General features: G+C 71.7%; 102 protein-coding genes, 1 tRNA gene, 1 pseudogene and 1 riboswitch (1 of these 105 only partly in view). Of the genes and pseudogenes, 46 read left to right on the top strand and 58 right to left on the bottom strand.

The genetic code is table 11. The features are described from left to right. Positions 1-578, top strand: the 3' portion of a protein-coding gene (locus ACF07B_RS32930; protein ID WP_392181650.1) for a hypothetical protein. The gene continues 10 nt to the left of window position 1, outside the view; 578 of the gene's 588 nt are visible here — the last part of the coding sequence; its start codon lies beyond the left edge, outside the window; its stop codon occupies positions 576-578. 63 nt (positions 579-641) lie between these two features. On the opposite strand, the gene ACF07B_RS32925 is transcribed toward ACF07B_RS32930, so the two are convergent. After that, positions 642-854 (bottom strand): hypothetical protein, encoded by a 213-nt coding sequence (locus tag ACF07B_RS32925; protein ID WP_362393046.1) that lies wholly within the window; start codon positions 852-854, stop codon positions 642-644. 115 nt (positions 855-969) lie between these two features. On the opposite strand from ACF07B_RS32925, the gene ACF07B_RS32920 reads away from it, so the two are divergent. Together ACF07B_RS32920 and ACF07B_RS32915 are read left to right on the top strand one after the other, a co-directional pair. Continuing rightward, the gene (locus ACF07B_RS32920) at positions 970-1,809 is read left to right on the top strand and encodes a Scr1 family TA system antitoxin-like transcriptional regulator (protein WP_369485384.1); all 840 of its coding nucleotides are present in this window, start codon (positions 970-972) and stop codon (positions 1,807-1,809) included. Next, positions 1,793-2,005 (top strand): DUF397 domain-containing protein, encoded by a 213-nt coding sequence (locus ACF07B_RS32915; protein ID WP_392181649.1) that lies wholly within the window; start codon positions 1,793-1,795, stop codon positions 2,003-2,005. The genes ACF07B_RS32920 and ACF07B_RS32915 overlap by 17 nt, the downstream gene beginning before the upstream one ends. An 88-nt stretch (positions 2,006-2,093) precedes the next feature. Here ACF07B_RS32915 and ACF07B_RS32910 read toward each other — a convergent pair whose 3' ends face one another. The 5 genes from ACF07B_RS32910 to thrC form a co-directional block, all read right to left on the bottom strand. Beyond that, positions 2,094-3,215, bottom strand: a complete 1,122-nt coding sequence (locus ACF07B_RS32910) for an NADH:flavin oxidoreductase (RefSeq protein WP_392181648.1) — start codon at positions 3,213-3,215, stop codon at positions 2,094-2,096. 287 nt (positions 3,216-3,502) lie between these two features. Beyond that, positions 3,503-5,128 (bottom strand): chaperonin GroEL, encoded by a 1,626-nt coding sequence (groL, locus tag ACF07B_RS32905; RefSeq protein ID WP_326787049.1) that lies wholly within the window; start codon positions 5,126-5,128, stop codon positions 3,503-3,505. Positions 5,129-5,510: 382 nt separating this feature from the next. Continuing rightward, a complete protein-coding gene (locus tag ACF07B_RS32900) occupies positions 5,511-5,714 on the bottom strand; it encodes a cold-shock protein (RefSeq protein ID WP_005315736.1) in 204 nt (67 codons plus the stop codon). Between the two features lie 441 nt (positions 5,715-6,155). Further along, positions 6,156-6,431, bottom strand: a complete 276-nt coding sequence (locus ACF07B_RS32895) for a MoaD/ThiS family protein (protein WP_355766811.1) — start codon at positions 6,429-6,431, stop codon at positions 6,156-6,158. Beyond that, complete coding sequence (gene thrC / locus ACF07B_RS32890; RefSeq protein WP_362393061.1) at positions 6,428-7,726, bottom strand: threonine synthase; 1,299 nt, start codon at positions 7,724-7,726, stop codon at positions 6,428-6,430. Before thrC ends, ACF07B_RS32895 begins: the two co-directional genes overlap by 4 nt. A 15-nt stretch (positions 7,727-7,741) precedes the next feature. Then, positions 7,742-7,898: riboswitch (SAM riboswitch) on the bottom strand. A gap of 205 nt (positions 7,899-8,103) precedes the next feature. Between thrC and ACF07B_RS32885 the strand changes: the two genes are divergently transcribed. Next, the gene (locus ACF07B_RS32885; protein WP_362393064.1) at positions 8,104-9,048 is read left to right on the top strand and encodes a glucosyl-3-phosphoglycerate synthase; all 945 of its coding nucleotides are present in this window, start codon (positions 8,104-8,106) and stop codon (positions 9,046-9,048) included. Between the two features lie 78 nt (positions 9,049-9,126). Further along, entirely contained in the window at positions 9,127-10,575 is a 1,449-nt protein-coding gene (locus ACF07B_RS32880) for a trehalose-6-phosphate synthase (RefSeq protein WP_392181647.1), read from the top strand. Positions 10,576-10,763: 188 nt separating this feature from the next. Here ACF07B_RS32880 and otsB read toward each other — a convergent pair whose 3' ends face one another. Beyond that, positions 10,764-11,618: a trehalose-phosphatase gene (gene otsB / locus ACF07B_RS32875; protein ID WP_369485094.1), complete on the bottom strand. Its 855-nt coding sequence runs from the start codon at positions 11,616-11,618 to the stop codon at positions 10,764-10,766. A gap of 120 nt (positions 11,619-11,738) precedes the next feature. Continuing rightward, complete coding sequence (locus ACF07B_RS32870) at positions 11,739-11,966, bottom strand: DUF3263 domain-containing protein (protein WP_326787043.1); 228 nt, start codon at positions 11,964-11,966, stop codon at positions 11,739-11,741. A gap of 162 nt (positions 11,967-12,128) precedes the next feature. On the opposite strand from ACF07B_RS32870, the gene ACF07B_RS32865 reads away from it, so the two are divergent. From ACF07B_RS32865 to ACF07B_RS32855, 3 genes are all read left to right on the top strand, one after another. Then, positions 12,129-13,121 (top strand): ROK family protein, encoded by a 993-nt coding sequence (locus tag ACF07B_RS32865; protein WP_392181646.1) that lies wholly within the window; start codon positions 12,129-12,131, stop codon positions 13,119-13,121. A 7-nt stretch (positions 13,122-13,128) separates the two neighbouring features. After that, positions 13,129-14,313, top strand: a complete 1,185-nt coding sequence (gene nagA / locus ACF07B_RS32860; RefSeq protein WP_392181645.1) for an N-acetylglucosamine-6-phosphate deacetylase — start codon at positions 13,129-13,131, stop codon at positions 14,311-14,313. A 144-nt stretch (positions 14,314-14,457) separates the two neighbouring features. Continuing rightward, positions 14,458-15,387: a 1-phosphofructokinase family hexose kinase gene (locus ACF07B_RS32855; RefSeq protein ID WP_392181644.1), complete on the top strand. Its 930-nt coding sequence runs from the start codon at positions 14,458-14,460 to the stop codon at positions 15,385-15,387. 27 nt (positions 15,388-15,414) lie between these two features. On the opposite strand, the gene ACF07B_RS32850 is transcribed toward ACF07B_RS32855, so the two are convergent. Continuing rightward, positions 15,415-16,386, bottom strand: a complete 972-nt coding sequence (locus tag ACF07B_RS32850; RefSeq protein WP_392181643.1) for a carbohydrate-binding protein — start codon at positions 16,384-16,386, stop codon at positions 15,415-15,417. 117 nt (positions 16,387-16,503) lie between these two features. After that, positions 16,504-18,234 (bottom strand): diguanylate cyclase CdgB, encoded by a 1,731-nt coding sequence (gene cdgB / locus ACF07B_RS32845; protein ID WP_392181642.1) that lies wholly within the window; start codon positions 18,232-18,234, stop codon positions 16,504-16,506. Positions 18,235-18,804: 570 nt separating this feature from the next. On the opposite strand from cdgB, the gene ACF07B_RS32840 reads away from it, so the two are divergent. Continuing rightward, positions 18,805-19,287: a flavin reductase family protein gene (locus ACF07B_RS32840; protein ID WP_392181705.1), complete on the top strand. Its 483-nt coding sequence runs from the start codon at positions 18,805-18,807 to the stop codon at positions 19,285-19,287. Positions 19,288-19,351: 64 nt separating this feature from the next. Here the strand turns inward: ACF07B_RS32840 and arfB are convergent, their stop codons facing one another. Then, positions 19,352-19,780: an alternative ribosome rescue aminoacyl-tRNA hydrolase ArfB gene (gene arfB / locus ACF07B_RS32835; RefSeq protein ID WP_362393087.1), complete on the bottom strand. Its 429-nt coding sequence runs from the start codon at positions 19,778-19,780 to the stop codon at positions 19,352-19,354. 212 nt (positions 19,781-19,992) lie between these two features. Between arfB and ACF07B_RS32830 the strand changes: the two genes are divergently transcribed. After that, complete coding sequence (locus ACF07B_RS32830) at positions 19,993-20,568, top strand: TerD family protein (protein ID WP_328451147.1); 576 nt, start codon at positions 19,993-19,995, stop codon at positions 20,566-20,568. Between the two features lie 98 nt (positions 20,569-20,666). Here the strand turns inward: ACF07B_RS32830 and ACF07B_RS32825 are convergent, their stop codons facing one another. After that, the gene (locus ACF07B_RS32825; protein ID WP_369485084.1) at positions 20,667-22,076 is read right to left on the bottom strand and encodes a M1 family metallopeptidase; all 1,410 of its coding nucleotides are present in this window, start codon (positions 22,074-22,076) and stop codon (positions 20,667-20,669) included. 505 nt (positions 22,077-22,581) lie between these two features. Between ACF07B_RS32825 and ACF07B_RS32820 the strand changes: the two genes are divergently transcribed. Next, positions 22,582-23,082, top strand: a complete 501-nt coding sequence (locus ACF07B_RS32820) for a hypothetical protein (protein ID WP_326787033.1) — start codon at positions 22,582-22,584, stop codon at positions 23,080-23,082. A 28-nt stretch (positions 23,083-23,110) separates the two neighbouring features. On the opposite strand, the gene ACF07B_RS32815 is transcribed toward ACF07B_RS32820, so the two are convergent. Continuing rightward, complete coding sequence (locus tag ACF07B_RS32815) at positions 23,111-23,833, bottom strand: pentapeptide repeat-containing protein (protein ID WP_392181641.1); 723 nt, start codon at positions 23,831-23,833, stop codon at positions 23,111-23,113. A 214-nt stretch (positions 23,834-24,047) separates the two neighbouring features. On the opposite strand from ACF07B_RS32815, the gene ACF07B_RS32810 reads away from it, so the two are divergent. The 3 genes from ACF07B_RS32810 to ACF07B_RS32800 all read left to right on the top strand — a co-directional run bounded on the left by ACF07B_RS32810 (position 24,048) and on the right by ACF07B_RS32800 (position 27,832). After that, on the top strand, positions 24,048-25,214 hold the full coding sequence (locus ACF07B_RS32810; protein ID WP_392181640.1) for an NAD(P)-binding protein: 1,167 nt from the start codon (positions 24,048-24,050) through the stop codon (positions 25,212-25,214). A 57-nt stretch (positions 25,215-25,271) separates the two neighbouring features. Next, positions 25,272-26,252, top strand: coding sequence for a zinc-binding dehydrogenase (locus tag ACF07B_RS32805; RefSeq protein WP_369485080.1), 981 nt, complete (start codon positions 25,272-25,274; stop codon positions 26,250-26,252). A gap of 80 nt (positions 26,253-26,332) precedes the next feature. Beyond that, on the top strand, positions 26,333-27,832 hold the full coding sequence (locus tag ACF07B_RS32800; protein ID WP_369485079.1) for an MFS transporter: 1,500 nt from the start codon (positions 26,333-26,335) through the stop codon (positions 27,830-27,832). 74 nt (positions 27,833-27,906) lie between these two features. On the opposite strand, the gene ACF07B_RS32795 is transcribed toward ACF07B_RS32800, so the two are convergent. Both ACF07B_RS32795 and ACF07B_RS32790 read right to left on the bottom strand, forming a co-directional pair. Beyond that, positions 27,907-29,313, bottom strand: a complete 1,407-nt coding sequence (locus ACF07B_RS32795; RefSeq protein ID WP_392181639.1) for an NAD(P)/FAD-dependent oxidoreductase — start codon at positions 29,311-29,313, stop codon at positions 27,907-27,909. A 9-nt stretch (positions 29,314-29,322) separates the two neighbouring features. Continuing rightward, positions 29,323-29,976: a rhomboid-like protein gene (locus ACF07B_RS32790; protein WP_392181704.1), complete on the bottom strand. Its 654-nt coding sequence runs from the start codon at positions 29,974-29,976 to the stop codon at positions 29,323-29,325. Positions 29,977-30,187: 211 nt separating this feature from the next. Here ACF07B_RS32790 and ACF07B_RS32785 point away from each other — a divergent pair, with 211 nt between their 5' ends. After that, positions 30,188-33,163: a BTAD domain-containing putative transcriptional regulator gene (locus ACF07B_RS32785; RefSeq protein ID WP_392181638.1), complete on the top strand. Its 2,976-nt coding sequence runs from the start codon at positions 30,188-30,190 to the stop codon at positions 33,161-33,163. A 21-nt stretch (positions 33,164-33,184) separates the two neighbouring features. On the opposite strand, the gene ACF07B_RS32780 is transcribed toward ACF07B_RS32785, so the two are convergent. The 3 genes from ACF07B_RS32780 to ACF07B_RS32770 form a co-directional block, all read right to left on the bottom strand. Further along, complete coding sequence (locus ACF07B_RS32780; RefSeq protein WP_369485064.1) at positions 33,185-33,841, bottom strand: sigma-70 family RNA polymerase sigma factor; 657 nt, start codon at positions 33,839-33,841, stop codon at positions 33,185-33,187. A 185-nt stretch (positions 33,842-34,026) separates the two neighbouring features. After that, the gene (locus tag ACF07B_RS32775; protein ID WP_392181637.1) at positions 34,027-34,986 is read right to left on the bottom strand and encodes a hypothetical protein; all 960 of its coding nucleotides are present in this window, start codon (positions 34,984-34,986) and stop codon (positions 34,027-34,029) included. 11 nt (positions 34,987-34,997) lie between these two features. Then, on the bottom strand, positions 34,998-35,825 hold the full coding sequence (locus tag ACF07B_RS32770; RefSeq protein WP_392181636.1) for a lytic transglycosylase domain-containing protein: 828 nt from the start codon (positions 35,823-35,825) through the stop codon (positions 34,998-35,000). Positions 35,826-35,996: 171 nt separating this feature from the next. Here ACF07B_RS32770 and ACF07B_RS32765 point away from each other — a divergent pair, with 171 nt between their 5' ends. The 8 genes from ACF07B_RS32765 (at position 35,997) to ACF07B_RS32730 (ending at position 44,636) form a co-directional block, all read left to right on the top strand. After that, complete coding sequence (locus ACF07B_RS32765) at positions 35,997-36,695, top strand: hypothetical protein (RefSeq protein ID WP_392181635.1); 699 nt, start codon at positions 35,997-35,999, stop codon at positions 36,693-36,695. Beyond that, positions 36,692-36,973, top strand: a complete 282-nt coding sequence (locus ACF07B_RS32760; RefSeq protein ID WP_369486747.1) for a hypothetical protein — start codon at positions 36,692-36,694, stop codon at positions 36,971-36,973. The genes ACF07B_RS32765 and ACF07B_RS32760 overlap by 4 nt, the downstream gene beginning before the upstream one ends. Positions 36,974-37,052: 79 nt before the next feature. Beyond that, a complete protein-coding gene (locus ACF07B_RS32755; protein WP_369486748.1) occupies positions 37,053-37,340 on the top strand; it encodes a hypothetical protein in 288 nt (95 codons plus the stop codon). Between the two features lie 18 nt (positions 37,341-37,358). Beyond that, the gene (locus ACF07B_RS32750) at positions 37,359-38,108 is read left to right on the top strand and encodes a hypothetical protein (RefSeq protein ID WP_392181634.1); all 750 of its coding nucleotides are present in this window, start codon (positions 37,359-37,361) and stop codon (positions 38,106-38,108) included. A gap of 1 nt (position 38,109) precedes the next feature. Then, positions 38,110-39,336 (top strand): hypothetical protein, encoded by a 1,227-nt coding sequence (locus tag ACF07B_RS32745; RefSeq protein ID WP_392181633.1) that lies wholly within the window; start codon positions 38,110-38,112, stop codon positions 39,334-39,336. A 136-nt stretch (positions 39,337-39,472) separates the two neighbouring features. After that, entirely contained in the window at positions 39,473-40,966 is a 1,494-nt protein-coding gene (locus ACF07B_RS32740) for an SCO6880 family protein (RefSeq protein ID WP_369485829.1), read from the top strand. A 368-nt stretch (positions 40,967-41,334) separates the two neighbouring features. Further along, complete coding sequence (locus ACF07B_RS32735; RefSeq protein WP_384241183.1) at positions 41,335-42,843, top strand: ATP/GTP-binding protein; 1,509 nt, start codon at positions 41,335-41,337, stop codon at positions 42,841-42,843. Further along, positions 42,840-44,636 carry a type IV secretory system conjugative DNA transfer family protein gene (locus ACF07B_RS32730; RefSeq protein ID WP_392181632.1) on the top strand — a complete coding sequence of 599 codons (1,797 nt, stop codon included), beginning with the start codon at positions 42,840-42,842 and terminating at the stop codon, positions 44,634-44,636. The genes ACF07B_RS32735 and ACF07B_RS32730 overlap by 4 nt, the downstream gene beginning before the upstream one ends. Here ACF07B_RS32730 and ACF07B_RS32725 read toward each other — a convergent pair. After that, complete coding sequence (locus tag ACF07B_RS32725) at positions 44,554-45,777, bottom strand: DUF418 domain-containing protein (RefSeq protein WP_392181631.1); 1,224 nt, start codon at positions 45,775-45,777, stop codon at positions 44,554-44,556. The genes ACF07B_RS32730 and ACF07B_RS32725 overlap by 83 nt on opposite strands. Positions 45,778-45,938: 161 nt before the next feature. After that, complete coding sequence (locus ACF07B_RS32720) at positions 45,939-46,331, bottom strand: hypothetical protein (protein WP_392181630.1); 393 nt, start codon at positions 46,329-46,331, stop codon at positions 45,939-45,941. A 162-nt stretch (positions 46,332-46,493) separates the two neighbouring features. On the opposite strand from ACF07B_RS32720, the gene ACF07B_RS32715 reads away from it, so the two are divergent. Next, positions 46,494-47,528 (top strand): NlpC/P60 family protein, encoded by a 1,035-nt coding sequence (locus ACF07B_RS32715; RefSeq protein ID WP_392181629.1) that lies wholly within the window; start codon positions 46,494-46,496, stop codon positions 47,526-47,528. A gap of 198 nt (positions 47,529-47,726) precedes the next feature. Here ACF07B_RS32715 and ACF07B_RS32710 read toward each other — a convergent pair whose 3' ends face one another. Both ACF07B_RS32710 and ACF07B_RS32705 read right to left on the bottom strand, forming a co-directional pair. After that, on the bottom strand, positions 47,727-48,158 hold the full coding sequence (locus ACF07B_RS32710; protein ID WP_362393150.1) for a DUF4913 domain-containing protein: 432 nt from the start codon (positions 48,156-48,158) through the stop codon (positions 47,727-47,729). A gap of 154 nt (positions 48,159-48,312) precedes the next feature. After that, positions 48,313-49,368 (bottom strand): hypothetical protein, encoded by a 1,056-nt coding sequence (locus ACF07B_RS32705; protein WP_392181628.1) that lies wholly within the window; start codon positions 49,366-49,368, stop codon positions 48,313-48,315. A gap of 261 nt (positions 49,369-49,629) precedes the next feature. Between ACF07B_RS32705 and ACF07B_RS32700 the strand changes: the two genes are divergently transcribed. Continuing rightward, positions 49,630-49,824, top strand: a complete 195-nt coding sequence (locus ACF07B_RS32700) for a hypothetical protein (protein WP_392181627.1) — start codon at positions 49,630-49,632, stop codon at positions 49,822-49,824. A 94-nt stretch (positions 49,825-49,918) separates the two neighbouring features. On the opposite strand, the gene ACF07B_RS32695 is transcribed toward ACF07B_RS32700, so the two are convergent. Next, on the bottom strand, positions 49,919-52,966 hold the full coding sequence (locus ACF07B_RS32695) for a BTAD domain-containing putative transcriptional regulator (protein ID WP_392181626.1): 3,048 nt from the start codon (positions 52,964-52,966) through the stop codon (positions 49,919-49,921). Positions 52,967-53,160: 194 nt separating this feature from the next. Here ACF07B_RS32695 and ACF07B_RS32690 point away from each other — a divergent pair, with 194 nt between their 5' ends. After that, positions 53,161-54,696, top strand: a complete 1,536-nt coding sequence (locus ACF07B_RS32690) for a hypothetical protein (RefSeq protein WP_392181625.1) — start codon at positions 53,161-53,163, stop codon at positions 54,694-54,696. Between the two features lie 213 nt (positions 54,697-54,909). Here the strand turns inward: ACF07B_RS32690 and ACF07B_RS32685 are convergent, their stop codons facing one another. Together ACF07B_RS32685 and ACF07B_RS32680 are read right to left on the bottom strand one after the other, a co-directional pair. Continuing rightward, complete coding sequence (locus tag ACF07B_RS32685; protein ID WP_392181624.1) at positions 54,910-55,479, bottom strand: RDD family protein; 570 nt, start codon at positions 55,477-55,479, stop codon at positions 54,910-54,912. Between the two features lie 998 nt (positions 55,480-56,477). Further along, positions 56,478-56,551: transfer RNA gene (locus tag ACF07B_RS32680), tRNA-Thr, on the bottom strand. A 240-nt stretch (positions 56,552-56,791) separates the two neighbouring features. On the opposite strand from ACF07B_RS32680, the gene ACF07B_RS32675 reads away from it, so the two are divergent. The 3 genes from ACF07B_RS32675 (at position 56,792) to ACF07B_RS32665 (ending at position 59,546) form a co-directional block, all read left to right on the top strand. Beyond that, positions 56,792-57,928 (top strand): ABC transporter ATP-binding protein, encoded by a 1,137-nt coding sequence (locus ACF07B_RS32675; RefSeq protein WP_369485840.1) that lies wholly within the window; start codon positions 56,792-56,794, stop codon positions 57,926-57,928. Positions 57,929-58,173: 245 nt separating this feature from the next. Beyond that, positions 58,174-58,623 carry a hypothetical protein gene (locus ACF07B_RS32670; RefSeq protein ID WP_384243526.1) on the top strand — a complete coding sequence of 150 codons (450 nt, stop codon included), beginning with the start codon at positions 58,174-58,176 and terminating at the stop codon, positions 58,621-58,623. A gap of 191 nt (positions 58,624-58,814) precedes the next feature. Then, positions 58,815-59,546, top strand: coding sequence for a nucleotidyltransferase family protein (locus ACF07B_RS32665; RefSeq protein ID WP_362408718.1), 732 nt, complete (start codon positions 58,815-58,817; stop codon positions 59,544-59,546). Positions 59,547-59,793: 247 nt separating this feature from the next. Here the strand turns inward: ACF07B_RS32665 and ACF07B_RS32660 are convergent, their stop codons facing one another. The 6 genes from ACF07B_RS32660 to ACF07B_RS32635 all read right to left on the bottom strand — a co-directional run bounded on the left by ACF07B_RS32660 (position 59,794) and on the right by ACF07B_RS32635 (position 66,610). Then, positions 59,794-61,503, bottom strand: coding sequence for a DoxX family protein (locus ACF07B_RS32660; protein WP_392181623.1), 1,710 nt, complete (start codon positions 61,501-61,503; stop codon positions 59,794-59,796). 117 nt (positions 61,504-61,620) lie between these two features. Beyond that, positions 61,621-62,565, bottom strand: coding sequence for a 23S rRNA (guanosine(2251)-2'-O)-methyltransferase RlmB (rlmB, locus tag ACF07B_RS32655; protein ID WP_369484907.1), 945 nt, complete (start codon positions 62,563-62,565; stop codon positions 61,621-61,623). Positions 62,566-62,683: 118 nt separating this feature from the next. Further along, complete coding sequence (cysS, locus tag ACF07B_RS32650; RefSeq protein ID WP_369484906.1) at positions 62,684-64,084, bottom strand: cysteine--tRNA ligase; 1,401 nt, start codon at positions 64,082-64,084, stop codon at positions 62,684-62,686. Positions 64,085-64,487: 403 nt separating this feature from the next. Beyond that, positions 64,488-65,030 carry a 2-C-methyl-D-erythritol 2,4-cyclodiphosphate synthase gene (gene ispF / locus ACF07B_RS32645; RefSeq protein ID WP_392181622.1) on the bottom strand — a complete coding sequence of 181 codons (543 nt, stop codon included), beginning with the start codon at positions 65,028-65,030 and terminating at the stop codon, positions 64,488-64,490. Then, positions 65,020-65,772 carry a 2-C-methyl-D-erythritol 4-phosphate cytidylyltransferase gene (gene ispD, locus ACF07B_RS32640; protein ID WP_392181621.1) on the bottom strand — a complete coding sequence of 251 codons (753 nt, stop codon included), beginning with the start codon at positions 65,770-65,772 and terminating at the stop codon, positions 65,020-65,022. Before ispD ends, ispF begins: the two co-directional genes overlap by 11 nt. A gap of 355 nt (positions 65,773-66,127) precedes the next feature. Continuing rightward, the gene (locus ACF07B_RS32635; protein WP_003953493.1) at positions 66,128-66,610 is read right to left on the bottom strand and encodes a CarD family transcriptional regulator; all 483 of its coding nucleotides are present in this window, start codon (positions 66,608-66,610) and stop codon (positions 66,128-66,130) included. A 725-nt stretch (positions 66,611-67,335) separates the two neighbouring features. On the opposite strand from ACF07B_RS32635, the gene ACF07B_RS32630 reads away from it, so the two are divergent. Then, positions 67,336-68,001 carry a DUF461 domain-containing protein gene (locus ACF07B_RS32630; protein WP_369484903.1) on the top strand — a complete coding sequence of 222 codons (666 nt, stop codon included), beginning with the start codon at positions 67,336-67,338 and terminating at the stop codon, positions 67,999-68,001. Positions 68,002-68,180: 179 nt separating this feature from the next. Here ACF07B_RS32630 and ACF07B_RS32625 read toward each other — a convergent pair whose 3' ends face one another. Together ACF07B_RS32625 and ACF07B_RS32620 are read right to left on the bottom strand one after the other, a co-directional pair. After that, a complete protein-coding gene (locus ACF07B_RS32625; protein WP_037622332.1) occupies positions 68,181-68,861 on the bottom strand; it encodes a response regulator transcription factor in 681 nt (226 codons plus the stop codon). Continuing rightward, a complete protein-coding gene (locus ACF07B_RS32620) occupies positions 68,858-70,135 on the bottom strand; it encodes a sensor histidine kinase (protein WP_392181620.1) in 1,278 nt (425 codons plus the stop codon). Before ACF07B_RS32620 ends, ACF07B_RS32625 begins: the two co-directional genes overlap by 4 nt. Positions 70,136-70,389: 254 nt before the next feature. Here ACF07B_RS32620 and phoU point away from each other — a divergent pair, with 254 nt between their 5' ends. From phoU to ACF07B_RS32590, 6 genes are all read left to right on the top strand, one after another. After that, positions 70,390-71,079: a phosphate signaling complex protein PhoU gene (phoU, locus tag ACF07B_RS32615; RefSeq protein WP_362408732.1), complete on the top strand. Its 690-nt coding sequence runs from the start codon at positions 70,390-70,392 to the stop codon at positions 71,077-71,079. A gap of 152 nt (positions 71,080-71,231) precedes the next feature. Further along, complete coding sequence (locus ACF07B_RS32610) at positions 71,232-71,384, top strand: hypothetical protein (RefSeq protein ID WP_328451008.1); 153 nt, start codon at positions 71,232-71,234, stop codon at positions 71,382-71,384. Between the two features lie 346 nt (positions 71,385-71,730). Then, positions 71,731-75,495, top strand: coding sequence for an AAA family ATPase (locus ACF07B_RS32605; protein WP_392181619.1), 3,765 nt, complete (start codon positions 71,731-71,733; stop codon positions 75,493-75,495). 189 nt (positions 75,496-75,684) lie between these two features. Continuing rightward, positions 75,685-76,197: an HAD domain-containing protein gene (locus ACF07B_RS32600; RefSeq protein WP_392181618.1), complete on the top strand. Its 513-nt coding sequence runs from the start codon at positions 75,685-75,687 to the stop codon at positions 76,195-76,197. A 945-nt stretch (positions 76,198-77,142) separates the two neighbouring features. After that, a complete protein-coding gene (locus ACF07B_RS32595) occupies positions 77,143-77,532 on the top strand; it encodes a hypothetical protein (RefSeq protein WP_392181617.1) in 390 nt (129 codons plus the stop codon). A 336-nt stretch (positions 77,533-77,868) separates the two neighbouring features. Beyond that, positions 77,869-78,222, top strand: coding sequence for a hypothetical protein (locus ACF07B_RS32590; RefSeq protein WP_392181703.1), 354 nt, complete (start codon positions 77,869-77,871; stop codon positions 78,220-78,222). 148 nt (positions 78,223-78,370) lie between these two features. Here the strand turns inward: ACF07B_RS32590 and ACF07B_RS32585 are convergent, their stop codons facing one another. Next, positions 78,371-78,610: a hypothetical protein gene (locus ACF07B_RS32585; RefSeq protein ID WP_392181616.1), complete on the bottom strand. Its 240-nt coding sequence runs from the start codon at positions 78,608-78,610 to the stop codon at positions 78,371-78,373. A gap of 121 nt (positions 78,611-78,731) precedes the next feature. Next, on the bottom strand, positions 78,732-79,025 hold the full coding sequence (locus ACF07B_RS32580; protein ID WP_392181615.1) for a hypothetical protein: 294 nt from the start codon (positions 79,023-79,025) through the stop codon (positions 78,732-78,734). Positions 79,026-79,522: 497 nt separating this feature from the next. Between ACF07B_RS32580 and ACF07B_RS32575 the strand changes: the two are divergent. Continuing rightward, positions 79,523-79,789 (top strand): annotated as a pseudogene (locus ACF07B_RS32575) (tyrosine-type recombinase/integrase); the annotation flags it as partial. A 711-nt stretch (positions 79,790-80,500) separates the two neighbouring features. Here the strand turns inward: ACF07B_RS32575 and ACF07B_RS32570 are convergent. Then, positions 80,501-81,262, bottom strand: a complete 762-nt coding sequence (locus ACF07B_RS32570; RefSeq protein WP_362401276.1) for a phosphoglyceromutase — start codon at positions 81,260-81,262, stop codon at positions 80,501-80,503. A 195-nt stretch (positions 81,263-81,457) separates the two neighbouring features. On the opposite strand from ACF07B_RS32570, the gene ACF07B_RS32565 reads away from it, so the two are divergent. Beyond that, positions 81,458-82,783: an MDR family MFS transporter gene (locus ACF07B_RS32565; RefSeq protein ID WP_392181614.1), complete on the top strand. Its 1,326-nt coding sequence runs from the start codon at positions 81,458-81,460 to the stop codon at positions 82,781-82,783. 192 nt (positions 82,784-82,975) lie between these two features. Here ACF07B_RS32565 and ACF07B_RS32560 read toward each other — a convergent pair whose 3' ends face one another. Beyond that, positions 82,976-83,512: a DUF2000 family protein gene (locus ACF07B_RS32560; RefSeq protein WP_392181613.1), complete on the bottom strand. Its 537-nt coding sequence runs from the start codon at positions 83,510-83,512 to the stop codon at positions 82,976-82,978. Here ACF07B_RS32560 and ACF07B_RS32555 point away from each other — a divergent pair. Then, the gene (locus ACF07B_RS32555; protein ID WP_392181702.1) at positions 83,511-84,350 is read left to right on the top strand and encodes an AraC family transcriptional regulator; all 840 of its coding nucleotides are present in this window, start codon (positions 83,511-83,513) and stop codon (positions 84,348-84,350) included. The genes ACF07B_RS32560 and ACF07B_RS32555 overlap by 2 nt on opposite strands. Before the next feature lie 47 nt (positions 84,351-84,397). Here ACF07B_RS32555 and ACF07B_RS32550 read toward each other — a convergent pair whose 3' ends face one another. The 3 genes from ACF07B_RS32550 to mshA form a co-directional block, all read right to left on the bottom strand. Beyond that, positions 84,398-86,146, bottom strand: coding sequence for a glycosyl hydrolase family 28-related protein (locus ACF07B_RS32550; protein WP_392181612.1), 1,749 nt, complete (start codon positions 86,144-86,146; stop codon positions 84,398-84,400). 165 nt (positions 86,147-86,311) lie between these two features. Continuing rightward, entirely contained in the window at positions 86,312-86,803 is a 492-nt protein-coding gene (locus ACF07B_RS32545; RefSeq protein ID WP_362401264.1) for a YbjN domain-containing protein, read from the bottom strand. Between the two features lie 203 nt (positions 86,804-87,006). Next, positions 87,007-88,344 (bottom strand): D-inositol-3-phosphate glycosyltransferase, encoded by a 1,338-nt coding sequence (gene mshA, locus ACF07B_RS32540; protein ID WP_384233644.1) that lies wholly within the window; start codon positions 88,342-88,344, stop codon positions 87,007-87,009. 322 nt (positions 88,345-88,666) lie between these two features. On the opposite strand from mshA, the gene ACF07B_RS32535 reads away from it, so the two are divergent. The 3 genes from ACF07B_RS32535 to ACF07B_RS32525 all read left to right on the top strand — a co-directional run bounded on the left by ACF07B_RS32535 (position 88,667) and on the right by ACF07B_RS32525 (position 92,484). Continuing rightward, positions 88,667-89,452, top strand: a complete 786-nt coding sequence (locus tag ACF07B_RS32535; RefSeq protein WP_392181611.1) for a class I SAM-dependent methyltransferase — start codon at positions 88,667-88,669, stop codon at positions 89,450-89,452. Positions 89,453-89,737: 285 nt separating this feature from the next. Beyond that, positions 89,738-90,841, top strand: coding sequence for an NlpC/P60 family protein (locus ACF07B_RS32530; RefSeq protein WP_369484890.1), 1,104 nt, complete (start codon positions 89,738-89,740; stop codon positions 90,839-90,841). A 314-nt stretch (positions 90,842-91,155) separates the two neighbouring features. Then, the gene (locus tag ACF07B_RS32525; protein WP_392181610.1) at positions 91,156-92,484 is read left to right on the top strand and encodes a PP2C family protein-serine/threonine phosphatase; all 1,329 of its coding nucleotides are present in this window, start codon (positions 91,156-91,158) and stop codon (positions 92,482-92,484) included. A 56-nt stretch (positions 92,485-92,540) separates the two neighbouring features. Here the strand turns inward: ACF07B_RS32525 and ACF07B_RS32520 are convergent, their stop codons facing one another. The 3 genes from ACF07B_RS32520 to ACF07B_RS32510 all read right to left on the bottom strand — a co-directional run bounded on the left by ACF07B_RS32520 (position 92,541) and on the right by ACF07B_RS32510 (position 94,168). Continuing rightward, positions 92,541-92,879: a DUF2516 family protein gene (locus ACF07B_RS32520; protein ID WP_326786999.1), complete on the bottom strand. Its 339-nt coding sequence runs from the start codon at positions 92,877-92,879 to the stop codon at positions 92,541-92,543. 115 nt (positions 92,880-92,994) lie between these two features. After that, complete coding sequence (locus tag ACF07B_RS32515) at positions 92,995-93,582, bottom strand: hypothetical protein (protein ID WP_392181609.1); 588 nt, start codon at positions 93,580-93,582, stop codon at positions 92,995-92,997. A 55-nt stretch (positions 93,583-93,637) separates the two neighbouring features. Next, positions 93,638-94,168 (bottom strand): helix-turn-helix domain-containing protein, encoded by a 531-nt coding sequence (locus ACF07B_RS32510; protein WP_369484887.1) that lies wholly within the window; start codon positions 94,166-94,168, stop codon positions 93,638-93,640. A gap of 201 nt (positions 94,169-94,369) precedes the next feature. Here ACF07B_RS32510 and ACF07B_RS32505 point away from each other — a divergent pair, with 201 nt between their 5' ends. After that, positions 94,370-95,656 carry a hypothetical protein gene (locus tag ACF07B_RS32505; protein WP_392181608.1) on the top strand — a complete coding sequence of 429 codons (1,287 nt, stop codon included), beginning with the start codon at positions 94,370-94,372 and terminating at the stop codon, positions 95,654-95,656. A gap of 99 nt (positions 95,657-95,755) precedes the next feature. On the opposite strand, the gene ACF07B_RS32500 is transcribed toward ACF07B_RS32505, so the two are convergent. From ACF07B_RS32500 to ACF07B_RS32480, 5 genes are all read right to left on the bottom strand, one after another. Further along, positions 95,756-97,915 (bottom strand): HelD family protein, encoded by a 2,160-nt coding sequence (locus ACF07B_RS32500; RefSeq protein ID WP_392181607.1) that lies wholly within the window; start codon positions 97,913-97,915, stop codon positions 95,756-95,758. Positions 97,916-98,107: 192 nt separating this feature from the next. Then, positions 98,108-98,737, bottom strand: coding sequence for a TetR/AcrR family transcriptional regulator (locus ACF07B_RS32495; RefSeq protein WP_392181606.1), 630 nt, complete (start codon positions 98,735-98,737; stop codon positions 98,108-98,110). A 10-nt stretch (positions 98,738-98,747) separates the two neighbouring features. Beyond that, positions 98,748-99,815, bottom strand: coding sequence for a phosphotransferase (locus ACF07B_RS32490; protein ID WP_392181605.1), 1,068 nt, complete (start codon positions 99,813-99,815; stop codon positions 98,748-98,750). Between the two features lie 296 nt (positions 99,816-100,111). Beyond that, positions 100,112-100,849, bottom strand: coding sequence for an HAD family hydrolase (locus tag ACF07B_RS32485; RefSeq protein ID WP_369482894.1), 738 nt, complete (start codon positions 100,847-100,849; stop codon positions 100,112-100,114). Beyond that, positions 100,849-101,733 carry a GntR family transcriptional regulator gene (locus tag ACF07B_RS32480; RefSeq protein ID WP_369482895.1) on the bottom strand — a complete coding sequence of 295 codons (885 nt, stop codon included), beginning with the start codon at positions 101,731-101,733 and terminating at the stop codon, positions 100,849-100,851. Before ACF07B_RS32480 ends, ACF07B_RS32485 begins: the two co-directional genes overlap by 1 nt. 183 nt (positions 101,734-101,916) lie before the next feature. Between ACF07B_RS32480 and ACF07B_RS32475 the strand changes: the two genes are divergently transcribed. Further along, complete coding sequence (locus ACF07B_RS32475) at positions 101,917-102,111, top strand: hypothetical protein (protein WP_369482896.1); 195 nt, start codon at positions 101,917-101,919, stop codon at positions 102,109-102,111. Here the strand turns inward: ACF07B_RS32475 and ACF07B_RS32470 are convergent. Beyond that, a complete protein-coding gene (locus ACF07B_RS32470) occupies positions 102,101-103,030 on the bottom strand; it encodes a winged helix-turn-helix domain-containing protein (RefSeq protein WP_392181604.1) in 930 nt (309 codons plus the stop codon). The genes ACF07B_RS32475 and ACF07B_RS32470 overlap by 11 nt on opposite strands. Before the next feature lie 195 nt (positions 103,031-103,225). On the opposite strand from ACF07B_RS32470, the gene ACF07B_RS32465 reads away from it, so the two are divergent. Next, positions 103,226-103,411: a hypothetical protein gene (locus ACF07B_RS32465; protein ID WP_369482898.1), complete on the top strand. Its 186-nt coding sequence runs from the start codon at positions 103,226-103,228 to the stop codon at positions 103,409-103,411. Positions 103,412-103,590: 179 nt separating this feature from the next. Here ACF07B_RS32465 and ACF07B_RS32460 read toward each other — a convergent pair whose 3' ends face one another. The 3 genes from ACF07B_RS32460 to ACF07B_RS32450 form a co-directional block, all read right to left on the bottom strand. Further along, positions 103,591-104,868: a GNAT family N-acetyltransferase gene (locus ACF07B_RS32460; protein WP_392181603.1), complete on the bottom strand. Its 1,278-nt coding sequence runs from the start codon at positions 104,866-104,868 to the stop codon at positions 103,591-103,593. 83 nt (positions 104,869-104,951) lie between these two features. Continuing rightward, positions 104,952-105,926 (bottom strand): asparaginase, encoded by a 975-nt coding sequence (locus ACF07B_RS32455; RefSeq protein ID WP_384233631.1) that lies wholly within the window; start codon positions 105,924-105,926, stop codon positions 104,952-104,954. 313 nt (positions 105,927-106,239) lie between these two features. Next, positions 106,240-106,896 (bottom strand): AmfC protein, encoded by a 657-nt coding sequence (locus tag ACF07B_RS32450; protein ID WP_369482901.1) that lies wholly within the window; start codon positions 106,894-106,896, stop codon positions 106,240-106,242. Between the two features lie 194 nt (positions 106,897-107,090). Here ACF07B_RS32450 and dtd point away from each other — a divergent pair, with 194 nt between their 5' ends. Then, the gene (gene dtd / locus ACF07B_RS32445) at positions 107,091-107,516 is read left to right on the top strand and encodes a D-aminoacyl-tRNA deacylase (RefSeq protein WP_362401212.1); all 426 of its coding nucleotides are present in this window, start codon (positions 107,091-107,093) and stop codon (positions 107,514-107,516) included. Between the two features lie 3 nt (positions 107,517-107,519). Here the strand turns inward: dtd and ACF07B_RS32440 are convergent, their stop codons facing one another. From ACF07B_RS32440 to ACF07B_RS32415, 6 genes are all read right to left on the bottom strand, one after another. Then, positions 107,520-108,485, bottom strand: coding sequence for a folate-binding protein YgfZ (locus tag ACF07B_RS32440; protein WP_369482902.1), 966 nt, complete (start codon positions 108,483-108,485; stop codon positions 107,520-107,522). 43 nt (positions 108,486-108,528) lie between these two features. Beyond that, positions 108,529-108,954: a Fur family transcriptional regulator gene (locus tag ACF07B_RS32435; RefSeq protein WP_392181602.1), complete on the bottom strand. Its 426-nt coding sequence runs from the start codon at positions 108,952-108,954 to the stop codon at positions 108,529-108,531. 76 nt (positions 108,955-109,030) lie between these two features. Then, the gene (locus ACF07B_RS32430; protein WP_369482903.1) at positions 109,031-109,606 is read right to left on the bottom strand and encodes an FABP family protein; all 576 of its coding nucleotides are present in this window, start codon (positions 109,604-109,606) and stop codon (positions 109,031-109,033) included. Positions 109,607-109,868: 262 nt separating this feature from the next. Then, on the bottom strand, positions 109,869-110,639 hold the full coding sequence (locus ACF07B_RS32425; RefSeq protein ID WP_369482904.1) for a hypothetical protein: 771 nt from the start codon (positions 110,637-110,639) through the stop codon (positions 109,869-109,871). Between the two features lie 242 nt (positions 110,640-110,881). Further along, positions 110,882-111,862, bottom strand: a complete 981-nt coding sequence (locus tag ACF07B_RS32420) for a hypothetical protein (protein ID WP_392181601.1) — start codon at positions 111,860-111,862, stop codon at positions 110,882-110,884. After that, entirely contained in the window at positions 111,859-112,638 is a 780-nt protein-coding gene (locus ACF07B_RS32415) for a hypothetical protein (RefSeq protein ID WP_392181600.1), read from the bottom strand. Before ACF07B_RS32415 ends, ACF07B_RS32420 begins: the two co-directional genes overlap by 4 nt. Positions 112,639-112,744: the final 106 nt, after the last annotated feature.

Raw genomic sequence — 112,744 nt, 5'->3', positions numbered from 1 at the left:
CACAGCTGACCGCCCTCGGCCGCGCTCTGCGGCTGCTCGGGGAACACGGCGACGCACTGAACGCCGACACCCCCGACGCCAAGCTGCACGAGGTCAAGGCGGACCTGAAGCGGGCCCTGGACCTGCTCGACGAGACGGTGTCGACGGCCAAGCCGACCACCCGCTGCCCCGAGCACCCGAACGGCCCGGTGGACGAGAGCGCCCCGGACCGCTGTCTGCTCTGCGAGACCCGCCGCCGCACCGCCCGCCGCACCGAGGTCAACGACGCGTACACGCACGGCCGGCCAGCCGCCCCGGACGAGCTGCCCGACCGCACGATGTCCCGCTACGGAGTGCGCGGTGACCGCCCCCAGCCCCAGCAGCGCTGGCTCCCGGAGGTGTGGAACGGCCAGACGTGGCTCCTGTGCGGCACTCCCCGCCGCGACCGCCAGGAGGCCGAGCGTTACCTCGCCGCCGAGCGCCGGGCCCCCCGCCCCGGCATGGCCTACCGCCTCGTCCACGAGTTCACGGACTACGAGGTGCTCCGCATCTGGGGCACCCCGGTCAAGGTCGACATCGAGCCGATGGGGAACCTCTAGGCAGGCCGGGAAACCTTCAGGAAGGCCGGGGGCCCGAAGGCGGGCCCCCTCCCCGGCCCCGGGTCAGGGCAGCCGCCCCTCCGCGTTGAGCCGCCGCACCCGGGCCCGCAGCACCTCACCCGGCGGCGCCTCCCCGAGTGCCTCGGGCGGACAGTCCCACTCGATTCCCCCGCCGGGCGGCCGCAGTTGTACGAGGCCGCCCTCGCGCCCCATCACCTGCCCGAGCCGCCCGTCCCGTACGTCGATCGCGTACTCCTCGCCCGACGTCGTCTCCATCGCACCGCACCTTCCACGCTGAGTGTTCGCTTTCACCACCCAGCGTGGCCATCACCCCCCTAGCCTGGGAAGGGACGCCGGTCCAACAACCCCACCTGTGTGACAGGGAGTCGCCATGCCCGGCCCCAAGGACCTCGACCCGGCCGCCTCCCCCCGCGCGATGATCGGCGCCGAGCTGCGGCACGCCCGCGAGAACGCCGGTCTCAGCCAGGCCGACCTGGGCGAACCCCTCTTCGTCAGCGGTTCGTTCATCGGCCAACTGGAGTCGGGCACACGCCGCTTGCAGCTCGAATACGCCGTCCAGATAGACGAGATCCTCGGGACCAAGGGCTTCTTCGAACGCAACTGCCGGGCCCTGGCCAGGTCGAAGTACCCGGACCACTTCGTGGAGGCGGCAGAGGCGGAGGCGGTTGCCACGGGGATCAGGGAGTATGCGCCGGCACTCGTCCCGGGCCTGCTGCAGACACGGGGGTATGCCCAGGCCATGTTCCGCCGGGGACGCCCGACGGCAACAGCGCAGGTCATCGACGAGTTGGTCGCGGCCCGACTGGAACGTGGGCGCCTGCTCGACGATCCAACAACGCCGCTGTTGTGGGCGATCCTTGACGAGGCTGTCCTACGCCGAAGGGTCGGCGATTGGCCGGTCATGGCCGAGGCCCTACGCCACATTGCCACCCTGGTGGAAGGGCACCGGGTCATCGTGCAAGTGCTGGCCTTCGCAGCGGGAGCCCACATGGCCATGGAGGGCTCCCTCAAGCTGATGACCTTCAACGACGCCGCACCTCTCGCTTACCTGCAAGGCCTGGGGACAGGCCGGCTGGAGGACGACCCGGCCACCGTCGCCCACCATGACCTGACCTTCCACCTCCTCGCGGCCAGCGCACTCTCACCGCACGAATCACTGGCCCTGATCCGCTCGGTGGCCGAGGATTACGCGCATGAGCGACAGCCCTGAGTACGCCCTGCGCAAGGCCACTTGGCGCAAGTCCAGCTACAGCGGAGCAAGCGGCGGCGACTGCCTGGAAGTTGCCCTGGCTGCGGGCCACCCCCCTCACATCCCCGTCCGGGACTCCAAGAAGCCCGGTTCCGTGATCGCCTTCGGGGCCGCCGCGTGGGGCGCCTTCGTGGGCCACCTCGGCGCCACCGGCTGACCGGGGCGGAGCGCGGAAAAAAGGGACGGCGCCCGCGTCGCGGCGGGCGCCGTCCCTCCCCCGTTCCCCCTGTTTCCAGGAAGCTGTGTCAGCTGAGCGTGCGCAGCGCCGCCGCGTCGTACGGAGCCAGGTCCTCGAAGCGTCCGGCCAGGACCTTCGCCGCCCACTCGGGGTCCTGGAGCAGCGCGCGGCCGATGGCGACGAGGTCGAACTCGTCGCGCTCCATGCGGTCGAGGAGGTCGTCGATGCCCTTGACCGGGGAGCCCTCGCCCACGAAGGCCTTGATGAAGTCGCCGTCCAGGCCGACCGAGCCGACGGTGATGGTGGGCTTGCCCGTCAGCTTCTTCGTCCAGCCCGCGAGGTTGAGGTCGGAACCGTCGAACTCGGGCACCCAGTAGCGGCGCGTGGAGGCGTGGAAGGAGTCGACACCGGCCGCGGCGAGCGGGGCGAGGATCGCCTCCAGCTCCTCCGGGGTCTCGGCGAGCCGGGCCTCGTAGGCCTGCTGCTTCCACTGCGAGTAGCGGAAGATGACGGGGAACTCGGGCGAGACCGCGGCACGCACCGCGGCGACGATCTCCGCCGAGAACTTCGTACGGGCCACCGGGTCACCGCCGTACGCGTCCTCGCGCCGGTTGGTGCCGGCCCAGTGGAACTGGTCGAGCAGGTAGCCGTGGGCGCCGTGCAGTTCGACACCGTCGAAGCCGATGCGCTCGGCGTCCGCGGCGGCCTTGGCGAAGGCCTCGACGACGTCGTCGAGGTCCTGCTGGGTCATGCTCTTGCCGGTGACCTCGGCGCCCTCCTTGTAGAGGCCGGAGGGGCCGACGGGCGGGGCGTCCGTGAAGGGCGGCTCGCCCGCCTTGCGGACCATGCCGATGTGCCAGAGCTGCGGGACGATCGCACCGCCCGCCGCGTGCACGGCGTCGGCGACCTTCGCCCATCCCGCGAGCTGCTCCTCGCCGTGGAAGCGCGGCACCGCGTCGCTCTGTCCGGCCGAGTCGTGGCCGACGTAGGTGCCCTCGGTGACGATCAGGCCGACGCCCGCGGCGGCGCGGCGGGAGTAGTAGCCGACCACGTCCTCCCCCGGTACACCACCCGGCGAGAACATCCGGGTCATCGGGGCCATGGCGATCCGGTTCGGGACGGTCAGGCCGTTGATCGAGACGGGACGGGACAGGATCTCGGCTGCGCGGGTCGCGGCGTCAGCGGTCACGTGGGGGCTCCTCGAAGAGGTGGTCGGTATGACGTCGAGCGGTCTGCGAAGCAGGAGATTCCGTGCGGTATGTGCACATGCATCAACTGCTCTTCAGCGTCAACCTCCGCACCGGGCGGAGCATTCCGCCGTACCCGGGCCCGCTTCTGTGATCCGGGCCACGTCGCGGGTCGGGCCGCGGCCCCGGGAGCCGTCCGGGGCGGGCCGGGAAACGCCCGAGGGCGGCACCCCCCTTGCGGGAAGGTGCCGCCCTCGGTACGTCAGGACGGTTGATCGACCGGGGTCGATCAGAAGTCCATGTCACCGCCCGGCATGCCGCCCGGAGCGCCGCCGGCAGCGGCCTTCTCCGGCTTGTCGGCGATGACGGCCTCGGTGGTCAGGAACAGCGCGGCGATGGAGGCGGCGTTCTGCAGGGCAGAGCGCGTGACCTTCGCCGGGTCGATGATGCCTTCGGCGATCATGTCGACGTACTCACCGGTCGCGGCGTTCAGGCCGTGGCCGACGGGAAGGTTGCGCACCTTCTCGACGATGACGCCACCCTCGAGACCACCGTTGACGGCGATCTGCTTGAGCGGGGCCTCCAGGGCGAGACGCACGGCGTTGGCGCCGGTCGCCTCGTCGCCCGTGAGCTCGAGCTTCTCGAAGACCGAGGAGGCCTGGAGCAGGGCCACGCCACCACCGGCGACGATGCCCTCCTCGACGGCCGCCTTCGCGTTGCGAACGGCGTCCTCGATGCGGTGCTTGCGCTCCTTGAGCTCGACCTCGGTGGCGGCACCGGCCTTGATGACGGCCACGCCGCCGGCCAGCTTCGCCAGACGCTCCTGGAGCTTCTCGCGGTCGTAGTCCGAGTCCGAGTTCTCGATCTCGGCACGGATCTGGTTCACACGGCCGGCGACCTGGTCGGCAGAGCCGGAGCCGTCGACGATCGTGGTCTCGTCCTTGGTGATGACGACCTTGCGGGCGCGGCCCAGCAGGTCCAGACCCGCGTTCTCCAGCTTGAGGCCGACCTCCTCGGAGATGACCTCGCCGCCCGTGAGGATGGCGATGTCGCCGAGCATGGCCTTGCGGCGGTCACCGAAGCCCGGAGCCTTGACGGCGACGGACTTGAAGGTGCCACGGATCTTGTTGACGACCAGGGTCGACAGGGCCTCGCCCTCGACGTCCTCGGCGATGATCAGCAGGGGCTTGCCGCCCTGCATGACCTTCTCCAGGAGCGGGAGCAGGTCCTTCACGTTCGCGATCTTGGAGTTCGCGATCAGGATGTACGGGTCGTCGAGGACGGCCTCCATACGCTCCATGTCGGTGGCGAAGTACGCCGAGATGTAGCCCTTGTCGAAGCGCATACCCTCGGTGAGCTCCAGCTCCAGACCGAAGGTCTGGGACTCCTCGACGGTGATGACGCCTTCCTTGCCGACCTTGTCCATCGCCTCGGCGATGAGCTCGCCGATCTGGGTGTCGGCGGCGGAGATGGAGGCCGTGGAGGCGATCTGCTCCTTGGTCTCGACATCCTTCGCCTGCTCAAGCAGGGCACCGGAGACGGCCTCGACGGCCTTCTCGATACCGCGCTTGAGGGCCATCGGGTTGGCGCCGGCGGCGACGTTGCGCAGACCCTCGCGCACGAGCGCCTGGGCCAGCACGGTCGCCGTGGTCGTACCGTCGCCGGCGACGTCGTCCGTCTTCTTGGCGACTTCCTTGACCAGCTCGGCGCCGATCTTCTCGTACGGGTCCTCGAGCTCGATCTCCTTGGCGATGGAAACACCATCGTTGGTGATCGTGGGGGCGCCCCACTTCTTCTCGAGGACGACGTTACGGCCCTTGGGGCCGAGGGTGACCTTGACGGCGTCAGCGAGCTGGTTCATCCCGCGCTCGAGACCGCGCCGTGCCTCCTCGTTGAACGCGATGATCTTGGCCATGTGAAGTGGTCCTCCCGGACGGGGTGGATTGCTCCGGATCGTGCCCGCGCCCGCGACGGACGGCCTGCAAGCCTTGTGGTTCCTTGCCCCACAGGCCCGCGGGCCTCGCTGACCCGATCCAAGTTCTGTCACTCTCACTGGGAGAGTGCTAACGCCAATGATTAGCACTCGACCCCTGCGAGTGCAAGCGCCTCTCGCGAAAACAGCCCCTGCGCGGGCCCTTGCGCGAAGGTCCGCACAGGTACCGCGCGGGGGGCGTGCGCAGGCGCGGGACGCGCGCCGGGCAGCGCCCGCGACGGGCCGGCACGCACGAGGGGCCCGCATCCCCGGTGGGATGCGGGCCCCTCGTGCGTGAGTTGCGTCGGTGGTCGTTCGCGCCCGATCAGACGGCGAGTTTGACCATGTCCGCCTGCGGACCCTTCTGGCCCTGCGAGATTTCGAACTCCACTCGCTGACCCTCTTCAAGGGTGCGGTAGCCGTCCATCTGAATCGCGCTGTAGTGCACGAAGACGTCCGCACCACCGTCGACCGCGATGAAGCCGTACCCCTTCTCCGCGTTGAACCACTTGACGGTGCCCTGAGCCATGCCTAACTCCCCTATTACTGGCCCTTGCACAGATCCACACTTCGCGGATCCGGGTCAGACCTCACCCCCCAACGGTTGGGGGTGTGCGCCGGAACGCGTCGACCGCGGCTGAATGTATCTGTCCAACTGCCCTCTGCAACAGGTCAATCGGACGAGAATTCTGGGCATGGCCGATCAATGATATGCGGAGAATGCGCAAGGATTCGGGGCAAGTCGGGCCCCGTAAATGCCATAAAATGCCCAAAAAGGCGAGGCAGTTTGGCTACTTCTTGTCGGCCCGCGAACGGTCACTCATATGCGTCCGGCATGAAACCAACATCCAAAAACAAGCGGCTTCCCCGACTCTAGCGCGTTCAACCCTACAGAATTGCCCCCTCCGTTTCTCTCACGGAGGGGGCAATTCGATGAACTCAGCGTGTTCGGCATTACCGAGGGTAACGATCAGCCTCCGGCGACGGCCGGAATGATCGAGACACCCACACCGTCCGGGGTCGCCGTCTCCAGGCCCTGCTCGAAGCGGACGTCGTCGTCGTTGACGTACACGTTCACGAAGCGGCGCAGCTTGCCCTGGTCGTCCAGGACGCGCGCGGCGATGCCCGTGTGGTTCTTCTCCAGGTCGCTGATGACCTCGGCGAGGGTCGCGCCCTCGGCCGTCACCTCGGCGGCGCCACCGGTGTAGGTGCGCAGGATGGTGGGGATGCGGACGTTGACGCTCATGATGCGAGGCCAGCCTCTCGGAAGGAGTCGAGGTTCGGGCGGATGGTCGCGGTCAGCCCGGTGTCCGAGGCCACCGCGTCCAGGGTCTTGAGGCCGTCGCCGGTGTTCAGCACGACCGTGGTGAGGGCCGGGTCGAGGAGACCGTTCTCGATCAGCTTGCGGGTGACGCCGACGGTCACGCCACCGGCCGTCTCCGCGAAGATGCCCTCGGTGCGCGCGAGCAGCTTGATCGCGTCGACGATCTGCTCGTCGTTCACGTCCTCCACCGCGCCGCCGGTGCGCCGCGCGATGTCGAGCACGTACGGCCCGTCCGCGGGGTTGCCGATGGCGAGCGACTTGGCGATGGTGTCCGGCTTCTGCGGCCGTACGACGTCGTGGCCGGCCTTGTAGGCGACGGAGACCGGGGAGCAGCCCTCGGCCTGGGCGCCGAAGATCTTGTAGGGCCTGTCCTCGACCAGTCCGAGCTTGATCAGTTCCTGGAGTCCCTTGTCGATCTTCGTGAGCTGGGAGCCGGAGGCGATCGGCACGACGAGCTGGTCGGGGAGCCTCCAGCCGAGCTGCTCGCAGATCTCGTACGCCAGCGTCTTGGAGCCCTCGGCGTAGTAGGGCCGCAGGTTGACGTTGACGAAGCCCCAGCCCTCGCCGGCCGGGTCGCCGATCAGCTCGGAGCAGAAGCGGTTCACGTCGTCGTAGTTGCCCTGGATGCCGACGAGCTCTCCGCCGTAGACCGCGGCCATGACGACCTTGCCCTGCTCCAGGTCGTGCGGGATGAACACGCAGGAGCGGAAGCCGGCGCGGGCCGCCGCGGCGCCGACGGCGCCGGCGAGGTTGCCGGTGGAGGAGCAGGAGAGAGTCGTGAAGCCGAAGACACGGGCCGCTTCGATGGCCTGGGCGACGACGCGGTCCTTGAAGGAGTGCGTCGGGTTGCCGGAGTCGTCCTTGACGAAGAGCTTTCCGGCGTCGACACCGAGCTCACGGGCCAGGTTGTCGGCCTGGACGAGCTTGGTCCAGCCCGGGTTGATGTTCGGCTTATCCGCCACGTCCGCGGGGACGGGCAGCAGCGGCGCGTAGCGCCAGATGTTCGCGGGTCCCGCTTCGATGCGCTTGCGGAGTTCTTCGGTCTCGTAGGCCGAGAAGTCGTAGGCGATCTCCAGCGGGCCGAAACACTCCTCACAGGCGAAGACCGGGCCGAGCGGGACGCGGTGTCCGCACTCGCGGCAGGAAAGCGCCGTGGCCGGGCCGAGGTCGACCGCTTCGGCGGAGTTCGTGGTACTTGCAACTGTCTGCGCAGCCATGGAGGCGAGGCCCTTTCCTCATCTTCCTCACGGCGCACTTCGCCGCGAGACGGATTTGGCACCTTCCCGAGCCGGGAGCCTCGCGACGCGATCGACATCGATCGGTACGAGACCGGCTGGAGGGTTGCCGGGGCTTCATCGGGCCGTATCCCTCTGCCCCTCTGGATGAGCGGTATTTGATTGTTGAACTGTTGAACGCGATACGTACCGACGATCCAGGACATGCGATGGTCATCCGCGTTGTTCAAGACTGTAACCGAAGGCCAGGACAGTTGAGATAGTCGTCCGAACCGCGAGACGACGGCAATCGATCTGCCGCTGGCCGCAGCGGGCACGCCGATGAGAGCGTGTGATCAGACAGTGAGGAGCCGCAGACCGTGCTGAAAGACGTCGAAAGCTGGCTGAGCACACGCTCCTGGTCCGTGACCGACCGCCCGCTCCACAAGATCATGGCCGCGAAACGCATCACGGGATCGACGGTCAGTGTGGTGCTGCCCGCGCTCAACGAGGAGGAGACCGTCGGCGAGATCGTGGCGATCATCCGCCACGACCTGATGCAGCAGGTGCCGCTCGTCGACGAGATCGTCGTCGTCGACTCCGGCTCGACCGACCGCACCGCCGCGGTCGCCGCCGCGGCGGGCGCGAGGGTCGTGCACCGCGACGACATCCTCCCGCGGATCCCGGCCGTGCCGGGCAAGGGCGAGGTGCTGTGGCGGTCTCTGCTCGTGACGAGCGGGGACATCGTCTGTTTCATCGACGCGGACCTCAAGGAGTTCTCGTCCGACTTCGTCACCGGGATCGTGGGCCCGCTGCTCACCGACCCCGGCGTAGATCTGGTCAAGGCCATGTACGACCGCCCGCTGGGCGGCGCCTCGGGACAGGGCGGCCGGGTCACCGAGCTGATGGCCCGCCCCCTGCTGAACATGCACTGGCCGCAGCTCGCGGGCTTCGTCCAGCCGCTCGGCGGCGAGTACGCCGCCCGCCGCTCGCTGCTCGAACAGCTCCCCTTCCCCGTCGGCTACGGCGTCGAACTGGGCATGCTGGTCGACGCCCTGCACCTGGTGGGCCTGGACGCCCTCGCCCAGGTCGACGTCGGGGTGCGCAAGCACCGCCACCAGGACGGCCAGGCCCTGGGCCGCATGGCCGCAGCGATCTACCGCACCGCACAGCTCCGGCTCGCGCGCGGCCATCTGATCCGCCCCGCCCTCACCCAGTTCGAGCGCGGCCGGGACGGTTTCCAGCCGCGCACGTACTCGGTGGACACGGAGGAAAGGCCGCCGATGAGCGAAATCTCCGAGTACCAGCGGCGCAGGGCCGCCTAGACCGGCCCCGACGGCCGCGATCACATACGGCCGAAGGGGCGCGTTTGAGCGTTTCGACACGGGGCTAGGTTTCGAGGCATGGCTTCAACGCACGGTGCTCACCACATCCTGGTCGCCTCCAACCGCGGCCCGGTCACCTACGAGGTACGGGAGGACGACTCGCTGCACGCCCGGCGCGGCGGCGGCGGGCTCGTCTCCGGACTCTCGGCGATCGGGCCGGACGCGGGCGCCCTGTGGGTGTGCTCGGCGCTCGGCGACGGCGACCGCGAGGCGGTCCGGCGCGGGGTCGGCGAGGACGGCGTGCGCATGCTGGCCGTCGACGCCGAGGTGCACGCCGACGCGTACAACGGCATCGCCAACTCCGTGCTGTGGTTCGTCCACCACATGCTCTACCAGACCCCGCTGGAGCCGGTCTTCGACGCGGAGTTCCGGCGCCAGTGGGAGTCGTACCGGACCTACAACCGTGCCTTCGCCGAGGCACTGGCCGAGGAGGCGGCCGAGGGCGCGGCCGTGCTCGTCCAGGACTACCACCTGTGCCTGGTCCCCGGGATGCTCCGCGAACTGCGCCCCGACCTGCGCATCGGCCACTTCTCCCACACCCCGTGGGCACCCGAGGACTACTTCCGGATGCTCCCCGACGACATCCGCGCGGAACTGCTGGACGGCATGCTCGGCGCGGACCGCGTGGCGTTCCTGACCCTGCGGTGGGCGACCGCCTTCACGCGGTGCGTGGAGACGGCCGCCCCGGAGCGGTACCGGGTCTCCTCCCCGGAGGGCCGGCCGGAGATCGAGCACCTCGACGGCTCCCCGCCCCGCCGGACCCTCGTCGGGGTGCACGGCCTCGGCGCGGACGCCGAGTTCCTGCGCGAGCGCTCGCACCGCGCGGACGTCGGGGAACGGATGGCCGCGCTGCGCGAGGAGATCGGCGCGGGCCGCAAAACGATCGTGCGCGTCGACCGGACCGAGCTGTCCAAGAACATCGTGCGGGGGCTGCTGGCGTACCGGCAGCTCCTAGACGACCACCCCGAGTGGCGCGAGCGGGTCGTCCACGTGGCGTTCGCCTACCCCTCGCGGCAGGACCTCGCGGTCTACCGGGACTACACGGCCGAGGTGCAGCGCGTCGCCGACGAGATCAACTCCGGGTACGGAACGCCTGGCTGGACTCCGGTGGTGCTGCATGTGAAGGACGACTTCGCGCGCTCGCTCGCCGCCTACCGGCTGGGCGACGTCGCCCTCGTCAACCCCATCAGGGACGGCATGAACCTCGTCGCCAAGGAGATCCCGGTGGTCTCCGACGAGGGCTGCGCGCTGGTCCTGTCGCGGGAGGCCGGGGCGTACGAGGAACTGGGCGAGGACGCGATCTCCGTGAACCCGTACGACGTGACCGGTACGGCGCGGGCGCTGCACGAGGCGCTCGGCATGCAGCCGGGCGAACGAGCCGAACGCACCAAGCGCCTCACCGCAGCGGCCACCGCCCTCCCCCCGGCCCAGTGGTTCCTGGACCAACTGCGCGAGCTGGAGGCCTGAGCAGAAAATTCAGCCCTCTGGCCGGATCCCGGCTGCGGCTGCAATTTTCAGCCCCGGCCGGGGAAATCTCAGCCCCTCCGGCGTTTGAGGAGCGGGGGTCCGGGGGCGGAGCCCCCGGGTACGGGACGGGCAGGGGCGGAGGGGGCGAAAAGCCTGCCCCCCGGCCCGCGCGGAAGACGAGCGGCCGGTCAGGCGAGTTCGGCCGCGAGGGCCGCGAGGAGGCGGACGACTCCGGCGGGCCCGTCGACCACCAGGTCGGCACGGTCGGCGAGTTCGGCGACCTCGGAGCTGCCGCTGCACACCAGAAGGCCGGGGATCCCGTCGGAGCGGAGCTTGTCGACGGCGGCGAAGGCGGGCAGGTCACCCAGGTCGTCACCCGCGTACAGAACGGCCTCCGCACCGATCTCCCGCACGTACTCCATGAGGGCGACGCCCTTGTCCATCCCGGGCGGGCGCAGCTCCAGGACCATGCGCCCCGGCTCGACGATCAGCCCGTGCCGGGCGGCCAGTTCACCCAGCGGCCCCCGGAGCGCCTCGAACGCGGCCTGAGGATCGGCGGCACGCCGCGTGTGCACCGCGACCGCACGGCCCTTCTCCTCGATCCAGGTGCCCTGCCAGGCGCCGATGCCGTCGAGGAACCCCGGCAGTTCGGCGCGGACGGCGGCCACGCCGGGATGCGGGGCGGGGGCGGTGACCGTGCCGCTCACCGCGTCCCAGCGCTCGGCGCCGTAGTGGCCGAGGACGACCAGGTGCTCCAGCCCGGCCACGCCCGCGAAGCCGCCGTGGCGCACGGCCACACCGGCGGGGCGGCCGGTGACCACGGCGACGGAGGCGACCTTGGGGGCGAGTGCGGCGAGGGCGGGGACCGCGTCGGGGTGCGCGCGGGCCCGGTCGGGGTCGGGGACGATGGGTGCGAGGGTTCCGTCGAAGTCGAGTGCGACGACCGTCCGGGCGGGGCGCGTGAGGATCGCTTCCAGAGCGTCGCGTCCGGCGGGGGTCACCGGGGCCGGCAAGGAGTCCTTGGATTCGGGGTGGCTGCCCATGGGGCGACCCTATCCGGGCGGAGGCGGGCGCACCGTTCCTATGGACCGACCGGAACGGACTCCTGTCGCGAGAACTCCTGATCGGTCAGGAGTCCTGGGGCCGGTCCGGACGCCCCGCCCTCAGCGCTCGTCCCGGCGGGCCTCCCGGACCCGGCGCAGTCTGTTCACCGTGACGGGGTCGTGCGCGAGGGCGCGCGGGTCGTTCAGCAGCGCGTTCAGGAGCTGGTAGTAGCGGACCGGGGCCAGGCCCAGTCGCTCGCGTATGGCGCGCTCCTTGGCGCCGGGGCCGGGGAAGCCGCGGCGCTCCAGGGCGAGAATGCTCCGTTCGCGCGCGGGCAGCTCTTCCATGGACAGCACGGTAGTCCCCGCCACCGACAGGCGCCCGGGCCGGGCCGTCGTGCCGCCGCGCCTGGGGTACCGGTCCCGGAACGCGGAATACGCGGAATACAACGCCTCCTATCCCGTGAGTGGACTAGACCTTTCAAGGGGTAAAGGGCGACACTGTCCCCCGTGAGACACGTCATCGCCCTCGATGTGGGCGGCACCGGGATGAAGGCCGCCCTCGTCGGGGTGGACACCGAGCCCTCCCCGGCCCGCCCCGACGCGCGGCCGGGGGCCCCCGGGCACCCCGCGCTGCTGCACCAGGCCCGCCGGGCGACCGGCCGCGAACGCGGGCCCGACGCCGTCGTCGAGAACATCCTCGACTTCGCCGCCGAACTGCGCGCCCACGGCGAGGAGCACTTCGGCGAGAGCGCCCTGGCCGCGGGCGTCGCCGTCCCCGGCATCGTCGACGCCGCCGAGGGCATCGCGGTCTACGCCGCCAACCTCGGCTGGCGCGACGTCCCGCTGCGCCGGCTGCTCGGCGAGCGGCTCGGCGGCCTGCCCGTCGCGCTCGGGCACGACGTGCGCACCGGCGGGCTCGCGGAGGGCCGGATCGGCGCCGGACAGGGCGCCGACCGCTTCCTGTTCGTCCCCCTGGGCACCGGCATAGCGGGCGCCATCGGCATCAACGGCCGCGTCGAGGAGGGCGCGCACGGCTTCGCGGGCGAGATCGGCCACATCGTCGTACGGCCCGGCGGCGCCCCGTGTCCGTGCGGGCAGCGCGGCTGTCTGGAACGGTTCGCCTCCGCGGCGGCCGTCAGCCAAGCCTGGGCCGAGGCGTCCGGCGACCCCGAGGCGGACGCGGCGGACTGCGCCAAGGCCGTCGAGTCGGGCGACCCGAGGGCGCTGGCCGTCTGGCAGGAGGCCGTCGACGCGCTCGCCGACGGCCTGGTCACCGCGCTCACCCTCCTGGACCCGCGCACGCTGATCATCGGTGGCGGCCTCGCCGAGGCGGGGGAAACCTTGTTCACACCCCTGCGGGCCGCGGTCGAGCGACGTGTCACCTTCCAGAAGCTGCCGTCCATCGTCCCCGCCGCTCTCGGGGACACCGCCGGATGCCTCGGTGCCGGGCTCCTCGCCCGGGACCTCCTGAACACCACTTCTACGACTCCCCGGAGGTAACCACCCGATGGCCCCTAGCAAGGTTCTCGCCGGCGCCCGGGTGGTACTGCCCACCGGGATCGCGCACGACGGCCGCGTGATCATCGACGGTCCGCGGATCGCCGGCGCGGGTGCCGCCGAGACGCACTCCGCCGGAGTTCCCGGGGGAGCCCCCGCGGACACTCCCGTGACCGACCTGTCCGGCCACTGGGTGGTGCCCGGCTTCGTCGACATCCACAACCACGGCGGTGGTGGCGCGTCCTTCACCTCGGGAACCGTCGAGGACGTCCTCCGTGGCATCCACACCCACCGGCTGCACGGCACCACGACCGTCGTCGCCTCAACCGTCACCGGTGACATGCACGGCCTCGCCGAACGCGCCGGGACGCTCTCCGAACTGGCCGAGCAGGGCGACCTCGCGGGCATCCACTTCGAGGGCCCGTTCATCTCGCCGTGCCGCAAGGGCGCGCACTCCGAGGAACTGCTGCGCGACCCGGACCCGGCCGATGTCCGCAAGCTCCTCGACGCGGCGCGCGGCAGGGCCAGCATGGTCACGCTCGCCCCCGAACTGCCGGGCGGACTCGACTCCGTACGGCTGCTCGCCGAACACGGGGTGATCGCGGCGATCGGGCACACCGACGCGACGTACGAGCAGACGAAGGCGGCCATCGACGCGGGCGCGACCGTGGCGACCCACCTGTTCAACGCGATGCCGGCGCTCGGGCACCGCGCGCCGGGCCCGATCGCCGCCCTGCTGGAGGACGAGCGGATCACCGTCGAGCTGATCAACGACGGCACGCATCTGCACCCCGCCTCGCTGGAGCTGGCGTTCCATCACGCGGGTTCCGGCCGGGTCGCGTTCATCACCGACGCGATGGACGCGGCGGGCTTCGGCGACGGCCGCTACATGCTCGGCCCGCTGGAGGTCGAGGTCGCGGACGGTGTCGCCCGCCTGGTGGAGGGCGGTTCGATCGCGGGCTCCACACTCACCCTCGACCGCGCCTTCCAGCGCGCCGTCACGGTCGACAGACTGCCGGTCCAGGACGTCGTGGCGGCCATCTCGGCCAACCCCGCCCGCCTGCTCGGCGTGTACGACCGGGTGGGCTCCCTGGAGCCGGGCAAGCACGCGGACCTCGTGGTTCTCGACGCCGACTTCGCCCTCAAGGGCGTGATGCGCGGCGGAGAATGGGTGGTCGATCCCCAACTGGGGTGATTCACACCTTTGTTACTTGCGGCGGTTGGCCCGGGGGGACTGGGCCGACCGCCGTTGCGTTTGGCATGATCGAGCCTCCGGAACCACCGGCGGGCGTCCGAGAGGCGCCCACGTCACAGAACTCTTCGGGGGAGGTCGGCCCAGGTGATCCTCACGGTCACACTGAACACCGCTCTCGACATCACCTATCGCGTGCGCGCGCTGCGCCCGCACAGCTCGCACCGGGTGAGCGAGGTGACCGAACGCCCGGGCGGCAAGGGCCTGAACGTGGGGCGGGTGCTCGCCGCGCTCGGACACGAGGTGACGGTCACCGGTTTCACGGGCGGCGGGACCGGCCGCACCGTGCGGGACCAACTGGCCGGGACGGCCGGGGTGGTGGACGCGCTCGTCCCGGTGCGGGGCTCGACACGCCGCACGATAGCCGTGGTCGACACGACGACCGGTGACACGACCCAGCTCAACGAACCGGGGCCGGCGATAACTCCCGCCGAGTGGTCGGCCTTCCAGGAGACGTACGAGCATCTGCTGCGCTCCGCCTCCGCGGTGGCCCTGTGCGGCAGCCTGCCCCCGGGCGTCCCGGTCGGCGCCTACGCCCAGCTCGTGCGCACCGCACGCGCCGCGGCCGTCCCGGTGCTCCTGGACACCAGCGGCGAGCCGCTGCGCCGGGGAGTCGCCGCCCGCCCCGACATCGTCAAGCCGAACGCCGAGGAACTGGCCGAACTCACCGGCTCCCACGAGCCGCTGCAAGCCACCCGCAACGCCAGGCGACGCGGCGCGCACGCGGTGGTCGCCTCCCTCGGCACGGACGGGCTCCTCGCCCACACCCCCGAGGGCCACTGGCGGGCCGTCCCGCCCGTGCGGGCGCACGGCAATCCGACCGGCGCGGGCGACTCGGCGGTCGCGGGCCTGCTGTCGGGCCTGGTGGAGGGCCTGCCATGGCCGGATCGCCTCGCCCGGGCCGTCGCCCTGTCGGCGGCGACGGTGGCGGCACCCGTGGCGGGCGAGTTCGACCGGGCCCTGTACGAGAGCCTGCTGGGCCGGGTGACCGTGACCGCGGAGTCCGCCGCGGCCTAGTCCCCCTGGCCCCCTCAGCCCCGGGGGCTAACGCTTGACCTGCCCCTTCTTCACCGAGAACTGGTCGAGCAGCACGTTGCAGCTGTCGCCGTCCCCGCAGGAGAGGGTGATCGTGTTGGTGCCCTTGTTGAGGGTCGGCCACGCGTAGGTCGTCGTCCAGCCCTTGGCGAAGTCGCCCTCGGCGGCGTGCGCGTAGTTCTCCATGCTCAGCTTGGAGCCGAAGGGCTTGCCGTTGACGGTGAGCGTCATCGACGCGTCCTGGCCGGGCACGCTGTAGCGCGCGAACACGGTGTAGGCGCCGTCCTCGGGGATGCCGTTGAACGTCCAGGTCACCGAGGCGCCCGGATTGTTCAGCCCGGCCACGTAGACCCCGCCGTCGGACTGGGCACCCTGGACGTCGGAGGCCGTCGTCACGCCGTTGCCCAGCTTCAGCGCCTTCGCGTCGACCTTGGGGAGCTCCGCGGGCTCGTCGGCGCCCTTCGACTCCTCCTGGGTCGGTGCGGCGCTCTGGGAGGCCGTCGGGGTCGTGCCCGCCTGGTCGCCGTTCTTGTCGTCGTCACCGCCGCCCGTCATGGCGATGGCGATGCCGATCACCACGGCGGCCACCACGGCGACCGCTCCGATGAGGAGGCCCTTGGTGTTCGGGCCACGGCCGCGTCCACCGCCGTCACCGTGACCGGGCATCGGCGTCCGCGCCGTCTGCGCGCCGCCGGGAACGGTCTCGGGGGCTCCGTAGTGGGCGTTCGGCTGGCCGTGGCCGCCCTGCTGCGGCACCTGGCCGTAGGGGGCGGTGGGGGCCTGCTGGCCGTAGGTGCCCTGAGCGGTCTGCTGGCCGTACTTGCGCTCGCCGACCGCCCGCACCCGGTTGACCGAGCCCGGGTAGCCGTAGCCACCGCCTCCAGAGGGCGGCGTGGCTCCGTTGGCCTGACCGTCGGCGTACAGATAGCCGAACGGGTCGTCCTCCTCGGGCGTGCTCGCGCCGTTGTTGCCGGGCGTCATCCCTTGGTCTCCTCAGCGGGTGCGGTTCTGATGCGGTACACGAATGAATGGCGAGCCTACCCGGTTTCGCTGGGCCGAACGGGGGGCCTTCACCGCATCGATGCACTGACCTGCGTCTTACCCCGCCCGCCTGTGCTGTTTGGGACGAGAACGTTTCTCGACGTACATCCGCTCGTCAGCCGATTTCAACACCTCGTCCGCCGTCATTCCGCAGTGGGCCCACCCGATGCCGAAACTGGCGCCCACGCGGACGGCCCGTCCATCGACCCTGATGGGAGGAATGATCGCGTTCCTGAGGCGTACGGCGAGGTCCTGGGCGTCCGCGCGTCCGAGGCCGTCGGCGAGCACCACGAACTCGTCGCCGCCGAGCCGGGCCACCGTGTCGCCGTCCCGGACCCCGTGGGTGAGACGGCGGGCGACCTCGATGAGAACCTCGTCACCCGCGTTGTGCCCGAACCGGTCGTTGATCGACTTGAAACCGTCGAGGTCGCAGAAGAGCACCGCGAGCCCCTTGGTGCCGTCGTCCGTCTCGCCCTCGGGCGCGACGGTGTGCACATGGTGGTCGAAGGCCTCGAACGCCTCGGCGCCGGCCCGGAAGTCGAAGCCGTGCCCGTTCCCGTCGTAGGCGGGGTGGCCGTTGTCGTCGTAGTCGCCGGACAGCGGGTCCGCGAAATCCCCGTGGCCGTACGCCGCGTCCAGCGAGGCGACCACGCCGGGCGGCAGGGACGCCGGGCGCCGGCAGAGGCGGGCGCCGAGCCGGGAGCGCAGCTCGGCGGAGTTGGGCAGGCCGGTGAGGGCGTCGTGCGAGGCGCGGTGCGCGAGCTGGAGCTCACGGCGCTTGCGGTCCTCTATGTCCTCGACGTGGGTGAGCAGGAAGCGGGGGCCGTCGGCGGCGTCCGCGACGACGGAGTTGCGCAGGTGGACCCAGACGTAGGTGCCGTCGCGGCGCCCGAGCCGCAGCTCGGCCCGGCCGCCCTCGGCGGAGGTCCGCAGCAGGGTGCCGATGTCCTCGGGGTGCACGAGGTCGGAGAAGGAGTAGCGGCGCATCGCGGAGGCGGGCCGGCCGAGCAGCCGGCACAGGGCGTCGTTGGTGCGCAGGATGCGGCCGTGCTGATCGCCGCCCATCTCGGCGATCGCCATGCCGGAGGGGGCGTACTCGAACGCCTGCCGGAAGGACTCCTCGCTGGCGCGCAGAGCCTGCTGCTCACGTTCCAGCCGGACCAGGGCGCGCTGCATATTCGCGCGTAGACGTGCGTTGCTGATGGCGATGGCGGCCTGGAAAGCGTACATCTGGAGGGCCTCACGGCCCCAGGCGCCCGGCTTGCGGCCGTTGCGCGGCCGGTCCACCGACAGCACGCCGATCAGCTCGCCGTGGCCGGTGCCGCCATTGCCGCTGCTGCCGCCACTGTTCACGTTCGGGGTGTACAGCGGGGCGAAGAGACGGTCGGAGGGGTGCCACTCGTCCTCGAAGCGGGGCGCGGGACCGTCGGTGTACCACTGCGGCACGTCGTCCTCGTCCAGGACCCAGCCCTCGGTGTGCGGTATGAACCGCAGGTCGCCCCAGGCCTCGCCCATGGTGAGCCGGCGCTCCCAGGACGTGCGGGAGCCGACGCGGCCGGTGATGAGGGCTTCGGCGGCGGAGTTGCCGGCGAGAGCGGCGACGACGAGATCGCCGTCGGGGCGTACGAGATTGACACACGCCAGCTCGTAGCCGAGCCCGGTGACCACACCGTCGGCGACGGTCTGCAGCGTGTCCGCCAGGCTGCGGGCGGTGTTCATGTCCGCCATCACCTGGTGCAGCTGCCGCAGGGTCGCAAGACGGACGTAGGGCTCCGACTCGGTCTCCATTCGCCCTCCCCTCGAGACCTCGCAGCAACTCCAGGGTTCACTCGGCGTACTGGGTGCTCTTTCGGTTCCGTGCTGACTGCCCGGCGCTTCCCCGCGAACCCCTTCACGCCGTACTGCTTGGTAGCTTCCCCGCGTAACGCCTCAGCCACTGAATCACAGCGCGCTCCCCACTCGGTACACAGGGTCAACAAAATATGGCTCCTGTGACTCAAGTCACAGCGGAACCTGAGCAATTGAGTGGAGTTTCTGCATTTCCGTGTGCGTCTGACACATGCATTATTGGCCGACTGTGCGAATCCTGTGCACGCCCGGCCCCGTGGAACGAGTACGGACGAGAGTACGGCCGTCACCGCCTCCGCGCTCGCCCGCCCCGCCTTCGCGCCGGCGCCGGGCCCCCGCCGCGCCGTCCGCTCTCGGTCCCCGGACCTAGGTCCCGCATGGGACCGAGGTCCGATGCGCTGTCCCCGGCGCGGAGACTAGCGTTTCGGCGTGCTCACGACTCCCCCCGCTCTCGCCGCCACCCCGTCCGTGCATGCTGAGGGGGTGAGCAACGACGAGTTCCGTGCCGCCATGACCCGGCTCGCCACGGGTGTGGTCCTGGTGACCGCGCACGAAGCCGCACTGGCCGCGGACGGACCGCGCGGCGAGGACGTCGGCATGACCGCGACCGCGTTCATGTCCGTGTCCCTGGACCCGCCGCTCGTCCTGGTCAGCCTGCGCGAGGGGTCCCGGATGGACGACCTGCTCGACGAACAGCCGCTGTGGGGCGTCTCCGTGCTCGCGGAGAGCCAGGCCCACATCGCCGGCCGCTTCTCCATGAAGGGCCGCATCAGCGACCGGCTCCTCTTCGAGGACATCCCGTACGTCCGCGGGGAGGCGTCCGGGGCGCTCCTGGTGAGCGGCGCCCTGGCCACCCTGGAGTGCAGCACCGAGCAGCGGATCCCCGCGGGCGACCACACCCTCGTCATCGGCCGCGTCCTGACGGCCCGGGTGCCGAGCGCCGACGGCGGGCCCCTGACGTACTTCAAGGGCCGCTACCGGCAGCTCGGCTGAAGCAGCCCCGGCGGCTTTCCCACGGGACCCCGGTAGGGCGGCCTCGGATCGGAACGGCCGGAGGCTAGCCCCAGTCGCGGCCGGTGCGACCGCGCTTGGTCTCGGAGCGGGCCTTCTTCTCGCGCAGCCGGCGTTCGTTGATGCCCCGGGGGATACGGGTGGCGCGGCGCGGTCTGGGCGGCGGAGCGGTGGCCTCGGCGAGAAGGGCTGCCAGGCGCACGGCCGCCGTCTCACGGTTGCGCCACTGGGAGCGGTGCTCGGAGGACCGGACGCTGACGACCCCGTCGACGAGCCGTCCCGCGAGCTTCTCGAGGGCGCGGTCCTTCCACACGGGCGGCAGCGCCTCGGTGCCGGCGAGGTCGAAGCGGAGCTCGACCTGCGAGTCGCTGGTGTTCACGTGCTGCCCGCCCGGCCCGCCGGAGCGCGAGAAACGCCACATGAGCTCGGCCTCGGGCAGGGAGACGGAGCCGCGGATGACATAAGGACCGGACATGTGTTCATGGTCGCCCGGACGGCCGGTCCGCGTCACGCGATTTTCGGCGTCTCTCGGGGTGAACATGCGTCTGTCGGGGTGAAGAGGGGGGTCTGGGTAAAAAAGGTAAAGACAGGCGGAACCTCGGGTACCCCCCTTGGCGTTCATAGGGGTGACGGTAGCTTCGTCCTCAGTACGAAGCCCGTACGTAACGAGGGAAGGGACTCCCAACAATGGCTGTAAGCCTGTCCAAGGGTGGCAACGTCTCGCTCACCAAGGAGGCTCCGGGCCTGACCGCCGTCACCGTGGGCCTCGGCTGGGATGTCCGCACCACCACGGGCACCGAGTTCGACCTCGACGCCTCGGCCATCGCGGTCAACCCCCAGGGCAAGGTCTACTCGGACGCCCACTTCGTCTTCTTCAACAACAAGCAGACCCCGGACCAGACCATCGTCCACACCGGTGACAACCGGACGGGTGAGGGCGCGGGCGACGACGAGGCGATCAACGTCAACCTGGCGGGCCTCCCCGCCGACGTCGAGAAGATCGTCTTCCCGGTCTCCATCTACGACGCGGAGACCCGCACGCAGAACTTCGGCCAGGTCCGCAACGCCTACATCCGCATCGTGAACCAGGCCGGCGGCGCCGAGATCGCCCGCTACGACCTCTCCGAGGACGCCGCCACCGAGACCGCCATGGTCTTCGGCGAGCTCTACCGCAACGGCGCGGAGTGGAAGTTCCGCGCGGTCGGCCAGGGCTACGCCTCGGGCCTGGCGGGTATCGCGCAGGACTTCGGCGTCAGCGTCTGAGTCCAGCCACGCGCGCACGCGCACGATGAGCGAAGCCCCCGGACCGCGGTTCGCCCGGGGGCTCCTCTCATGGGCACGGACCGGCCCGGACCGGCGGCTCACGGGTGGGCCGGTTTGCCCTTTCCGTACAGCCAGTTCTTCCAGATCCCGCTGAAGTCCTTGTCCGGCGCCGCCTTCTCGACGTACGCGGTGAAGTCGGCCGTGTCCGCGTTCGCGTGACGGCGGGTGGCGGCCCAGCCCTGGACGATGTCGTAGAAGGTGTCGTCGCCCACCAGTTGGCGGATCTTGTGCAGGACCATCGCGCCGCGGTAGTAGACGGGCGGGTCGGAGATCTGCGCGGCACCGGGCGGATCGGCGGGCGGGAAGGCCCAGATCTCGCTGCTGTCGACCGGTTCGTAGTAGTCGCCCTTGTAGAGGGCCTTGAAGATCTCCTCGGCCGAGTCGCCGCCGTGGTCCTCCTGCCACAGCCACTCCGCGTAGGTGGCGAAACCCTCGTTGAGCCACATGTCCCGCCAGGACTTCGGGGTGACCGAGTCGCCGAACCACTGGTGGGCCAGTTCGTGGACCAGGGTCCCGGTGTCGGGCGCGCCCGGGAAGACGGGGCGGGTCTGGGTCTCCAGGGCGTAGCCGGCGTCGTCGGAGCGGTCCACGATCGCCCCGGTGGAGGAGAAGGGGTACGGACCGAAGTTGTACTCCTCCCAGTCCATGATCTCGGGGATCTCCCCCAGCACCTTCTCGCTCGCCTGTTTCTGGGTCGGGTCCACCGCCGTGTAGACCGGCAGTCCGTTCTTCGCCGTCGAGCGGGTGATGTCGTAGTTGCCGATCGCGAGCGTCGCCACGTAGCTCGCCATCGGTTCCGCGGTGTGCCAGGCGTAGGTCGTCCGGCCGTCCTTGGTCGACTCGCTCGTCAACTCGCCGTTGGAGACGGCCTGGAGGCCCTTCGGGACGGTGATCCTGACGTCGTACGACGCCTTGTCGGAAGGGTGGTGGTCGCCGGGGAACCAGGCCATCGACCCCGTGGGCTCCCCGAGGGCGAGGGCGCCGTCGGCCGTGCGCAGCCAGCCCTCCTTGGAGGAGTCGGCGTCGGTGATCGTCCGGGGGACCCCGGAGTAGCGGACCGTCGTGCTGAACGTCTCCCCCTTGTCGAGGTCGTCACGCGGACGCACGGTCAGCTCCTGGCCCGCCCGGCTCCAGCGGGCGTCGCGGCCCTCGACGGTGACGTCGGAGACGTCCAGCCCCAGCAGGTCGAGGCGGAAGGCGCTGAGGTCCTTCAGGGCCCGCGCGGTGATCTCGGCGGTTCCCGTCAGCCGTTTGTGCCGGGGGTCGTAGGACAGGGTGAGTCCGTAGTGCGTGACGTCGTACCCGCCGTTGCCCATCTTCGGGAAGTACGGGTCGCCGACGCCGGCCGCGCCGGGTTTCCCGTGCACGCCGTCCCCGCCGCAGGCGGTGAGCCCGGCGACGAGCGCGAGAGCCAGGGCAAAGGGGACGGTGACGGAGGATCGGGGCACATCCGCGATCCTAGGCGGCCGCTCCGCCACCTGCGGGGCGGCCGACGCCTCCCCGCGGTCCGACGCCCCCGTTCCGTCCGGAAACCACCACCCCGGCACCCCCACTCCGGCTGAAAACCACAGCCCCAGCCCCTCAACCCGGCAGAAACCGCGACGCCCGGCACCCCGGTCCCGGGCGGAAAGCGCGACTCCCGACGCCCCGGGTCCACCAGAAACCGCGCTCCCACCACCCCGGGCCCGGGCGGAAACCGCGACTCCCGGCGCCCCCGGCCGACCAGAGACCGCGCTCCCCGCGACCCCAGCCGGGGCCGAAACCACAGCCCCCAGCACCGCCCGGCCCTGCCGGAAACCGCGACACCCGGCGCCCCCCGGCCGACCGGAGACCGCGCTCCCGGTACCCCGGCCGGGGGCGGAAACCGTGGCCCCGTCACCCCCGGCCCGGGCGGAGGCCGGGGCTCGCGCCCGGCCGGGAAGCGGACGTCCTCCGGCGTGACACCATCTCCTCGTGCTCGACATCGGCTACGCCCTCTCCAACCGCTTCCCCGACCCTCCGCAGACCGACTACCGCCGCGCGGACGTCCACGCGCTGCGGCACGACCTGTTCTGCGGGGACGTGTACCTCGCCGACACCAAGACGGACCGGGAGGTGTCCACGGGCTGGGGCTGGGTGCCGGTGCTGGACTTCGCGTGGGCGCTGTGCGACATCGTGGAGCAGCTCGACCGGGACCCGCTCGGCAGCCGCGCCTCCCGCCCCCAGCAGGCGGAACTGGACTTCACCGAGTCGACCGACCGCATGCTCTTCGAGCGCCGCTTCGGCTGGGTGGACATCGAGGCCGACTGGATGCCGGGCGACGAGGAGCCGCTGACCTTCTCGCACACCGAGTTCCGCCGCGAGGCCCGTGACTTCCTGCACGACCTGCTCGCGGACCTCACCGACCTGCACGAGGACCTCGCCGAGAACCCGGCGATCTGGACGCTCCAGGCCCGCTTCCCCCGCGTCTCCTAGCCTGCGGCCCGGACGGCCCCCGTAGGTCTCAGACCTCTTCCGCGCCGCCGTCCACCCGGACCCCCAGGGCGGCCGCCAGCACCGGTGCCAGGTCCAGGAGCTGGTGGGTACTGATCATCGCGCCCGCGAGCCGGTCCACGCCCCGCGCGATGTCCAGCTCCGCCGCCGCGCGCAGGTCCACGTCCACGAGGGTGGCCGCGGTGAGGTCCGCACCCTTCAGGACGCAGTCCACGAACTCCACCCGCTCCAGGCGCGCGCCCCCGAAGTCCGGCTCGACCAGGACACAGCCCTCGAAGACGACGTCCTTGAGCCGCGCCTTGCGCAGATTCAGATAGTCGATCTTCCCGCCGCGCACGAGCACCCGCTCCAGGACGGAGCCGTGCAACTGCGCCCCGCCGAGACGGGCGTCGATCAGCTCGACATCGCGCAGCGTCGACTCGGCGAGATCGGTCCCCACGCCCCGGATGCCCGTGAGGACCGAGTCCAGCACGCGCGCGTGGTGCAGCCGCGTCTCGTCCAGCGCGCAGCCCGTCAGCGCGCAGTCCATGAAGCGGGCTCCCCCGCCGTCCTGCCCGGCGAAGTCCGCGTCACGGAACTCCAGCCCGTCATAGTCGCCGTCCGGCTCCAGTTCCCCGCCGTCGTACGGCTCCAGCGCGGGCAGCCGCAGCTCCGGCCGCCGTGCCGCCCTCAGGCCGGTTCCCGGTGCCTTCGCACCCGTCCCGCCGCGTCCGCCCGCAACTCTCCTCACCATGCCCCCCATCCTGCCCGCCGCCACTGACAACGGGCGCCGGCCGGCGAGAACGCCCCGCTGTCGCACCACGCCGGCCTGCGGAAACGCCCCCCATGTCACATCGCAGGCCCGCGTCACGTCGTATCCACGGAAAGCCTTGCCGTCAGAGCACCCGGAAGCGCGAGCGCAGGTCGGCCGACACCGAGCAGACACCGAGCAGAGGAGACCTCCAGCCATGTACCGCATCACCGTCATCGGCGGCGGCTTCGCCGGACTCACCGCCGCCGTCACCGCCGCCGAGGCGGGCGCCGAGGTCACCGTGTACGAAGCCCACCACACCCTCGGCGGGCGGGCCCGGACCGCCGAGGGGCCGTACCGGACGAACGAGGGACCGCACGCCCTCTACAGCGCGGGCCCGCACTGGACCTGGCTGGCCCAGCGGGACCTGATCGGAGCGCTCGCCCCGATCCCGCCCCTGGAGGCCGCCCGGCTGCGCCTGCGGCACCGGGGCGTGCTGCGCCGCACCCCGCCGTTCGCGATGCTGAAGCTGCTGCGGCGCTCCTGCCAGCGGGCTCCGTCGGACGTCGACTTCATGACCTGGGCGAGGGGGCAGGCGGGAGAGGAGGGCGCGCGGGCCGCGGCCCACTATTCGGCGGTCGCCCTCTTCCACCACGATCCCGGTTCGCTGTCGGCGGCCTTCGTGCAGGAGCGGCTGCGCCGGGCCATGAAGGTGCCGACGGAGGTGCACTGCCCCCGCGGCGGCTGGGCCAACGTCATCGACCGGATGGCGGGGCGGGCGTGGAACCTCGGCGTGCGGATGGAGACGCTGGCCCGGGTGGACGCCGTCCCCGAGGGCCGGGGTCCGGTCATCGTCGCCACCTCGCTGGACTCGGCCCGCCGTCTGCTCAAGGACGACTCGCTGACCTGGCCGAGCGGCCGTACGGCCCTGGTCGACCTGGCGCTGCGGAGCCGTCGCGGGGACGCGTTCGCCGTCTCCGACCTGGACGCGCCTGGCTGGATGGAGCGCTTCACCGCCCGGGACCGCACCCTCGCGCCGGCCGGCGAGCAGCTCCTCCAGGGGCAGTTCCCGATCGCCCCGGGGGAGTCCGGGGCGCACGGCGCCGCCCGCGCCGAGGAGCTGCTCGACCTCGCCTTCGAGGGCTGGCGCGAGCGGGTCACCTGGCGGCGTACGAGCGTCGCGAACGGCCGTACGGGCGCGGTCGACCTGCCCGGCACGAGCTGGCGGGACCGTCCGCGCATCGACCGGGGCGACGGCGTCTACCTCGTGGGCGACCAGGTCGCGGCTCCCGGGGTGCTCTCGGAGGTGTCCTTCAACAGCGCGATGGAGGCCGTCTCGCTGGCCCTGGGCATCCGGGAGCGCCTTGACCTCAAGCGAGCTTGAGGTTGAACAGTGGTCAGGGCCTGTCCGGTCGATCACGCCGATTCCGAGGAGCCCCCGATGTACGCGATCCGACTGCACGCCTTCGGTCCCGCGGAGAACCTCGTCCACGAGCGGACGGATGACCCCGAGCCGGGTCCCGGCCAGGTCCGGATCGCCGTGGCCGCCGCGGGTGTCCACCTCCTGGACACCGCCCTGCGCGCGGGCATGCGGGGCGGCCCCGCCCCCGAGCCCGTGCTGCCGACCGTTCCCGGCCGTGAGGTCGCGGGAACCGTCGAGTCCCTCGGTGAGGGCGTCGCCGGGCTCTGGCTCGGCCGGCGCGTCGTCGCCCACCTCGGTTTCGCCCCCGGCGGCTACGCCGAGCTGGCGGTCACGGAGGTCGAGCGCCTCCACGACATTCCCGGGAATCTCGACTTCGCGCAGGCCGTCGCCATGATCGGGACGGGCCGTACGGCCATGGGGATCGCGCAGTTCGCCGAGTTCGGCCCCTCCTCCGTGGTCGTCGTGCCCGCGGCGGCGGGCGGTGTCGGCACGCTCCTCGTGCAGTACGCGCACCACGCGGGCGCGACCGTGGTGGGCCTCGCGGGCGGCCCCGAGAAGGTGGCGCTGGCCCGCGCGAACGGCGCCGATCCGGCCGTGGACTACACCGACCCCGGCTGGCCGGGGAAGGTCCGCGCGCACCTCGGCGGCCGGGCGGCGACCGTCGTGCTCGACGGCGTCGGCGGTGACGTGGCCCGGGACGCCGTCGCGCTGCTCGGCCCCGGCGGCCGGCACCTCGTCTTCGGCTGGTCCGGCGCGGGCCTGCGCGGCGGCTCCCCGTACCTCGTGGAAGGGGTCTCCGAGCAGGTGCTCGGCCCCGTGATGATGCGCAGGGCGGGCGGACCCGACCCCGTGCGGACCCTGGAGCTGCGGGCCCTGGCCGAGGCCGCGGCCGGCCGCCTGGTCCCGGCCGTGACCCGTTTCCCCCTCGCCGAGGCGGCCTCGGCGCACCGAGCCCTGGAGAACAGGGCGACGACCGGAAAGGTGGTGCTGGAACCATGACCACGAGCCGTGGGAACGCACCTCGTCAAGCCGAGTCACCCGAAGATGCGACTCCTTCCGTTCCATGGTCTTCTGGGCGAATGAGTGTCACCCGGACAGGTGAACCGGAAGCGCCCGTGGGTCCCGACCCGCATCGCTGGTGGGCGCTGGTGATCATCGCGCTCGCCCAGCTCATGGTCGTGCTGGACGCGACGATCGTGAACATCGCGCTTCCGTCCGCGCAGCACGATCTCGGCATATCCGACGGCGACCGGCAGTGGGTCATCACGGCCTACACGCTGGCCTTCGGCGGGCTGCTGCTGCTCGGCGGCCGTGTCGCCGACCTCGTCGGACGCAAACGCACCTTCGTCATCGGGCTGATCGGCTTCGCGGTGGCGTCGGGCATCGGCGGCGCGGCGACCACGTCGGGCATGCTGTTCGGCGCCCGCGCCCTCCAGGGCGCCTTCGCCGCCCTGCTCGCGCCCTCGGCGCTGTCCCTGCTGACCACGACCTTCACCGACCCGAAGGAACGCGGAAAGGCCTTCGGTGTCTACGGGGCGCTGGCGGGTTCCGGTGCGGCGATCGGGTTCATCCTGGGCGGCCTGCTGACGGAGTACCTGAACTGGCGCTGGTGCCTGTACGTCAACATCCCCATCGCGGTCATCGCGGTCTTCGGCGCGTTCGGACTGCTGAACGACCGGCCCGGCCACAAGAACGTCCGGCTGGACGTGCCCGGCGCGGTGCTGGGCTGCGGCGGACTGGTGGCCATCGTGTACGGGGTCAGCGAGGCGGAGTCGCACGGCTGGTCGTCCCCGCTGGTGCTGGGTCTGATCGGGGGCGGGATCGCGCTGCTGGTCGCGTTCGTGTGGTGGCAGAACAGGGCGCCGAGCCCGCTCCTGCCGCTGCACATCGTCAAGGACCGCAACCGTGCCGGCTGCTTCCTGACGATGGGGCTCGCCGTCATCGGCATGTTCGGCGTGTTCCTGTTCATGACCTACTACCTCCAGGTCGTCCTCGGCTACTCGCCGGTGAAGACCGGGCTGGCGTTCCTGCCGCTGACCGTCGCGATCATCATCGGTTCGACGCAGATCTCGGCGCGGCTGCTGCCCCATGTGGCGCCGCGCGTGCTGATGGTCCCGGGCATGATCCTCGCGGCCGGCGGCATGCTGTTCTTCACCCAGCTCACCGTCGACTCCGCGTACGCCACCGAGCTGCTGCCGGGGCTGCTCCTGCTGGGTCTGGGCATGGGCCTGACCTTCATGCCGGTCTTCGCCACCGCGACCGCCGGGGTCGCCCCGCAGGACGCGGGCGTGACCTCGGCGACGGTCAACACCTCGCAGCAGGTGGGCGGTTCGATCGGCACGGCGCTGCTGAACACCATCGCCACCACCGCGAGCACGGCCTACATCGCCGCCCATCTCCGCGATCCCTCGCAGAGGGAGCTGATCACCCGGGAGGGCGTCGTCCACGGCTACACCGTGGCCATCTGGTGGGCCGTCGGCATCATGCTGCTGGCCGGCCTGGTCGCGGGGCTCATGGTCACGGCCAAGGCCCCCAAGCACGCGCCGTCGGACGCGGCGGTCGCGGAATCGGTGGGCTGACCGGGCTGACCCGGAATCGGTGGGCTGACCCCGGAGCGCGGGGAGCCGGCGGCCGGCGGTCCCCCGGCAGCGGGTCAGTGGCGCCCCGCCACCCGGTCCGCGATCCGGGCCAGCCGGGACGACTCCGGGCTGTGGGTGGCCCCTTCGCGGCGGTCGGCCGTGCGGTAGGTCGCGTACATGCCGTGGACGCCGATCCAGCGGAAGGGCTCCGGTTCCCACTTGCGGACCTTGTGGCCGACCCAGGGCAGGTCGGTCAGCTCGGTCGCGCCCGCCTGGCCGGAGTCCTGCCGCACGAGGTCGCGCAGGGTGCGGGCGGCGAGGTTGGCGGTGGCGACGCCGGAGCCGACATAGCCGCCGGCCCAGCCGAGGCCCGTCGAGCGGTCCAGGGTGACCGTGGCGCACCAGTCGCGCGGGACTCCCAGGACGCCCGACCAGGCGTGGGAGACCTGGACGCCGGTCAGCGACGGGAAGAGGCGGACGAGGATCTCGTACAGGGCGTCGACGGTGGACGGCTGGGTGCGGCCGTCGTTGTCGGTGCGCGAGCCGAAGCGGTACGGGACGCCGCGGCCGCCGAGCGCGATCCGGCCGTCGGCGGTGCGCTGGGCGTACATGTACGCGTGCGCCATGTCGCCGAGCGTCTCGCGGCCCTCCCAGCCGATCTCCGCCCACTGTTCGGCGGTCAGCGGCTCCGTCGCGATCATCGAGGAGTTCATCGGCAGCCAGGTCCGCTTCTGGCCCTTGAGGTTCGCGGTGAAGCCCTCGGTGCAGCGCAGGATGTAGGGGGCGCGGACGGTGCCGTACGGGGTCACCGCGTGCTGCGGGCGGATCTCGGTCACCGGCGTCTGCTCGTGGAGGGTGACGCCGAGCGCCTCGACGGCGGCGGCGAGGCCCTTGACCAGCTTCACGGGGTGCAGCCGGGCCCCGTGCGGGGTCCAGGCCGAGCCGACCGCGTCCGCGACCCGGATCCGCCCGGCGGTCTCCTTCGCGCCGTACAGCTCGCGGTCCTTCTCGCCGAACGACAGCTCGTGCGCGTGGAAGGCCTTGAGCCGCGCGAGCTGGGCGGGCGTGTAGGCCACTTCCAGGACACCGCCCTGGTGGATGTCGGCCTCGATGCCTTCCCCGGCGGCCACCCGGACGACCTCGTCCACGGTGCCGTTCATGGCCCGCTGGAGCCGTACGGCCGCCTCCTGGCCGTGCAGCTTCGCGTACCGGTCGCGGCCCGCGATGCCGTTGTAGAGCCAGCCGCCGTTGCGCCCCGAGGCGCCGTAGCCGCAGAACTTCTGCTCCAGGACGGTGACGCGCAGGAAGGGGGCCGCCTTCTTCAGGTAGTACGCGGTCCACAGTCCCGTGTATCCGCCGCCGACCACGACGACGTCGGCGGTCGCGTCGCCGGGCAGCGGCTCCCGGGGTGCGGGCAGGCCGTCGTCCGCGTACCAGAAGGAGATGCCACCGTTCACGACCCTGTTCGCCGAGCTGCTCATGGCGGGACGTTAACTCCGGCGGATGTCGGCTGTCTCCTTCGGATTCCGTGCTTTTCCGCGCCCTCTGGTCAACGGATAACAGGCGAGTCCGATGAGAACGGAGGTGAAATGCCCGAGATCGGTGAAGGTGCGCTCGATCATGAAGGGAATCCCGTACGCCGCCAGGACGGCCACCAGATACGCGTACCGCCAGGGTGCGGCGATCCGGTAGGTGAGCACGCCGACCACCCCCGCCAGCGCGTAGCTCACCCCGACATCGAGGGTGTCGACCGCGGACTGCGGTGCCACGCCGTGTTTGATCGCCCAGAGCAGCGCACCCTCGCTGACCAGCGTCGACAGGACGTGCGCGGCCGCGTTGACCGCCAGCCAGCGGGCGGTTCCCAGCCATCGTTCGGCGGGCGCCTGGAAGACGGTGTAGAGAACGGCGTACGGAATCCAGTGCCCGCCGTCGATCCACATCGCGCTCGCGAACAGCACCCGCACCGGATTGTTCGACAGCTCGTGGATGTTCGTCGAGCGCTGCCGCAGGAAGTCCTCTTCGAAATCCGGGGACATGTGGTGCAGGGCCACGGTGGTGACGAAGAGAACCGTCAGCCAGATGTACGTGCCCGGCGCACCGCGCACGTACATCCACACCCTGTGGAAGAACCGTTCACCCCGCATGACCTGATTCACCCATGCCCGCAGTGTCCCTGATGTGATCGACATTCCGGACGAGCCTCCCGGAAACCGGGCTGAGACCCACGGATCCCCGGGTCCGGCGGCGGCGGCCGGGCCCGTCGGCCCACTCCGATGTGTCGCGCACACGACACGAACCTGTGAAATGGCCGAATCGACCGAGTGTTCGTAGCGGCCCTGGCTACTCTCTGGTGCCGTGGACGTCACTCATGGTGCGGGAGCTCTCCGTTTCTCCTTGCTCGGCCCGTTGCGCGCCTGGCGGGGCGAGACGGAACTGGCTCTCGGCTCCCCGCAGCAACGGGCCGTGCTCGCGGTGCTGCTCCTGCGCCGCGGGCGCGCGGTCGGCGTCGGCGAGCTCGTCGACGGCATCTGGGGACAACTCCCGCCGGCCGGCGCCGTCCCCGTGCTGCGCACTTATGTGTCACGGCTGCGCAAGCTGCTGGAGTCCGGACGGACCCCGGGCGCCCCGCCCCGCCTCGTGGTCTCCATCGGGGACGGATACGCGCTGGTCACCGAGGAGATCACCAGCGATCTCGGCGACTTCGAGGACAACCTGGCGCGGGCCGAACGCCGCCGCGCCCGGGGCGACAGCCGCGGGGCCGCCCGGCTGCTGGACACCACGCTCACCGCCTGGCACGGCACCCCACTGGCGGGCGTTCCCGGGCCGTTCGCGCAGGCCGAGCGGACCCGCCTGGCCGAACGGCGGCTGGCCGCACTGGAGTACCGGCTCCGCGTGGAGCTCGAACTCGGACGCCACGAAGCGGTGCTGCCCGAACTCGTGGCACTGCGCGCCGCGCAGCCGCTGCGCGAGGCCGTGTGCGAACTGCTGCTGGTGGCCCTGTACCGCTGCGGCCGGCAGGCCGAGGCCCTGGAGGTCTACGCGAGCACCCGCCGCACGCTCGTGGACGAACTCGGCATCGAACCCGGCCCGTCCCTGCGGGCCGCGCACGCACGGCTGCTGGCCGGGGACCTGGACCTGTCGCCGCCGCCGGTACCGGTACCGGCCGCGGACCCCGTCCCCGCGGACCCCGCGGACGGCGCGGACACCGAGCCCGCGGACGAGCCCGGCCGGGACGATCCGCCCCGGGCCGCGGGTGACGTACACCCGTCCCAACTCCCCGCCGACCTGCCGCTGTTCACCGGACGTGACACCGAACTCGGCAAGGTGGACGCGCTGTTGCCCGCCGACGGGCATCCGGACACGGCCGTCATCGGCCTCGTCAACGGGATGGCCGGGGCGGGCAAGACCACCCTGGCCGTGCACTGGGCGCACCGGGTCGCCCACCGCTTCCCCGACGGCAGCCTCTATGTGAACCTGCGCGGATACGACCAGGGCGGCTCCGTCATGGACCCCTCCGAGGCGCTGGAGACCTTCCTCGTCGCCCTCGGCGTGGCCCCGCAGGCCGTCCCCGAGGGCCTCGACGCGCAGGCCGCCCTCTACCGCAGCGTCCTCGCCCGCCGGCGCGTCCTGATCGTGCTGGACAACGCCCGCGACAGCGGCCAGGTACGACCGCTGCTGCCCGGCACACCGGGCTGTCTCGTCATCGTCACCAGCCGCAGCCGGCTGACCGGACTGGTCGCCGGTCACGGCGCCCACCCCCTCACCCTGGGCCCGCTGACCACCGACGAGGCCCGCGCCATGCTCACCCGGCGCATCGGCACCGCGCGCGTGGACGCCGAACCGGAGGCCGCCGAGGCCATCGTCGGGCTGTGCGCCCGGCTGCCGCTGGCCCTCGCCATCGTGGCGGCACGCGCCGCCCACCACCCCGGCTTCCGGCTCGCGGACATCGCGGGGGAACTGCGCGAGACCCACGGAAGCCTGGACGCGTTCACCGGCGGCGACGCCCACACGGACGCGCGCGCCGTCTTCTCGTGGTCGTACCACGCGCTGCCGTCCGCCGCGGCGGAACTGTTCCGCCGGCTGTCCCTGCACCCGGGACCCGACATCAGCACGGCCTCGGCCGCCGCCCTGGCCGCGGCGCCCGCGCGCCCGGTGCGCGCGCTGCTGACCGAGCTCACCGGGGCCAGCCTGCTCGGTGAACACGCCCCGGGCCGCTACGCCTTCCACGACCTGCTGCGCGCCTACGCCCGCGAACTGGCCGACACCGAGGACACCGAGGAGCGGCGCGGCGCCGCGCTGCGCCGCATGCACGACCACTATCTGCACACCACCCACCACGCCTCCGCGATCATCAGCCCGCGCCGCGAGACCCTCCCGCTGCCACCGAGCACAACGGACGGCGGCGCGCCCCGGTTCACCGGACGCAAGCAGGCCATGCAGTGGCTGCGCACGGAACGGCACGTCCTGCGGGCGGTCGTCGAGCACGCCGCCGCCCACGGCTACGAGGACCACGCGTGGCGCACCGCCGTCGGACTGGACCTGTACTTCGACCGGCTCGGCTTCTGGCACGACCTGATGGAGATCAACAGCGCCGCGCTGCGGGCCGCCCGGGCCATCGGCGACCGGACCGGCGAGGCGCACGCCCTGCGCGGCCTGGGCTTCTTCCACACCCGCTTCGCGCACTCCGCCGAGGCACGACGGGACCTCGGCCGCGCGCTGGAGCTGTTCCGGGCCGAGGGCGACGGGCCCGGCGAGGCCCGCACCCGGCGCTGTCTCGCCTACCAGGCCAACGGGGAGGGCCGGTTCACCGTCTCGCTGGACCACTACACGCACGCCCGCGAGCTGTACCGGGCCGAGGGCAACGTCACCAACGAGGCCATCGTCCTGAACGAGGTCGGCTGGACGTACATCCTGCTCGGGCAGCACGACAGGGCGATGGAGCACTGCGAGAAGGCCGTCGCGCTGCACCAGGAGACCGGCGACCCGATCGGCGAGGCCGCGGCACAGGACAGCGTCGGCTACGCCCTCCACCACCTCGGCCAGTACGGCGACGCCGTCGAGCGCTTCGAGCGGGCGCTGGCGCTGTACCGGGAGGTCGGCGACCACTATCTGGAGGCGGACACCCAGCGGCACATCGCCGAATCCAGGCTCGCCGCCGGTGACCGGGACGCGGCGATCCGCGCCTTCCGGGCGGCGCTCGCCCTCCTGGAGGAGAACTCCCACCCGGAGGCCGCGGACCTGCGCGAGACCCTGCGCGACCTGGACGCCCCCGAGTCCGGAGGGAGCGGCCCGGCACGAACGGACGACGCGACCGGACCGGGCCGGACGTGACCGGGCGCGGTCGGGAGGCGATCAGGCGGCGGTCCGGGCCGGCTCCTGTTCCGGTTCGTGCGCCCGTTCCTGCTCCGGTTCCTGCTCCGCCACCGGGTCCGGCCGTCGCGGAGGGCCGGACCCGTCCCCGTCCGCCACGGCGGCGTGCTCGCGCAGCGCCAGCCGTAAGCAGCGCAGCGCGTAGTACACCCGGGACTTGACCGTGCCCTGCGGGATGCCCAGGACCTCCGCCGCCTCCTGTGTGGTGCGGTCCTCCAGGAACGTCGCCCGGATCACGTCGCGGTGGGCCGGAGTGAGCGCCCGCAGGGCCTCCTGCACCACGATGGACGACAGCATCCGCTCGATGTCGTCCACCTCGGCGCCCAGTTCGCCCAGCCAGGTGGCACCGCCTATCTCCAGCGGCCGCGCCCTCCGCGTCCGGTGCGCGTCGATGACGAGGTTGCGGGCGACCCGGAACATCCAGGGCCGCACGGCCATCCCCTCGTCGTCGACCAGGTTCCGCTTGTTCCAGCAGCGCAGCAGCGTCTCCTGGATGACGTCCTCGGTACGGTGCGTGTCCCCGCCCAGCAGGCGCAGCACGTACGTGTAGAGCGCCGGGCCGTGTTCCAGGTAGAGGTGGCGCAGCGCCCGCTCCTCGGAAGAGACCGAACTCGCCGATCCGATGACGGTGACGTTCATGGAGTGCTCCTGTTCCTTGGGACGACCGGACCCGGCCGGGGCGACCGGTACCGGGTCCTCCGGGGGAACGGAGTGTTCCGAGGGGCGTTCCACGTTCGTTTGACGTCGGGTGTACGAGGCGATGGACGCGCTGGTCGGGGCCGATGTGGCCACGGGGGCCGTGGGGTCGCGGGCGGCGACCGGGCTCAGACGTACGGCTCCAGGGCGTCGACCTGTCTGCGGACCTGTCCGACGAGTGCCGCGCTGCCGGGGGGCAGCAGACCGTGCCGGTCCAACATGGCCCACATGTGCAGGAGTTCACGCCCGTGGGCGACGACGGCCCGGTCGTCGTCGAGCTGCTGCCAGGCCGCCGCCGCCCGCGCCACCTCCGCGGGTGCCCGGCCGTCCCTGGCCCCGCAGCGGATCCGCGCCACGGCCAGCGCCAGCACGATGGCCTCCCGGTGATCGCCTCGCAGGTACGCGAGGTACGCCTCGACGGCCCGTGCCTCCACGGCGTACGGGTCCTCGGCGCCCATCGAGCCCGTCAGGCTCTCGCGCAGCGCGGTCGCGCCGGCGAACGCCTCGTCGAGCCGTCCGGCGGCGGCCAACGCGTTGACGCGGCCGATCCGTTCGGTGAGGTCGGCGGGGAGAGAGGCGGTGGCGGGGGCCCCGGCCGCCTCCGGCACCTCGGCGCGGGCGGCGGCCGTGGCACGGGCCCGCGCCACCGCGGTGGCGACGGCGGAGGCGGTGGCCGCGGCGGGGGCCGGAACGACGACGGCGGGAGCCCCCACGGTGGCGGCGGGAGCGACTTCCGGACTCGGAACCGGGTCCGGGCCGGCGCCGGTTGCGGCGACCGGGGCGGCGGCCGAAGGAGCCACGGGGTCGGGCTCGGCGGCCGAGGAAGCCACGGGGCCGGGCTCCGCTGCCGGCTCCTCGTCCGGTTCCAGGACGCGGCTCGACCCGTCCGCGAGCACCTCCAGCAGGAACCGGGCGGCGCCGGGGCCGTCGTACACCGTCGCCACGACGGCACCGGCACGCTCCTCCGCGTGCCCCTGGAGGCGGTCGAGGACGGCCTCGTGCACGGACTGGCCGGGCTCGGGGACCAGGGTGTGTCCGTCGATCTCGGCGAGCCCTTCGCCGGAGATGTACACATCGAAGCGGGCCATGGCTGTCCTCCTCAGGTGGTGGTCGGCGCGGGGCCGGTCGTGGTCGCGTCCGGGTCGGGCGTGACACCCGGAGTGGCGCCCGAGGGAGGGGCGCCGATGCCCTGGTACTTCGCGAACTGGGCGCGGACGGCGAGGACATAGCCCTGGGCCTCGTTCGTCCGCGGCACCCCCCGGGCCGCGCGCACGGCGTCCATCCCGACGTCGTAGCCGGCCAGCGCGAGGTCCAGGACGGTGTTGGTGGTCCCGTTCCCGTCGCTCTGGTCCACCTCGCCGGCGTCGATCATCTGCTGCCCCTGCCTGGCCAGTTCGCACAGGTAGCGGCCCTGCGCCATGATCGAGTCCTTCGCGTCCAGGGCGGAGGTCTTGCCGTTGTCGTCGTCGTCCTCGCCGTACTGCTTGAAGATCTCGGGCGGCAGCTGCGAGAGGCCCTGCTCGCCGTTCGGGCCGACCAGGGCGCTGTTGAAGCCGGACTCCTTCTCGATCTGGGAGGCGATGACGATCGGGCCGATCGCGCCGCACAGTTCACCGGCCTTCTGAATGGGGTCCACCAGGTCGGCGGGGACGGTGGAGGTGTCCAACCGGCCCTTGCCGTCGCCCTGGAAGATGCCGAGCGACTGGTCCGCGTCGGCCTGGCTCGGGGGATCGCCCCCGCCGCCGTGGAACAGCAGGTACAGCGCGATGAGCGGGGCCAGCAGAACGCCGAACCCGCCCATGATCACCACGACGACCAGTGTTCCGGCCAGGGCGAGCGGTGACAGCAGGCAGCCGCAGCCGGTGCCCGCGATGATCCCGTTGCGCACGGCGGTCGACGAACCGCCTTCCCCGCTCTCTTCACTCATGAGCGCCCGCCTTCTTCCCCTCGCCTTGAACCGCCGTGGCCACACGGCCCGTTGTGCTGTCCGACGGGCTCGACAGACCGAAACGGGCCCCGGCGCAAATAAGTTCAAACCAGTGGAAACCAGATGAGCCAGAGCAGCCGATCAACGAGCGAAGAGGGGGGCGGGGCACACATGGGCACTCCTTCGGCGATGCCGTCGGGCCCGGGGTCATGGGTACGGGGGCCGAAGAACCCGGAGCGGACGCCACCGGATGCGCGACCCGCTCCCGGCACCGGCGCCGCCGGCCGGCCGGCGGCGCCCGAGGCCCCGTCCGCCCCGGTCACGGCGGCCGCCCCGACGCCGCGGCCCGCCCCCGTGCGGCGCGCCGCGCAGGCTCCCGCCCCGGAGCCGGCCTGGGGCCGCCCGAAGCGGCCCGGCGCGGCGCGCGGCACGTCACGCGACGAGGTCGGATGGGTCAAGGCGCACGGCGGCTCGGGCGCGACCTCCCTCGTCGAGGTGTTCGGCGGAGTGGAGGTGGGGGCCCGCTGGCCCGACCCCGCCCGCGGCGAGCCGCGCCGGGTCGTCCTGGTCGGCCGGACCAGCGCGCGCGGACTGCGGTCCGTCTCCCAGGCGCTCGGCGCGCTCAACGACGGCCACGCCCCCCAGGGGCTCGAACTGCTGGGAGTGGTCCTCGTCGCCGACGCCCCCGGACGGCTGCCGCTCGGTCTGCTGCGCCGCGTGCGCGTGCTCCGCTCCGTCGCCCGGGTGCACCGCGTGCCGTGGATACCGGCATGGCGTACGGGCGGCCGTCCGAAGTCCGTGCCCGGACGACTCGCCAGGCTCGCCGAGCTGGTGGGCGCCGAGCACCGCGGCGAGGGGGCCGCGTCGTGACCCAGCCCCTTCTCGGCGCCCGGTTCCTGGCCGCCTACACCCCGCCCGTGGAAGCCGACACGATCCTCGGTCTGCTCGCCTGGTGCGCCTCGGCCTGCGGTGTCGGCGGACTCATCATCGTCGGCATCCAGATGGCGCTCCAGCTGCGCCGCGGCGACCCCGGCGAGGGCGGCGAGCACTTCCGCGGCGTCTTCTTCATCACCCTCAGCTGCCTGGTCGCCACGTCCGCCGGTCCGCTCGTCGCGGCCCTCGGCAGCCTCCAGCTCCTCGGTCCCTGACCCCGACGCGCCTTCGCGTAAAGCCAGTCACCCTCCCGCCCACCGCTCGTGCCGGGCGCCGAACCCTTCGGAGATCCTCATGTCCTCTCTGCTGTACGAAGCCTCCACCATCATCGCCGCCGGCGTCCCGCAGCCCGCGGCCAACGCCCCCGGAGAACTCACCTCCAAGGTCAACACGGTCCTCGGCATAGCCGCCTGGGCCGGCACCGCCGCCGGTGTCGCCGGAGTGCTGATCACCGGCGCGATGATGGCGATGTCCGTCAAGCGGGGCGAGAGCTCGGAGCACATGAGCCGGCTCGGCATGGTGCTCGGCGGCTGTGTCCTCGTGGCCACCGCGGGCCCGCTCGTCAGCTTCGTCTTCGCTTAGGCCCGGCGGACGGTCGTGATGTTCAAGCGCAGGGAGCGCCGGCCCGAGGAGTCCGGGCCCTACTACAAGCAGCGTGGCTGGCAGCTGTCGGCGGGATTCCTGGCCGTCGTGGTCGTGGTGGGCGGGGTCGTCACCGTGCTGTCCGGCCCGGACACGACCACGGCCCACGCGAACGCCGCGGCCTCCGCGGGCCCGCTGGCCGGACCGTCCGCGAAGGACGGCCGGCCCCGGGGCTGCCGTACCGACGACAGCGCGGGCACGGCACTGCCCGAGAAGCCGCCGGGGGACGTCGGCTGGCGCACGCTCGGTGTCGCGCGGGTGCCCGTCTCCGTCTCCGCGGGTCCGACCCGGATCCAGGGGCCCTTGTGGTGGTGCTACGCGCACACGCCCACCGGGGCCGCGCTGGCCGCCCACGTCATCCCCTCGCAGATGAGCGGCTCGGACTGGCGCACCGTCACCGAGCAGCAGGTCGTCCCCGGCCGGGGCCGCGACATGTTCGCGTTCCAGCGCGGCACCGTCCAGAGCACCGACAGCCGGACCAGCGGCACGGCCGTCGCGTCGTACGCGGGCTTCTCGGTGAGCTCGTACACCGACAGGACGGCGACGGTCAGGCTGCTCCTCAAGAGCGCCCAGGGATACGCGGCGACCGAGATCTCCCTGCGCTGGAGCGGCGGCGACTGGAAGGTCCAGCCCGACGACAACGGCTCGCTGCACTCGCCGGTGTCGGCCGTCCAGAGCACCAACGGCTTCGTCCTGTGGGGGGTTTGACGTGAACTGCACGTCCGGGAACCCGGTCATCGACCTGGTGAAGGGGTTCTTCAGCTTTCTCGGCGATCCCATCGGAACCATCGTCGACCTGATCGCGAAGACCATCCTCGCGGGCGCGGTCGCGGTGTTCGCGGCGCTGACCACCAATGTCCCGACGCTGGAGCAGACCCAGACGTCGAAGGACATCAGCAGCGACACGCAGTGGATCGTCGTCTACCTCGCCGTCGGCTCGCTGCTCTTCGCCGCCTGCCGCATGGCCATCGAGCGCAAGGGCGACGCGGGCCGTACGGCGCTGAAGGGCATCATGCGGGTGGTCCTCGTCTCGGGTGCCGCGACCACCGTGGTCGTGGCCGCCGCGGCGGTCGGGGACAGCTACTCCAACTACCTGTTCAACAGCGCCGTACGCGATTCGCTGAACAACGTCGGAGCCTGCTCGGACGGCAGCGGGATCCAGTCCTTCCTGCTGCTGGTCCTCGCGTTCCTGCTGCTGATCGCGGGGATCGTCCACACGGTCCTGATGTACATCCGGCTCGGCGTGATGATGCTGCTGCTGGGCACCCTCCCGCTGGCCGCCGCCGCCTCGATGACCGACTGGGGCTCCGGCTGGTGGCGCAAGCACATCGGCTGGATGATCGCCTGGCTGCTCTACAAACCCGCCGTCGCCCTCGTGCTCAACGCCGGCATGGCGATGATCAACTCGGGCAGGAACAGCGGAACCGGTGACGTCGCCACCATCAACACCCGCATCGCCGGTATCGGCGTCATGCTGCTGTCCGCCATCGCCCTGCCCGCGCTGCTGAAACTCATCGTGCCGGCGACCGCCGCCCTGGGCACCGGCAACCCGATGTCCTCCGTCGGCCAGGCGGGCTCCAGCCTGGCCAGCGGCGCCGTCCAGCTCGGCGGCAGCCGCGGCGCCTCCGGCGGCGGCGGGCAGATGGGGCCGAGCGGGGCGACCGGCTCGGGCGGCTCGGGCGGCTCGTCCGGTGCGGGCGGCTCGTCCGGAGGGGGCGGAGAGGCGGGCGCGGCCGGACCGGGCGGCGCGAACGGCGCGGCCGCGGCGGGCCGGGCCGGTGCCTCGGGCGCCTCCGCGGCGGGCGGCGGCGCGGCCGCGGCCGCCGGACCGGCGGGTGTCGCCGTCCTCGCGGCGGTGGCCGCGGCCCAGGTCGCCGGTGCCACGGTGACCGGCGCCGTAGACGGCGCCGACGGCGAACTGGGACACAACAAGTGATCACCGGGAGACGGCTCCCGCCGTCTCCCGCTCCACCCGAGAACGGCCGCCGGGTTCCCGCTCCCCCCTGGGAACCCGGCGGTCTCCCCGTCGCCGTGCCCTCCCCACATCACTTCACGAAGGGAAACCCGGACTCATGTCCACGGAAGCCGTCATCCACCCGACCTACGGAAACTGGCGCAGGCCACGACGGCCGGGGCTCGGACCGCTCGGACTCGTCGGCACCTTCGGGGTCTTCGGCGGGCTCGTCGTCACCCTGCTCGCGTCGCTGATCTCGCTGTACGCGGCGCTGGTCGTGTTCGTCCCGGTCGTCGTGTTCCTCGTGCCGCTCGCCATCCGCACCCAGGACGGGCGCAACGTCTACCAGCTGATCACCCTGCGCGTCGGATGGTGGCGGCGGAAGGCGAAGGGCGCGCACCTGTACGTCTCCGGCCCGCTGTCCGCCCGCCCCGGCGGCCGGTTCCGCCCGCCGGGCCTGCTCAACAAGGTCACCGCGACCGAGGGCCGGGACGCCTACGAGCGCCCCTTCGGCGTGCTGCACCACCCGGTCCGCAACCTGTACACGATCGTCCTCGGCTGCGACCCCGACGGCGGCTCGCTCATCGACCCGGACCAGGTCGACGTATGGGTCGCGCTGTGGGGTGAGTGGCTGGCCAGGCTGGCCCACGAACCCGGCCTGCGCGGCGCCACGGTGATCGTGGAGACCGCCCCCGACCCGGGCACCCGGCTCGCCCACGAGGTACTGCCGCGCATCCACCCCGACGCTCCGCCGGCCGCCCGCGCGGTCATGGAGGAGGTCGTGGAGCGCTACCCGAGCGCGTCGTCCGAGATGCACACCTACGTCACGCTGACCTACGGCGTCCCGCCGGGCCAGCGGCGCAAGAAGGACGACGTGATCGCCGATCTCGCCATCCGCATCCCGGGCCTGCTCAGCGGACTCGTCGCGGCCGGCGGCGGTGCCGCCTACCCGCTGTCGGCCGAGCGGATCGCCGAGGTCGTCCGGGTCGCCTACGACCCCGCCGTCGCCGCCGACGTCCTCACCGCCCGTGCCCAGCAGGGCGGAACGGGCCTGGAATGGGACGACGCCGGCCCCGCCGCCGCCGTCGAGACCGTGAACAGCTACCAGCACGACTCCGGCGTCTCCCGGACCTGGCTGCTGACCCTCGCACCGCGCGGCACGATCCGCTCCTCGGTGCTCCGCGGCATGCTGGAGGCGGCCCCCGGCACCCGCCGCAAGCGGGTCGCCCTGGTCTACCGGCCCATCGACCCGGCCACGTCGGCCCGCATCGTCGAGGCCGACCGGCGCAGCGCCCAGTTCATGGCCTCGTCCGGCAAGGGCATGGTGCAGGCCCGCGCGGCCTCCGAGGTGCGGGCGGCGGAGCAGACCGCCGCCGAGGAGGCCTCGGGCGCCGGGCTCGTGGAGTTCTCGCTGATGCTGACGGTCACCGTCGACAGCATGGAGGAACTGGCGGACGCGAGCGTCACCGTCCGCAACCTGACCGCCGCGTCCCGGGTGCTGATGCGGCCCGCGGACCGGATGCAGGCGGCGGCGTTCACCTGCACCCTGCCCGCCGGGATCCTTCCCTGGGAGCAGACCCTCGTCCCGCACGAACTCCAGGAGGCGCTGTGAGCCGGCGCGAGCAGAAGCGGGCCGAACGCGCCGACCGTCTGGCCGAGGAGCGCCAGGCGCTCACGGCCGTGGACGGGGGCCGCTCCGGACGAAGGGAACGCCGGACGGAGAAGGCCACGGGAAAGACCGCGGGGACGACCGCGGGGACGACCGCGGGGAACGCCGCCGGAAAGTCCGCGGGGCACGCTGCCGGGAAAGCCGCGGGGCACGCCGCCGGGAAGGGCGCGGGGCACGCTGCGGGGAAGACCCCGGGGCACGCTGCCGGGAAGGCCGCGCAGGCGGCTCCGGAGAAATCCCCGGCCAAGCCCAAGGAACTGTTCGTGCCGCATCGCGGCTGGTACGGCGTGGGCGGCGGACGCGTCGGCTACATGGACCCGCCCACCATGTGGCGGGCCACTACCGTGCAGGCGTGCGGCATGTGGCCCTTCGCCGCCGGCTCCGGGTCTCCCATGACCGGGGTCCCGCTCGGACAGCACCTGTTCACCGGTGCCACCGTCTGCGGCGACCCGCTGAACTGGTTCACCCGGGCCCGTTACATCTCCAACCCCTCCCTGTTCATGCTCGGCATGCCGGGCCTCGGCAAGTCCACCCTGGTCAACCGCATGCTGATCGGGCTCGCCGCGACCGGGGTCGTCCCGCTCGTCCTCGGCGACCTCAAACCGGACTACGCCGACACCGTCCGCGCGCTCGGCGGCCAGGTGATCTCCATCGGCCGCGGCCGGGGCGGCATCAACGTCCTCGACCCCGGCGCCATGGGCGAGGCCGCCGCGAAGATCGGCGGCGAGGCCGGCGAGGTCCTGAAGGCCGAGGCGCACGGACGCGTGCTGAACATGGTCGCCGCCCTCATCACGATCGTCCGCGGGCGGCCCATGGACGACCACGAACAGTCCGTGCTCTCCGCCGTCCTGCACCACCTGCGCGAACGGACCACCGAGGGAAGGGCGTTGCTGCTGCCCGACGTGCTGCGGGTGCTGACCGAGGGCCCGCCCCGGGTGCGCGCCGTCACGCTCGACCGGGGTGACGACGCCCGCTACCGGGACGCCGTCGACCCGCTGCACCGCTCGCTGCTCGGCATTCTCGACGGCCCCCTCGGCGACACCTTCGCCTCCGAGACGTCCACCCGGATCGATCCCGACGCGCCCGCCGTGTGCATCGACATCTCCGGCATCGGCGAGGCGGACACCCAGCTGACGGCCGCGGCGATGCTCGCGGCCTGGTCGGACGGGCTAGGCACGGTCGCCGCCTCGCACGCCCTCGCGGACGCCGGACTCGCGCCCCGGCGCTGGTTCTTCACCGTCCTCGACGAACTCTGGCGGCCCCTGCGCGCCGCCTCCGGCATCGTCGACCGCATCGACGCGCTGACCCGGCTGAACCGCTCGCTCGGCCTCGGCGACGCGAAGATCACCCACACGCTCAAGGACGCCGAGGCCCTCGGCACCGACGCCGACCGCGCCAAGGCCCGCGGCTTCGTCGAGCGGGCAGGGATGGTGGTGTGCGCCGGGCTGCCGAAGACGGAGATGGAGGACCTGGGCAAGGTGGTCGGCCTGTCGCGGCGCGAGATCGACCTCGTGTCGTCCTGGTCCTCGCCACCGGGCTGGGGCGTCAACGGCGACAACGAGGAACCGCCGGGCCGTGGCCGCTTCCTCATCAAGGTCGGCGGCCGGCCCGGCATCCCCATCAAGGTCGCCATCACCGACGCGGAGCGCCGGCTGCACAACACCAACACCCGCTGGACGCCGAACGAGGACGCCGTCGAGAAGGCCGCCGCCCACGCCGCGGCGCAGGTGGCACGGGCCGCGCGGGAGGGTGTCCACGGGTTCCCCGGCGCCGCCGGCACCCCCGGTGGCGGCCCGGCGGCCGGGCGGTGGACCGCGTGAGCGCTCCCCGTGGCGGAAGCGACCCGCACGACCTGCTGCCGTGGGCCGTCGCCGCCGTCGCCGGCACCGGTCTGCTGATGTTCACCGTCGCCTGGTCCGGTGGCACCCTCGGGGCCGGACTCTCCGGCAACGGCTGGGCCGCCCCGCCGTACGCCCTGTCCACCGTCACCCGTCTGATCTCCGACGGACCGGCCCCGCTGTGGCCGACCGCTCCCGCCGCCGCCGTCTACGGGGGCATGACCGGCCTGCTCGCCCTGGTGACGCTGCCCGTCGCCCTCCTCGTACGCCTCCTCACGGACCGTTCGGCCCGCCCCAAGGGCCTGGCCGGACGGCGGGAGCTGGCCGCGATGTGCCCCAAGGGCATCGAGGCCCGCGCCCGCGACCTGCGCCCCGGCCTCAAGGGCCGCGACCGGGTGCACCCGGACGAGACCGGGAACCTCCTCGGCGACCTGGAGCCCAAGGGCCCCGAGCTGCGCAGCAGTTACGAGGACGTGGAACTCGACCTCATGGCGCCCCGCGCCGGCAAGTCGACCGGGATCGCCGTCCCCCGGGTGCTGCGCGCCCAGGGTGCCGTCCTGCTCACGTCCAACAAGGCCGACGTGTACGCCGTCACCCGCGCCGAACGCGCGAAGGCGGGCACGGTCTGGACGTTCGACCCGCAGGGCATCGCCCACACCCCGCGCGCGATGTGGTGGAACATCCTCGGCGAGTGCCACACCATCGAGGGCGCCCGCCGGATGGCCGGCCACTTCGTCGCGTCCGTCAACGACGACACCGCGAAGAAGGACTTCTGGATCTCGGCCGCCCAGAACACGCTCACCGCGCTCTTCCTCGCCGCCGCCCGCGCCGGGACCCCGCTGAGCGAACTCCTCGCCTGGCTCGCCGACCCCGCCGACCGCACCCCGGTCGACCTGCTCCGCGAGGTCGGGCTCGTCGCGATGGCCGAGCAGTTGCAGGGCACGGTCCGGGGCGCGGTCGAGACGCGCGACGGCATCTACGAGACCGCCCGGCAGACCGTCTCCTGTCTCCTCGACCCCGAGATCCTCGCCTGGGTCACCCCCGACCCCGTCCTGCCCGAGTTCCGCCCCGACCGGCACGTCCTCGGCCACGACACGCTCTACCTCCTGTCCAAGGACGGCGGCGGTTCGGCGGCCGGCGTCATCGCGGGACTCGCGGACGCGACGATGCGGGCCGGTGTCGTGGCGGCCGAGCGCATGGGCGGCCGCCTCGACCCGCCGCTGACCGCGGTGCTCGACGAGGCGGCCAACGTCTGCCGCATCTCCGATCTCCCCGACCTGTACTCGCACTTCGGGTCCCGCGGCATCAACGTCGTCACCCTGCTGCAGAGTTACCGCCAGGGAGCCCGGGTGTGGGGCGAGGTCGGCATGGACGCGCTGTGGAGCGCGGCGACCGTCAAACTCCTCGGCGCGGGCCTGGACGACGCCGACTTCGTCCAGAAGATCTCCACCCTGGTCGGCCAGCACGACGTACGCACCCCGAGCGTCTCCCGCAGCAAGGACGGCACCTCACGCTCGTACTCCTACCGCCAGGAAGCCGTCCTGCCGCCCGACCGGATCCGCGCCCTGCCGAAGGGAACCGCGCTGCTCCTCGCGACCGGGGTGAGGCCCGCCCTGATCCGGCTGCGCCCCTGGTACAAGGAGCCCGGAGCCGGCGCCATCTCGGCGGCGGCGAAGGCGGAGACCGCGGCGATCACGGAACGGGCAGCGGGCCGTTCGCTGCCGGGCGTGACCCTGGGCAAGCCGGCGCCCGGCCGGGACGCCGCGCCAGCGTGACCGTACGCAGCGCCAGTTCGACGGGCCCGTAGCGGACCCGGCTCATCAGCGCCGCGCCGACGGCCAGTTGGAGGCCGTACAGGAGCAGGCAGCCCGCGAGGACGACGGCCGTGCCCACGCGGTCGTAGAGCCCGAACCCGTACCCGGTGAACACACAGGCCAGGACGAGCGACTGGGTGAGGTAGTGACTGAGCGCCATGCGCCCGGAGGCGGCGAGCACGCCCGCCGCCGCGGGCACCGCGTCGGCCAGCAGGAGTACTCCGCACGCGTACGACACCGTGAGGGCCGGCGCGGTCAGCAGCGACACCGCGTGCCCGACCAGGAACCACCGGCTGTCCAGGGGCCCGTTCGCACAGCAGGCGGTGACGACACCGCCTGCCAGGCCGACCGGCAGCCACCGCGCGACGGTCCGCCGCAGCCATCGCCGGTCCCGCCCGCGCCGCTCCACCAGCCCGGCCCCGGCCGCCGCGAGTCCCGCCAGGAACGCGGCCAGCATGTCCGGGGCGTACATCAGGTTCGCGCCGAGCGCGGCGGGCAGCTCGCGCAGATGCGCCCCGATCACCGACAGGGGGCCGCCGCGGTAGGCGGCCACGGTGTCCGCGACCCGGGGCGCGTACCCGGCCGGAGTGAGCGGTTCGGTGAGGGCGACGGTCAGCAGACCGCAGCCGAGCAGCACGACGGCCAGGCCCGCCACCAGAGCGACCGCCAGGCGCACGGCCGCCCGGGGGGTGAGGTCGCGCAGGCCGTACAGGACCAGCGCCAGAACGGCGTACGTCATGAGGATGTCGCCGGGGTGGAGCAGCACGGCGTGCGCGAGACCGAGGCCGAACAGTCCCGCCGTACGCCGCAGATGCAGCGCGGGGAACACGGCGCCCGTCCGCCGGGCGGCACGCCGGTGGAGGACGAAGCTGTAGCCGAACAGGAAGGAGAAGAGCTGGTAGACGGTGGTGGTCGCGGTCACCGCCCACGCGGCGGCCCGGTCCGCGGCCGAGGCGTCGGGGCCGCCGCCGAACGCCGTGTAAGGACCCGCCATCAGCTGGGCGTTGACGAGCAGGATGCCCAGCAGCGCGAAGCCGCGCAGGACGTCGATCCCGTCGACCCGCCCGAGGCGGCCGAAAGCGCTCCCCCGGGTCCCCCGCACCGCGGCCCGTCCCTGTCCGCGCCCCCAACCCCGGAAGTGAGCCTGCCCCTGGGCCCGTCCCGGGGCCTGATCCTCGGCCTGCCCCTGGGCCTGTCCCTGGGCCTGTCCCCGCGGGTGGGCCCGTCCCCGCCTCCGCCCGTGGGCAGGGTGCCCGTCCCGGCTCACGACGAGACCACGACGCCGGTGCCGAACGCCAGGGTCGAGGACAGGAACCATCCGAACGACGGCGCCAGCAGGTACCGCAGCGTCCACAGGCGGGCCGTGGCCGGCCGGTTCCGCGCGTAGACCACGGGCACACTGCCGCCGACCGGCGGCAGCCCGCACAGCGGCCCCCGCCACCCCGGGTCGAGGACCAGCCCCTGCCCCAGATGGTCGGAGAACACCACGAGCCCGCCCCGTCGCCGGTCCGAGGCGGTGCGGGGCGTCACCCGGCCCATGACCCGCAGTCCGCGCACCCACAGCCGTACGGCACCCAGCGCCGACCGTGTCGCCAGCGTCAGAAAGCCGAGGCCGAGCCCCGTGCACAGCGCCAGCAGCGCCAACTCCGCGCCCATACCGATCCCTTCGTCCGCGAACCGCACCCAGGACGCACAACGGGGCGGGCGCCCCACCGGTTCATACCCACGGTTTGAACCACCGGACGCCACCGCCCCGTTGTGGGGACGACCCCGCCCCGCACGGCTCATGGGACGCCCATGGAAGGAGCTTCGGCACAGATGAGACGGACTCTGCGCGCACAGGGCCACCGGACGGCGGTGACCGTCACCCTGGCCCTCGCCCTGACGGCGACGGCCCCGCAGCCGGCCCGGGCCGAGCCCGGCACCCTCACCGAGGTACGCGCCGAGCTCAAGCGCCTGTACCACGACGCGGAGGTCGCCACGAGCAGGTACGACGCCGCCGACGAGAAGGTGACCGGACAGGAGAAGCGCGTCCACGCGCTCCGGTCCCGGATCGAGGCGGCCGAGACGAGACTGGGCCGCCTCACCTCGCTGGCGGGAGCGGCGGCCCGCGCCCAGTACCGAGGGGACAGTCTGCCCGCCGAGATGCAGTTCGCCCTCTCCGACAACCCCGAACGCGCCCTGGACAACGCCTCCTTGGCCCGGCGGGCGCAGCAGGCGACCCAGGGGGTGCTGACCGCGCTGACCGCCACCCGCGAGGACCTGGAGACCCGCACCGACGAGGCCGACGACGTCCTGGAGAGCCTGCGGAGAAACCGCCGTGCCAAAGACACCGAGCGCCGGGCGGTCGAGAAGCACATCGCCGCCGCGAAGAGGCTGGAGTCGCGGCTGGAGAAGAAGGAGATCGAGCGGCTCGCCGCGCTGGAGAAGAAGGAGGCCGACGACGCCCAGGCCGCGTGGGTGGACACGGGCATCCTCGACAAGGTCGGCACCGACGCGACCCCGGCCGGGCGGAAGGCGATCGCGTTCGCGACCCGCCAGCTCGGCAAGCCCTACGTGTGGGGAGCGGAGGGCCCCGACTCCTACGACTGCTCCGGCCTCACCTCACAGGCCTGGCTGGCGGCGGGCCACCCGATCCCCCGCACCTCGGAGGAGCAGTGGCGGCGGCTGAAGCACGTACCCCTCGAGGACATGCGGCCCGGCGACCTCATCATCTACTTCGCCGACGCCAGCCACGTCGCCCTCTACATCGGCGACGGCGAGATCATCCAGGCTCCCCGGCCCGGCCGCTGGGTGTACGTCTCCCCGGCCGCGTCCATGGAGATCCTCGGGGTGGTCCGCCCGGACGCCTGAGGCCCGGGACCTTGAGGCACGGACGCCTGAAGCCCGGACGCCTGAAGCCCGGACGCCTGAAGCCCGCGTCCGTGTCACCGACCCATGTGACACGGACGCGGGCGAGGGGCGGACCACGCCGGTCCGCCCCTCGTCGGCGCCGGGGCCCTGGACCCGTCCGTCGATCCCGGACGCGTCACCCGGCCCCGAAGGCGTCCGTCAGCCCTGGACCGGCGGCGGCCCGAATGGGTCGACGGCGTCGACGGCCGGGGCCTCCTTCGGGCGGTGCGAGCCGGGCTTGCAGCCGGCGAACACCCCGGACGGGTCCCGCAGGTTCTGCATGATCGGGCCCAGGAAGTCCCGGTGCCATCCGGCCGGGCCGCTCGGGCCGGCCCCGGAGCCCGTGTCGCTGAGCTCCTCCCAGGCGAGCCACAGCCCGTGCAGCTGAGCCACCGCCTCCGGGTGCTCCCACCAGCGCGAGCACCACGGAGCCATGGAGGTGACCTCCCTGCCGTAGACCGGGAGCAGCACGTGGTGCACCCACAGGGTGAGCTGCCGCAGCGCCCGGCCGTACTCGGGCGCCTCCAGGTAGAGGATGAACTTCGGCGCGGGGGGCGCCGCCTGCTCGGTGTCATGCGTCTGGACCGTCATGGCGCTCCTTCCTGACGCGCGGCCGGAGCCACGCCGGACAGTGGTCGACGAAGCCGGGGACGTGGAGCCCGGTCAGGGCGCCCCGGACGGGCGGCGGCCACCGGCCGGAACGCTCTCCGGCCGGTGGCCGCCGCCGTGCGGCACGGACGGTTCCTCAGCTGTTGCCCCGGACCCGGCCGGTTCCGGAGCCGCCGGCGCCGTTCGTGTTGGTGCGCTGAACCAGCTGGGTCGTCCGGCGCTGCGGGCCGGTCGGCTCCCTCGACACGCCGGTCGCGACCGATTGCTGCCGTTGTGTCAGTTGCTGCCGCCCGGCAGGCAGGATCGGCGGCTGCTGCTGGTCCGCGGGCAGGGCCGAGGACGGCTGCGACGGCGCCGTGGAAGTGGCCGCGGAGGCCGGGGTCACCGTCGTACCGGAGCCCGCGGCCGGATCGGCGGGCGCCGGGTTCTTCTGCGCCTCCGGGGAGGTGTAGGACCACACGGCCGACCCGGCCTGAAACCCCGTGCCCGCCGACTGCCAGTGGTTCTGGGTGGACTGCGGGAGGGTCGTGTCGTTGCCGTAGCCGGCCGCCACGGCACCGCCGAGCCCCGCTATGGCGGCGGCTCCCTGTTTCAGGTAGGCGTTGTCACCGGTGTTGTAGTAGTTCACCCCGGCCTGGGCCAGGAAGGCGGCGTTCTTGACCCCCGCCAGCGCGACGCCCGCCATGTTGAGATGGTTGTTGTCGGTTCCCTTGCCCGCGGACTGGAGAATGAGCGGGACGGCTTCGTAGACGAAGCGCTTGATGTGCTCCCGGTTCTCGCTGATCCACTCCCCCGACTTCTGGCTCCACCGGTACACGGCGCTCTGCTGTGCGTCGGACGCGAGGAACGTCTGCGCCTCGACGTCGAAGACGCCCACCGGGTTCTGGAGCGGCGGGTCGGTGGCGGGGAGGGGCGGTGTGGTGGGCGGCGGAGTGGCCGCGAGGCTGGCCGCCGGACTGGCCGTGACAGCCACCGGGCTCGCCGACATGACCGGCGGGGTCACCGATACCGCCGGCGGGGTCACCGACACGGGCGGCGGGGTCACCGAGGTGGGCGGCAGGCCGGTGTTCGCCTGAAAGGTCGATGAGCCTGCCGCCGCCGTGAAACTGATCGTGGAGCCACCGCTCTGCGCGGTGGCGAAGGACTTGACGGAGCCTTCGCTGTCCGAGTTCGAGCCACTGTTGTCCGGCATGTGCGGACGTCCTTTCCTGCGTCGGGCGCGCTGGTCGGGGTGCCGCTTCCGCTCCCCGGTGCTCGTGTCCCCCGGTTCCCGCCCGTTCGGCCGGCGCGTCGCGTCACCCAGTCGTGGGGCTACAACGGCGACGTACCACCCGGGGGTTCAATCTCCGGCGCCCGCCATTGAACTGACGGACGTCCGCGCCCCGTTGTGCTGTCCGAACCCGTGTCGGCACCCGGCCGGCGCGGCCCGACCGAGAGATTCGGAGGTACGCGCATGTCCGCTGCCCCGGCACAGCGGTTCGCGGCGCAGGGCCTGCTGAAGCGCCGCCGGTCCACGCCCTCCCCGACGGGGTGCTACGACCGTGCCGACCCACCGCGTCCGGCCGACGGCGCCCCCTGGTTCCCCGACACCCCGCTGCCCCCGGGCCTGCTGCCACTGCCGAGCGGGTTCGAGCCGCGCGGGACCTGACTCTCGGCCTTCCCGCCATCCGCCCACCCAGCCGTACGCCCATCCCCCGTCCACCCAGCCCCCCATCCCCCCGATGCACCGAAGGAGACGTATGTCAGGCGGTCCGCTCCGGCTCGGCGGCACCCTCGCGGGCATCGGGCGGGGTGTCCTCCAGGCGGCCGAGCCGTTCGCGGACCTTCTCGGCGTCCGGATGGTCGAACTCCACGAAGATCGCCAGGGCCCGCCGCCAGCTCTCGCGCGCGGCCTCCGGTTCGTCGGCGTCCAGCTGGAGGTCCCCGAGGTTGCCCAGGGTGTGGCCCTCTCCCCAGCGGTTGCCGATGTCCCGGTGGGTCCTGAGCGCCTGAAGGTGGTACTCGACGGCGGCGCCGTGCCGCCCCAGACGGCGGTGGACGGTGCCGAGGATGTCGAGAGTGACGCCTTCGACCCAGCGGTTGCCGCCCGCGCGCAGGACGGCCAGGGCCCGCTCCAGGCAGTCGACGGCCTCCTCGAACCGGCCCTGCCGCTGGTAGGCGTCGCCCAGGTTGCTCAGGGAGATCCCCTCGCCCCAGGCGCCGCCGATGGCCCGCTCGATGGCCAGCCCCCGGCGGGTGTACTCGATGGCCTCGGTGAGCCGCCCGGACTGAAGATAGGCGTCGCCCAGGTTGGACACCGCCGCCCCTCTGCCGTCGTGGTCCCCGAGATCACGGTAGGCGACCATCGCCTGACGCAGATGGTCGATCGTCTCGCCGAGCCGGCCCGAGCCGCGCAGGGCCGCCGCCAGGTCGGCGAGCCCCTGGGCCTCGCCCCAGCGGTCGTGCGCGGCGCGGGCGGCGGCGAGCCCCACCCCGGCGGTGTCGAGCCAGTCGTGCCTGTGGCTGCGGAGGTAGAAGAACCCCCACAGGACGGCGGGCAGCCGCCAGGCGATACCGGGTTGCCCGGATGCGGCGGCCGTGTGCACGGCGCTGACCAGGTTGCCCCGCTCCCTCTCGCACCAGCCGAGCGCCTCGTCGTACGTCGTGAACTCCAGCGGCCGGCACAGCGGAGGCGGCGGGTCGAGGGGGATCGGGCGCCGGCGCGGGGTGATGTGCGGATAGGCGGCGTCCGCGGTGTGCAGATACCAGGAGAGCAGCCGTTCCAGCGCGAGGTCCCGCTCCCGCGGTTTCTCCTCGGCCCGGACCCGTTCGGCGGCGTACACCCGCAACAGGTCGTGCAGGGTGTAGCGGCCAGGGAAGTGCTCGGTGAGCAGATGGGCCCGGGTCAGCTCGACGAGGAGGCCGCGCGCCTCCCGCGACGGCAGCCCGGCGAGAGCGGCCGCGGCGGGCGCGGAGATGTCGGGCCCGGAGTGCAGGCTCAGCAGGTGGAAGAGGCGCGCGGCCGGAGCGGACAGCGCCTTGTACGACCAGGAGAAGACGGCCCGTACGTCCGTGGTGATGTCGTCGCCCCCGGTGAAGGCGTCGAGGCTGCCGTGGCTCTCGCGCAGCTCGTCGACGATGGCGCTGAGCGGGAATCCGGGGTGCGCGGCGGCGTGGGCGGCGACGATGGACAGCGCCAGCGGCAGCCGGGCGCACCGCGTGATGATCTCGTCGACCGCCCGCGGTTCGGCCGCCGGACGGCCGGTTCCGAGCCGGCGCGCCAGGAGGTCGTACGACTCGGACGGCGTCAGCTGGTCCAGGGTCAGCGGGTACGCGCCTTCCGCGGCGACCAGGCCGGTGAGCTGGTTGCGGCTGGTGACGATGACCAGGCAGCCGGGCGAGCCGGGCAGCAGCGGGCGGACCTGCTCGGTGTCGCGGGCGTTGTCGAGCAGGACGAGCACCCGGCGCCGGGCGAGCATGCTGCGGTAGAGCGCCGCCTGGGCGTCGAGACCGGCGGGGATCCGCATCGGGGGAACGCCGAGCGCGTCGAGGAAGGTGCGGATGGCGTCGTCCGGCGCCACCACCACGCCGGTCGGGTCGAAGCCGCGCAGGTTGACGTAGAGCTGTCCGTCGGGGAAGCGGCCGGCCATCTCGTGGGCCCAGTGCACGGCCAGGGTGGTCTTGCCTATGCCCGCCATGCCGCCGATCGCACCGATCACCACGGTGGCCGGGACGTCACCCACCCCGGGCAACAGGGCCCGTACGCGTTCGAGTTCCGCCTCCCGGCCGGTGAACGTCGGCAGATCAGCCGGAAGTTGGGCCGGAATCGCCGCGTGCGCACCGATCGGCGGGGCCGGCCGCGCGGGCGGTTCCGGTTCGGGCGGCCCGGGTTCGGGCGCCCGCGACACCCGCGACGGCCCCCCGTCCGGGACGGGCCCGCCGTCCGAGGACGAACCGCGGCCGAAGGACGACCCCGCGCCCAGGGGCGGCCCGGTCCCCGAGGGCGGCCCGACACCCGGTGGCGGCCCCAGGTCCAGGGACGGATCGGCGGCCAGGATGCGCTCGTGCAGGTCCTTCAGCGGTGCGCCGGGTTCGATGCCGAGCTCGGCCACCAGGGTGCCGCGCGTCCCCCGGTAGGCGGCCAGCGCCTCGGCCTGCCGCCCGGACCGGTACAGCGCCAGCATGAGCAGCCGGCACAGCCCTTCCCGCAGGGGAAACGTCCCGGCGAGCGAGACCAGTTCGGCGATCACCTCGGCGTGCCGTCCGAGCTCCACGTCGACGTCCAGCCGCAGCTCCAGCGCCGCCAGCCGCTGCTCGTCCAGCCGGGAACCCTCGGACCCGGCGAGCGGGCCGGGCACTCCCGCCAGCGCCGCTCCCTGCCAGCCGGCGAGCGCGGCGCGCAGCAGCTCGGCCGCCGCGGACGGATCACCGGCGGCGCGCAGTTTCCTGGCCTCGGTGACCCGCCGCTCGAACACCCCGAGATCCAGGGCGCCTTCGGGAATCCGGATCGCGTATCCGTCACCGACGGAGACGATCACCCGGGGAGCCGCGGCGGCGGCGCGTTCCGGTTCCAGCCCCTTGCGCAGACGCGACACGTAGGTCCGTACGACGGACACGGCGGCCGTCGGCGGTTCCTCGCCCCAGACGGCGTCGAGGAGTTCGCCGAGCATGACAGGGCGTCCCCGCCGCAGGAGCAGCGCCGCCAGCACCGCCCGTTGCTGCGGTGCGCCGACGTCCACCTCCCGCTCCCCGCGCCATGCCCGGACCGGCCCGAGCACGGCGAAACGCACGGATTCCTCGTAGGCGTTCACTCTCCGCACTCTACTGAACACCCCTTTCCGCTCAGGGCTGTTGGGCGTGTGCGAGGGGCCACACACAGCCTCCGTCTCCGCCTCGTTCCGCCCGGGATCTGAACCGTTCCCGGACGGCGTCCGTTGCGCTACGAGGACCCGACGCGACGAACCCGCCGGCACCACGCGGCCGGGTACGCCAGGAAGGAAGTGCCATGGGCCGGGGTGAACGGACACCCGAACCGACCACGGAGGACACCGCCCCACCCGGGATCCCGGCAGATCCCGGCACGCCGGGTTCCTCGGGGGACGCGTCCGGGCGGCCTCCCCGCTTCGCGGTGGTCATCTCCGGCGACGGCTCGGCCGTCATCGACGGTGAACCCGTACCGGCGGCGGACGGGACACCGGTCGACGCCGCGATCCTCGACACGCTCCAGGGTTACGCACGGGACCGCGGCACCACCGTGACCGCCACGGTCTCGGACCCCTCCGCGGGATACGTGGCGTGCGTCGAGGTGGCCCCGGACGGTTCGAGCACCCTCGTGGACCAGCGGGACGAACGGGAAGCCCCGCCGACCGCCGAAGGGTCCGAGTCGGAAGCCGAAGCCGAAGCCGAAGCCGGAGCCGGAGCCGGAGCCGGAGCCGAGCGGAACGACCTCGCGTACGACGAGGACGACGCGGCCGACGAGGCCGACAGCTCCGGAACCCAGGATGCCTCCGGAACCCCCGCGGGCTCGGGAACCCAGGATGCCTCCGGAACCCCCGCGGGCTCGGGAACCCAGGATGCCTCCGGAACCCCCGCGGGCCCCGGATTCCCCCTCGCCCGGACCGCCCCGCAGTCGGTACGCCGGTCCGGGGCGCGCCAGTCGGACGACGAGTACGCGGGGCCGGGCCTGCTGCACAGGCCACTGGTCGTCGGGCCGGTGGCCCTCGTCGCGGCCGCCCTCGTCATCGTTCCGCTGGCCATGCTGGGCAGCGGTGGATCGGGCGACGGCGGGCACCGGACAGAAGCCGCCCGGTCGGCCGACGGGAGCAGTGAGAGCCCGCAGGCAGGCAGGTCGGGGCCCGTCTCCACCTCGACGGTGAGCGTCCCGCCGCCCAGCCCCAGCCCCTCGGCGTCGCCGTTCGCCGAACCGAAGGAGTCGAAGGGCGCTGAGGGCGCGAAGGGCTCCGGGACAGCGAAGGGCCCGGGAAACGGCGCGGGGGCCGTCGTCACCGTGACCGCCACGCCGCCGCGGGCCACCGTGACCGCGAAGCCCGCGCAGGACACCGCCGCCACCGCCGTGAGCCGTCTGGCCCGCGACGATCCCTCGGGCCGGCACATCTGCTACCGCGCCTACGTCTCCGGACAGGGCTGGCAGAAGCCCGTGTGCGACGGCACGATGGCCGGCACCTCGGGCCGGAACCATCCGGTCAAGGCCCTCAACATCGCGGTCTCGGGCAGCGGGGGCTCGGCCGCGAACGCCTTCGTCCAGGACCCCGGCTCGTCCGACGGGCGCGGAAAATGGGAACCGCGGTGGACAGCGGTGATCGCCGACGGCAGGAACAACTACATCGGCGGCACGAAGAGCGGCGCCCCAATCATGTCGGGCTTCGCCATCAACATCGGCAGCGGCCGCATCTGCCAGACGACCAAGGTCCACGGCTCCGACTGGGGAACGCAGGACTGCGCCGACGCCCGCCCCGGCTTCGTCTTCGGCGGCGCCCTGGAGAACGACCGCTGGCTCGAAGCGGTCAAGTTCACCGTCTGAGGCTTCGCAGCACCGGCTCACACCGCGCTCGGCGACACAGGCCCGGCCTGCGACTGCGCGGCTCATGGCCGTGCGGCTCATGGCCGTGCGACTCACGCTTGCGCGGCTCATGGCCGTGCGGCCTGCGGCTGCTCGACCTCCGGCCGGGGCGTACCGGTCTTCCGGTACGCCCCGGCCGGGCGGCGGGGAGGTGATGCTCAAACGGTGCGACGCTCAGACGGTGCGCCTGACGACGACCGTGTCGGCCATGGAGTCCACCAGGCTCTGCTTCTCGCTGCCGCAGACCTTGAACAGGTTGACCCAGGCGAGGATGCTCAGCGTGATCCCGCTGAGGAAGCTCAGCACCAGGCCGCCCAGCAGGAAGTTGCGGACGAACATGTCGCCCCAGGTCAGCCGGGCGCCGGTGTCCTTCTTCACGATGGTCAGGCCCAGGATCTTCTGGCCCGGGTTCGCCGCGTCGGTGGACCAGGTGACCATGGCCCAGACCAGCCAGCCGATGCCCAGGGTGACGACCATCAGCAGGAGGTTCAGCAGGTAGGCGCCGAACCGCGCGCCGGCGCCCACGCGCAGCTCCTTCGGCACGGTCTGCGCGACGTACACGGCGTAACCCGGCGCGTGGACCGGGACGACGGGCACTCCGTAACCGGCGGGCGCGACCGGAGCGGGCCCGAAGCCCGGCGCCTGCGTCGCGGCCGGCCCGGCCGCAGCCTCGGGGGCGGGGCGGACCGGGGCGTCGGGGGCGGGGTGGACCGGGGCGTCGGCGGACGTCTTGTCCATGTTCATGGCATTGCTCCTCAGAGGGTCGAGATATTCGGGGGTCTGCGGAAAAGGGGCTCGCGGGGTGGTGCCGCTCCGGCAACGGCGGGCCAGGGGCGGTGCGGCGCCCTGCGACGGGACGCACGGGACCGGACCCCTCGGCGGTCACGGAGCGGCGAGTGGACGACAGCCGGAGCCCGCTCACCGTCGGGAGTCGCCCGGAGTCGCGGCCGGGGCCGTGGCGCACGGTGGTCGCGGGTGCCGGAGAGACCGAAGGTCACCGAGAAGGGCGGGCGCGGGCGCCCTCCCGCTTCCCCTCGGTGCCTCCACCGGCGGCCAGGGGGCCGGAGTTCACGCTCCCGACGGCCAACGCGCCGGGACGGAGGGCGAGTTCGGCGGTGCCGTCCCCGGCGCGGGCGCCACACCCGACACCGGCGTGGTCGGCGCGCCGGCCGACAGGGCGGGAGCGACCGGCGCCCCACAACTGCCGCAGAACGCGAGGCCTGCGGCCATCGGTCCGGCGCAGGACGAACAGGTGCTCATGGATTCCCTGGAGGACGGGCGGCCCGAGGGGCCTACGGGCGGAATCGCGTGAACTCCCCCGACCACCCGGACGCTTCACGGAACCGGGCGCCGGGTGGGGGAACCGGCATGCGGCACGCGGTCCGCCGATGCGACCGCGCCATGAGCGCCGAACCGACAAGGAGGTGCTTCACGTTGTGAAGATCCCGTGGTTGATGCGTGAACCAATTGATAGCAGCCCTGAGTGACTCATGCAATATGCATGAGTCACCAATACGCCGCTGACCGGCGCAAACGTGGCGCCACCTCTCCACCGCGCCCCACCCACCACCACGACCGCGCCACCCTGACGGCCTTCACATTCCCGCCCGCGCACCATGCGCCCGCGCACCATGGCGCACCATCACCCGCCCGCCGGCATCACCCCCGCTGCCGCACCCGCCGCCGCGCCCACGGAACGCAAAAGCCCGGCTCGGACAAAGTCCGAGCCGGGCCTGAAGCGGAGCCCCCTGTCGGATTCGAACCGACGACCTACGCATTACAAGTGCGTTGCTCTGGCCATCTGAGCTAAGGAGGCCTGCCCGCGCGCGTGAGGCGTGCGTGCCCGTGCAGTGTACCCACGTCACAGCGGGGAGCCGTCGGGAGTTTCCGCGAACTTCACCGGCCCCGGGGTGCTGACAGAACACATGAACGCCAGGTAGCGTCCTGACCCAGTTCACCCATATGGACTACACCACTATGAGCGTTTCTGTAGTGGTTCACCACCTTTACAACGGATCGTCCGGCACGTTCCTGCCGGTGAAGGGGGCCCCTCACCATGGCCACTGTCTCGTTCAACAAGGCGACCCGCATCTACCCGGGTGGCGACAAGCCCGCCGTCGACCAGCTCGAGCTCGACGTCGCGGACGGCGAGTTCCTCGTCCTCGTCGGCCCCTCCGGCTGCGGAAAGTCCACCTCCCTGCGCATGCTCGCGGGTCTCGAGGACGTCAACGGCGGATCGATCCACATCGGCGACCGCGACGTCACGCACCTGCCGCCCAAGGACCGGGACATCGCCATGGTGTTCCAGAACTACGCGCTGTACCCGCACATGACCGTCGCCGACAACATGGGCTTCGCGCTCAAGATCGCCGGCGTCAACAAGACCGAGATCCGCCAGAAGGTCGAGGACGCGGCGAAGATCCTCGACCTCACCGAGTACCTCGGCCGCAAGCCGAAGGCCCTCTCCGGCGGCCAGCGCCAGCGTGTCGCCATGGGCCGCGCGATCGTGCGTGAGCCCCAGGTCTTCCTCATGGACGAGCCGCTGTCGAACCTCGACGCCAAGCTCCGCGTGTCGACGCGTACGCAGATCGCCTCGCTCCAGCGCCGCCTCGGCATCACCACGGTGTACGTCACCCACGACCAGGTCGAGGCCATGACCATGGGCGACCGTGTGGCCGTGCTCAAGGACGGTCTGCTCCAGCAGGTCGACTCGCCGCGCAACATGTACGACCGCCCGGCCAACCTCTTCGTCGCCGGCTTCATCGGCTCCCCGGCCATGAACCTGGTCGAGGTCCCGATCACCGACGGCGGCGTGAAGTTCGGCAACAGCGTCGTCCCGGTCAGCCGCGAGGCCCTCTCGGCCGCCGCCGACAGGGGCGACCGCACGGTCACCGTCGGCGTCCGCCCCGAGCACTTCGACGTCGTCGAGCACAACGGCGAGGCCGCCAAGTCGCTCTCCAAGGACACCGAGGACGCCCCGGCCGGTCTCGCCGTCTCCGTGAACGTCGTCGAGGAGCTCGGCGCCGACGGTTACGTCTACGGCTCCGCCAAGGTCGACGACGACCTCAAGGACCTCGTCGTCCGCGTCAGCGGCCGCGCGGTCCCTGACAAGGGCGCCACGCTGCACGTCGTGCCGCGTCCGGGCGAGATCCACGTGTTCTCCACCTCGACGGGCGAGCGTCTGTCCGACTGACGTCCGCGTCATCCGGGCGAAAGCCCTCACCCCGTAAGGGTTGAATTCACCCACGTTGACGAAGAGGGCCCCGCGGCCGACCGCGGGGCCCTCTTCGTTGTCGACAAATACCCCGGCAGACCGGGCATTTCGACCCTCTTACGATAGCCGCGCGTCAACCCGCTACCCAGAAAAACCAACTTCTCCGTCCCCCGAACTGGTGACTAAATGTCGCCAAATCATCACCCCGCGCTACCCTCACTCGCGTGAAGCACTCCACCACTAAGCAGCGGACCGGGCGTGGCCGTGGCCCCGCCCGCCAGATCGGCCGCACCCTCGCCCTCGTTCTGCCTGTCGTCCTGGTGCTCTCCGGGACTCTCGCGGTCACCCAAGTCAACTGGTCGGGGAATCCCTCGAGCTCGGTGCTCACCGCGTCCTCCGAGGAGGTCTCGACGCGAGCCGTCTCCCGCGCCCCGCAGGACGTCCTGCGCGACAGGCTTCTCCTGGAGCTCCAGGAGAAGAACCCGGGCGTGGCCCTGACCCACCTCCAGCAGGCGGTGAACGGCCGTCCGTCGCTCGCGAAGCACTGCGTCACCATCGCCCGCGCCCTCGGCCGCGCCGCGGTCCGCGCGTACGGGCCGACGCGCGCCCAGTCCTTCGCCCGGCCCGTCTGCGACACGGCGTTCGCCTCGGGGGTGGCGGCCACCCATTCCTGAGGTCACCGCACCCGGCCCGCACCTGGCCCCCGTAGGTGCGCCCGGCCCGGACCCGCACCCCGGGCCGGTTCCCCTCGGAGAGCACAGCCTCCTCCGAGGGGTGCAGCCCTTCACGGCCACCCGCGGTAACAGCCGGTTAAGGAACGGTTGCCGCGGGAAAGCGCGTGCGGGGCGCCACGTACAGTTCGAACATGACCGATCCGAACGCCGCGTCGCGCCCCGTTCAAGCCGTCGTCCTGGCCGGCGGCCAGGGTTCCCGGCTGCGTCCCTACACCGACGACCGGCCCAAGCCGATGGTCGAGATCCCCGGCACCGGGACACCGATCATCGGCCACCAGCTCACCTGGCTCGCCGAAGAAGGCGTGACCGACGTCGTCGTCTCCTGCGGTCACCTCGCCGACGTCCTCCAGAAGTGGCTGGACTCGGCCGACCTTCCGCTCAACGTCACGACGGTCGTCGAGACGGAGCCCCTCGGCCGCGGCGGCGGCCTCAAGTACGCCGCCGCACGTCTGCCGCACCCCGACCTGCCCTGGTACGCGACGAACGGTGACATCTGGACCCGTTTCTCGCTGCGCGACATGGCGGACTTCCACGCCGAGCGCGACGCCGTCGCCACGCTCGCGCTGGCCCGCCCGCGCATTCCGTGGGGCGCCGTCAAGACGGACGGCTTCGGTCACATCACGGACTTCATCGAGGCCCCGCCCTCCACCTTCGAGATCAACGCGGGCGTCTACGTCTTCTCGCCCGAGTTCACCGACATGCTCCCCGAGCGCGGCGACCACGAGCGCACCACGTTCCCGCGCCTGGCCCGCGAACGCCGGCTGTCCGGCTTCCCCATCCCGCAGGGCGCCTACTGGCGCGCCATCGACACCGCCAAGGACCTCACGGAGGCGGCGAAGGAACTCGCGGCCCTGGGCCGCTAGAGACGCCCGCACGGCCCTACGGGAGCCACGGGCGGCCACGCACCCCCACACGCGGTCCAAGGGCCCTGCGCTCCCGGTCCAGGGCCATGCGCTCGGGCACGGACGCGGACGCGGACGCGGACAAGCCGAGCTCTACGAGACCGTGGGCGCGACGCACGACAGCACGACGGCAGGGCCCCGCACATCCGTGTGCGGGGCCCTGCCGTCGTCGCCTCCGGCCCGGCGGGCCTCGCGCGTCGGTGGGATGTCAGCCCAGCAAGCCGCCCACCAGGCCCGGCTGACCGGTGGACGAGCCGCCGCCGGTGGAGGGGCCGCTCCCGGTACCCGTGCCTCCGGTGCTGCCGGTGCCGCCGCCGCTGCCGCCGGTCGACGAGCCGCCGCTGCTGGAGGGGCCCGCGCTGGTGCTCGGCGCCCCGCCGACCGGCGAGGACTGCTGGGGCGGGGCCTGACCGCTGCCCTGGGTCTGGCTGGGCTGCTGCCCGCCGCCGGACGGGCCGGTCTCCTGGGTCGCGCCCGGCGTGCCGGCCGTGTGCGACGGGGTCGCGGAGCTGCTCCGGGTGGGCGCCTCGGAGGCCGAGGGGGTGGCCTTCCGGTGCCGTTCGCCGGGCGTCTCGGGAAGCGGGGAACCGGGCAGTTCGTTGCGCGGGGCCTCGCCGGGACCGGGGACCACGATCCGGCTGGAGTCGCGGACGGCGCCGCCGAGGAGCGACCCGATGAGCAGCGTCAGTCCGACGACGACGGCCGTGAGCAGCGCGCCGCGCCGCAGCACGCGGGCACGCAGGTCCCAGATGTCGGCGCGCGGCCCGAGCGTGCGCCAGGCCTCGCTGGAGAGCCGCCCGTCGGCGGAGTAGACCGGGGCACCCGCGATGATCAGCGGGGACCAGGCGGCCAGGTAGATGATGTCGGGCGTGTCGTACACGGGCACCGTCTTCCAGCTGACGGTGACGATGAGCGCCGCCGACAGCGTCGCGCCGACGACGGCCGCCACCCGCTGCCACAGCCCGAGGACGGTGAGAACGCCGACGATGACCTGGAAGAAGGCGATGACGAGTCCGGAGCCGACGGGGTGCTGGAGCGCGAACTGCCGCAGCGGCTCGGCGACTTCCCACGGGTGGAGCGTGTTGAGCCACTTCACCATGGAGCCGCGCTTGCCGCCGTCGAAGTAGACGGGGTCGCAGAGCTTGCCCATGCCGGCGTAGACGGAGATGAATCCGAGGAAGACGCGCAGCGGGAGCAGCACGACGCCGAGGTTCATCCGGCGCCCGGGGTGATAGGCGTGCCGGACCGAGTCGGAGCCGCGCCGCCTGACGGGGGCGTCGCCCGCCTCCGTGTCGTAGCCGTCGTCCTCGTAGCCGTCGTCCCCGAAGTCGGCGTCCGTGTAGGCGTGTTCGCCGTAGGGCGGACCGCCGTACCGCGGTTCGTCGTAGGCGCTGCCCACGCTGCGCATCTGGGGCAGCAGCCGCTGCTCCTCGCCGAGGGGGGCGCGCGGGCTGCCGACGAGGGGCGTCTCGACCGTGTCGACGGTCAGGTCGCCCGCGTAGCCCGGCTGTTCGCCGATGCGCGGGATCACCCGGGTCGAACCGCCGTCGGGCGTCGGCCCGGTGGAGCCGTGGGGTACGCCCGCGCTCCGTACGGCCTGGAGCAGGCGGTGGGCGCCGGTGTCGTCCGGCGCGGACTTGCCGCTCCAGACGACGGGCGCGCGGCGACGGGCCCCGCCGGCCGGAGCGGCCCCGCCCGGCCGGCCCGGCGCACCGGCGCCGGGAGAGCCCGGGTGCCGCGCGATGCGCGGGGACTGGCCCCGTGACGCACCCGCCAACTGGACGCGGAAGCTCGCATGGTTGACGATGACCTGCGCCGGATCGCTCGGCACCTTCACCATGCTCAGCGCGGGAACGTCGTCGAATCCCGACGAGCGGTCCCCCGTGGGTGTGCGGGGTGTTCTGGTGTCCACACTCATCTAACCGAGTGACGTGTGGTTAGGACACTGCTTTGACCACGCCGAACTGTCCGGACCGCGTCAAGATCGTTCCGAACACCCCGATCACACCACGAGGATGACCTCCCGCACGTCCGTTCAGGCCCGGCGGCGCGCCGCCTCGTACAGCACAACTCCCGCCGCGACACCGGCGTTCAGCGACTCCGCGCCACCGGGCATCGGGATCCGCACCCGGAAGTCGCAGGTCTCGCCGACGAGCCGGGACAGGCCCTTGCCCTCGCTGCCGACGACGATGACGACGGGGCCGCCCAGCGCTTCCAGGTCACCGACCTCGACCTCGCCGTCCGCGGCCAGGCCGACCACCACGAGCCCGGCCTTCTTGTACGACTCCAGGGCCCGCGTCAGGTTGGCGGCGCGCGCGACGGGCGTACGGGCGGCGGCACCGGCCGACGTCTTCCAGGCACCGGCGGTCATGCCGGCCGCGCGCCGCTCGGGCACGACGACGCCGTGGCCGCCGAAGGCCGAGGCGGAACGGACGACGGCACCGAGGTTGCGCGGGTCGGTCACCCCGTCGAGGGCGACGATGAGCGGGTCCTGGCCCTCGTCGTACGCGGCGGCGGCGAGGTCCTCGGGGTGCGCGTACTCGTACGGCGGGACCTGGAGGACGAGGCCCTGGTGGTTGAGCCCGTTGGTCATGCGGTCCAGCTCGGGACGCGGGGCCTCCATCAGGTGGATGCCGCCGCGTTCGGCGACGAGCTGGAGCGCCTCGCGGACCCGCTCGTCGTTGTCGATGAACTGCTGCACGTACAGCGTCATCGCGGGGACGCCCTCGCGCAGCGCCTCGACGACGGAGTTGCGCCCGACGACCATCTCGGACGTGCCCTTGCCGCCACGGCCCTTGGGGTGCGCGGCGCGGCGGACGATCTGCTTCGCCTTGGCGTTGGCGACGCGGTTCTTCTTGTGGCCCTTGCGCGCCTCGGCGGGCGGGGTCGGACCCTTGCCTTCCAGGCCCCGGCGTCGCTGGCCGCCACTGCCGACCTGCGCGCCCTTCTTGCCGGACATGCGGCGGTTGTTAGCAGCCATGACCTACCTGTCTGTGTGAGACGTGCGTGCGTACGTAATGAAGTGTGCCGCCCGGAGGTCCGGGCGGCACAATCGATCAAGGCCGACCGAGGTCGGCCGGGACCGCCGGAGCGGATGCTCAGCGCGGTCCGAGCGTCCAGCGCGGCCCCTGCGGGCTGTCCTCGATGACCAGGCCGGACTGGTTGAGCTGGTCGCGGATGGCGTCCGCGGCGGCCCAGTCCTTGCGGCCCCGGGCGGCCTCGCGCTGGCCGAGGACCAGATGGACGAGAGTGTCGACGACCCCGTGCAGATCGTCGCCGCGGTCGTTCTCCTCGGCCCACTGCGGGTCGAGCGGGTCGAGTCCGAGGACGCCGAGCATGGCGCGTACCTCGGCGAGGCGGGCGACGGCGGCTTCCTTGTCGTCGGCGGCCAGGGCGGAGTTCCCCTGCCGGACCGTCGTGTGCACGATCGCGAGAGCCTGCGGGACACCCAGGTCGTCGTCCATCGCCTCGGCGAACGCGGGCGGCACCTCGACGGCCGGCTCGACGACGCCTCCGGCCTTCTCGACCACCCGCTGCACGAAGCCCTCGATGCGCGCGAACGCCGACTCGGCGTCACGCAGGGCGCCTTCGCTGTACTCGATCATCGAGCGGTAGTGCGGGGTGCCGAGGTAGTAGCGCAGCACGATGGGACGCCACACCTTGGTCATGTGAGAGACGAGGACCGAGTTCCCGAGGGACTTCGACATCTTCTCGCCGCTCAGGGTGACCCAGGCGTTGTGCACCCAGTACTTCGCGAACTCGTCCCCGAAGGCCTTGGCCTGCGCGATCTCGTTCTCGTGGTGCGGGAAGATCAGGTCGATCCCGCCGCCGTGGATGTCGAAGGCGGTGCCCAGGTACTTGTGGGCCATGGCCGAGCACTCCAGGTGCCAGCCCGGACGGCCGCGGCCCCAGGGCGTCTCCCAGCTCGGCTCGCCCGGCTTCACGGCCTTCCACATGGCGAAGTCACGCGGGTCGCGCTTGCCGGTCTCGCCCTCGCCAGACGGCTGGAGCAGGTTGTCGAGCTCCTGGTTGGAGAGCTGGAGATACCCGTCGTACGACCGCACGTCGAAGTAGACGTTCCCGTCGGCCGCGTACGCGTGACCGCGCTCGATGAGCCCGCGCATCATCTCGATCATCTCGGGGATGTGACCGGTGGCACGCGGCTCGTACGTGGGCGGCAGGCAGCCGAGCACGTCGTAACCGTCGTTGAAGGCGCGCTCGTTGTCGTAGCCGATGGACCACCAGGGGCGGCCCTGCTCGGCCGACTTCTCGATGATCTTGTCGTCGATGTCCGTGACGTTCCGGATGAACGTCACGTCGTAGCCGCGGTAGGCGAACCACCGGCGCATGATGTCGAAGTTGAGGCCCGAGCGGATGTGCCCGATGTGCGGTGCGGCCTGTACGGTCGCGCCACAGAGGTAGATCGAGACGCAACCCGGCACGAGCGGGGTGAAGTCACGGATCTGCCGGGCGCTGGTGTCGTACAGGCGAATAGTCACCACTCCAGGGTAGTGGGCCCCGGGCAGTGCCCCGCGCCCCTTTCCGCGGCAAGGCCACGTATTCGTGACATACGGAGGGACCGCGCCGCCCGTCGGGTGTCCCGGGACGGGCCTTTCGGGCGAACGGCGGGCGGACCGGGGAGCGTCGGGGCAATCCCCGCCCCGGTACACGACCGCCCGGACGGCGGTATCAACCACCCCGGACAGCGCCCCCGGCACACCCGGACGGCCGGCGCACCCGCTCCGCCCGGGCGGCCGCGTCGACCACCTCGGACAGCGGCTTCGGTACACCCGGACGGCCGGTGCTCCCACTCCGCCCGCGTGACCGTGTCAACCACCCCGGACGACGGTCCCGGCACACCCGGACAGCCGGTGCTCCCGCTCCGCCGGGCGGACGCTGATCTCAGTGGGTCCGTACGACCAGTGCCGTGGCGACCGCCATCAGGCCCTCGTCGCGGCCCGGGAACCCGAGCCCGTCCGTCGTGGCGCCCGACACCGACACCGGCGCCCCCACCGCGTCCGACAGGATCTTCTGGGCCTCGTCCCGCCGCTTGCCGATCTTCGGACGGGGTCCGACGACCTGGACCGCGACATTGCCGACGACGAAGCCGGCCTCGCGGACGATCCGCGCCGCCTCCGTCAGCAGCACGACCCCCGACGCCCCGGACCACTCCGGGCGTCCGGTGCCGAAGTGGGCCCCGAGGTCACCGAGGCCCGCCGCCGAGAAGAGCGCGTTGCAGGCGGCGTGCGCGACGACGTCGGCGTCGGAGTGCCCGGCGAGTCCGGGCCCCTGCCCCTCCCACTTCAGGCCGGCGCACCACAGCTCCCGCCCTTCCTCGAAGGCGTGGATGTCGGTGCCGATCCCGACCAGCGGGAGCACCATGCCCTGGACGGAACCCTGGCCATGTCCCGGCCCGGCCGTCCCCTCCGGTGTCTCAGAACCCATCGTTGAGCCTCCGCCGCGCGAGAACCGCCTCCGCCAGCACCAGATCCAGCGGACGCGTCACCTTGAAGGCCTCCTCGTGTCCCGGCACGACCACGACCCGCACGCCCAGCTGCTCGGCCATGCTCGCGTCGTCGGTCACGTTGTCGGTGACGGTCTCGTGGGCCCGTACCAGCGTCTCGCGGTCGAAGCCCTGGGGCGTCTGCACCGCACGCAGCCGCGCCCGCTCGGGGGTGGCCACGACCGGCTCGGCCTCCCCGGCGACGGCCGCGGGCTCGACCTCCTTGACGGTGTCGGTGAGCGGCAGCGCCGGCACGACGGCCGGAGCCCCGTCCCGTACGGCCTCGATGACGGCGTCCACGGTGTCCACGGGGACGAGCGGCCGGGCCGCGTCGTGCACCAGCACGATGTCGATGCCGGGCGGCAGCGCGTCGAGGCCGTACTTCACGGACTCCTGGCGGCTGTCACCGCCCGGGACGACGAGAAAGTCGGTGCGCTCGGGCAGCGCGTGCGCGTCGAGCAGCGTCTTGACCTCGGCCGTGCCGTCCGGCGGAGCCACGACGACGACCAGGGAGACCGCGCGCGACGCGGCCATCGCGCGGACGGCGTGGATGAGCATGGGCGTGCCGTTCAGCGCGCGGAGCGCCTTGGGGGCGCCCGGACCGAGGCGCACACCTCGTCCGGCGGCCGGAATCACGGCGGCGGTGCGGGCCTCCGGCGGCGAAGGGAGCGAAACGTCAGACATCGGTTCCTGTCAGGTTTGTGTGCTCGACCTGGATGGGTATGGCCTGGGGGTACCCCCTGCTCGGAGAGCCGGGGGAACGCCGGGCGCGACGCCTTGACCGGACCCTTCCGTGACATCCGGTCAAGTTCGACCGCCCGGGTCGGTGTCCCAAGTATCGGTTACGCCGGTATACCGCGGGAAAGCCGATGCCGGGTGAACGTCCGGTAGACCGAATGGGTGCGGGTACGAACATGCCGCAGCGCCCGGCGACAGCAATTTGGCAATTGCGTCATCGGGCACCGCGGCATTTCATTGCGCTTCTGCGCGGGCTCGGGCGTACGTCAAGACGACTCGCGTCTTGGCGACTGAGCCGGCGTCAGGACGCGAGAACCTCGTCGAGCAGGGCCTCGGCCTTGTCCTCGTTGGTGTTCTCCGCGAGGGCGAGCTCGCTCACCAGAATCTGGCGCGCCTTGGCGAGCATGCGCTTCTCACCTGCGGAGAGTCCGCGCTCGCGCTCACGACGCCACAGGTCACGTACGACTTCCGCGACCTTGATGACATCGCCGGAGGCGAGCTTCTCCAGATTTGCCTTGTAGCGACGCGACCAGTTCGTGGGCTCCTCGGCGTACGGCGCGCGCAGCACCTCGAAGACCCGGTCCAGCCCGTCCTGACCGACCACATCACGTACGCCGACGAACTCCGCATTGTCCGCTGGCACACGTACCGTCAGGTCACCCTGGGCGACCTTCAGCACCAAGTAGGTCTTGTCCACGCCTTTGATCTGGCGAGTTTCGATGGCCTCGATCAGCGCGGCCCCGTGATGGGGATAGACCACGGTGTCGCCAACCTTGAACGTCATGTGACAGGTACCCCTTCCGTGGCTATCCAGAGTAACACGGAAACGGCGTCTTCTGAATGGCGTTTTCGCAGGTCAGGGCATATCTCGGGGCTTGACAACCGCAACAGGAACGTGCTGCGAGGGGCGAGCGGAAGAGGGTATTCGCAGGTGGGAGCGGCTGTCCATGCGGAGTGAAACGCGTACGTTACACACACCCGGAGCCCGTCGCCAGGCTCCGAACATCCCGTTTTGTCCTGCTCCAAGAGCGCGAGTTCCGCTACTCCGTTCGACGGGCGGAGCCGAGTACGAGCCGAATCCGGAATTGATCAAGACGTTCGATGATCGCGTACTCAACGGCCCCCGATGACAGCGTGATCCTTTTCCGGAGAGCCGGGCATTCATTCCGTGAAATGCGCAGGCTAAGACCGCGGAACTTATGTGAATGGCGGACAGGACGCGGTCAAAGTAGCGGACACGCCGAAGGAACGGATGGTGTCCTGCGGGGCGCACACCCGGCGCAATGGGGCCCGCGGGCGCATGCCCCGCGCCCGGGACCCGGACGGGCCCCGGGCGCACCCCCTCCTCCCCCCTCTTCCTCCCTCGGGCAAGCAAAGTCGGCGGCTTGGGGAGGGTCGGGTGCGGTCGGGCGGGAACGGATCGGTAACCTAAGGCCGCTGACAGACCCTTAGGGCGGCTTTACACAGAGGTCGTCCTGCTTCGCCCACGTTCAAGGAGTTGCCGCCGCCGTGAGCAGCAGCCTTCGACGCGGCACTCTCGCCGCCGCCGTCATCGCGTTCTCGATCGCCTCGCTCGCCGCGTGCGGAGCGGGCAGCGACGCCCAGACGCTGGAGGTCAAGCCGGACAACGCGGCCACCTCCGTGGGCGTCGTCAAGGTCCAGAACGCGCTCGTCATCACCCAGCCCGACGTGAAGGCCACCGGTCCGGCGGTGATCTCCGCGACGCTGTTCAACAACGGCACCACCGCGCAGACCGTGGACGCGATCAAGGTCGAGGGTGAGGGCACCGCCCAGATCACGCCCGCCGAGGGCAAGGGCAAGCTGACCGTCCCGGCCGGCGGCTCGATCGTCATCGGCGGCAAGGGCAACGCCTCCGCGGCACTGTCCAGCCCCTCCGAGACCGTCCTGAACGGCAGCGTCCAGAAGGTCACCTTCTCCTTCAGCGAGACCGGTGACGTGAGCCTGAGCGCCTTCGTCGTCCCGGCCGAGAGCTACTTCACCAAGTGGGGCCCGAGCGACATCCCGGCGGCGCCGGCGACCTCCTCGGCCCCGGCCACCTCGCCCTCCGAGTCGGCCACGGGCTCTCCGTCCGCGTCCGAGTCCGCCTCGGGCGAGCCCGGCACGACCGCGTCGTCGAGCGCGACGGCCACCGCGTCGGCGTCCGCCGGCCAGTGACACCGCGGGCGTGCTAGGCAGAGGCCGGTACACGGCCCGTCACGCGGCCGCCCGCGCGCACAGCAGTCCCGTACGCCGAAGGGCGGGACCCCTCTCCGGGAGTCCCGCCCTTCGGCGTATTGCCACGCCGTACCGCCGTGTCGTACCCCGTGACGTGCCGCAGGGGGGACGAGGCCGGTCTACGGCTCGAACTTGTAGCCGAGACCGCGGACCGTCACCAGGTACCGCGGCGCGCCCGGGTCCGGCTCGATCTTCGCGCGCAGACGCTTGACGTGGACGTCGAGGGTCTTGGTGTCACCGACGTAGTCGGCACCCCAGACCCGGTCGATGAGCTGCATGCGGGTCAGCACGCGGCCCGCGTTGCGCAGCAGCATCTCCAGGAGGTCGAACTCCTTCAGCGGAAGGTCGACCTTGCCGCCGGAGACGGTGACCACGTGACGGTCGACGTCCATCCGGACCGGACCGGCCTCCAGCGCGGCCGGGGCGACCTCCTCCGGCTCCCCGCGGCGGCGCAGGACGGCCCGGATACGGGCGACCAGCTCACGGGAGGAGAAGGGCTTGGTGACGTAGTCGTCGGCTCCTATTTCGAGTCCGACCACCTTGTCGATCTCGCTGTCCTTGGCGGTGACCATGATCACCGGGACGTTGGAGCGACCGCGCAGCTGACGGCAGACCTCCGTGCCGGGCAGCCCCGGCAGCATCAGGTCGAGGAGGACGAGGTCGGCGCCGTTGCGCTCGAACTCGTCCAGTCCGTCGGGCCCGGTGGTCGCGATGGCGACCTCGAAGCCCTCCTTGCGAAGCATGTACGACAGGGCGTCGGAGAACGACTCCTCGTCCTCGACGACGAGCACACGGGTCACGGAAGGACCTCCGGGGCAGGAAGCGGTTCGTACGGGGATGTGACGGTGGTCGTCCCGTCGGGCTGCTCGGACTCGTCCTCTTCGCCGAGTCCGGGCATGTGGTGATCGGTCACGCGGTCGCGGGCCGCACTCGCCTCCGGCAGCCGCAGGGTGAACGTGGAGCCCTGACCCTCGGAGCTCCACACCGTGACCTCCCCGCCGTGCGAGGCGGCCACGTGTTTGACGATCGCCAGCCCGAGACCCGTACCGCCGGTGGCACGGGAGCGGGCGGGATCGACACGGTAGAAGCGCTCGAAGACGCGCTCCTTGTCCTTCTCCGAGATGCCGATGCCCTGGTCGGTCACGGCGATCTCGATGTGTTCCCCACCGGGTGCGGTCACCCGGCGGGCGGCTATCCCGACGCGGGTGCGGGCGGGTGAGTAGTTGACGGCGTTCTCGACGAGGTTGCCGAGGGCCGCGGCGAGCTGGCCCCGGTTCCCCCACAGGCTCAGGTCGGCGGTGCCGCCGGCGGCCATGGTGATCTGCTTCGCCCCCGCCTGGTGGCGGCAGCGGTCGATCGCCTCGGCGACCAGCTCGTCGACCCGGACCGGCTCGGCGTCCTCCAGAGGGTCGTCGTTCTGCACCCTCGACAGGTCGATGAGCTCCTGGACCAGGTTGGTGAGCCGGGTGGCCTCTATCTGCATGCGTCCGGCGAAGCGCTCGACGGCCTCCGGGTCGTCCGAGGCGTCCATGACGGCCTCGGAGAGCAGGGAGAGCGCTCCGACGGGAGTCTTCAGTTCATGGCTCACGTTCGCGACGAAGTCCCGCCGCACCGCTTCGATGCGGCGTGCCTCCGTCAGGTCCTCCACGAGAAGGAGGACCAGCCTGGATCCGAGGGGAGCCACTCTCGCCGAGACGGCGAGGGCCTCTCCCCGTCCCGTGCCCCGTCTCGGCAGGTCCAGTTCCACCTGACGTATCTCCCCGTCACGACGGGTGTCACGCGCCATGTGGAGCATCGGTTCGACGGCCAGTTTGCCGCCCCGCACCAGTCCGAGGGCGTACGCCGCCGAGCTGGCCTTGACCACGGCGTCCGCCTCGTCGAGTACGACCGCGGACGACCTGAGCACGGACAGCACGGTGTCGACGCCGGGCGGAAGCACGGCGTCGGTGTGCAGGGAGGTGCGGGTCGGGCGTTTCTGGTCGCGCTCGCTCCAGCGGAACGCCAGCATGGCGATGACACCGGTGAGCACTCCGGCGATCGCTGCCGCTGCGGCGACCGCCGCGTTCACGTCCATGCACCCAGGTTAGGCATGCCGTCGGTCCTGGCCACAGCCATCCGAGTGCGAGCTCGAACACTCGTCGCCCAGAGTTCACCCAGGAGCCAGTGCTGATTCACTTGAGGTGCCGGAAACGGACGCGTACGGGGCCGAACGTGGGAGCGTGGGGTTCCAGGGTCCCTCCGGCGGCCGGTCGACTGTCGGTCGGCTGTCGGAACAGCCAGGTCCCGGACCCCGGACCCCGGAAGCTGACGTACGAGAGGGACGACCACATGCGTGACGCGTATCACGAGGAACTTGACTCGATCGGCGACGGCCTGGTCGAGATGGCCCGGCTCGTCGGGTCGGCGATCGGGCGCGCCACGACGGCCATACTCGATTCCGACCTGAAGCTGGCCGAGAGCGTGATCGCCGCCGACCAGAGGGTCGACGATCTCCAGCACGAGCTGGAGGCCCGCGCGATAGCCCTGCTGGCCCGCCAGCAGCCGGTGGCGACGGATCTCCGGATCGTCGTCACCTCGCTGCGGATGTCGGCCGACCTGGAGCGCTCCGGCGACCTGGCCCAGCACGTGGCCAAGCTGGCCCGGCTGCGTTTCCCGGCCCGCGCGGTCCCGCACGACCTGCACGCCACGATCCTGGAGATGGGCCAGCTCGCCCAGCGCCTGATGGCGAAGGCCGCCGAGGTCATCATCACCAAGGACGTCGACCTCGCGATGCAGCTCGAGCAGGACGACGACGAGATGGACCTCCTGCACCGCACGCTCTTCCAGCACCTGCTGGACGACAAGTGGCAGCACGGCATCGAGACCGCCGTCGACGTCACCCTCCTCGGCCGCTACTACGAGCGCTTCGCCGACCACGCCGTCTCGGTCGCCAAGCGCGTCGTCTACCTGGTCACCGGCGAACACGCCGACGAACTCCAGTCGGACATCCAGCCGGTCACGGGGGTGGAAGGCGCATAGCCCCGCCGGGCGGAAACCAGGGCCGCCCGCCCCGGGCGCGAGAGACGCCTCAGTGCGCCGTTGATGCGCCCGCCCCGCTGGGCATGAGATGGGCGACAGGAGCCCGTACGGCGCGGTGTGCGCCGACGCCTCCGTGCCTGAAGGAGGGACCCATGGCCGAATCCCCCAGCACGCCCGACCCGACCCAGGACCGCGACACCCAACAGCCCGCCGAGATCAAGAACCTCCCTTTGTTCGGCGCCTGCGGCTGCGGCTCAGGCTGCGGCTGCGGCTGCCAGTCGGGCAATCCCTGCCAGTGCGGCTGAGCACCTGCGTACGTCCGGAAGGGCCCCGTCGTCACGACGGGGCCCTTCTCCCTTCCCCGGCCACGCACCCCGGCCCGTCGGCCACGCGCCCCGGCCACGCGCCCCGGCCCGTCGGCCACGCGCCCCGGCCGGCGTCCCTCCGGCTCGGCCCGTCTCGCACGAAGACGTACGCACGAAGACGTACGCACGGGGATCGGATCTGTTCGGGCCGGACCGAAATCTGCGCGATTGTGGTGCTGTTGCCCGATTGACCGTGGTCTGACCGGCGAACTCTGCTACCTCTGGGACAGGGGAGGCGGGCCCTGGCCCGCGGTGGCGCGAGGGGCGTCGCCAGGAGGGGACACACGTGAGCACGACACCACGGGACACGGTCATCGCCATCGAGCAGAAGGCCGTCGACCGCGCCTACGACTGTTACGAGGCCCGGCTCGCCGAGATGACGTCGCCGTCGACGGCCACGGCTTCCGCGAGCGCCAAGGACGGCATCGCGGTCCGCGAGAAAGCGGAGAGCGCGGCGGAGGAGTACGGCGGTCTCGGGGGCGAGGCCCTGGTCATCAGCCGTGTCGACGTCCAGGAGGCGGGCGACGCCGAGCCGGAGACGTTCTATGTCGGACGACGCCATGTCTTCGACACCGAGACCCGCGATCAGGTGGTGGTCTCCTGGACGAACCCGATCGCCGTGAGCTGGCACAACGCCCGGCCGGAGACACCGGGCGAGGTGCTCCTGCGGCGCCAGTTACGCTGCGCGGGGCGCCGGGTCGAGGACTTCCTGGACGAGATCGCCCCGGGCACGGGACCGTACGGCGACTCGCCCGAGCCCGGACAAGAGGCCGGCGTGCCACCGCGTTTCATGGACGAGCCCGCTCCGCTCGAAGCCCCGGACCTCCCCGAGGCCGCCGAGATACCCGGCGTCCCTGACGTCCCTGACCCCCAGGAAATCCCCCGCTCCCGCGATGGCGGGGAACCCCCGGAAGCATCCCCGGGACTCTCCCCGGAAGCATCTCCGGAGGAATCCCCGGCGGAATCCCCGGCGGAAGGGCGGAGCGGCACCGCCCCGCTCGCCGGAGGCCGCCACGCACGGCCCCGTACCGTCGTCCCGGCACAGCGGCAGCCCCCCGGACGGCGGCGTCAAAAGCCGCAGCCGGTCGACGAGTTCCTCCTGCGGGAGCTGCACCGGTCACGGAGCGGCCGGATGCGCGACATCGTCGAGACGATCAGACGCGACCAGCTGGCGCTGGTCACCGGCTCCCCCGCGGACATCCTCGTCATCCAGGGCGGCCCCGGCACCGGAAAGTCCGCGGTCGGCCTGCACCGCGTGACCTGGCTCGTCAACAACGACCACTTCCGCGCCCAGGACATCCTGGTCGTGGGCCCGCACCAGAACTTCCTGGAGTACGTGGGGCGCGTCCTGCCCACCCTCGGCACCCGCAACGTCACCGCCGTACAGCTCGCCCGGCTCTGGGAAGGCGAGGTCCGGGGCTCGGACTCCCCCACCGCACGGCTGGTGAAGTCCGACGAACGGATGGCGGCCGTCCTGCGCAGGCGAGTGGAGAGCGAGTGCCGGCCCGAGGCCGTCGACACCGTCGTCTCCGCCCCCTCCCACGCCCAGGACGAACCGGCCTTCGTCGTGGTCGTGGGCGGTACCTCCCTGCGTCTGCCGCGCTCGGAGGTGCTCGGGCTCCTCCAGGACGCCCGCGAGGGGGCCGAGGGCTACCGGGCGGGCAGGGACCGGTTCCGCACCCTGCTGGTGGACCGGCTGCTGGGCGAACTCGTAGGCATCGCCCCGCACCGCGGCAGGGACGCGACCGTGCGCCGCGACCTGGAGCGCAACCGGCAGGTCACCACTCTCGTCGAGAGGGTCTGGCCCGCGCTGAGCCCCGAGGTGGCACTGCGCGGCCTGCTCAACTCCCCCACCAGGCTGCGCGAGTGCGCCGACGGGATCCTCGACGAGGGTGAACAGGCCTCCCTGCAAAGGAGGAAGGCCGAGAGTGCCGCCGAAGAGCCGTGGACGACGGACGACTTGGTGTGTCTCGAAGAGCTGCGCTTCCTCATCGCGGGCGAGAGTCCGCGGAGGTACCGGCACATCGTGGTCGACGAGGCTCAGGACCTCACCCCGATGCAGGCGAGGTCCCTGCGCAGACGGTGTCCGACCGGCTCGATGACCGTGCTCGGCGATCTGGCCCAGGCCACCGGACCGCATGCCTACACCAGTTGGAAACAGCTGGGCGGAATCCTGTCCGCGCAAGGAGACTGGCGCGTGGCCGAGCTGAACACCAGCTACCGCGTCCCCGCGGAGATCATGGATTTCGTGGCGCCCCTGGCCCGGGCCATCGCTCCCTCCCTGCCCTACCCGACGGCCGTACGACGGGCCGGCGACGGGGCCGTGCGGCTGGTCCCCACGACTCCCTGGGAGCTGCTGGACGACGCGGCGACCCGTGCGGCACGTCTCGCGGGCACGAACGACGGCCGGTCCCCGCGGTCGATCGCCGTCATCGTTCCCGACGGCTCCGACTGGCTGGAGGAGGTCCGCCGACGCGTCGACCTCGTGGAGGGCATGACCGAGGAGACCTCGCGGACCGTGTCCGTACTCCCCGCCGCCCAGGCCAAGGGCATGGAGTTCGACCACGTCCTGGTGCTGGAGCCGACGGCCGTCGCCGACCGGGGCCCCGCCGGACTGCGCCGGCTGTACGTCGCCCTGTCCCGCAGCACCCAGACGCTGACGGTCCTCCACACGACACCGCTGCCGGGCGAACTCGGCACACCGGCCGACGGCACGGACGGCGAAGTCACCTCCTCCTACGCCTACGTGGCGCCCGCGGCCCCCCAGTCGGAGAACGGGACGAAACCCGGCGATCCCGCCACCCGAACCTCCGCCACCCACACCTCCGCCACCACCGATCCCCCGGGTGACGACCTGCCGGTCGGCACCCCCGTCGAGGTGCGGGTGCTCGGCCCCGGCCCGGGCTCCCACTTGAAGGTGAAGGTCCTCGCGCCTCCCACGGAGCGATCCGTCCTCCTCGTCCCGCGCCACGGTGAACCCACCCCGGCCACGGGCTCCCGGCTGGACGGCTGGGTCACCCGGAACGAGGGTCAGCTGAGCCTGGTCTCGGCCGGCGAGTTCGGGCGCCGGCCCATCTCCTCCCGGATGGCTCCCCGTTACGAGGCCGCGCTCGGCGTCCTGCGAGACATCGCGCACGGCGACGACGCGTCCCCGCCGGAGACGACGGCCCTCCTCGCCGAACTGAAGGGCATGGCCGGCCGCTGTCTGCGGCGCGACCGGGTCGACTGGCTGAGCGTCTGGCGCCTGCTGGGCTCCGCGGACCGTGACCGGCTGAGCGATCTGGCGGACCTGGCCCAGCGCACCCGACAGGCGATCGCCTCGGACACCCCCGGCCTGCGAGCCGCCCTGACGGACGACCCGGCGTTCCGGCACTGGACCGACGCTCTCGACCGGGCCCGCGACGAACTCCGCCACCGGATGCACACCGGCCCGGAAACGGGCGCGGAGACCGGGCCCCCGGCGAGCGGGACCGGCACGCCGACCGAGACAGCACCACCCGGGGCGATCACGACCGCGCCGACCGAGCCCCGCAGAACACCCGGAACACTCGAACCACAGAAGGACACCGACGTCATGAACACTGCCGCTCTCCTGGAAATCGAGCCCGCCCCGTCCGAGGGACGGACGGCATGGAGCGAGGCACTCGCGCGGCGGCTGGACGTCGAGGCGCAGGCCGACCGGGAGTGCAACACGCACGAGGCCGTGCGCTTCGAACTGAAGGCGGCGCTCCTGCGAGCGGGACTGCGGCCGTCGGACTCCCGGTTCTCCGACGCGACCCTGGAGGGCCCGGACGGCTGCTTCCGCTACGAGGTGCTCGGCGCCGACCGTTCCGGCTACGCGCAGCTGCGTGCGGGAGCGGCCCGCCTGATGGAACTGGACCGGGTGGAGTCGCGCTCGGCGGACGTCCGGTACCTGGTCCTGTCCGAGCCGCCCACGGAGGACTGGGCTCCCGACGCGATCCGGGAGGCCTTCGGTGTCCACGTCGTCTGGCGCACGGCGGCGGGCTGGCACGGCCCGGACGCACGAGCCGCCCTGCACCTGACCGATTGACCACGACGCGACCGGCCGATTGACTGACCTGTCGGGGACGGCACCCACCGTTCCCGACAGCCAGGAAACACCTGCCCGGGAAGCGCCTGTCCGGGAAGCGCCTGTCCACGACAGCCTCCCAGGAACAACTGCCCGGAGGACAACCCCCTGGGGGACAACCGCCCGGGGAACGACTACCCAGGAAACACGGTGGATGTGGACCGCCCGATCCTCTTCCTCGACGTAGACGGCCCCCTGATCCCGTTCGGCCCCTCGTGGGCACCCCCCGAGAGCTCGGGCTCCGGACCGGACTCCGAAGCACTCCCCGACGAGGGGAACCCACTGCTCGGACGGCTCGACCCCACCGTGGGCCCACGGCTGACGGCGCTGGGATGCGACCTGGTGTGGGCCACGACGTGGATGGAGGAGGCGAACGAGTCCGTCGGCCCGCGGATCGGACTGCCCCCGCTGCCGGTGATGGAGTGGCCCGAGGACGCCGAGGCGGGCCCGCGGGGCCTGCACTGGAAGACCCGCGCCATCGTCGAACGGGCCGGAGGCCGTCCGTTCATCTGGGTCGACGACGAGATCGGCGCCATGGACCGGCTCTGGGTCGCGGCACAGCACGAGGGCCCTTCCCTGCTGCTCCGCGTGAACCCGTCCGAGGGCCTGACCGAGGACGACTTCTCCACCCTCACAGCCTGGCTCCACACCCCCGTTTCCTGATCGGCCCCGTCCGACGGGCGGACGTCCGGAAACGCACGGCGCCTGGAGCGACCCCGCCGCCTTCTGGACCCAGGACTCGCCCAGCGGGACCACCTGCGCCTCGGGGACGAATGCTCAGGTGCGGTGGGCTCGGGCGCCAGGCCGCTGTACCCCCACCGGCCTCAGCCACGCTACTGACTTGCGGCGTCGACCAGAGCAAGCCCCAACGGCAGGCCCGTGGCGACTGCTGCTGAGCCCTCGGCCTGGGAGCCGGGGTCTTTACGGGCCCTGCTCTTCCCTCTCTTCCCTGTGGTTCCCCGGCACCGACGCGACGCCGCTGTCTGTACGGCCCGGACCCTGGCGAGGGAGACTGTGGGCATGGGGGACGTACTCAGCAGTGGCTCGGACCGACCGCCCTGGAGACCACCGCGTCGGCTGATCGCTGCGGCCGCAGCCGTGGCCCTGTCCGCGGCGCTCGTGGTGGGCATCGTGGTCGTGAGCGGGCCCGACGAGCAGGACCCGGCAGCACCCGTGAGCTCGTCGTCGGCGTCGCCGTCCGGCCGTGCCTTTCCTGATGGCCCGGACTCGGCTGTCGGGGCAAAGCAAACCCCTGGCATGGTGATCACAGGGTTACCACTGTCTCAGGGGGCCACGCTGATCAGGCGTGATCGCAGAGCGGACGCAGGCCCGTTGACGGTGGTCGTGCGACGCTCAGACGGTTCTCTGGGACTGCACGGCGCGGTGGTCACGTTCCCCGTACCTGCGCCGACAGGTGGGCGCCCGGTCTTGGTCGGCGGCGTCTCGGGCAGGACCCTTGAGCGAGAGATCACCTGGCCAGTCAGTGGCTCATACGCACGAGTCCGAGGGGATTTGCCGCAGTCCGAGCTGATCGCTGTCGCCGCCGCTACCAGCGTCGACTCGGGCCGCCCCGAGGTCGAACCACCGCCCGGACTTTCAGTGACGGCCATGGGCACCTCACGCCCGACCTACATACACGAGGCCCGATACAGCTCGGCCGAGACCGGGGAGATGGACGAGCTCTCAGGCGGCCTGACCTTCACCGGCGTCGCCCGGTGCGGCGGCCTCGAAGACCAGTTGTATGCCGCCCGTGTTCAGACGGCAGGGACCGTCAAAGGCAAGCCCGCGATCATCACGTCTGCGTTCGGTGGCAACGGCGCGCTGGCCTGGGAGCCGGTGCCCGGTGTCGTGGCGTACATCGGCTACAGCGGGGCCCAACTCGACGAAGGTGCCATCGCCGCCCTGCGCCGTCTGGCCGCGCGGACACGTCTGCTGAGTCCTGAGCAGTGGCAGGCCACCAGCCCTGCAACGAGCGACCAGATCAACGACGTCGGCTGATTCGACTGAGATCCAAAGCCGTGGAGCCGACCCGCCCCACCCCGGCACAACGTGAAGTGCGGGGCCGGGTCTCCGACTCGCACCCCTGCGATCGCTCAACGCTGCGACCTGCGACTCAGCCGTCGACGGTTGTCAGCGTCGGTCGTCGTTGAGCACCCTCGGCCGGCCCGGAGGGTGCTCAACACGCACGACGCCTTCTGACCCGTAGCTCTAGTCGGATCGGCCGGTGACGGCCATTCCGGGCGCCACCGGGTCCAGGAGGGCCGCTCCCGGAGCCGGGTGGGTGCTGGGGTTGCGGTACTTGGCTGCTGTACCGCAGGATCCCGACGGGTGACGATGGAACGGCATTCGCTGGAGGAGCTGTTGACCGGTGACGACGGGGCGTCCGCGGCTGCTCTGACCGCCCTCCGCGGCGGCGCCACCTACCACGTGTGGGATACGACGCATCCCGCAGAGCAGCATGCCGGGGTCTTTGCACGTCGGCTTCGGCGTATGCGACTGCGCGGAGTCGAACCTCTTGGGCTGGAACGAATGGTGCGGCTCCTCAGCGAGCATGGCCGGCCGGTGCGCGGAGGGCTGATCGATTCAGCCGATCAGCAATGGACCTTCCTGATCTACTTCACCGAAGATGGCAGCACACTGGTGGCCTGCGCCCGCTTCCAGCGGTGGGTCGAGCCATCACCGCTTTAGGAGCGAGGTGGGGCGAATACCAGCCTGACTGCGATGGCGCAACCAGAACGCCCGTCACCCCAACGTCCTCGCCGCCCAGCGCAAGGAACGTGCTCGCATCCGCAGCGAGAAGGGCATCCGCTGGGGCGGACGATCGCTCGCCGCGTGATCAGTCGCTGACGTTCAACGTCGCGTACTCCTGCACGCCGAGCCCGGCCAGCACGGAACGAACCCGTTCCAGTGCCACCCCGCGATCGAGGCTTCCCTCGATCTCCAAGTCGAGATGACAACGTCCCATCCCGCTGCCCGCGCCCGTGATCTCCCCGTCGGGACCAAACGCGGCGTCCAACGCTTCCTCGACCTCATCTCGGTCGATGGGCAGACCGGCAAAGGCGATCTCAACGAACATCGCGTTCCTCCCCTCCGGCCCGGCGAACCATACCGGCCACGGCAGCAGACGGCGGGCATCAAAGCGACCACCGCAGAGAAGACCCGCAGGCGCTGATGTCAGTGACTCCCGCTCGCAGGGTTCAGTCCTCGATCGGTTCGCGTGCCCAGGCGTAGGGCATCTCCTCCGCCGGGTCCATGCCCCAAGGATTGGGATACCTGGCCTGGCAGTTGGTGCAGCGCGCCACGAAGGTCCCGACCTGCGGGTCTGTCAGGATGCTGTAGTGCGATCTCGGCTCTGCTCGGATCACATAGCCGTTGGCCGTGGTCTCCAGGGCCGGCCATTGAGGGCTGCAATGGCAGGGAGCGTTTTTCGCGAACGTCTCGTCTTCCGGAGCGTTGTGGGTGTTCTCGAGCGTCTCGAAGAGCTTGTTCATGGCTCGTCGCGCACGCCGTGCCTGCCACCACTGACGCATCCTGTGCCCCCCACCAGCGTTGATCCCTTTGGCTACTCCGGAGGGGAACCCTAGCGTGAGGTCGGCGGAGCGGCTTTGACCGGGAGCTGCTCAGGCGCGAGTGATCATGGCCCCGTAAGCTCATCGCGAGTCGGGCAGTCTCCTGAGCTGCCCGGTAAAGCACGACGTTGGGGCCATGATCTTCGAGGCTCGCGCCAAAGTGGCTGGCTAAAGTCGTGAAGCCGACCGCCCCAGCCACGACGTGCTCTGACCCCTTACCGTCGGCCAACCCTCGCCGGCGGAGCGGAGCGCAGCCGGAGCTTGAACCAGGCCGGGGAGATCGTGCGGAGAGCGACCGCGACCCATCGGTCGGCCTGTGGTGCCGCATCGACCGGCGGGAACTCCTTCATGTGCACCCGGAGGGCGTCAGCGACCGGCCCGGGGAGCGGCACGTCCCGGAGCTTGCCACCCTTCGGCGGCCATGGAAGCGGGCGCCGGCCGGCGCCGGGGTGATCCCGGTCCCCGAGCGTGGACAGCCGTACGCCGAGTCCCACGAGAACGGCATGCACGCGCTGCGGCATTTCTACGCCTCGGTGCTCCTGGACGCCGGGGAGAGCATCAAGGCCCTCGCCGAGTACCTCGGCCACTCAGATCCTGGCCTGACGCTCCGGGTGTATGCGCACCTGATGCCGTCGAGTCAGGAACACACTTGTAAGGCTGTGGCCACGGTCAACGGTCAACGGTGATGAGTGCAGCACAACGACCAGAGATACGACTGTCGTCGAGCCATCGCGAACAGTACGGCGCGGATGTTCCCTGAGTAACGAGAGATCTAGAACACGCACTGGCTCACAAAGTTGATTGAATTAGCAGTGCGTGAGAGATTACAGATAGCTCTAGTTAGCTCTACTTAGATCTAGATGGCTTCCCAGAGGCTGGGAGAGTCTAGAACGACTGAGGACCCGGATCCGGCGGCAACCAGATCCAGGCCCTCGGGCAGTCAACGAGCCCGGTCGCCTATCAGCAGACCGGGCTCGCTGCATGTGCAGCTCCCGGTCGCGGCCGTCCTCGCGCGTGACTCGCTCATCGAGCGATCTGCATCACGCCGGTAGCGATGGTCACCAGTAGGCCGACGCCCGCAAGCCAGACCTGCCACTTCTCGGGGCCGGTCCACCTACGAGGCCTGTCCTTCTCAAGACTCACCTCTACCACCTCCCTTCTTCCTCCAACCGACCCGCTTTTCGGGCCGGAGCCTGGAACTCGCGCGCCACGCCGAGTTCGAGGGAGGTTCAGGTGAGGTGGCATCAGCATACCGGTCACATCGCTACCTCCAGAGGCTCACGGGGAGGCTTGACAGCCGGCCCAATTCTCTTTCACGGCCCAGCGACGGCCCCGGTACAAGAAATGACCCCCTGTCTGCGAGAAAACCGCAGGCAGGGGGTCATTTATGGTCCGCGTTACTTCTTCTTGCCCTGGTTCTTGACCGCCTCGATCGCCGCCGCCGCCGCGTCCGGGTCGAGGTAGGTGCCGCCCGGGTTGAGGGGCTTGAACTCGGCGTCCAGCTCGTAGGAGAGGGGGATGCCGGTGGGGATGTTCAGGCCCGCGATGTCGGCGTCGGAGATGCCGTCGAGGTGCTTGACCAGGGCGCGCAGCGAGTTGCCGTGGGCCGCGACCAGAACCGTACGGCCGGTCAGCAGGTCCGGGACGATGCCGTCGAACCAGTACGGGAGCATGCGGACGACGACGTCCTTGAGGCACTCCGTCTGCGGGCGCAGCTCGGGCGGCAGGGCCGCGTAGCGCGCGTCGTCGAACTGGGAGAACTCGGAGTCGCGGTCCAGCGCCGGCGGCGGGGTGTCGTACGAGCGGCGCCACAGCATGAACTGCTCCTCGCCGAACTCGGCGAGCGTCTGGGCCTTGTCCTTGCCCTGGAGAGCGCCGTAGTGACGCTCGTTCAGGCGCCAGCTGCGGTGGACCGGGATCCAGTGGCGGTCCGCGGACTCCAGGGCCAGCTGCGCGGTGCGGATCGCGCGCTTCTGGAGCGAGGTGTGGACGACGTCAGGCAGCAGGCCGGCGTCCTTGAGCAGCTCACCGCCGCGGACTGCCTCCTTCTCGCCCTTCTCGTTGAGATTGACGTCCACCCAACCGGTGAACAGATTCTTCGCGTTCCATTCGCTCTCGCCGTGGCGGAGGAGGATCAGCTTGTACGGTGCGTCGGCCATGGCTCCGAGCGTAATCGAACCCCGCGACCGCTCGCGCCTTCGGCCATCAGTCGGACACGGGAGCCCCCGTCCGGCCCTCCCTCGCCCGCTCCGGCGCCCTTCAGTTGACGGCATCTGTTAATCGAGTGGATCTCGACGACAGACGGCTCGTAAGTTGTGCTCACCGCCCGAGCCGCTTACATCCGTGGGGGATCCATGCCAGCCGCCGTCATGAGACGTGTCGCCCGAGAGACCGTCTCAGGGCTCCCCCGCGAGTTCTGGTGGCTGTGGACCAGCACACTCATCAACCGGCTCGGGGCCTTCGTCGCCACCTTCATGGCCCTGTACCTGACCCTCGACCGCGGCTACTCCGCCTCGTACGCGGGTCTCGTCGCGTCCCTGCACGGCCTCGGCGGCGTGATCTCCTCGCTCGTCGCCGGAGTGATGACCGACCGGTTCGGCCGCCGGCCCACGCTGCTCGTCGCGCAGGTGTCGACGGCCGCGTCGGTCGCCCTGCTCGGCTTCATGCACGACCCGGTGGCCATCGCCTCGGTCGCCTTCCTGGTCGGCATGGCCAGCAACGCCTCCCGGCCCGCCGTGCAGGCGATGATGGCCGACATCGTCCGGCCCGAGGACCGTGTCCGCGCCTTCTCGCTCAACTACTGGGCCATCAACCTCGGTTTCGCCGTCTCTTCCATGGGCGCCGGCTTCATCGCCGAGTTCAGCTACCTCGCGGGCTTCCTCATCGAGGCCGCCATGACGCTCGTCTGCGCGCTCGTCGTCTTCGCGAAGCTCCCGGAGTCCAAGCCGGTGCAGGTCGCCAAGGACACGGAACCCGCGGTCGGGCTCGGCACGGTGCTGCGCGACGGACGGTTCATGAGCGTGGTCGGGCTGTCGTTCCTCGTCGCCCTCGTCTTCCAGCAGGGCTCCGTCGGGCTGCCGGTGGCCATGGGCCGGGCCGGCTTCACCCCGGCCGACTACGGCATGGCCATGGCCGTCAACGGCATCATGATCGTCGCGCTCCAGATCCCGGTCGGCCGTTTCATCGAGCACCGGGACCCCAAGTGGCTGCTCGTGATCTCGTCGCTGCTCGCCGGATACGGGTTCGGGCTCACCGCCTTCGCCGGGTCGGTCGGGGCCTTCACGCTCACCGTCTGCGTGTGGACCCTCGCCGAGATCGTCAACGCCCCGACGCAGACGGGGCTCGTCGTCCGCCTCTCCCCCGTCCACGGGCGCGGCCGCTATCAGGGCATGTACACCCTCTCCTGGGCTCTCGCCGCGCTCATCGCCCCGGTGATGTCCGGCGTCGTCATCGACCGCTTCGGCGCGGTCTGGCTGTGGGGGCTGTGCGCGGTGGTCGGCACGGCGGCGGGTCTCGGGTACGGGCTGCTCATGCGACGGCTCCCGGCGGAGGAGCCGTCGGTACGGGAGCCGGTGCGGGAGTCCGTACCGGAGCCGGTACGAGACGTCGCGCCGGACTCCGCGCGGCAGCCGTCCGTGGGCGCCGGAGCCGGAGCCGAGGCCGAGGTCATCCCGGCTTGAGGAACCCGGCCTGGAGGGCCCGACCGGAGGAACCCCGGCCTGACGGGCCCGCCCTGAGGAGCCCCGCCTGACGGGGCCAGCCTGAGGAACGGCCTGAGGAACCCCGCCTGACGGTCCCGGCCCGGCCCAGGGAACATCCCAGCCTCGGAGCCCCGGCGGGTGCAAGGCGCCCTCCGGGGAAGCGTCCGCACCTCACGGATGCATCCGCGCCCCCTTCACCACCTTGTCCACCGCGTTCCGCGCTCCGTACACGGCGATTCCCACCAGGTCGAGTCCGCCGGTCGGCACGGCTCGTACGGCCGCGCGGTTGTCCCGGTCGTTGCCCGTGCCGAAGAGGTCCGAGGTGAAGACCGCTCGCGGCAGCGCCCGGGACAGCGCGCGGGCGTGGGCGGCGGCGAGCGTCTCCTTCGAGGCCTCCAGGACCAGCACCGGCTGCCGGAACATCGGCAGGTAGGAGATCCCGTCGGCGTCCTCGTACGGCTCGCCCACCACCTCGGGGACGGCCGTCCCCAGGCCGCTGACGAGGAAGGCGGTCACATTGAGCCGCTGCCAGGGCTCCAGGTCGTCACGCAGGACGACGGTGATCTTGGTGTCGAAGCGGACGGGCGCCACGTCCGGAAGGCCCGCGCCGCCCACCGCGCCGCCGCCCGAAGGACCAGGGCCGTTCGGGCCGCCGGGGCCGCTCACATCGCTCGCGCCGGACGGGTTCATGTCGGTCTCGCTGCTCATGCGAGAAGACTGCCGACCGGCGTACGCCGTCGTCTTGTACGTTCTTTGCGTGACCCCTCAGCGTGAAATGTCCGCGTGGCGCCCGAGCGTCCCGGGCATCGTCGAGGTCTTCCACGCGCACTACACCGAGTACGCCTACCCGATGCACGTGCACGAGGCCTGGACCCTGCTGATCGTCGATGACGGCGCCGTCCGCTACGACCTCGACCGGCACGAGCACGGCACCCCGCGCGACTCGGTGACGCTGCTCCCGCCGCACATCCCGCACAACGGCGCTCCCGCCACCGAGCACGGTTTCCGCAAGCGGGTCCTCTACCTCGACGGCTCCCGCCTGGCCGACGACCTCATCGGACCCGCGGTGGACGGCCCCGGTCTGGCGGATCCCGTACTGCGGCGGCGGGTCGCCCGGTTGCACACGGCGCTCGCCCACCCCGGGGACGAGCTGGAGGCCGACAGCAGACTGACGCTGATCGCGGACCGGCTGCGCGGACTGCTGCGCCCCCGATCCGTGGAGGCCCCGCACGCCGACCGGCCGCTCGCCCTCCGCCTGCGCGAACTCCTCGACGAGCGGGTCGTGGAGGGCGTCACCCTCGACGAGGCCGCGCTCCTGGTGCACGCCCACCCCGCGCATCTGGTCCGGGCGTTCAGCGGCGCGTTCGGCATCGCACCGCACCAGTATCTGATGTCCCGCCGCGTGGACCGCGCCCGCCGCCTCCTCCTCGACGGACGGCCGCCGGGCGAGGCGGCCGTCCTGGCCGGCTTCTACGACCAGTCCCATCTCACCCGCCATTTCCGGCGGTTGGTGGGGGTGACTCCGGGACGGTACGTGCGCTCGTGAACCCACCGGTCCGGGTCCGGTCCGGGTCCGGTCCGGGTCCGGCCGGCCTACAGCTCGCGCTGGGCCTCGTGGAGATTGCGCGGCCGTACGACGTCCGTCGTCCCGTACAGCTCCAGCCGGGAGTGCAGGTCCCCGGTGAAGTCGGGTACGTCGGTCTGGTCGAACTCGGTGACCTCGTTGACGCCGACGGTGGCGCTGTGGGGAGCGAGGCCGTCGATCTTCATCAGACCGGCCCGGCCGTTGGTGACCCGGATGTTCCAGTGCGTGAAGCGCGCCCCGAAGAGCGGTCCCGCCGAGGCGTCGCCGCCGTGCCGGCCGTCGTTGTCGACGGTGATGTCGGTGCGGACGTTCGCGAAGGGCAGTCCGCGGTGGGAGTCGAAGGTGCCCATCCGCATGTCGCCGCGCGACCAGACGTTGTACGAGGACAGACCCTCGACGTTGATGCCGTGCAACTGGGTCCCGGTGGGCGCGGGGACGGTGCGCTCCTCGATCGTGAAGTCCTCGATCAGGTTGTCGTGCGAGCCCTCGCGGCAGAAGTACGGGTGGTGCGAGCCGCGTCCGGCGACGGTCGTACGGCGCAGGGTGCAGGCGGAGGCGGCGACGAGACCGAATCCGTTGTCGACGTGGCGGACCGTGACGTCGTCCACCCAGCAGTCGTAGGCGCACTGGAGGACGACTCCGTTGTAGCCCTTGTCGAGCAGGTGCGGGGACTGCGGTGTCTCCACGGCCTCCAGGGTCAGCCCTTCCACCGCCGAGCCGGTCAGCTCCTCGGCGTGCGTGGTCAGCCGGGGGTCCCACTCCGGGCGTACGTCGAGCGGGAGGGGGCGTTCGAGGGTCACCCTGCGGCCGCGCACGCGCGCGATGCGGACGGGCCACTCGTAGGGGACGTACGAGGTCAGCTTGGTCTTGTCGTCCCAGACGTACGCCTCGGGCCCGGGTCCGCCGCCCGACATGTGCTCCAGGAGCGTGTGGTCGGCGTCGTCGGCCAGGCGGAGGAGGACGAGCGCTCCGGGGCGCAGTCCGGAGGCGTCCGCGACGGTCACCGTCCAGGAGCCCTGGCGCGCGGGCTCGACGGTGGTGAGGGTCCGCCAGGCGTCGCGCGTGTTGCCGGTCCAGCCCTCGAAGGGCCACGCCTTCGCCTTGACGGCGGCGACCAGGGAGTCCCAACGGGCCGTGGGGGCGAGCCAGATGAGGCCGCCGGCCCAGGACCAGGACGACTTGTCGCCGCCGTAGCGGGATCCGTAGGCGCCGATCAGTTCGGTGAGGTTCCGGGTCGCGTACAGGGTCGTACGGCCGCTGCCGGCGCCCCGGAGGACCACGTTCGAGTGGCCGATGTGGATCAGGTCGTCGATGCGGAACGTCCCGGGAGGGATGGTGACCGTGCCACCGCCGGCCCTTCCGGCGGCGGCGATGGCACGGTTGATCGCGGGAGCGCAGTCCGTCGTGCCGTCGGCGACGGCGCCGTGGTCGCGGATGTCGGTCACGACGGGCCGGCGGGGAAAGCGCGCGGCCCCGCGGTGCGCGCCGGCCCTGCCGACGTACGGGATCTGCGGGTGGGTGAACGGGGAGCGGACGAACTCCCTCCAGAGCGGAGGCACTTCGCCGGACCGGGCGGAGGTGGCAGACGCGCCGCCGGACCGGGCGGCGGCCGGGCCCCGGGTGGGAGGCGGGGTCGCCGGGGCGGTCCCCGGGGCCGCTGCGGCCGTCGTGCCGGTGACGGCCGTGGCCGCCACCGCCGTGGCACTGCCGAGCAGGGCCCGCCTGGTGATCCCCGTGTGCTCGTACCTGTCGGTCATGACCGTCCGCCCTTCCCTGCGTTCCCCTGCGGATTTTCATGTACGTGAACGACGTTCAGGTGTGCGTCGGCGGCGAGCATGCCACGAGGACCCCGGACGGGGAAAGGGTCCCGCAATGGCTAATTGGCGGAGGGTGGACTCAGGGGAACCGCCGGACGGCAGGCGTCAGTTGGCGGGGCGCTGAGTCAGATGTGTGAACGCGTCCAGGTTGCGCGTCGACTCGCCGCGGGACACCCGCCAGGCGTACTCCTTGCGGATCGCGGAGGCGAAACCGAGTTCCAGGAGCGTGTTGAAGGAGCCGTCGGCGGCTTCGAGGACGGACCCGAGCAGACGGTCCACCTCATCCGGGGTGACGGCGGTCAGCGGCAGCTTGCCGACCAGGTAGACGTCCCCGAGGGAGTCGACCGCGTAGGCGACCCCGAAGAGCTTGAGATTGCGCTCCAGGAGCCAGCGGTGGACCGCTTCGTGGTTCTCGTCGGGGTGGCGGATCACGAACGCGTTCAGCGACAGCGAGTGCTTGCCGACGATCAGCGAGACGGTCGTGGACAGCTTGCGGGTGCCGGGCAGTTTCACGACGTACGAGCCCGCGTCGGGGCTCTCCCACTCCAGCTCGGCCTCGGTGAGGACCCGCTCGATGATCGACGCTGCGTCAGCCATGGGGCGAGCGTACGTGACCCGCGTCGGCGGCGCCGAGCCCGGTCGAACGCGGGAGAGCGGGGTCGCGCGTGATGCGTCCGCGCCCGGCTTCGGACGTGGTGTGTCCGCCGGCCGGGGTCAGGCGTGGCGCGTCCGCCGGACGGCGTCGGGCCTGGTGTCCGTCGCCGTTGCCGGCGTCGGGCCTGGTGCGTCCGCGGCCGGGGTCAGGCGTGGTGTGCGCGCTGGCGGCGGCGGTGGTCCTGTGTCGCCGCCGTGTACACGTCCGCCGTCGCCGCCGCCGCGGTGTCCCAGCCGAAGCGCTCCGCGTGGCGTGCCGCGGCGGCACCCATACGGGCCACGAGGGTCTCGTCGTCGGCGAACGCGCCCAGCACGCGCGCGTAGTCGGCGGGATGGTGCCCCTGCACGAGGAAGCCGGTCTCCTCGTGGCGTACGGCCACCGGCAGACCGCCGACCTCGGCCGCGAGCACCGGCGTGCCGGCCGCCTGCGCCTCGATGGCGACCAGCCCGAAGGACTCGCTGTACGAGGGCATGACCAGCACCGAAGCGGCCCGGAACCAGTCCGCGAGCTGATCCTGGCCGACGGGCGGCCGGAACCGCACGACGTCGGCGATGCCCAGCCGCGCGGCGAGTTTCTGGAGCCCTTCGGGCTTGGCGAGTCCACTGCCGCTCGGACCGCCCACTACGGGGACGACGATCCGGCCGCGCAGCTCGGGCCGCTCGTCGAGCAGGACGGCGACCGCGCGCAGCAGCACGTCGGGGGCCTTGAGCGGCTGTATGCGGCCCGCGAACAGGGGGATCAGGGCGTCCTGCGGGAGGCCCAGCCGCGCGCGGGCGGCGGCCCGGCCGTCGGCGGGCCGGAAGCGGTCGAGGTTGACCCCGGGGTGCACGACGGCGACGCTGCCGGCGTCCGCCCCGTAGTGGCGTACGAGTTCGTCGGCCTCCTCCGCGGTGTTCGCGATGAGGCGGTCGGCGGCGCGCACGATCTGGGTCTCGCCGATGACACGGGCGGCGGGCTCGGGGGTGTCGCCCTCGGCCAGCGCCGCGTTCTTGACCTTGGCCATGGTGTGCATCGCGTGCACCAGGGGCGCGCCCCAGCGTTCGGCGGCCAGCCAGCCGACGTGGCCGGAGAGCCAGTAGTGCGAGTGCACGAGGTCGTAGTAGCCGGGGCGGTGACCGGCCCAGGCCTGCATGACGCCGTGGGTGAAGGCGCACAGCTGGGCGGGGAGGTCTTCCTTGGCGAGGCCCTCGTAGGGGCCCGCGTCGACGTGCCGGACGAGGACGCCCGGTGCCAGTTCGACGGCCGGCGGGAGTGCCCCGGTCGTGGCCCGCGTGAAGATCTCGACCTCGATGTTGATCGCGGCGAGCCGCTGGGCGAGTTCGACGATGTACACGTTCATGCCGCCCGCGTCGCCCGTGCCGGGCTGGTGCAGGGGCGAGGTGTGCACGGAGAGCATGGCGACGCGACGGGGCCTGCGGTGCAGTCTGAGCCGCGAGGATGCCGCCGGGGAGCGACGCCCGAGCCTGCTGACGTACTGGCTCACGTGGCGGTCCTCCTTGCTGCGGGCATGCCGGTCGGAGGACGTGTCACGCCCTCCAGGAGGGAGAACGCCGGACGTGTCCGCTCCATTTCCCCTTTGCCGAATCATTGCCTGGCATCGCTCAACCGTTCGATAGCGGGATGCGTCTGCCCTCCTGCCCGCCCAGGTCCGCCGGGGTTTTCCACAGGCGGGGCGAGCGCGGCCGCCGGTTGTCCACAGGGCCACCCGGCCCATGCCGGGGCCGCCTACTCTCGTACGCATGAGCACCCGCGCAGCAGCGTCCCTCCCGCCTTCTCGGCTTCGTTCGAGCGGGCGGACCCCCATCGTGGGCACGGTGACGCGCGGGACGACGAACCCCAACCGCCTGCGCCGCATGGACCGCTGGATCGCGGCGGTGCACGGCGCCGAACTCCGCCGGTCGCCGGAACCGGTGGCGGTGGACCTCGGCTACGGCGCCGCACCCTGGACCGCGGTCGAGCTGCTGACCCGGCTGCGCACCGCCGCACCCCGCACCCAGGTGTTCGGCATCGAGATCGAGCCCGCGCGGGTCGCCGCCGCCCGCCCGTACGAACGCGATGGCCTCGCCTTCCGGCACGGCGGCTTCGAGGTCCCGGTGCCGGGCCGGCCCCAGCTGATCCGCGCGGCGAACGTGCTGCGCCAGTACGACGAGGAGCAGGTCGCCGAGGTCTGGCGGCGGCTCTGCGCACGGCTCGCGCCCGCGAGCCCCGGCTCCCGGGGCGGACTGCTCGTCGAGGGCACCTGCGACGAGATCGGCCGGCGGCACGTCTGGGTCGCCCTCGGCCCGGAAGGCCCGCGCACGGTCACCTTCGCCACCCGGCTCGGCTCCCTGGACCGCCCGTCCGACCTGGCCGAGCGGCTGCCGAAGGCCCTGATCCACCGCAATGTGCCGGGCGAGCCCGTGCATCGCTTCCTGCGCGACTTCGACCGCGCCTGGGCGGCCGCCGCGCCGTACGCCTCGTACGGCGCGAGGCAGCGCTGGATACGCACGGTCCGCGACCTGCGGGCCGACTGGCCGGTCGTGGACGGGGTCACCCGCTGGCGCCAGGGCGAAGTGACGGTGCGCTGGGAGGCGTTGGCGCCCCGCGCCTGACCGAGCGCGGGCCCGGCGGCCGCCGCGACGACCGGGAGGCGACCGGTGCGCGACCTGTGCGCGCCGGTGCGCGAGTGGCGGGAACGATCTCGGTGAGTCGCACGTCACACAGGCTGGGGAATGAGATCGTCATGCCGACGCGGGCTCCGGGGAAGGGAGTTCCTGCCCGCCTCACACGCGATGGGAGGGAGTTCTTGCCCGGCTCTGTCGCATTGCGCGCCGACATGGCACGATCCCTCAGGCATCCATATGTTACTGACGGTAAATCAGGTGGGGGGCGGAGAAATGGGATCCGGCAAGCGGAGCCTGACCACGGCGGCCATGGCCCTGGCCTGCGCGTGTGCCTGCGTGGTGCTGGCGTCGTCAGGGACGGCCTACGCGAGCCCGGCGCCGAAGCCGGCACCGACGCCGGCGCCGACGAGAACCCCCACGGCGACCCCGACGCCCGTGAGCAACAAGGACCTTGAAGCCGTCCGCAAGAAGCTCGACAAGCTCTACCACGAGGCCGCTGTCGCCACGGACGCCTACAACGCCGCCGAGGAGAAGGTCCAGAAGCAGTCCGCCGAGATCGTGGGGCTGGCCCAGCAGATCGTCAAGGGCCAAGCGAAGCTGGACGCCTTGAAGGACCGGGCGGGTGCCGCGGCCCGCGCCCAGTACCGGGGCGGCGGGCTGCCGCCCGAGGCGCGGCTGTGGCTGAGCGACGACCCGCAGGCGTTCCTGGACGGCGCGGGTCGGGTGCGGCAGGGCGAACACGCCACCAAGGGGCTGATGGGCGAGATGGCCCGCACCCAGGAGGACTTGCGGCAGTACGCGAAGGACGCCTCCACGCAGTGGCGGAAGCTGGAAGCCGAACGCGAGACCAGGGCCGAGGCCAAGAAGAAGATCAAGCAGCGGATCTCCGACGCCGAGAAGCTGGAGTCCCGGCTGGAGAAGAAGGAGAAGGAGCGGCTCGCGAAGCTGGAGGAGGAGGCCGCCTATCAGGCGCAGTCCGTCTGGCTGAGCTCCGGCGTCCTCTCGGACATCAAGAGCGACGCCTCCGAACAGGGCAGGAAGGCCGTGAAGTACGCGACCGACCAGATCGGCAAGCCGTACGAGTGGGGCGCCGAGGGCCCCAAGACGTACGACTGCTCGGGGCTCACCTCCCAGGCCTGGGCGGCCGCCGGTCACCCCATCCCCCGCACCTCGCAGGAGCAGTGGAAGCAGCTCAAGCACATCGACGTCAAGGACATGCGCCCCGGCGACCTGATCATCTACTTCGACGACGCCAGCCATGTCGGGATGTACATAGGGGACGGCGCCGTCGTGCACGCCCCGCGTCCCGGACGCACGGTGACGATCACGGGCGCGGGTTCGATGCAGATCCTGGGCGTCGTACGGCCGGACGCGTAGGCCGCCCCATCAGGCACGGGGCGCCGCGAACGAGGTGTGCCGTCAAGCGGGACGGCACCCGCGTGACGCACCGCACGTGACCTACCGCACGGTTGCCCCGGCCGCCCGGGTTCAAGGACGTGACCTTCGTCATCCCCCGGGGAACCGCGTCCTGTCCAAGTGCGTTACGGGATGCGGCATATGACGGTGGCCCTTTGCCCGGCGCCGCGCCGTACGCCATTCCGTTGCGGCACCGCCGGGCGCTATGGTCCCCGTCGGTGGGTCGAGGTCCTTCGCCCCACCACGCCCTCGGGGGGAGGGAAGGAACCCAGACGATGCCCGTACCCGTACCGCGGCAGAGAGCGATCCCGGCCGTGGAGAGTGGTCAGGCTCAAGCCGTGTTCTCACCCGGCGGCCCATCCGGCGACAGCACCGGCGGCCCCGCCGGAACAGCACCGGAAGCCCGCGCCACGACCCCGATCACCGGCACCACCCATCTGACTCTCCTGGTCATCGAAGACGACCCGGCGGGTTCGCTCGGCGTGCCCGAAATGCTCGACGCGACCGGCAAGCCGGTCCGGGTGCGTACCGCCCGCAACCTCACCGAGGCCGAGCGGTTGCTCACCGACGACGTCCACTGCATCCTGCTCGACCTCGCGCTGCCCGCACCGGGCCGGGCGGCGGAGGGCGCCGACGAGCTGGCGACGCTCAAGCACGTCCTGCGGCTCGCGCCCGGCCACGCCGTGCTCGCGCTCACCGCGTCCGGCGACGCGGAGCGCGGCACGGAGGCGGTGCGCGTCGGCGCTCAGGACTATCTGTTCCGTGACGAGCTGGACAGCCGGCTGCTGAGCCGCGCCATCCGGTACGCGGTGGAGCGGAAACGCTCCGACAAGGCCGAACGACGGCTCACCGAGTCCAAGCTCCGCGCCCAGGAGAACGCCCGTCTGGAGCGCGGCCTGCTGCCGACCCCGCTGCTGGAGGGCTCCCCGCTGCGCTTCGCCGCCCGCTACCGCCCGGGCCGCTCCCGCGCGCTGCTCGGCGGCGACTTCTACGACACCGTGCGCACGGCCGACGGCACGGTGCACGCGATGATCGGGGACGTCTGCGGGCACGGGCCCGACGAGGCGGCGCTCGGTGTGGAGCTGCGCATCGCCTGGCGTGCCCTGACGTTCGCGGGCCTGTGCGGCGACGAACTCCTGTCCACGCTCCAGCAGGTCCTGGAGCACGAGCGCGAGAACGACGAGATCTTCGCGACGCTGTGCACCGTGGACATCGCGCCGGACGGCCGCCGCGCCGGGCTCTGCCTGGCCGGTCACCCGTCCCCGCTGATCGCCCGTCCGGGCCGGCCCGCCCAGCTGCTGCCGTACGACAACAACGGCCCCGCGCTCGGTCTGCTGCCGAACGCCCGCTGGCCGCGCATGCAGGTGGAGCTGGGTGCCGTGTGGAGCCTGATGCTCTACACCGACGGCCTGATCGAGGGCCACACCGGAGTGGGCAACGAACGCCTGGGCCTGGACGGCATGGTGGACATGGTCCGCCGTCAGCTCGCCCAGGGACTCCAGGGCGAGGACCTGCTGCGCGCGGCGGTGAACGAGGCGCGCGAACTCAACGGCGGGGAGCTGGCGGACGACGTGGCGGTCCTGCTGCTGGACCGGACTCCGTAGCCACGGGTGTTCCGTGGCCGGGGTCCGGCCCTGAGCGCCGCCCGGCCGGGTTGGGTCTACCGGCCGCCGTTGTACGGACCGTACGGGCCGTCGCTGCTGCTGCCGCCACGGCGGCCTCGGCCGCCGCCCGACACCTGCCGCAGCGCGGGGCGGACGTCGACGAAGAAGACGATCGTGGCGACCAGGCCCGCGAGCTGCAGGAAGAGGTAGGGCACCACCAGGTTCACCGCCACGGTGACACCGAGGATGATCAGCCAGAACATCTTGTTCTGCTTGTCGGCGGCACGGTAGGCGTCCTCGCGGGCGATCGCGGCCATCACCAGCGCCACCACGGCGAGTACGAGTATGGCTGTGAAGATCAGCCACATCAGACCGCCGAATGCCGTCATCAGCACAATGCCCACCGCCTGTTCGAGTCGTCTCTACGGCCACCGTACCCGGAGAACGGGCCGGGAACTCGGAGAGTGCCCGGCCCGTCCGCGTCAGGCGAAGTGGTGTCGCCCCGCTCGCCTACTTCGCGGGCGGAGCCGTCTTCTTGGCGACCGGCTTGCGCACCGGGGCCTTCTTCGCCGGGCTCTTCTTGGAGGGGGCGTCCTCGGCGACGACCACCGGCTTCACCTCTTCCTTGACCTCGACCGGCTCGGCCTTCGGCTCGACGGCGATGGCGAAGTCCTCGATCTCCTCGGCGGCCTCGCCGCGCCAGGTCCGCACGGTCTGCTCGCCGTGCTCGGCGACCTTCTCGTACGTCTCCCGCGCCTTGACGGCGTACTCGGCGGCGACGCCGACACCGCGCAGGGCGAGGTCCTGGGCGGACTCGCCGAGCTTCTTCAGGTCGGTGTCGAGGGTGCCGAGGAGTTCCGTCACCTTGGCCTGAAGGGTCTCCTGCGCCTCCTTGGCGCGGGCGGTGGCCTTCTCCTGGACGGCGTTGGGGTCGATGTTCTTCACGGTGTCGATGCGGCCCGGGGCCTCGGCGCGGATCTGCTCCACGATGCCGGGGACCTTCTTCGCCTGCTGAACGGCCAGGTCGGCGGTGCCGGCGAGGAAGTAGAGGGGGGTCGGGTCCGTGGCGGCCTTGCGGATGTCGTCGGTGATGGCCATGACGATGGTCCTCCCGTAATCGCTTTCAGCTGAGGGTTGGGTGATCCGCACGCGGTCAACTCGCGTTCTGCTGCGGACCGGCATCGCTGCCGTCGGCCGTGCGGGGGCCGCGGACGGCGGTGTCCTGTGAAGGCTGGGCGTCCGGTATGTCCTGAGTCTCGGGTGCGTCGGTGCCGCGGCCCGCGCCGGTGCCCGGCACCTCGGTGCCGTGACCGGTCTCGTCCGCCGACGCGATCTCGAATCCGTTCTCCTTGCGGAAGGACTCGTAGATCTGGAGCAGCACCTGCTTCTGCCGCTCGTTCAGCGTGGGATCGGCGAGGATGACGGCACGCGTCTCCACCTCGTCGCGGTCCCGCTCGGCGTCGAGGATGCCGGCCCGCACGTACAGCGTCTCGGCGGAGATCCGCAGGGCCTTGGCGACCTGCTGGAGCACCTCCGCGCTCGGCTTGCGCAGCCCGCGCTCGATCTGGCTCAGATACGGATTGGACACCCCGGCGGCGTCGGCGAGCTGCCGCAGCGACAGCTGCGCGTTGCGCCGCTGTTCCCGCAGATACTCACCAAGATTGCCGACGTTGAGCGATGCCATGCGTCCACCTTGCCCCATCGTCGCTAACTTTTGCAAGCGCCTGCTTGCAAAAGTGTGTCACGCCACGAAGGCCTCGCCCCCGCGGCCGATCATGACGGTCGCCGGTACAACTGTTCGACTTCGGCGGGTGTCAGATGTACGGACCTTGCGACCACCGCAACGCAGCGTTCATCTCCGCCACTTCGACCCAGAGGTAACCGCATGCACCGCTCCGGGCACAGCCTCCGCACACTTCGCAGGGCCGTCGGCGTCGTCGGCGCCGGCGCGCTGATCACGTTGGGCAGCGCTCCCTCCGCGATGGCCGACGGCCCCGGGACCGGGCTGGTGCTGAACACCGCACCGATCGACGGGGTGAAGCCGGGAACCACCTTCGAGGCGCCGGTCACCTTCGGCACCACGGGCACCAAGGCGCTGGACAAGATCTACCTGTGGTACTACGTCACCAAGGGGCTGGACTTCGCCGACGTGCCCTCGAACTGCGTGCGGTGGACCATCGGCGAGTACGACGAGTTGCCACCCAGAACCCTTCTGACCTGCGAGTTCGACCAGACCGTCGAGCCCGGTGTCGTTTACGCCCCCGACCAGCTGCCCATCAAGGCCCTCGACCGGGCGCTGTACGACCAGCTCGACGTCGCCGTCTGGGACTACGAATACGCCGGCGGCGATGAATACGCCCACGGGCCCGTACGCGGAACCGCTCCCGCGGCGAAGCTGGTGGCGCGGCCCGGCTCCGTCCTGCCCGGCGGTGGCTCGGAGGGCTCCGCCAGGGCCCGGGTGCGGGTGAACACGGTGAACACGGCCGACTACCAGGTTTCCGGAACGGAACTGAAGGGCCGGGTCGGGGACACGGTCGACGTCAAGGTGAAGTTCACCAACGCCGGCCCCGCGTGGGTGCTGAGCATGCCGGACCTGGTGCCAACCCGAACCCTGATCAAAATTCCCGCGGGCACGACCGTGGTCAAGGGACTGAATTATTGCGAGACCCCGGCAGCCGGAACCTACTCCTGCAACATCGCGCAGGACTGGGTGGAGGAGGACCAGGTGAACACCTACTCCTTCAAACTGAAGATCAACAAGGCGGTGGCGGGAGCCAAGGGCTCGGTGGCCCTCACTTCCGAAGCCCGCCCGTACGACGTGAACAAGGCGAACGACAAGGCCGACATCCTGCTCGACGTCGAGGGCGGTGGTTCGACGGGCGGCAGCGGCTCGACGGGCGGCTCGGGTTCCACGGGCGGGAGCGGCTCCACCGGCGGGAGCGGCTCCACGGGCGGGTCCGGTTCCACCGGCGGATCCGGGACCACCGGCGGCGGAACGAGCACCACCGGCGGCTCCTCGGCCACCGGATCCTCCGGGAGCGCCACCACCGGCGGTGACCTCGCCGCCACCGGTTCCGGCCCGGCGCTGCCCCTCGCGGGCGCCGCGGCCGCGGCTGTCGCCGCCGGTGCGGGCGCGGTCCTGCTCGTACGCCGCCGCGCGGCCCGGCGGTGAGCCGTGCGGCGCGCCCGCCCGAGGGTGTGCGCGCCGCACAGGCCGAGCGGGACACCGGCCGTCGGCCTGTCCCGCTCGCGCCGTAGTACCGCGACAGGGTCACCAGGGCAGCGGGCGCGCGTGGATCACGTCCAGGCGCGACACCGCCCGGGTGAGCACCACGTAGAGCCGGTGCAGGCCCCGCGCCTCGGCCTCCGCCATCGCCGCCGGTTCCACGGCCACGACATGGTCGTACTCCAGCCCCTTGGCCAGACTCGCGGGCAGCACCGCGATCCGGGCGCCCGGTTCATCGGCGCCGGCGGCGTGGATCCCCGCGGCGCCGAGCGCCTCCCGCACCGTCGCGAGGTCCGCGTCCGCGGTGATGACCCCGATGGAACCCTCGTGCGCGAGCGCCTCCCGTACGGCCGCGACGGTCTCGGCCGACGGGTCGGCGGTCGGCCGGATCCGCAACGCGCCGTCCCCGCGCAGTGACCGGGCCGGAGGGACATCCACATCCAGGTGCTCCAGCACCCGGTTGGCGAGTTCGACGACGGCCCCGGGCACCCGGAACCCGACCGTCAGCGGGACGACGGCGGCATCCGGCTTGCCCAGATGGGCCAGGAGCCCGCCCCACTCCCGCGCCGCCCAGGGAGTCGTGCCCTGCGCGAGGTCCCCGAGCACGGTCAGCGACCCGAAGGAGGCCCGCCGCGCGATGGCCCGGCATTCCATCGGCGACAGGTCCTGCGCCTCGTCGATGACCAAGTGGCCGTATCCCTCGGGGTGTTCGATCAGCCCGGCGATCTCGTCGAGCAGGACCAGATCGGCGGCCGACCACCGCGCCGACTTCCACGACCGCGGCGGCCTCGCCCACAGGACCGCCTTCCGCTCCTCGCCGTCGAGGATCCCCTCGGCCACCCGCTCCAGCGCCCCGGCGTCGGTGAGGAGCCGGGCGAGCAGTTCCTCGGGTCGCACCCGGGGCCACACCGCGTCGACGTACGCGCCGACCGGCCGGGCCCTGGAGATCCGCTGTGCCCAGGCGTTCGTCTGCGGCCCGGCCCGCAGCTCGGCCCGCAGCCGCACGTACCGCACGACCCGTGTCCGCACCCGCTCCCGTCCGACGGCGTACGGCGGTTCCTCGGCTCGTACGTCGTCCACGATGCGGCGCAGTACGGCGACGAGGACACGCCAGCGGTACGTGCCGTCCGGCACGGCGAGGTCCTCGGCCGGGACGCCGATGTTCCCGTACAACGCCCGGCGCAGCACCCGTGCCATCCGGGCGTCGTGCTTGACGGCCGCGGCACGTTCGTCGTCCTCGCCGGTCACCGGACGGCGGGCGATCTCCTCGCCGATCGTCGACTGGCGCACGCCGGTCTCCCCGAGCGCGGGAAGGACCTCCGCGATGTACGACAGGAAGGTGCGGTTGGGGCCGAGGATCAGCAGTCCGCCGCGGCGGACGCGCTGCGGATGGGTGTACAGGAGGTAGGCGGCCCGGTGCAGGCCGACGGCGGTCTTGCCGGTGCCCGGGGCGCCCTGCACACAGACCGAGGCCGACAGATCAGCCCGTACGAGATCGTCCTGTTCGGGCTGGATGGTGGCGGCGATGTCCCGCATGGGGCCGACACGGGGGCGCTCGATCTCCTCGGCGAGGATCGAGCTTCCCTGACCGGTGCCGGTCATCGCCGCCCCGGTCACCGGCCCGCTCTCCCCGGACGCGCCCTCCCCGGCTCCGGCTCCGGCCGGCTCCGGGGGAACCGGTCCCGGCGAGGGCCGCTCCACTCCGATGGGCTCGTCCTCGAGACCCGTGAGGTCGGCGGAGTCGCCGCGGCTGCCGGGGGCCCAGCCGAACCGCCGGCGGACGGCGACGCCCTGGGGGTCGCGGGCGCCCGCCTGGTAGAAGGCGCGTGAGACGGGGGCGCGCCAGTCGACGACGAGGGGCGGGGCGGCGGGGTGTTCCCTGATCCGCAGCCGCCCGATGTGATAGCTCTGCCCGGCGTGGTCGCCGGCCGCCGCCGCGTCCTGGAAGTCCAGCCGGCCGAAGAACAGGGGGCCCTGGGGCAGCTCCCGCATCTGCTTGGCCTGGCTGCGCAGCTGATATCCGAGCACTTCGGCGTCGGCCCCGGACGCGGAGACGTCCTCGCCGGTGACGACCTGCTCCTCGGCGCCTTCGACCATCGCGGCGAGGGCCGCGCGACAGGTGTCGTGAAAGGCGCGTTCGCGGGAGAGCGAGCGGGTGAGCGGCAGGTCCGGGGCAGGCCGTCGGGCGGGATCGGGGCGCGTCATTCCATCCAGAGTACCGGAATAACTTAACCGAGTAACATTCTTGACCTAGTCGCACACCGGGCCGCCCCTGCGGCTCCCGGCCCGGCCCCACCTGGCGAACCGGGGCTCCGGGTCAGGCGAGCCCGGGGCTCCCGAGGTCGGGCCTGCCTGGAGTTCCCGGGGTCGGGCCGGCCCAAGCCGGGGTTCCCGGGGTCAGGCGAGCCCGGGGAATCCGGCCGCCAGCCGCGCGAAGGCCCGCTCGGCCGCCGCCACCGCGTCCGGCCGCACCGCGGCCACCCGCTCTCCCGCCGCGATCCGCCGCAGGTTCTCCTCGGCGAGGATGCGGCGCACGGCCGTGATCTGTCCGGCGGCGAGCCGTGCGTCGAGCCCGGTGCCCAGCGGCTCCGCCAGGGCGTCGGCGAGCGCGGCCTCGGACCGCTCCAGGTACCCGTACATCCGCGCCACCAGCGACGGCGTCCCGTAGAGCAGACGGTGGTAGGCGAGCACGCCGGGATGCTCATTGAGCCCGGTGACGGGGTCCTCCCCGCGCAGACCGTCCAGGAAGTGCTCGCGGAGGGCGTCGATCGCGGACCGCCCTGCCGCCCGGCCCTCCTCGACGACCCGCGCGGCCTCGGTCTCGTGGTCCGCGAACCGGTGCAGGACCAGGTCCTCCTTGGACGGGAAGTACCGGAAGAGCGTCGGCTTGGAGATCTCCGACGCGGCCGCGACCTCGGCGACGGACACGGCGTCGAACCCCTTCTCCAGGAAGAGGCCGATGGCGGTGTCGGAGACGGACTGGTACATCCGCCGCCTCTTGCGTTCACGCAGTCCGGTGTCGCTCATGGTCACGAGCCTACGCACCACCGGGAACCGCCGCCCCGGCCAGGACTTCCGCGCTCTTCGCCTGCTCCTCGCACCAGCGGCCCAACGCCGCCGTGACGCTCTCCGGAGCCGGGACCCCGATCCCCAGCGGCACCGTCGCGGCGCTCAGCACCTGCCGGATCCTGTCGCCCGCCCGGGCGAGGACACCCGCGTCGGCCGTCCGCTCCCCCTCCAGCGACAGGGCCGTCCGGATGACGTCGGTGAAGACGGACTGGGCCCTCTTGAAGGCGAGGAGCTTGGGAAGGTCCTTCTCCCAGCCGTCCGAACCGCCGGGGGCGACGACCTCGCGCCACCGCTCGATCATCCGGCGTTCCTGGTCCCTCGGGTACCGCATCAGGTAGAGGTGGGTGGCCAGGTCGTAGAGCGGGTCTCCGAACATCGCCAGTTCCCAGTCGATCGTCCAGAGCCGGCCCGCTCCGTCGACCACGAAATTCTCGCGGTGGAGATCGGCGTGCAGCAGATGGAAAGGGCGGCTGGTCAGTCCCGACACCTGCTCGCGGAGCTTTCCGAAGGAGGCGCTCTCCAGCCCGAGGTCGTAGAACAGGCCTTTGAAGTCGGGCATATTCCGCTGGTACACCTCCTCTTCCGTGAACAGGATCAACCGCTCCAAAAAGCCGTCGGTGTCTCCCTCGGCAGCCCGGTAAACAGAGGTGCACGTCCGTTCCGCGGTCAGGGAATCGGGTTTCACCCGGGCCAACTGCCCGAAGAGGGAAACGATTTGCCCGAGGAGGGACGAGGGGATCTCGCCGCCGGATCCGAACAGGGCCCCCAGCGTCTCGCCCTCGATGAACCGCTGAAGGCCGGCGGAGCCCGCCTGGATCAGGTCGGGGATGCCCTCGATGCGCCCCTGCAACGCGCGGAGCAGCTCCTCTTCGGAGGCGAAACAGCGCCGGTCGAACCACAGCAGCCCGGGACGCGGCTCCCGGCATTTCCAGCGGACCGGTTCCGCTTCTCCCGTCCAGCCCGGCAGCGGAACGACATACGTCTCATGGTGGTAGCCCTGGAGTGGTCCCTCGACCACTCCCGCGTCGCCACTCACCTCAACGGCTCGCCGCAGAGCCAGGGAAGCCGATTCGGGTGACATTGACCGTTCTCTCACATAACCGCAGCCAAAGAGAAAAGAGGGGAGAACGGTACTCCGTCGCCACTCGTGAATGGGCATAATTCCAGAAGACCCGCTCCTCAGCGTGCTGATCCGCCAGGTGAGGACCCGCCCTTCCGCTGTGGTGACGCCGTGACGCGGGCACTGAGCAGCGGCTACGGCTCGCCCGGGCGCCGCGCGGGTGCCACACGGCTGCCGCACGGTTCACCCCGTCGGGGCACGGCCCGCGCCCCTCAGAGCCGACCCCGCAGGGCTTGCAGCACCGTCTCCAGCGACGCCACCACGTGCTCGGCTCCGGCGTCCCGGAGCTGCTTCTCCTTGTCCGGGTGACGCGCGTAGCCGAGGAACGGAACCCCGGCCCGTCTGGCGGCGTGCAGATCCGAGGGGGCGTCACCGATCATGAGCGCCTTCGAGGGATCCGCGCCGAGGGCGTTCAGGGCCCGGTTGAGGCAGTTCGGGTCCGGTTTGAGGTGGTGCAGGTTCTGGGTGCGGCCGTAGACGTGGGGCGCGAAGCATTCGGCCAGCCCGCGGCCTTCCAGGTAACGGGAGGCCGTACGGGGCGAGTTGTTGGTGGCGATCGCCAGCCGGGCGCCGACGGCCCGCCAGGTCCGTATCACCGCGTCGGCGTACTCGGTGGGCCAGGCCTTGGCCACCGCCTTGAGCTCCTGCTGGGTGAATCGTTCCTCCAGCTCGACCACCAGGTCACTGCGCGGACGCCGCCGGTTGACCGCGTGCAGGACCGCCAGCGGATCGGCGTGCTCACGCTCCTCCGGGGTCAACAGCCCGCGCATCCCCTGCTGTTCGAGCCACGCGACCAGATCCCTGGCCACCTTCTCGGCGGCGTGACCCGCGTACAGCCGGCAGACCGGCCCGTCGAAGTCGAAGAGCACGAAGCGCGCGCCGGTGATCGTGTCCCGCAGGTTCTCCGTCTGTGTCGCCACCGCATCAGTCTGCGTCGTATCAGAAGTCACTACGAGAGTCTGAGGTCCTTGGTGATGGTTTCCCAGAGGGCGTTGAACCACTTCTGGGACTCGTCCACGAACGCGGTGTCCCGGCCGCCGGCCCGCTTCTCGAAGGAGAAGAGCAGGGACGCGGAACCGATGGCGTCGTACATGTCCAGCTTCTGGTCGTCCGAGATCGCCTCCTCCCGCCGGGTGATCGTGTAGTACGCCATCAGCGCCTCCGACCCGTTGAGCAGGTACAGCTTCACCGGCGGGGTGAAGGGCAGGGCCCGGAAGGTCACATGGACATCGATGCCGTGGGAGAAGCGCAGGGACTGGAGGTTGTGGCGCAGGACGTGGCCCTGGGCGTTGCGCTGCTCCAGCCAGCGCCTGTGGACCGGGTCGTCGTCGCCCTGGTCGTCGACGGAGACGGGGAACGCCAGGTTGATCTCCCGGCTGGGCAGCAGGATCCGCACGTCGATGCGCTCCGGGCGGATCCTTCCGTCGTGGATCTGGCGGACCGGCTCGCCGAGCGCCACCATCAGCGTCTCCGCGGTGAGGCATGCCGCGTCGATCCGCACATGGGGGACGGAGAACGCCTCGGTGATACGGGGGGCGAGGCCCACCATGGTCGGCTGGGGCCCGTTCCGGGTGGGAGTGACTTCCGCGATCCGCGGCGGACTGCCCTTGCTGACGTTGCTGAGCAGGCCGCCTTCCTGGAGCTCACGCAGCGCCAGCCGGACCGTGCCGCGCTCGACGCCGAACTCGTCGGCCAGTTCCGCCTGGGTGGGCAGCCGGTCGCCCGCCTTCAGCTCGCCGGTGCGGATGCGCTCCCGCAGGACGTCGGCGATCTCCTGGGGCAAAAGCCTTCTGCTGCTGTCACTCGCCACAACGTTCTCCTGAGTCACGACCAAACGGTACAACTCTCCCCCATCTTTGGGGAGTTACTCGAAAGTTGTTTATGGACAGTTACCAAGTGGGGACAACCTAACCAGAGTTGGTTGCCAACTTGGCCAAGATGGCGGAAGTTTTGCCTCCCCTCGCCCATCCGTGGCACCGCGTACCCCGAGCACCGAAGAGAAGCAGGAGGAACCACCATGCCCGCCATCGCCCTCCTCTCCGCCGTCTTCGTCGTCGGCTTCGAGCAACTCGTCCAATGGCAGTACGGCCCGACGGGCATCGTCGGACTGCTGCTGCTGACCATCGGGATCAAGGCGAAGAACCCCACGTGCAGCACGATCGGGGCCGTCGTCCTGGCCCTGCTGGTGGCGGGGCCGGCCGTCAGTTCGTGATCAGCAGTTCCGAACTGATGGTCTCCCACAGCGCGTTGAACCAGAGGTGGGACTGTTCCACGAACGTGGTGTCCCGCAGTCCCGCCCCCTGGCCGAAGGGGAACAGCATCGACTGCGTGCCTTCGGCGTCGTACATCTCCAGGTATTCGTGGTCGATCTCCTCGCCCCGCCGCGCGAGCGTGTAGTACGCGAAGAGCGCTTCGTCGTCGTTGAGCAGGTACAGCTTCACGGGCGGGGTGAAGGGCAGCGCGCGGAAGGACACCCGCACGTCGATGCCGTGGGTGGCCCGCAGCGCCAGCAGATTGTGCCGCAGCACCCGCACCTGGGCATCGCGCTGGGCCAGCCAGCGCCGCCGCGGACGGTCGTCCGACGTGCCGTCGACCGAAGCCGGGAACGCGAGGTCGATGTCCCGGCCGGGAAGCAGCACCCGGACGTCGATCCTGGCCGGTTTTATGCGTCCCGCGTGAATCTCGCGCAACGGCTCGCTCATGGCGAGGGTGAGCGACACGGCGGTCAGACACAGCGCGTCGATCTCCACGTGCGGGACCCCGAAGGCCGCCGTGATCCGCGGGGCCAGGGCCACCACGGTGGACTGCGGCTTGTCCTGCGGCCCGCTCGGAGCCCGCTCGGGATGGTCCGCGACCGTCGCCGGGCTCCCCTTGGACACGTTGACGAGCAGGTGCTCCGCCTGAAGGATGCGCAGCGCCTGGCGCACCGCGCCGCGTTCGACGCCGAACTCGTCGGCCAGTCTGGCCTGGGTCGGCATGCGCTGGCCGGCCCGCAGCTGACCGGACCTGATCCGGCTGCGCAGCTCGTCGGCCACCTCTCGGTGTGACCTCGGCGGCCGTGGTGACCCGTTCCGTCCGTTGAAGACGGCATGGTTCGGCTCCACAACCCGAACACTACAACTTCCCGCCATCTTTGGGCAGTTGCCGGATAGGTGGTTATGAGTCGTCCCAACAAGGAGATAACTAAGGATGAGTTGGTAGCCAACTTGCCCAACATGGTCAAACTTCCCGAGGGTTGGCCGCCGAGGTTCCGCCCGGATGCCGGGCGGTCGGGGCGGACGGTCCTCAGCGGGGGTCCGCCTCCCCGTCCCGAAGGAGGGACCGTCATGCCGCTCATCGCCCTCGCGATCGCCGCCCTGGCCATCGGATTCGAGCAACTCATCCAGTGGGAGTACGGGCCCATGGGCATCATCGCGTTCGTCGCGCTGTCCGTCGGGCTCAAGGCCCGGAACACCACCATCAGCGGCATCGGGGCCGTGATCCTCGTGATGCTGCTCGCCCAGTCCGGCTGAGCGGACGCCGTCGTCCGCCAGTCCGGCCGGCCACACTCCCCTCCGGAGGGGAGCCGGGAGCATGGCCGGTCCGCACCACCGCCTCAACCCGCACCACCACAACTGAATCGCTACGGATCGGCAGTCGCAGCAGTCGGCACCCGCACGGGAAGGAGAACGTCCCTACAGGCAACCGCAGTTCAGAAGATGTCCGGGCACCACGGTCGCCTGGACGTCCGCAGCAGGGCGTCGGCCAGACAGGCGGCGCCCTCTTGCCGTTCCCGGACCCGGCCCAGCGCCGCCAGCCGCACCGCGGACTCGTCCCCGAGCCACAGCGTCGCCAGATCGGCGATGGAGAGCGACAGGTCCGCCTCCTCGGTGGTCGGCGCGCAGGTCGCCGTACCGTCCGACTCGGCCCGGAGCCGATAGCGGCCTCCGTCCGGCCCGCTCTCGTCCCTCACGTCGAGCACGAGCGTCCCGGCGCTCCCGTACGTCCGCGCCTCCAGAGCCCGTACGACATCCAGGATCCGCACCCAGAGCCAGTCCGACTGCGTGGTGATCCGGGCGGCCCGCGGGTCCGGCAGGAACTGCGGCAGCAGGTCGTCGGGGGCGCGCCGGCCGGTCTTGACCCGGGTGATCCAGTCGATCGAGCAGAGGTAGCTCCACAGGGCGCGCTCGGCCGCCGGCGTCTCCGCGAGCAGCCAGTTCACCTCCGCCGTGTTGTGGGGCTGGTTGGAGTCGCCCCACTCGTCGTCCGAGGTGTAGGAGACGAGGCCCTCGATCTCGCCCGACGCCGAGCGGTACGCGGCGTAGAACGGCTCCTTCCAGGGGAAGCCCGTGAACCTCAGCAGGCCGGTGTTCACCTGCCACCAGCGCGTGTCGCGGTTGATCACCCCGGGCCGGTCGCGCCGGAGCCGTTCGTGCAGTTCGGGTCCCGCCTTGCGGACGTCCTCGGCATCCAGGAGGTCGATACGGCCGCCGTCGGCCGGACCCGCCCAGCGGGGGTCGAGACCGGTGCGCGGTACGTCGACGGTCCACTCGGTGACGGTGGTCGCGGGGCCGAAGCCGTAGCGGCCGTAGATCGGGTACTCGGCGGCGATGAGCGTCGCGACGACATCGCCCCGCTCCCTCGCCGCCGCCAGGTCGGTGGTCATCATGCGGGTGAGCAGGCCCCGGCGGCGGTGCGTGGGCGACACGGTCACGCCGGAGATGGCGTCCGCGGGGACGGCCGCCCCGCCGACCGCGGTGAGCTCCTGCGGGAACGACCGGAACGTCGCCACACAGCGGGAGCCGTCGAACGCGCCCAGGGTCCTGCCCAGGATGAACGCCGACCTGCGGTTCTCGACGTCCTCGTCCGTGACGACCGGCTCCTGAAGGAACCCTGTCTTCACGGCGCGCAGCCAGTCGGGGAGGTCGGGGGCGGTGATCGGCCGTACGTCGATCGTGTCGACGGCGTCGATGGCGTCATGCGGGGTCATGAATCCACGCTAGGCCGACCCCGCCCGGGGTGTCGCCCGGATTTCCGCGGGGCCCCGCCCGCCCCTCCCCACCCGGCACCGGGTCAGAAAGCCGCCCGGATCTCTCCCACCTCGCGGGCACCGCCCAGCAGGGGTGCGCTGCCGATCCTCGACACCACCGGCCCCTCCACGCCCAGCAGGCCCAGAGCGCGGGCCAGGACGGGGCCCAGGGCCCGGCCCCCGCCGTCGTCGATCTTGAAGGCGAGGGCGCGGCCGTCGGGCAGCGCGACCGCCTGGACGGCTTCGGCGCCCATCTTGGACAGGGCGCCCGGGACCTCGCGCATCAGCCAGGTGTCGGGACGCCGGGTGCCGGCGACGTACTCGGGGTGGGCTCGCATGGCGTCGGCCACCCGGCGTTCGGCGGAACCGGGGGCCGCGAGCACGAAGGAGCGGAAGGCGCGGGCGAGACCGGTGAGGGTGATCGCCATCAGGGGCGCCCCGCAGCCGTCCGTGCCGACCGCCGCCACGCGCTCCCCGGCGGCCTCCTCGACCACGGAGTGGATCATCCGCTGGAGGGGGTGCCCGGGATCCAGGTACGACTCGGTGGACCAGCCGCGCTGCGCGCACACCGCGAGCATCGCCGTGTGCTTGCCGGAGCAGTTCATGGTGACCCGGTCGCGAACGGCACCGGAGGCGAGGTAGGTCTCGGCCTCGACGGGGTCCAGCGGCAGATCCGGCGGGCACTGGAGCTGCCCGGCGTCCAGCCCGTGCTCGACGAGCATCTTCTGGACCAGGTCACGGTGGAAGATCTCGCCGGAGTGGCTCGCGGCGGCCAGGGCGAGGCGTTCCCCCGCCAGGTCGAGGCCCGCGCGCAGGATGCCGGCCGCCTGCATGGGCTTGTTCGACGAGCGCGGGAAGACCGGCGCCGCCACCGCGCCGAGCGCCAGCTCGACCGTCCCGTCGGCGGCCAGTACCACCAGGCTGCCGCGGTGGTGCCCCTCGACGAAGCCGGAGCGGACGACCTCGGCGAGCACCGGGAGCACGTCGGACGGGCCGGACCGGGGAGCCCCCTCGGGCACGGGAGCCGTACCGGGCGTACGGGCTGTGCCGGGTGTACGGGCTGAGGTGCCCGGCGTACGGGCTGTGCCAGGGGCGTCGGAGGCGCCCGGTGTACCGGCCTCACCCGGTGTACCCGGTGTGCCGTCGGATATGGGCGAGCCTTCGGGCGTGCGGGGAGCTGCGGACATCGGCGGTGGCCTTCCGGAACGGGGACCCGCTCGGAAGGCGAGAGCCGGGTCGTGCCCCGGACCCCGCCCCCGCCCGCGCGGAGCGGAAGCGCGCCTCCTGGAATCCGGCGCGTCCCTCGGCCCCGGGATCACCGCGGCCGCCACGTCACATGAGCAGGTCGTCTACTTGTGCTTCCCCTTCACGGTACCTGCGGGCGATCTCGGCGCTGCAATCGTCGGCCGTGCGCTGGAGCTGCTGGCGCCGCCGGGAGACCTGCTGCTCGTAACGGACGAGACGGCCGAGTCCCGCGCCCAGCTCCTCGTCCGTACGGGCGTCCAGGTCCGACAGCTCCACCTCGGCGAGCATGTCGGCGGCCAGCGCCCGGTACTCCTCGCCGTGCGGCGTGCCCACCGTCACATGGCGGGCCGAGGAGCGGTACCGGGCCGGAGCGTCCGTGAGGATCTCCGAGAGCCGCTCGACGACGGAGGGCTTCCCCCGGCCCACGGGCGAGAGCTGTCCGGAGGCCGGGGCGGGCATCCGGTGCTCCCCGCGGCGCGCGAGCTCCGCGCGCAGGATGTCGATGCGTCCCTGGAGCAGCCGCCGGACATAGCTGAGGTCGGCCTCGTCCCGCTGGGCGTCCCGGCGCAGCGTCCGCAGTTCGGGCAGCCGGAGCACGGCGATGCCGGTCAGGACCGGTTCCGCCGCCAGCGGGCCGCTGTCGGTGCGCTGCACCGGCGGCCGGGCCGTCATCGCCTCCGCCCGTGCGCTCGTGCGGGTCAATGACACGGCTCCGGTCTGCTGCCCGGTCCTCGATGTGCTCATGTACCTCTACCGTCCCCTCGACCGGCGCGGTCCGCCCATCGGCCGGACCGCAACACCCCGCATGGTGCCACCCCAGATGGCCGCTATGTGACCGAGTGACCCGATCGGCCCCAGATGGCGGGTTGGTTACCCCGGAAAATCACGCGAAGGGCCCGCAACGCGCGACGGGACCATGACACGGCATCATGGTCCGCATGCGTGCGGTGGTGCAGAGAGTGGACGGCGCGAGCGTCGTCGTGGACGGCGAGACGGTCGGCGAGATCAGCGGTGAGGGCCTGTGCGTCCTCGTCGGGGTCACCCACGAGGACACCAAGGAGAAGGCGGCCCAGCTCGCCCGCAAACTCTGGTCCGTCCGGATGCTGGCCGACGAGCGGTCCTGCTCCGACGTCGACGCGCCGCTGCTCGTCATCAGCCAGTTCACGCTGTACGGCGACGCGCGCAAGGGCCGCCGTCCCACCTGGAACGCGGCCGCCCCCGGCGATGTGGCCGAGCCCCTCGTCGAGGAGGTCGTCGCCCAGCTCCGCGCTCTGGGCGCCACGGTGGCCACGGGCCGTTTCGGCGCCCGGATGCGGGTCTCCCTGACGAACGACGGCCCGTTCACCGTGCTCCTGGAGATGTGAGCCCTACGGCTCGACCACGACCTCCTGCGCCGCCGCCGTCGAGTCCGCCATCAGCTGGGCGTCCACCGGCACGTTGCGCTTCACGAGGGCCAGCGCGATCGGGCCGAGTTCGTGGTGGCGTACGGATGTGGTGATGAAGCCGATCTTGCGGCCGTCGGGGGCCTCGCCCGCGACGCGCAGCTCGGTGCCGTGCGGGGGCAGGACGACCTCGCTGCCGTCCAGGTGCAGGAAGACCAGGCGGCGCGGGGGCTTGCCCAGGTTCTGAACGCGGGCGACCGTCTCCTGGCCGCGGTAGCAGCCCTTCTGGAGGTGCACCGCGGTACCGATCCAGCCCAGCTCGTGCGGGATGGTGCGGTGGTCGGTCTCGAAGCCGAGACGGGGCCGGTGCTGCTCGACGCGCAGGGCCTCGTGGGCGAGGAGTCCGGCGGGCGGTCCGGCCTTCTCCGCCCAGGAGTCCAGGTCCGCGCGCGGCAGGAAGAGCTCACGGCCGTACGGCGTCTCGCGGACGACGACGCCCTCGGGGGCCTCGGCGATCGAACCGGCCGGAAGCTCGACGACCGCGAAGTCGGCCGTGCGGTCGGCGACTTCGACCCGGTAGAAGAACTTCATCGACTCCAGGTAGGCGACGAGCGCCTCCTGGGTGCCGGGTTCCGTGTGCATCCAGACCGTCGTGCCGTCGTCGACGAGGTACAGCGCGTGCTCGATGTGGCCGTTCGCGGAGAGGATCAGCGCCTCGGTGGCCCGGCCGGCCGGGAGGTCGGTGACGTGCTGGGTGAGCAGCAGGTGCAGCCAGGCCAGCCGGTCGTCCCCGGTCACGGTGACGACACCGCGGTGGGACAGGTCCACGAAGCCGACGCCGTCGGCCAGCGTGCGCTGCTCACGGAACAGGTCGCCGTAGTGGGCGGCGACGCCTTCGTCCACGCCCTCGGCGGGAACGGCGCCGGGCAGGGACAGGAGGGAGCTCTTCATGGACATACACACTACGACCGCGCGGTCACCGATTTTATTTCTGTCACTCCTGAAGGTCCTGGCAGTCCTTGCAGCGGCCGAAGATGGCGAAGTGCTTCATCTCGGTCTCGAAGCCGAAGGATTCCCGGAGCTTCGCGGTGAACTCGGCGGCGACGGAGACGTCCGCCTCGATGACGTTCGTGCAGTCGCGGCAGACGAGGTGGATGTGATGGTGCCGGTCGGCCAGGTGGTAGGTCGGCGCGCCGTGTCCCAGATGGGCATGGCTGACGAGCCCGAGCTCCTCCAGGAGCTCCAGGGTCCGGTAGACCGTGGAAATGTTGACCCCCGACGCCGTCTTCCTCACTTCGCCGAGGATGTCGTCGGGGGTCGCGTGCTCCAGGGTGTCCACTGCCTCCAGGACAAGCTGGCGCTGAGGCGTCAGCCGGTAGCCGCGCTGCCTGAGGTCGCTCTTCCAGTCGGTGCTCACCACACTGGAAGTCTAGGACCATTCCGGTGGGCACCGCCCTGGGGAACGGTACGGCGGCTCGGAACCGCGCGGCGGCCTCCTACTTGAAGAAGGCGATCCCGTCGTCCGGCATGTCGTCGGGCAGGTCCTTGGCCCAGCGCTCGACGTCCTCCGGCGTGACGACCTTCTTCAGGTGCCCGGACATGTAGGGACGCAGCTCGACGTCGGGGGTCTGCTTCTCGCCGACCCACATGAGGTCGCTGTTCACATAGCCGTACAGGCGCTTGCCGCCGTTGTACGGGCCGGAGGCCGCGGTGCGGGCCACGGCGTCGGTGACCAGGTCGATCTGCGGCTTCTTGTCGGCCAGCTCGCCGTACCAGATCTCGACGACGCCGTCGTCGCGGGTCATGACGACCTCGACCTTGCGCTCGGCGTCGACGCGCCAGAATCCGCTCTCCGTCTCCAGAGGCCGGAGCTTCTCGCCGTTCTCGTCGAGCACCCAGCTGTGCGAGCGGTACTCCAGGAAGTCCCGCCCGTCGTGCGTGAAACTGACCTCCTGCCCGAAGTTGCACTTCTCGGAGCCGGGGAAGTCGTGGACACCGACTCCGGCCCAGTCGCCGAGCAGGAAGACAAGGGGGACCAGGTCCTTGTGGAGGTCCGACGGGATCTCGATCATGAGCTGAACAGTTCCTTGATGGGGGTCAGCGCTGGCCCTGGTACAGCTTCTTCACGGTCAGTGCCGCGAAGGCGAGCACGCCGACGCAGACAAGGACCAGCAGGGTTTCGAAGAAGATCTCCACGGGGTGCTCCTCGGTGAGCGGAACGGGTCCCCGCCCGGGCGCAGCCGGAACTGGGGAGGTACACAAAGGCCGGGCCCCAGCTTACGCGGCTGGGGCCCGGCGCTCTCTTCCAGGTGGGCCCTGTCGGGGCCGTCACGCTCAGCCGAGCAGTTGGCCCTGGAGAACCACCGTCTGCTGGAAGGGGATCGTCCGCGCTGAGCCCTTGCGGGACTGCACCACCAGGCCGAGGGTGTCGCCGGCCACCAGGTACGCCTGCCTGACCTGCTCGGCGCCGTACGGCTTGGCCTCCGTGTACGCGTAGCGGGCGATGTTCTCGCGCTGGGTGACGCCCGGGAAGCTCTCGTCGCTGTGCACGTCGGCCGCGCCTCGCAGCGCGAAGCTCGGGCTGTCCCAGTTCGTGAACTCGTCCTGCTGGAGCGCGTCGACGACCGCCGCGGTGTCGAACCGGAGCAGGTAGATCCGGGTGTGCGTGCCGTCCGGAGTGGTCCAGCCGCGGGCGGCGATGTGCCGCAGGGCGTGGTCGGTCAGCAGCTGGTCGATGTAGTCGCGGTCGGTCTTCGAGGCGTACGCGGCGAGGAAGTCCTTCTTCGCCAGCCAGCCGTCCGCACCGCGCAGCGCCTTGTCGGCCGTCGCACCCTTGGGCGCGGGCAGCAACAGCTTCCGCAGGTCGGCGTAGTGGACGCCGGCCTTGTTGGCCTCGGCGAAGGCGCTCGGGCTGCCCGAGGGCAGCGGGGGAAGCTGGATCGCGGGGTAGGTCCAGCGGCCGTCGGACGCGGTCGCGAGTCCCGGGACGTCGGTGCGCCGCATCTCGGTGATGCCGTACGTGGCGGCCGCGCAGGCCGTCGCGAAGACCACGGTGGCCGCGGTCCAGCGCAGCACGGCCCGGAGGACCCGACGGTCCTTCTTCACCGGGGGGCCCGCTTGTTGCGCCTGACCGGCCTGTTCCGCCTGTTCCGCCTGTCCCGCCTGTCCCGCCTGGAGCGGTTCGGCCGGGGGCACGGCGGCTGCCGCTTGCGACGTCGCGGGCGACGGCGCTTCCGACGGCGCCGGCGGAGGCACTGCCGGAGGTGCTTCCGACACTGCTTCCGGTGCCGCCTCCGCGAACACCTCGGGAGGTTCTTCCGAAGTGACGGGCGTAGCAAGGTTCTCGGTCATACGGCCTCCCCCGGGTCCGTGATCCTGTCGAGCTGGGCGGCCAGGAAGCGGGCGACCGCGGTGCCGTCCAGCGGCTTGACGCCGGAGACGGTCACGCTGATCAGTACGTCTCCCGAGTACGCGGAGCAGACCATCATGTCGAGCTTCTCGGAACTGTCCTTCGGCGGCAGGAAGCAGCCGACGTTCTTGTGGCCCTCGACCTTGGGGCCCTTGCGGAAGATGCCGAGCGCGTCGAGCAGCTCGATCTGCTTCGTCGAGATGTCCCGCACGGTCCGCTGGTTCACCATCTGGGACAGCGTGACGCTCGCCGTGAAGGACTTCTTGTGGTAAGCGGCGTAGGCGTCCGTGCTCAGGTAACTGCGCATCACCACGCCCTTGATGCGCTCCTTGTCGATCTCCTTCTCCAGCTGCCGCCGCTGGGTGCGCGGCAGGTCACGGAGCGACTCCTTGCGCAGCGCGGTGGCCTGACGGCCGCTCAGCTCCGCGTCGGTGCCGAACTCGGCGAGGTCGGGACCGCGCGTGTAGGGAGCGTCGTAGGGCAGGAGCATGCCCGCGAGCCCGGTGGCCTCGGCGTTCCCGTCCTTGTCCTTCGTGGCCTTCGTCGCCTTCGGGAAACGCCAGGTGGGCTTCCCGGGATCATGGTCTGCCCCGTCCACGGTCACGACGGTGTAGCCGGCACCGCCGAGCACCGCAGCGACCAGCAGGACGGCACCGGAGACGGCCGCGATACGGCCGAGGCGCAACCGCCGCTTGGGCCGCTCGGGCGTGGCGGACTCGTCGACCGGCGCCCCGGGGAGCTCGGCGAGGGAGCTCTCGGCGGGGTTCACTCCAGGGTTCTCCGCGGGGTTTTCGGCGGGCTCCGAGCCAGGGTTCTCCGCGGACTTCGCGCCGGGGTTCTCGGCGGGCTTCGCGCCGGGGTTCTCCGCGAGGTCGGCGGCGGGCTTGTCGGCTATGTTCTCGGCGGGGTTCTCGCTCACAGTCGTCCCACCTGCCGCTTGGCCAGATCCATGATCTTGTCCTTGGGAATCGGCTTGGTGTCGTAGATCCAGACCTCCATGGCGACGTCTCCGCGCCAGGCGTGCGCCTCCGCCGAGTAGACGGGGAGGTAGCCCGGCGTCGTGTCGGGCCGGGTGTGGACGTACGCCATGCCGTCCCCGGTGCCGGGGACGGACCAGCTCTTGATGCCGGACTCCTTCTCCGCCCAGTAGTGGCCGTTCTCGGCCGCCTCGGAGGCCTTGAGGGTCTCCTCCTGGCGGTACTGCACCAGGCGGATCTCCACGGAGTAGGTGCTGCCCTGCTTCCAGGTGACGACGGCCGCGCGGCGGAACTGGTCGGTGATGAGATTGCCGAAGGCGCCGACGGGCTTCTTGTAGGAATCCGCGTACTCCGTCAGGTTCATCCAGCCGTCGTCGCCCGCCCAGTCGCCCGCCTTCGCTCCCTTCGGCCGGTCGATCAGCAGCTTGCGCAGGTCGCCGCCCGTCTTCACCCGGTGGTCCCGGGCGGCGGAGAGCGGTTCGGGTCCGGGACCCTTGGCCCGGGCCACCACCGGCTGCGACAGCGAGGGCAGTTTCGTCGGCTCGCGGTCGGCCTGCACCAGATATCCGGCGCAGGTACCGGCGACGAGACCGAGCACGGCGGCCGTGGCGATGAGCAGGGTCGTACGACCTCGCCGACGTGGCCGCGGCCCTGACGGAACCTCATCCGCCGGCACGGGCGCGACGAGCTCCACGGACTCGGGCACCACCGAGTCCACCGACCCCACCGGAGCCACGGGAGCCCCCGGAGCTACGGGAGCCACGGGAGCCACAGGAGCCACGGGAGCCACAGGAGCGGTAGCGGCCGACTGCTCGGCGGGTGTC

The organism is Streptomyces sp. NPDC015532, from assembly GCF_043078065.1.
Taxonomy (GTDB): domain Bacteria; phylum Actinomycetota; class Actinomycetes; order Streptomycetales; family Streptomycetaceae; genus Streptomyces.
This window is presented reverse-complemented; position numbering and strand designations above follow the sequence as displayed.

What these genes read in the sequence shown, in the direction of transcription:
- ACF07B_RS32545 (WP_362401264.1), bottom strand. Translation starts at nt 86,803, where the DNA reads ATGGCTGACGCAGCGTCGATCATCGAGCGGGTCCTCACCGAGGCCGAG.
- ACF07B_RS32530 (WP_369484890.1), top strand. Translation starts at nt 89,738, where the DNA reads ATGGGATCCGGCAAGCGGAGCCTGACCACGGCGGCCATGGCCCTGGCC.
- ispF (WP_392181622.1), bottom strand. Translation starts at nt 65,030, where the DNA reads ATGGGTTCTGAGACACCGGAGGGGACGGCCGGGCCGGGACATGGCCAG.
- ispD (WP_392181621.1), bottom strand. Translation starts at nt 65,772, where the DNA reads ATGTCTGACGTTTCGCTCCCTTCGCCGCCGGAGGCCCGCACCGCCGCC.
- ACF07B_RS32515 (WP_392181609.1), bottom strand. Translation starts at nt 93,582, where the DNA reads ATGGCCATCACCGACGACATCCGCAAGGCCGCCACGGACCCGACCCCC.
- ACF07B_RS32800 (WP_369485079.1), top strand. Translation starts at nt 26,333, where the DNA reads ATGAGTGTCACCCGGACAGGTGAACCGGAAGCGCCCGTGGGTCCCGAC.
- otsB (WP_369485094.1), bottom strand. Translation starts at nt 11,618, where the DNA reads ATGGGCAGCCACCCCGAATCCAAGGACTCCTTGCCGGCCCCGGTGACC.
- ACF07B_RS32470 (WP_392181604.1), bottom strand. Translation starts at nt 103,030, where the DNA reads ATGGCGGGAAGTTGTAGTGTTCGGGTTGTGGAGCCGAACCATGCCGTC.
- ACF07B_RS32570 (WP_362401276.1), bottom strand. Translation starts at nt 81,262, where the DNA reads ATGGCCGACGCACCGTACAAGCTGATCCTCCTCCGCCACGGCGAGAGC.
- ACF07B_RS32590 (WP_392181703.1), top strand. Translation starts at nt 77,869, where the DNA reads ATGGAACGGCATTCGCTGGAGGAGCTGTTGACCGGTGACGACGGGGCG.
- ACF07B_RS32685 (WP_392181624.1), bottom strand. Translation starts at nt 55,479, where the DNA reads ATGAACATGGACAAGACGTCCGCCGACGCCCCGGTCCACCCCGCCCCC.
- ACF07B_RS32450 (WP_369482901.1), bottom strand. Translation starts at nt 106,896, where the DNA reads ATGAGCACATCGAGGACCGGGCAGCAGACCGGAGCCGTGTCATTGACC.
- ACF07B_RS32710 (WP_362393150.1), bottom strand. Translation starts at nt 48,158, where the DNA reads ATGACGGTCCAGACGCATGACACCGAGCAGGCGGCGCCCCCCGCGCCG.
- ACF07B_RS32500 (WP_392181607.1), bottom strand. Translation starts at nt 97,915, where the DNA reads ATGACGCGCCCCGATCCCGCCCGACGGCCTGCCCCGGACCTGCCGCTC.
- ACF07B_RS32555 (WP_392181702.1), top strand. Translation starts at nt 83,511, where the DNA reads ATGCGAGAAGACTGCCGACCGGCGTACGCCGTCGTCTTGTACGTTCTT.
- ACF07B_RS32510 (WP_369484887.1), bottom strand. Translation starts at nt 94,168, where the DNA reads ATGGCATCGCTCAACGTCGGCAATCTTGGTGAGTATCTGCGGGAACAG.
- thrC (WP_362393061.1), bottom strand. Translation starts at nt 7,726, where the DNA reads ATGGCTGCGCAGACAGTTGCAAGTACCACGAACTCCGCCGAAGCGGTC.
- ACF07B_RS32815 (WP_392181641.1), bottom strand. Translation starts at nt 23,833, where the DNA reads ATGGTGAGGAGAGTTGCGGGCGGACGCGGCGGGACGGGTGCGAAGGCA.
- ACF07B_RS32525 (WP_392181610.1), top strand. Translation starts at nt 91,156, where the DNA reads ATGCCCGTACCCGTACCGCGGCAGAGAGCGATCCCGGCCGTGGAGAGT.
- groL (WP_326787049.1), bottom strand. Translation starts at nt 5,128, where the DNA reads ATGGCCAAGATCATCGCGTTCAACGAGGAGGCACGGCGCGGTCTCGAG.
- ACF07B_RS32635 (WP_003953493.1), bottom strand. Translation starts at nt 66,610, where the DNA reads ATGACGTTCAAGGTTGGCGACACCGTGGTCTATCCCCATCACGGGGCC.
- ACF07B_RS32830 (WP_328451147.1), top strand. Translation starts at nt 19,993, where the DNA reads ATGGCTGTAAGCCTGTCCAAGGGTGGCAACGTCTCGCTCACCAAGGAG.
- ACF07B_RS32895 (WP_355766811.1), bottom strand. Translation starts at nt 6,431, where the DNA reads ATGAGCGTCAACGTCCGCATCCCCACCATCCTGCGCACCTACACCGGT.
- ACF07B_RS32870 (WP_326787043.1), bottom strand. Translation starts at nt 11,966, where the DNA reads ATGGAAGAGCTGCCCGCGCGCGAACGGAGCATTCTCGCCCTGGAGCGC.
- ACF07B_RS32430 (WP_369482903.1), bottom strand. Translation starts at nt 109,606, where the DNA reads ATGATCGAGATCCCGTCGGACCTCCACAAGGACCTGGTCCCCCTTGTC.
- ACF07B_RS32750 (WP_392181634.1), top strand. Translation starts at nt 37,359, where the DNA reads ATGTTCAAGCGCAGGGAGCGCCGGCCCGAGGAGTCCGGGCCCTACTAC.
- ACF07B_RS32665 (WP_362408718.1), top strand. Translation starts at nt 58,815, where the DNA reads ATGACCGATCCGAACGCCGCGTCGCGCCCCGTTCAAGCCGTCGTCCTG.
- phoU (WP_362408732.1), top strand. Translation starts at nt 70,390, where the DNA reads ATGCGTGACGCGTATCACGAGGAACTTGACTCGATCGGCGACGGCCTG.
- ACF07B_RS32755 (WP_369486748.1), top strand. Translation starts at nt 37,053, where the DNA reads ATGTCCTCTCTGCTGTACGAAGCCTCCACCATCATCGCCGCCGGCGTC.
- ACF07B_RS32770 (WP_392181636.1), bottom strand. Translation starts at nt 35,825, where the DNA reads ATGAGTGAAGAGAGCGGGGAAGGCGGTTCGTCGACCGCCGTGCGCAAC.
- ACF07B_RS32810 (WP_392181640.1), top strand. Translation starts at nt 24,048, where the DNA reads ATGTACCGCATCACCGTCATCGGCGGCGGCTTCGCCGGACTCACCGCC.
- ACF07B_RS32440 (WP_369482902.1), bottom strand. Translation starts at nt 108,485, where the DNA reads ATGAAGAGCTCCCTCCTGTCCCTGCCCGGCGCCGTTCCCGCCGAGGGC.
- ACF07B_RS32735 (WP_384241183.1), top strand. Translation starts at nt 41,335, where the DNA reads ATGGACCCGCCCACCATGTGGCGGGCCACTACCGTGCAGGCGTGCGGC.
- ACF07B_RS32505 (WP_392181608.1), top strand. Translation starts at nt 94,370, where the DNA reads ATGCACCGCTCCGGGCACAGCCTCCGCACACTTCGCAGGGCCGTCGGC.
- rlmB (WP_369484907.1), bottom strand. Translation starts at nt 62,565, where the DNA reads ATGGCTGCTAACAACCGCCGCATGTCCGGCAAGAAGGGCGCGCAGGTC.
- ACF07B_RS32720 (WP_392181630.1), bottom strand. Translation starts at nt 46,331, where the DNA reads ATGGGCGCGGAGTTGGCGCTGCTGGCGCTGTGCACGGGGCTCGGCCTC.
- dtd (WP_362401212.1), top strand. Translation starts at nt 107,091, where the DNA reads ATGCGTGCGGTGGTGCAGAGAGTGGACGGCGCGAGCGTCGTCGTGGAC.
- ACF07B_RS32850 (WP_392181643.1), bottom strand. Translation starts at nt 16,386, where the DNA reads ATGACGCCCGGCAACAACGGCGCGAGCACGCCCGAGGAGGACGACCCG.
- ACF07B_RS32900 (WP_005315736.1), bottom strand. Translation starts at nt 5,714, where the DNA reads ATGGCTCAGGGCACCGTCAAGTGGTTCAACGCGGAGAAGGGGTACGGC.
- cdgB (WP_392181642.1), bottom strand. Translation starts at nt 18,234, where the DNA reads ATGGAGACCGAGTCGGAGCCCTACGTCCGTCTTGCGACCCTGCGGCAG.
- ACF07B_RS32460 (WP_392181603.1), bottom strand. Translation starts at nt 104,868, where the DNA reads ATGACCCCGCATGACGCCATCGACGCCGTCGACACGATCGACGTACGG.
- ACF07B_RS32560 (WP_392181613.1), bottom strand. Translation starts at nt 83,512, where the DNA reads ATGAGCAGCGAGACCGACATGAACCCGTCCGGCGCGAGCGATGTGAGC.
- ACF07B_RS32775 (WP_392181637.1), bottom strand. Translation starts at nt 34,986, where the DNA reads ATGGCCCGCTTCGATGTGTACATCTCCGGCGAAGGGCTCGCCGAGATC.
- ACF07B_RS32925 (WP_362393046.1), bottom strand. Translation starts at nt 854, where the DNA reads ATGGAGACGACGTCGGGCGAGGAGTACGCGATCGACGTACGGGACGGG.
- ACF07B_RS32675 (WP_369485840.1), top strand. Translation starts at nt 56,792, where the DNA reads ATGGCCACTGTCTCGTTCAACAAGGCGACCCGCATCTACCCGGGTGGC.
- arfB (WP_362393087.1), bottom strand. Translation starts at nt 19,780, where the DNA reads ATGTCCGGTCCTTATGTCATCCGCGGCTCCGTCTCCCTGCCCGAGGCC.
- ACF07B_RS32915 (WP_392181649.1), top strand. Translation starts at nt 1,793, where the DNA reads ATGAGCGACAGCCCTGAGTACGCCCTGCGCAAGGCCACTTGGCGCAAG.
- ACF07B_RS32465 (WP_369482898.1), top strand. Translation starts at nt 103,226, where the DNA reads ATGCCGCTCATCGCCCTCGCGATCGCCGCCCTGGCCATCGGATTCGAG.
- ACF07B_RS32700 (WP_392181627.1), top strand. Translation starts at nt 49,630, where the DNA reads ATGTCCGCTGCCCCGGCACAGCGGTTCGCGGCGCAGGGCCTGCTGAAG.
- ACF07B_RS32795 (WP_392181639.1), bottom strand. Translation starts at nt 29,313, where the DNA reads ATGAGCAGCTCGGCGAACAGGGTCGTGAACGGTGGCATCTCCTTCTGG.
- ACF07B_RS32765 (WP_392181635.1), top strand. Translation starts at nt 35,997, where the DNA reads ATGGGCACTCCTTCGGCGATGCCGTCGGGCCCGGGGTCATGGGTACGG.
- ACF07B_RS32585 (WP_392181616.1), bottom strand. Translation starts at nt 78,610, where the DNA reads ATGTTCGTTGAGATCGCCTTTGCCGGTCTGCCCATCGACCGAGATGAG.
- ACF07B_RS32715 (WP_392181629.1), top strand. Translation starts at nt 46,494, where the DNA reads ATGAGACGGACTCTGCGCGCACAGGGCCACCGGACGGCGGTGACCGTC.
- ACF07B_RS32610 (WP_328451008.1), top strand. Translation starts at nt 71,232, where the DNA reads ATGGCCGAATCCCCCAGCACGCCCGACCCGACCCAGGACCGCGACACC.
- ACF07B_RS32495 (WP_392181606.1), bottom strand. Translation starts at nt 98,737, where the DNA reads ATGAGCGACACCGGACTGCGTGAACGCAAGAGGCGGCGGATGTACCAG.
- ACF07B_RS32595 (WP_392181617.1), top strand. Translation starts at nt 77,143, where the DNA reads ATGGGCACCTCACGCCCGACCTACATACACGAGGCCCGATACAGCTCG.
- ACF07B_RS32620 (WP_392181620.1), bottom strand. Translation starts at nt 70,135, where the DNA reads ATGGACGTGAACGCGGCGGTCGCCGCAGCGGCAGCGATCGCCGGAGTG.
- ACF07B_RS32805 (WP_369485080.1), top strand. Translation starts at nt 25,272, where the DNA reads ATGTACGCGATCCGACTGCACGCCTTCGGTCCCGCGGAGAACCTCGTC.
- ACF07B_RS32565 (WP_392181614.1), top strand. Translation starts at nt 81,458, where the DNA reads ATGCCAGCCGCCGTCATGAGACGTGTCGCCCGAGAGACCGTCTCAGGG.
- ACF07B_RS32550 (WP_392181612.1), bottom strand. Translation starts at nt 86,146, where the DNA reads ATGACCGACAGGTACGAGCACACGGGGATCACCAGGCGGGCCCTGCTC.
- ACF07B_RS32780 (WP_369485064.1), bottom strand. Translation starts at nt 33,841, where the DNA reads ATGAACGTCACCGTCATCGGATCGGCGAGTTCGGTCTCTTCCGAGGAG.
- ACF07B_RS32660 (WP_392181623.1), bottom strand. Translation starts at nt 61,503, where the DNA reads ATGAGTGTGGACACCAGAACACCCCGCACACCCACGGGGGACCGCTCG.
- ACF07B_RS32690 (WP_392181625.1), top strand. Translation starts at nt 53,161, where the DNA reads ATGGGCCGGGGTGAACGGACACCCGAACCGACCACGGAGGACACCGCC.
- ACF07B_RS32705 (WP_392181628.1), bottom strand. Translation starts at nt 49,368, where the DNA reads ATGCCGGACAACAGTGGCTCGAACTCGGACAGCGAAGGCTCCGTCAAG.
- ACF07B_RS32580 (WP_392181615.1), bottom strand. Translation starts at nt 79,025, where the DNA reads ATGAACAAGCTCTTCGAGACGCTCGAGAACACCCACAACGCTCCGGAA.
- nagA (WP_392181645.1), top strand. Translation starts at nt 13,129, where the DNA reads ATGGCCCCTAGCAAGGTTCTCGCCGGCGCCCGGGTGGTACTGCCCACC.
- ACF07B_RS32740 (WP_369485829.1), top strand. Translation starts at nt 39,473, where the DNA reads ATGTCCACGGAAGCCGTCATCCACCCGACCTACGGAAACTGGCGCAGG.
- ACF07B_RS32920 (WP_369485384.1), top strand. Translation starts at nt 970, where the DNA reads ATGCCCGGCCCCAAGGACCTCGACCCGGCCGCCTCCCCCCGCGCGATG.
- ACF07B_RS32840 (WP_392181705.1), top strand. Translation starts at nt 18,805, where the DNA reads ATGACCCGGCTCGCCACGGGTGTGGTCCTGGTGACCGCGCACGAAGCC.
- ACF07B_RS32475 (WP_369482896.1), top strand. Translation starts at nt 101,917, where the DNA reads ATGCCCGCCATCGCCCTCCTCTCCGCCGTCTTCGTCGTCGGCTTCGAG.
- ACF07B_RS32790 (WP_392181704.1), bottom strand. Translation starts at nt 29,976, where the DNA reads ATGCGGGGTGAACGGTTCTTCCACAGGGTGTGGATGTACGTGCGCGGT.
- ACF07B_RS32880 (WP_392181647.1), top strand. Translation starts at nt 9,127, where the DNA reads ATGGCTTCAACGCACGGTGCTCACCACATCCTGGTCGCCTCCAACCGC.